Below are 90,465 nucleotides of genomic sequence, written 5' to 3'. Positions count from 1 at the left end.
TGCGCCAAGAAGTTTCAAAGCTTCATCGTATTTCTCCTGCAGTTCTTGATAGTTGGCTGCATCTTGCTGTATTTGTTGCGTTTCTTTTTGTTTTTTAGCCACCAGTTCCCCCACCTCATCTTCATATTGACGAACCCAAGTCGTCAGCGTTTTAGGAGACATGCCGTACTTTCGTGCTACGACCTCTGTCCGGAGGCCAGAAAGCACCTCTACGACATATTCCTTTTTCGCCTCAACTGGGCATCTAAATCGTCTTTTCATGAATACTCTCCTCATTTCATTTAGTGTATCTGAGGTGGCTTCGAGTGTCCAATTGGATTAGGGGGCTTTAAAGGTACGGATCGTTAGAATTCAGAAATGACGAAAAACGAGGAAATAGCGTTCCCTGTGATCGTTAGAGTAATTTGCATACTATAAAAGAGGACATCCCCTCTATATCGAAAAACACAAAAAGGGCGTCCCGTCATCTTAAGGATGAAGGAGCGCCCCTTTTTAATGCATATGCAGCTTACTAATCTCGAAACTTCGTGCTCTAACCAAACCCTTCAAGCATTCGACGGGTGAATTAATGTCGTGGCTGACGTTGGTTTAGCAACCACCTCTGTCCCATGCCCACGCTACTATTACACGTCTATCTCATGCTGTTGTGCGTCTGTGCTACTGTTTCCGTCTATCCCACTCACTTGTTTGTCTATCTCACGCTCTTGTACGTCTACCTCATCCCATATCCTCTTGTATCTACTTTATACCTTATGCCTTAGGCAATTGGAATGAGCTTTTCAGCGATACAACCCGGTTGAACACGGGACGGCCTGGCTCGGAGTGCTTTGGATCAACACTGAAGTAACCGTGACGGAAAAATTGGAACTTGTCCTGTGATTTCGCTTCTTTCATCTCTTGCTCCACGAAGCCGTGAACGATCTCCAGAGAGTTCGGGTTCAGCTGATCCAGGAACGTTTTTTCCGGTTGCTCGGCAGTCTCTGCTCCAGCTCCAGTCACATCGGCCTCAATCTCAGCTCCTGCTACAGCAGCAACCACTTCGGCCTCTGCTTCCGCTTCCGGCGCTTCCGCCGAAATCAACGGCTCGTACAAACGGAATTCTGCGGGTACCGCTTGAGTTGCCTCTACCCAGTGAATCGTGCCTTTGACTTTGCGGCCTGTAAAGCCGCTGCCGCTCTTCGTTTCTACATCATAAGTGCAATGAATCTCAACGACATTACCATCCGCATCCTTGATCACGTCATTACATTTAATGAAGTAAGCATGTTTCAAACGAACTTCATTGCCAGGGAACAAACGGAAGTATTTGTTCGGTGGATTTTCCATAAAGTCGTCTTGCTCGATATAAATCTCACGGGAGAACGGAATTTGGCGGTTGCCCATCTCCGGATTTTCCACGTTATTCTCGGCCTCCAGCCACTCCACTTGTCCCTCAGGATAGTTGGTGATAACCACTTTGAGCGGGTGCAGGACAGCCATGGTGCGCGGAGCTTTCAGTTTCAGATCCTCACGAACAAAGTGCTCCAGCGTTTGTAGATCGATCACGCCTTGGCTTTTGGAAATGCCTGTTTCGAATACAAAATCACGAATCGCTTCCGGTGTGTACCCCCGGCGACGCAAACCCGAGATCGTTGGCATACGCGGATCGTCCCAGCCATCCACATGGCCTTCGTCCACAAGCAACTTCAGCTTACGTTTGCTCGTTACCATCTGTGACAGGTTCAGGCGGCCAAACTCGTATTGACGCGGCTGACTCTCCATCTCACATTCCGCGATAACCCAATCATAGAATGGACGTTGATCTTCAAACTCCAGAGAACACAAAGAGTGTGTTACACCTTCAATGGCATCTTCCAGCGGGTGTGCGAATGCATACATCGGGTAGATGCACCATTTGTCGCCCGTGTTATGGTGATGTGCATGAGAGATACGGTAGATGACCGGATCACGCAGGTTGATGTTAGGCGAAGCCATATCAATCTTGGCACGCAGCACTTTTTCTCCGTTCTTGAATTCGCCTGCACGCATACGTGTGAACAAGTCGAGGTTCTCTTCCACCGAACGGTCGCGGTACGGGCTGTTTTTGCCCGGCTCGGTTAGCGTTCCGCGCATTTGACGGATTTCGTCGGCGCTTTGGTCGTCGACATAGGCTTTACCTTTTTGAATAAGCAAGACCGCACGGTTGTACATCTCATCGAAATAATCCGAGGCAAAACGTTTCTCGTTCCACTCGTATCCGAGCCATTTCACGTCTTCCTGGATGGAGTTCACGTACTCCACGTCTTCCTTCACCGGGTTCGTGTCATCAAAGCGCAGGTTTGTCTTGCCGCCGAACTCGCCGCCCAGCGTAAAGTTGATCCAGATCGCCTTCGCGTGACCAATATGCAGATAACCGTTCGGTTCCGGTGGAAAACGGGTAATAACTTCCTGGACTTTGCCCGACCGGAGGTCCTCGGTAATGATATTTTTAATAAAGTTAGGTGGGGTTGTGAATCGGTTGTCCACAGTTATCAAACCTTTCATGAATGGATTGGAGCTTGCAAAAAGTACAATAGTACAGCAATTCCGGGTAAAATTCCTTAATGACGAAACCATTTCCTGAAAATATCTTCTTTCATGGAAAGTTTCGTACGCGTTTCATTTAAATATACCTTTAACGGGGAAGGAGTTCAATAAATAACAACATGAAAATCGGGATCAAACGCACACGCTACCCGATTCAAGTTAGGCCCAATACCATTTTGACGAGTTCGCACGAATCATGTAGCATATGAGTAAAACTAAATTTAAGGGGGGGTTCCCAAGTGAACGCGCTAAAACTGACCAAAGAACAGCAGGATGAAGCCATTCGCACGATCCAGTCGTATTTTGAAGAGGAACGCGGCGAAGAATTGGGCGATCTGGCAGCATGGGGCGTCCTCGACCTGTTTATGACACAGCTTGCTCCCTACATATATAATCAGGCACTCAGTGACGCACGCACGACGGTAAACCAGCGCATGGCCTCCATGGAAGAAGATCTGTTTGCTCTGGAGCGCAAATTGCCCCGGCCTCCCCGCTAATCTACCTATTATATAAAGAAAGAAGGTTGCCATCATGTTTACCTATTCATTGGATGAATATACAGAGCTTCGCCCGCTTTTGATGGAGCACACCAAACCGCTGTTCGAACTGACGGACCGTTCCAGAGATCAACTGAGACATTGGCTGCCTTGGGTAGATCAGGTGACCGACATTGAACATACATCGAGCTTTATTACGAACGCGTTAAAACAAGCTGCGGAGAACGGCGGCTTCACAGCCGGCATCTGGTTAAAAGGAGAACTTGCAGGTATCATCGGTTTCCACGAGATTAACTGGACAAGCCGTTCCGTAAGCATCGGATACTGGCTTGGTAAAGGTTTCGAAGGACAAGGCCTAATGACCAGTGCCTGCCGTGTCTTGGTGGATTACGCCCTCGTGACACTGGATCTGAATCGGGTCGAAATTCGCTGTGCCACCAACAACAAACGTAGCCGTGCTATTCCGGAACGACTTGGCTTCGTGCTTGAAGGTGTCATTCGCCAGGCGGAAAAGCTGCCTAAAGGATACGTCAATCATGCGGTATACGGCATGTTACAGCATGAATGGGAACTTTTGCGATAAAACAGCCTTACATAATGGACATATCATCATACATCACCCTAATCCGCTTGCCCTTTGTCTGTGACGGCACATGTCCCATAGATAAGGGGTATTTGTGGTTAGGACACCATTTTTTACTTCCCCTTAAGGTTGAACTCATCTCTGCTTCATGCTCGGTGCCTAAGATAGCGTTGTGGCTGTATAACCACAAACTCTATTCAAGGAAGAAGGATGATCACGGATGAAGAAAACCACAACATCAAAGGCAATCAAAGTAACCAGCGCTTTAGCTTTAACACTTGCACTTGGCGGGGGCTTGGTGGCAACAACTGCGGTTCATGCAGACCCTGCGGCGAAAGCATCCGATGCACTCCAAAACAAACGCACTGCCCCGATGGGGTCCCATATATTGAAACCACCTGGCGAAGCGGAACGAGGACTTGGACCTTGGTTCGGGCCTCATGCTGAAGAAGTTCTCTCTGTGCTGGGCATCACCAAAGATGAGTTGAAAGAAGCCATTAAAGCAGACAAGTCCCTTGCTGAAATTGCTGCCTCAAAAAAGGTTGAGACACAGACGCTCATTGATAAACTGGTAGCCACGGAGAAAAAGGAACTGCAACTACAGCTTACCGACTCCAAGATTACACAAACCCAATATAATGAACGTTTGGCCGCTCTTACGGAACGCGTGAGTGAACTGGTAAACGAAAAACCATCCGCATTACGCGCGAAAAAACCAGAACATCCTGTGCCTGGAATGGGTTTGCCTGGACGGGGGTTTGGCCCTGAAGTCGATCGCAACCTGGACAAGCTCGCGTCTTTACTCGGAGTGACCACCAATGAATTAACTTCATCACTCAAAAAAGGGGATACCCTCGCAGCCATTGCCTCTGCCCAGAAGGTAAACGTGCAAACCCTTATTCAGCAGCTTGCAACCGATAGAACGGCCGATCTGCAGCAAGAGTTGAAAGACGGGAAAATTACACAGGCTCAGTATGATGAACGGGTTGCCGATCTAACCCAGCGCATCACAGACCTTGTTAATGGCAAACGCCCATCCGTTCGGCCCGAGCATCACCATGGCTCTCGTTTGAAAGACGAGTCTGGCACCCCAGTTAAACCTTTGCCAGAGAACGACAAAACAGACAAAGCAGGCACGACAGATCATGCAGGTACGAACACTTCTGATCTTAGTAAAGATCCTGCATAACCTACCGTTAGCAAGCAAATCGTACGTGGAATCTCACCTGTCTCTGCATCCTACAGGATGATTTCCATGCCAAGCCCCTCCTTCCCACGCTGTCAGCAGCGGTGAAGGAGGGGTTTTAATGTTTATCAGGTACATCGTCCTTTAGAGCGCGCGCACCATGCCACCATCCACAATTAATGATGTTCCGGTAATGTAGGAGTTGGCACCAGACAACAGAAATACGACAGCTTTGGCGAATTCCTCCGGCTGTCCATAACGCCCCAGCGGAATCTCTTTACGGAACTGCTCGGCAATCTCGTCTTCACTGACTCCATTCTGTTCTGCCCTCGCCGTATCCAACTCACGAATCCGATCTGTTGCGATGCGTCCAGGGGCTACGGTATTAATCAGTATGCCGTAAGGTGCAAGCTCCTGAGAGAGCGTCTTGGCAAGACCAAACACACCCGTACGAAACGTATTGGATAGAATCAGACCCGGAATGGGTTGCTTCACCGATGTGGAGGCAATGTTGACGATATGTCCTCCGTTTGCCTTCATATACGGAAGCACACCCCGAATCAGCCGGACATAACTAAGCATGTTTAGCTCAAATGCACGCTCCCAGTCCTCGTCGGTCAGTGACTCGAACGTACCGGAGGGCGGGCCGCCAGAATTGTTAACCAGAATGTCGATCTGGCCAAACTGTTCTGCTGTAGCCTGAATAAGTGCCGCGATGTCCTCCTTGCGTGTTACATCCGTTGCGACATATTCGACACGTCCTCCGCCGCCAAGTGCAAGCAACTCTTCTTTGACGATAGCGAGCTTGTCCCCGCTTCGGCTGGCCAACATCACATCCGCACCTTCCAGTGCCAGCTGTGCCGCAACTGCTTTGCCCAGGCCTCGACTGGAGGCCAGCACGAGTGCTTTTTTACCGCGAAGTCCCATATCCATTGTGTATTCCTCCCTAAGCAAAGTTTGTTCCCCTACACATCCGTCTAACCGTTTAGGCATCAATAAAATAAGCCATTAAAATGTCGTCTACATCCCTGCCACCGATTCGGAACTCAGATACAAGCCTGCCTTCGGTTATAAACCCACATTGCTCATAGAAGGCAACCGCTCCCGGATTGCTCGATAATACACGCAGTCTGAGTTTACGAATGCCCTGCTCCAGCGCGTGTTGCTTCATCGCTTTCATTAGAGCTGTTGCCACACCAGAGCGGCGAAAATCCGGATGAACAGCAATATGGATTTCATAGACATGCCGATTCACTGGCATCCCCGTAGGGGGATGGAAGCCCACGTATCCGCATACCTGATCCTCTTGTACCGCAATGAGCTGACTGCCAGGAGGACAATATTGCAAATACTGCTGTCTGGATCTCCATTGCATCGGTGCAGGCGAGGTGGATGCATTCCAGACCAGCATATCCAGCTCCATTAGCTGGTTTGCATCCTTCATCTCGGAAGCACGGATTTGATACGTATGACTGGTGAACATGCTGATTCAACCTTTCGATATCTTCATTCAATTTTTTGATTCGCTTCATTTAAATATATTTTTCCCTAGCTTGATTACGCTATCTTTATCATGTTCTTTATTCTGTTATCTATTGTAGCATAGCCGCCGGGAGGACTAAAATTCCACCTTCATTTGACCAAATCATGAAAGATTAGAGCTCAAATAAAACGTATCTAATGCTCACAAATGGTACACACCAGAACCACAGATTAGAAGATGCGATGCCAGTGTATTGCAAAAAACACTTTACCTTGCCGTAACGTCATACTTTATACTGATTCCATGGTAATACTTATAGATACGGTTCAATAAGGTAAGGAGGTACATCCGGTTGAATATCAAAGAAGCCGCTTCCCGGCTGGGGATTTCCGCAAGAGCCATTCGTTTTTATGAGGAAAAAGGGTTAATTCAGCCTGCCAAGCAGGTCAGCAACGGATACCGCACCTATACGGAGAATGATATATGGCGTTTGCAGACGATTGCAGCACTACGCGAGATTGGCATGTCTTTGCAGGATATCACTCACGCGCTCGCCGAGATAGATCAAGGTAACCAGCAGGGGTTAGAGGAATATCTGGAGTTGCAGCAAGCGGTGATGTACGCCCAGTGGGTGGAGTTAAAACGTATGATGGATACAACCCAGCGGATGATCGACCTGAACCGTCAGGACGGGGCGCTGGATGTCAGCCACCTGCATGATCTGGCTGGCAGTGCACGCAGACTGCGGGAAGCAAGGCAGAACTGGCATGACCGCTGGAATTATGATAAACAAGCGGCCATCCATGATCAGCGGGTTCAAACTATGACAGATACAGAGGATTACACTCCACAAGCAGATTCAACCCTATCCACGACTGCGTCCTTAGGCCACGTACAAACAACAGCAGACAAGCCATTTAACCTATACCGTAATTACGACGAAGCATTAGAACAGACCTTGCAGTCTATTGCTCCTCAGCCTGGAGAAACTGGCTTGGACATTGGCACTGGGACAGGCAATTTGGCTGGCAGAATGCTGCGTCAGGGTGCTGTCATGACCGGGATCGATCAATCACGGGAAATGCTGCGAACATGCCGCCTCAAGTATCCTCAGATGCAGGTGAAGCTTGGTAATTTTCTGGCCTTGCCTTTTGCCGATCAATCCTTCGACTTTGTTGTATCCAGCTTCGCCTTCCATCATCTGGGTCCGGATCAGCAACAGCTCGCTTTGGAAGAAATCCAGCGTGTGCTCAAAACCAGCGGCACGAGCAGAATCTGTCTCACCGACCTGATGTTTAGGGATTCCGCCCATCGTGACGCTTACCTACGACATGCCAAGGTCACAGGCGACAAGGAACAACAACGCGCTTTGCACGAGCGCCATTTCCCATTGCTGGACGAATTACACTGCCGTCTGACTCACCTGGGCTACGAGACCAAACATGTCCGTCATAATGAATTATTGCATACCGTACTTGCGGTTCCGCTATAATAGCAGGTATCTGACAACAACCTCCAGCGAAACACGAATGATATAGGAAAGAGCCAACTCTCCGAAAGGAGGTTGGCTCTTATTGCTGGTCTCGCTAGAGAGGACAGCAATGACTAGTTTACATATAAATATCAACAATCGTACGCTCAGCCGTGCCGCTTACTTCTTTGAACGCATCCAGCGAGATGCATACCCCGCCTTCACGATAACGGTTCACTGTACGCTCACCAGCCACGTCTTTGCCATTCACCGTTACACGGCTGACAGCTTTCTCATTCAGGTGGTAGATAAACGTCACCGGCGTGCCTGCATATTCGAATTCGAATTGCATGCCATCCAGCTCAGCTGGCAGTACCGGGTCAATGACCAGATTACCGCCTTCCTGACGAATACCGAGTGCATTCGAGATCAACTGGTTCATGTAGATTCCAGGGCCGCTGGAGTAGATTCTCCATCCGCCTTTCACTTCTACCGTCCCTTTGCGAAGCTGGTCAAAATGTTCCTGTGCCTCGTAACGGGTGTTGAACTTGCCATCCGAACTACTGAAGTACGCGTTCGCTTGGCGAATCTCTGCATTAGGCACAACCTCACGGATCCCCACCGGATTGATCATCGCCAGACCGTTCCACACTTGATCCGTTTTACCCAGCTTCGCCATCGCTTCCACGTAACGGATGTGGGCATGCACATATTGCAAACCGATCTCACGTCCGAAGTTGGATGCTTGCTCTGCACGTTTGAAGTGTGTGCTCACACCGCCAGCATATTGCGCAGGACGGTTCATCAGACGTACGCCATCCGGGCAGAGGAACTGTTCACGAATGAGTGCATAGTGTGACTCAGCCTGTTCTGCGTTCAGCAGTTCGCCGATCATGCTGCGTGTCATTGGCAACAGGCGGTATTGAATCCCTGTCTCGGTGTCTGTAGGGTGCAGCATCAGCTTCGCCCGATCTGCCTCTTCCATGTACACAAAGCCTGGAATTACATCTGTGCCCAGCATGTAACGGTTGAAATCCTCGCGGATGCCCTGTGCCAGTTCGGCAAGCTCCTGCGCAAAAGCTTCGTCTTTGGACTTCAATGCCTGTGACAACACGTTCACGGACTGATACGTCAAGGCAACCGTCCAGCTACTCACCATGTATTGCTTGAGTTGTGCATTAGCTGGTTGCAGGGTATCATCCCAGTCTCCATCTCCATAGGAGGACAGGAACGTATCGTGCAGGAAGTGTGCACGGATATACTCGATCTCTTTTTTCGCGTGATCCAGTACGGTGGCTGTCTCTTCTGTGAATCCAAAGCTGTGTTTAACTGTATAAGGCACTTTCTCTTCCAGAATGGCATAGTCGCGAGTTGCAGTCAGGTAATCTGCCAGCACTTTCAGCGGCCATACGATGATATCGCCATGGCTCTCTTCCTGTTGAATCGCAAAGTACTTGTCAAACATAAACCACTGCGGCCAGTTACCATCATCTTCGTATTGGTGTGTGTATACCATTTTGATGATATCGCGAACCTGCTCATATTTTTGAGTGGCCATGAAATACTCTACCGGACCTTGGCACACATCACGCGTACCCCATGCCGCACCGCCGTATTGCTCCAGACCATGAGGCACAGAGTAGTGAACCAGCATGTTGTGGGTGTACCACCAAGCAAGTGCGTTGACTTTGAACAGATCTTCGGCATCCTGGCTCTCGCCGCGCGACAAACGGAAACCGTTCATGACACCCGCAAAGAACTCACGGTATGCCTGCACTTCTTCTTCAAAAGAAAGAGTAGAAGTTGCTGTATCAGCACCAGCAGTCGCCTGACCTTCCAGCACGCCCTGAACCTTCAGCGTCCATTCCGCAGTCTCTTCTAAACTTAACGTTACGAGTGAAGCAACACCACTGCGAACACCGCTGGCGAGCAGGGTTTCGTCCCCGGCTTGTACAGAGGCACCTTCAACCGTCATGCGGTACTCCAGCTCAGGATACGTTCCAGCACTCAGGGACTTCGAATCTGCTTTGAAAATCAATGTGTTACCATCCTGCGTCATGTGCAATGGGTATTCGTACTCATTCACGTTCATCGTAATCTGGTTCGTCACCAGGTAACGATAAGCTTTGCCACTTGTAGAACGCACATTCATCCGTACTTCTGTAGAATGCGTCGTTGTGTAATTCGTCACGATGAGTGTATCGGACTCCATTTTGTATATCCAGCGAGCATAGTTAAACCCAATCTCGAACAGGGACGGCATCGTCAGCAGGCGATATTGTCCATCAATCTCTACATAAATGCGTTGTCCGGCCGTTTTCGGCACGTTCAGAGCATTGCGGGCATTACTGATCATTTTGTTAAAATTGGTGTTGCCGATCACAAGCTGCGAGTTGAACATTCCGTACATATACGAGGTGGTTGTAATAACCTGTGCTCCAAGTTTTACATTACCGCCGCTCATCAGAATATGTCCGTGTGGACGCTCCACCATCAGTTCTTTGGCTTTCAATACGATATGCTCGTAGGATTCGGTAAAGAAGGACAACAGTTGATCCCCGCTACGTTCTTCCTGATGACGGTCAGGGTACAGCTGGTTAATCTCTTCCTGCGTCAGATCCAGTGCCGCCAGTGGCTCACCCAGAGATGAGGAAAGTTTCACCTGTTCAAATACTTCACCTTGTTCTGCGTTCAAAGCCTGTACTTCGTTCCATGCTGCTGCAACTTCATCTCCATACTCCAGTGCGGTAATACCCGATGCATGGTTAGGCTTCGCCAGTCCGTAGAAAACAACCTGTGCCTCACCGTTCAGTTCCAACAACTCGGATTGCAATGCAGTATAAGCGAACTCATACTGGTAAGTTTCGTTTGCCAGAGACGGGCGACTCAGGCTTTCAGGTTGATTGGTTTCTTTGTAAGATAGTCCGAAGAACTGGAATCCATCTGTTGAGTAGCCCACTGCTTTGGTGAGAGAGCCTTGTTGCATGTAAGGGAAAACGCCGCCCTGTGGCTGGTTTTGACGTGAACATACCACATAGCCTTTTGCATCATCTTCAAATACCGTATGGTCGATATATTGCGACAGATAGGCTTCATTACTACGTACTGCGCCCGGGTCAGCAAGTCCCACATCTTGTCCATACACCACATCAACACGCTGCTGTTGTCCTGTAATTTTCACATCCCAGAACCAGATTCCTTGCGGGGCAAGCGTAAATACAACTTTATACTGGATCGCCTGTCCTGCAGGGTTCGGTTGCACACTGCCTGTCCAGATCAGCTGATGGTCTGCATGTAATTTGCTCGTAGATACTTGGCTACCGGAATGCACGCCGAGGAGAGGGAAGGAAAGAATCTCCCCATTTTCTCCGTATACACGCAGGTATAGATTATTCAAAGACCCATCAATCGGGTTGCTAAGTAGTTGATTCAGCATGGTTGAGCCGGAAGTGGCTTGATACAAATCTCCACTGTTCAAAAAAGAAAATGTGACTTCTCCGGCTGCCAGACGAATCGTTTCATTCATAGTTGTTGCCATCTCTCTATCACTCCTTAAATTAGTTTACGACTTAAAATCGAAACGTTTCGATATTTTTGAAAAAGAATAGGGCTCCCTTTGAACCGGTCGTTCCCGACCCGTTCCAACGATAACCCTCATGCTGTAATACAAGTAACACATTGTGTTCACTTACAGATCACACTTCTCGTCGTTATGTATCCATCTTAGCCAAGTCTTGCTGTGATGAATACTTGCTCCGCCTTTTGCATCTACTGCCCCAGTTGCCACCAATATTACATACCATGATGCAAACTCGGTAACCTTATTTCCTACTCTCGACCTTAAGGAGACCCCACGGACCCGCGCTCTACCAGATCAATCGTTAATGTATAGGATGGATTAACACTCTCTCCATTCAACATCTGGAACAGCAGATGCCCGGCCAGTGATCCCGCCTCATGCTTCGGCTGACGAATCGTGGTCAGCGGTGGTTGAATATATTCAGACAGCTGGATATCATCGAATCCAATAACGGAAACATCTCCCGGCACCGAAATACCACTCTCTTCAAATGCCTTCAGTCCACCTATAGCCATCTCATCGTTTCCGTAAAACACTGCTGACGGCAGCTCTCCCTGCATAATCATCATCTTGGTCGCGCTGAAACCGCCCTCGCGCACAAAATTGCCGTTCAAACGCCACTTGGATTTTTCGGTAAGGCCTGCTTCCCGCATCGCTCGGAGATACCCCTGGTAACGTAGCGCATTATCATAGGAATTGGACGGTCCGCTGATATAAGCAATATTCTCATGCCCCGCTCTAATTAGACGGCGAGTCGCCAGATATCCTCCCTGCTCTCCATCCACCAGTACGCTAACAAGATGATCGCCAGATAGCTGTCGATCCATGACAATAATGGGGAATCGCGACCCGGCAGACTGAACCAGGATATCATCATCGATGTTATGAGCCAGAACAACGGCTCCGTCCACCCTTTTTTCACGCAAAAAACGTACGGCCGTCGAATCCCCTCCACCCATCGAGCTGCAAGCAATCAGGTCATACCCGTTCGCCAGCGCCACATCCTGCACACTACGAATCAACTCGGAGTAATAAGGTCCCGACAAGTCTGTCAAGATTAGCGCGATGGTATTGGTCCGGCTCCGTTTCAGATCCATGGCAAAGCCGTTTTTACGGTAATTCAGTTCCCGTGCTGCCTCAAGCACTTTGGCTTTGGTTTTGGCACTAACCTTGCTGTCCCCATTCAATGCATAGGAAGCAGTGGAGAGTGCTACACCCGCCAGCTTTGCCACATCCTTGATCGTTGCCATTCCTAGTTCGCCCCTTCTTGCTTCACTCGTCCATGACTATTTCGTCCTGTTCTCTGTTCCATTATAGTTACTATTCATTGTGATGCATATATTTTGAGATGATGTTTCAGGGTACCTCTAAAGTATGTTATGGTTGTACTATTATTATAAATCTTTAGTTGTTTCCAAACCATTTCAATTATGGATCGAAACGTTTCGAGGTATTTCCAAAAAAATAATTCATGCTCAACCTTCTTGTCTCTCTGCTGTAGTACAAACAAAACTGTAGTCATGATTCGTTCCTTCGTAATCAAATTCTTCTTAATCATATAAAAAGAAATATTGAGAAATCTGCTCTACACAACAGATTGAAACGTTTCGACATTTTCATTATAGTCGCTAGTGATAGCGATTTCAACCATTTTATTTGATTTTCGCAGAAAAGAAGAACATATTCAATACGTTCATATCTCACTTTGAACCTCACACTGCCTTCAACGCTTATGTTCAGCATCGATTGTAAAAAGAAGACTTGCTTTATAGGAAAGCCTATACCTCAAATTGTCCCAAGATCAGCCTTAAAAATCCAACCTAAGATCAAAATAAAGATTATAGATAAATATCCATATAAAGCAAGTCAAACGATCTAACGAATGAGACTTACACGGGATCAGATTACTTTTTTACCGCATGAATAAAATGAATCGTCTCAAAAGCAGACAAGTCATCTGTTCGTTGACTGAAATACCGCTCCTGTACTTCTTCAGGGGATAGATGCTCATAGATGAGAAGACCTGCTTTTTCCAGCAGATGCTCCATGTCTTCATACGTGAAGCAGGATAGCATCGGTTCGCCCCCCATCGTAGCCATTTTTACCATGTTTTCGACACGGTTATATTTGCCCTTTTCCTGAAAGAGATGTTCATCTGCATAATCAAACACGATTGAACTTCCAGCTGGAAGAGGTGCAAACGCGTGATGAATTAAACGACAGAGGTCTTCTTTGGGCAAATAATACGAAACGCCAAGCAGTGTAAACATGGTTCTCACATCTCGGAATAGGCTGCTCCAAGAATCCGTACGAATCATCTCACGGGTGAAGTCCATGGGTACAAAATGAAGATTGCGTGGAATAACCAGCTCTGCCTGCCTCAAACGCTCTTTCTTTAACTGCTGTTCAGATGGGAGATCTACCTCGAATATGTCCAACTCATCCCCCAATTCCGGGTGTCTAAAGGCAAACGTGTCCATACCGGCACCAAGAACAATCATCTGTTTCACGCCCAGCGCAGCTTCCTGCAGCATCACCTGTTCACTATAGGCAGAGCGAGCCAGCGTGATCGGTGACAGCTGGACTTGGGTTATCCATTTTAATATCTGATTTGAATCACCCCTGAACTGATGATCCGCATCCGGGTGAAAGAAATGAATGCCTCGTATCATGTTTTCGCTAATTGTTGCGAACTCTTCTGAAGTGATCAGTTTTCGACTTACAAAATCATTAAAGATAAGTGGTTCATCATGCTCCGTATGGTAGGCTCGGGCAAATGCTGAAATCAGAGACGTTATACTGGACTCCTTCTTCTCGCTCATCATGTTCCTCCCGTATCAACAAAAATAAGGTCCCCCTGGTCAGGAGAACCTTAGTATATACGGAAAGTTTATATATGTAAATTATAGCATATATAATTTATTTTGTCAATCTCATTTTGAGATAGGATCACCAGAATCTATATTATTTCAGTCGTATCAGTTCATTAGATTCAGTACGTCCATTTTGTCCGTTTCACTTAGAAACCTATGCGTCCAAGCCGTATTCTCGAGTCTCCCGGTTACGGTTCAGCGCAGCATGTAGTACAAATCCAAGCAGGGCTATTGCAGCCGTCCCGGTTGCCAGCCATGCTACAGGGATTAAGCCCTGTCTATCATACATAACTCCCATCGCATACGGTCCAATTACACGTCCAACCGCTCCAATTCCGCCCGAGACACCGATGTAAAAAGGGGCTGCCCTCCCCGCATGCTCCGATATAAATGCCGGTGTTGCCGGTGAGATTAACATCTCTCCGAAAGTAGCGAGCACCATCGCAAGTACCATGCCCGGATAATTGTACATCGTGATCATAACAATGTAGGCGAGCCCATAAAATACGGCACTTGCTGTCATCTGGGCGCTGGAGGTACGAGCCATCGTACGTTTTATCCAACTGGTGAATGGTTGCCCCACAAAGATCAGCACCCCATTAAGTGTCCAGAGCAGACCGTACATTCTTTTCTCCAATCCTTCTGAAATAATATACGGGGATACGCCTGTATTCCAAATAGAGTTTCCAAATAAAAGGAACAACACGCCCAGACTCATAAACAGATACAGCCGAGTGTTCCCCAGCAGTGTCCAGATGCCCGGACCGTCTGGTACGGTTTTGCGTTTCGTCAGCTGTACTTCTCCCTGCTTCGGCTCCGCCCGGGACAGATAAAACCAGAAAAACACTGCAAATCCTGCTGAGGTCACCCCGTTTAACACAAAGCTCAGATGATATGAAAAGTCAGCGAGAAATCCGCTAAGCGCCGTTCCAATCGCCACACCGATGTTGTTCGCCACATAAATAATGTTAAACAGTTCTCCGCGCCGCTCGGCAAACCGGAAGCCGATAAACGCTTGAATTGCAGGCAACGATAATGAACCGAATAACCCAATCCAACCCATTGCACAGATAAAAACAACCCAGTACGCGCTAATCCAAGGCAATGCGAACAATCCTGCCGCGTTTAGTGCAAGCGAACCAATGATTAGTTTTTTCACACCTACACGATGGTATAGAGAGCCACCAAGCAGCTGTCCAAAAATACCACCCAGAGATTGAATCAAAATAACAAAACCTGCGTTTGCCATCGTGCGCCCCAGCTCGTCGAATACATACATAGTCGTCAGCGGCCACATGAGAGCACTACCCGTGGCACTCACCATGCTTGCCAGCAAAAACACTTTCACTTCTTTTGGATAGTTATCCAGCCATCTCAACATTTTACCCATACTCCTTACATCTTCTAGCCTGACATACCCTTACCATTGTCCGCACAAAAGGCTCCCGCACACGTGGCACAACTCGCCACGGCGGAAGCCTGTAAGTTAAAGATATTATAATATGAATCTATATTACATCAAAACTATCTGGCTGCAAGCACATTCATTGCCGCTTCACTTCAACAGTGGCCGAGAAAAAGGTAGCACCGTTCCCCATATCCGACAAGCGGCTGGATGTCAACGAGTTGGAGCGCTGTTTTTTGCCCTCGCCGTCCCACCACAGTCCTTGGCTGATGACCGTTCCCGGAAGCATGGCATCCGTCACTTTGGCAGTCAGTTCAATACGTCCGCGTTCATTCCACACCACAACGGCATCGCCATCCTGCACATCGCGGCGAGACGCATCTTCTGGATGAATTTGCAACAGCGGCATCTTCTCCAAACGTTGATGTTTAGCTGAATTACCAAAGCTGGAGTTCAGGAAATTATGGTTTGGCGGCGACACATACATTAGTGGGTACGCATGCTCTGGACCAGCAGGATTCTCTCCATCAAAACCTTCAACTAGCGCGGCGTATGTCGGTAATGGCGGTAGTCCCTTCTTTTGCATCTGCTCGGAGTATAATTCAATCTTGCCTGATGGCGTAGGCAGATGTTCCAGGAAAGATTCATGAGCCGACATGTCCAGCTTCACAAACCGCTGTTGCTTCAGACGATCCAGTGTAACCCCGTTCATATACGGGTTCTCCGTGTCCTGAAGTGCATTCTCAATCATCTGCTCCGGCTTCTCACCAAAGATGTCCGCATCATAACCCATGGCTTGGCCAAGTAACGAGAACAGCTCCACATTGCTTTTACTTTCGCCGATTGGCGCGATCACCGGCTCCTGTAGCTGGACATATTGGTGCCAGTAGGACAGGTACAGGTCTGTTGCTTCAAAAGAAGACGTCGCCGGCAGCACAATATCTGCATACTTCGCCGTATCGGTCATGAACAGGTCATGAACAACGGTAAACAGATCCTCCCGTGCAAAACCTCGCTCCACTCGTTCCGTATCCGGTGCTACCACCAGTGGATTGCTGCAGTAAACTAACATAGCCCGGATCGGCTGCTCCGCCTCCAGCAATGCTTCGCCAATCCGGTTCATGTTTACGACCCGCGGATTGGCATTTTGCCTTAGGTCAGGCCGCTCGAGCGCGTCACCGTTGGTGCTCCCGTAGCTGTTCGTGCGAACTGCACCGCCGCCGCGCTTCAGCCACTGCCCTGTAATTGCAGGCAAGCAGGCAATGCTGCGCACGTTCATGCCCCCATTGTCATGGTGCTGCAAGCCATTGCCAATGTGAATATGAGCGGCATACGCTCTTCCGTAGAGCTGTGCCAGCTCTACAATCGTTTCTTCCGGCACGCCTGTAATGCGTGCTACGCGCTCCGGTGTGTAACTACGGACATGCTCGCGTAGTGCTTCGTGTCCCACGGTATATTTTTGCATAAACGCTTCATTCGTCAGTCCTTGCTCAAACAGCACATGCATCATTCCCAGTGCCAGCGCACTGTCCGTACCCGGATAGAGCGGGATGAACCAGTCCGCCCATTGTGCCGTACGATTTCGGTGAACGTCAATGACAACGATTTTGGCACCGTTCTTACGAGCCTTCTCCGCCAGTACAACCTGATGCATATTGGTGCTGACAATGTTCCCACCCCACACCACAATCAGGTCCGCATGCTCTGTATCCTCAGGCAACGTGCCGTGGTTGGCTCCCATCGTATATTTCCAGCCTGTGTTACCGGCAGCATTACATATCGTCTGCTCCAGCACGCTTGCGCCTAGCGCATTGAAGAAACGCCGATCCATGCCGTCGACACCTAGCACACCCATATTGCCGTAAAAGCTATAAGGGAGAATGCTCTCAGGTCCATACGTTGCAGACAAGTCTTTGAACTTTCCTGTAATTTCCTGAATCGCTTCGTCCCAACTGATACGCTCGAACTTGCCTTCACCTTTGGCGCCGACACGTCGCATCGGATATTGAAGACGCCCCGGATGATACACCCGCTCCGTCATATTTCGAACTTTATTACAGATTGCACCCTTCGTAATCGGATGATCCGGATTACCGGTGACCTTCGTAATTTTACCGTTTTCTTTATGTAATAGCAGACCACATGTGTCTGGACAATCGAGCGGGCATACCGCTGGAAATACACCATTCTCCTGTTCAATCATCATTGGGCTCCCCCTCTTTCAATAGCTATCCCTATATCATATCCCGTTCAGGGTTATAACGTAAAGAGAACAGAATGAATCGGCCAAATCTTCATCATTCTGGGTAGCATGTTATGTGTGCAAACTGGTCATTCCATTCAAAAATTTTAATTTCGAAAAAAGTTTTCTACCTATGATTCATTCTCTGAACCCTGGGGTAAATTAAGAACAAGGCATTAGGCTGGTGTTTCCCCACTTCCTCCTCATGCCATATCATGGACCACTCCCGAAATTCGCCATGCTCAGGTTTCGTTCCCCCGAACCTTGTCATGGCGAATTTAATTTTGGGCAAAAAAAAGATGACCCCCTCCCATCTCCCCACGATCAACCCTGTCGTGAAGCGATGAAATGCATCATCTCACTTCGTTATTCCGTATTCTTACAAATATGATGCTACAATGCTCCTAAGTGTCAACTCTCCCATAAATTACGCCTGTTTACTCCACATCGCTCTACCTTCTGCTTCCACTGAAGAAACCATAGCAGGAACAACCGTCTCCGGCTTGGCCGCTGGCTCTGTTTTACGCAGATATACCATCCAATACGAAGCCGCTACGAACAACGCTCCACCCGTTAAATTACCTAGCCAAACCGGAATAAAATTCATGACGTACTGGCCCCAGGAAAAGTGCCCCTCAAAGATCGCCGCTGGAATCAGAAACATGTTGGCCACAACGTGCTGAAATCCGATAGCCACAAACGCCATCGTTGGAAACCAAATGCCCAGAATTTTACCGCTCATCGTATCGGCTGCATAAGACAGCCAGACAGCCAGCGCTACCAGCCAGTTACAGCCTATGCCTGAAATAAAAGCCTGCAGGAAGCTGTCATGCAATTTGTGTCCTGCCATATCGACAACTTTGCTCAGGTATACACCCTCTGCGGTGAGCCCAAGCACATGACCAAAGAAAAAGGCCACAAACAATGCACCGAGCAGATTACCCACGGTCACAAGTAGCAGGTTCTTCAACATGCTGGCTGGAGAGATTTTACGTGTGATTGCAGCGAGCGGTACAGCCATCATATTGCCCGTTAACAGTTCTCCACCACCAATCAAGACCAGAATCAGACCTACCGGGAACACCGCCGCTCCGATAAACGTTGCAATGCTCCCCCACTCCGCTGGTGCAGATGCAATTACGCGAATATCGAGCAGAAACCCAAGCGCAATAAAGGCTCCCGCCAGGAAACCAAGAATCAGCACAGAAGAAACCGGATTCTGTGCTTTCTTAACACCAGCCTGCGCCGTATATTGTGCAACCTCCAGAGGTGTTTTGGTCGCCATATGTCATCCTCTCCTTTGTCTTCTATCCGTTCGCAAATCATTGAATTCATCTATGGTTTTATTGTATCTCGACCTTGTCGAAAACTTTGTGCAAATAATCACAAAGTAATCTAAGAAGATGATTCAATTTGCTACTTAGACGACAAAAAAAGAAGACTGACGATATGATCGCCAGCCTTCCTTCTGTCTTTATTTTATGATGTACCCAAATTTAATATCGTTGCTAGCCGCCTACATTCATGACTTACCTCACCGACTTACACCAGCGCTGGCGCTTTAACCTCTACCGGAGGCAGGGCTTGCAGACCTGCTGTGTTCAGGAAGTTCCAAGGTTTGTTGTAGTGCGGTTGGAAGAAGAAGTCGATAAACGCCAGCTCATCCACCGTCATGTTGTTCTGAATACAAACCGAGATCGTATTGATCGACTGCGTCAGATCCACTTGTGACATTACCTGTGCACCGACAATCCGGCGAGTCGCTTGTTCGTAAACCACTTTAAGCAACAGTTTCTCAGCCGTTGGCATGAACTCAGGACGGTAGCTGTCTTCCAGAACAACCGATTCGACAACAAGCCCCTCTTCTTTAGCAGACATCTCGGTCATTCCTGTCCCTGCAATATTTTGCTCATAAATTTTGATGCCCGATGTGCCCTGTGTTCCCACATAAGGTGTCGTTGGACGAACCAGGTTTCTCGCTACGAGTGTACCCATCCGCACGGCGTTTGTAGCCAGTGGAATGTAAGCCGCTTTGCCGGTTGGATTGTAGTGGATCGCACAGCTGTCACCTGCAGCAAAGACATCTTCCTGACTAGTTTGCATATATTTATCGACGATAATTGCACCGTTTGGCAACATATCCACTTGGCCTTTAAGCAGCTCCGTATTTGGACGGAATCCGATGCAAAGAATGACCAAGTCAGTCTCAAACTCCCCTTTGGATGTGATGACTTTGGTTACTTTGCCGTTCTCACCCGTAAATTTCTGTACGGTTTGACCGAGAGCCAGTTTAATGCCTTTATTCGTGAGCGTATCTTCAATTCCATCTGTAAATTCAGGATCAAGGTATTTGTTCAAAATACGATCCACGCTGTCGATCAGCGTCACTTCTTTACCGTTCATCTGGAATGCTTCGACCAGTTCCACACCGATGTATCCTGCGCCGACTACAGTAACACGTTTCGCATCTTTGGCTTTTTCGATAATGGTGTTGGAGTGATTGTAGTTTTTGCAAAGCAGGATGTTATCCATCTCGATGCCTTCCAGCTTCGGCACAACAGGCCATGAACCTGTAGTCATGATCAGTTTGTCAAATGTATCTTCAAATTCTTCCCCGGTTTGCAGATTTTTAGCCCGCAAGGTGTGGCCTTTGGCATCCACTGCTGTAACTTCGTGAAGCATCTTGGTCACTACCCCGAGATCTGCCAATTGATTCGGCGAAGAGTAGAACAGGCCGTCAGGGTCTTTGACCACTCCACCTACGTAGAGCGCAATACCACATGACAGGAAAGAGATATTATCATTGCGTTCATATACGGTAATGGTGGCATCCGGGTATAATTTGGCGGTATTTACGATAGCTGCTGTTCCTGCGTGTGTACATCCGATGACTGCGATTTTCATGAGAGTTCCTCCTTGGAGTATATAAAATAATGAGTTTAATAAACATGGTTATGGTTGTGAAATAATTCACTATTAGTTCGGTAGATCGCTTGTGATTTATTTCACTTTATACACTCATTATAATGTGATCTTTTTCACATTGCAATAGGTTTTGCAAAAATAAATTCAATTTCCTCATAAAACATGCGACAGTTCTACTTTTGTCTTAAGTTCACCATAGATTTTTATACGTTATAAGTACGGACCCAATCTTATTTTCACTGCTTACATTTTCCCCGAGTTGCCTATTGCTTATGCCCTCCAAATCATTCAAATTCCGTTTTAGCGCAGTACCAGCTATCTTCTATCGAACACACAATAGGCAGGATGAATGAACAGAATGCGAAAATGGATGCCATTTAAAATTAAAGGTTGATTTCTTTATTAGTAAGCGCTTACAATATATAGAATCCTTTTATTGGATTATATGATATATATGTTCCATATTAGTTCGGGAAAATAATAGCTTAAGGAGGCGTTCACTTGAGTAAACCTAAATTGTTAGCCCCATTACGCATCATACCCCTTGCACTTTCTATGGCCATGATCACTGCCGCATTAGTCACTCCACATGCCGCTGCTGCCGATGTTAATGCTTCCTCCGCCCCAGTGACAATTAAAACCGAAGTGTTGCCGAGCCAGAAATCCAGTTCTACCCTTGAAGATGTGTCCTCTTTGTTGCAGAAATTCAGGGATATAAGCAACTTCGCGACTGGGGATCTCGCCAAAGATACGGCTTATGCACTGAATATCGTATCCTGGCAGATGCCGCACGGCGGCTTTTACAAAGACATGGAGAAACAATATGCTACCCCTTGGAATGGTGTAACGGAACGTTCTGGCTGGAAAGACCCGAGCGGTGTTGAGCTTGGAACCTTCGATAATGATGCTACAACATCGGAAATCCGCTTCCTGACTGAAATGTATGTCAAAACCGGTAATCCGATCTTTAAGGACAGTGTCCGCAAAGCCGTTGATTTTATTCTCGTGTCACAGTACCCTTCGGGTGGCTGGCCTCAGGTCTATCCTAAACGCAGTAATTATTCGGATGCCGTAACGTACAATGACAATGCGATGGTGCAAACGATGATTCTACTAGATGATATCACCCAGCGCAAACACGGGTTTGATAATGATATTCTGACGAGCCAGGAACGCAGTAAACTAAAGCTTGCATTAGATAAAGGTATTGCTTATACGCTGAAAGCCCAGATTATAAATAAGGGAGTACCTACTGTCTGGGGTGCACAGCATGATCCTGTGACCTATGAACCGTTACCTGGCCGAGCCTATGAGCTGGCTTCCAAATCGGGATCAGAGTCAGTTGCCATTACCGCTTTCCTTATGTCTCTACCTCAGACACCTGAAATCGAACATGCTGCTAAAAGCGCATTGAAATGGTTTGATACCGTTCGTGAAGATGGCACCAAATACAATCGGCAAGGCCCCGTTTATTTCGAGCCCGATGCTGGCAGTGTCATTTGGTACCGTTTCTATAACGTCGATGAAGATATTCCTTTTTACGCAGATCGGGACGGTAAAAAATATATGAACATTCTGGACATCAGCGAGGAGCGCAGACATGGCTATTCATGGGCTGGAAGTTATGCTCGTAATCTGCTGAAGCTTGCCTCCGAACAAGGGTACTACAAGCTTAGCAAGCCACTTCCCAAATCATAATAATTTTGAGTAGAGTATTCTGTGTAGATACAACACTTTAGACAATAAAAAGAAGCCTGTCCCTGCGAAATAGCAGGACAGGCTTCTCGTCATCATACGTTTACCTTACAGCAGATGTAGCACATTAACCGAGCAATTGCTCAATCGTTGCACTCATGGACTCTGGTGATTCTTTCGGTTCAACGCGGCCAACAACTTCACCTTCGCGGTTTACAAGGAACTTGGTAAAGTTCCATTGAATGTCGCTGGTTTCACCTGATCCGGGCTGTTGTTCTTTCAAATATTGAAAGAGGGGATGCGCCTCTTCTCCGTTCACATCTACTTTTGCAAAGACCGGGAAATTAACGCCGTAGTTAATCTGGCAAAAGGATTCGGCTTCTTCGCTTGTCCCTGGCTCCTGCCCACCGAATTGGTTACAAGGAAAACCAAGCACGACGAGACCTTGATCACGATAACGGTCATAGAGCTTCTGCAATTCACCGTATTGCGGGGTCAATCCACATTTACTCGCTGTGTTTGCAATAACGAGCACCTTGCCTTGATACATATCCAGCGGCACTTCCTGATTTGCGGTGGTTACCGCCTTGTACGAATATACGGACATTGCTAATTCCTCCTATGAGATCGTAATATCCCAATTATAAACGTGTTCAAGTGTGAACTTCAAATTTACCGGGAAGCTACAATCGCCTCATATCGAGTTTGCCGCTCAGCTTTGCTCAGTTTGGGACACGTGTAACAATAATCTTGACCCCCGTCCACCTTATAATACAGGCAGCATGTTGACTTCATTAAGATCTTCTCCCCCGGTTGATACGGGCTGTCTATCTCTACCGGCTTGAATTTCAACAGATTTTTACGTAATCCCAGAACTTCCGGTGGCATCGTTATGACATGCTCATACCCCTGAATAACAGCTTCTCGCTCCTGATCTGTAATCTCCATCTGAACAGCCAGCGTTTTGAACCATCTCAGGATCGACGCAAGCTGTGCCCACATCTGACCTGTATTCGCCCCGCCAGCCAGTGCCACTCCTTCAATTAAAGGCCGAAGCTGTTCTCCGTAATAAGCTGTAAGCATCGCCTGACATGTAGATGTAGAAGCTAGCGCTGAGTGGTGCTCGTCGTTGACGGGGGGTGCTGGATGAGCCTTTTCAGCGTCATCTAGCAGTTGAAAATGAAATGCGGGATATCCGTCCTGCAGGGTGAGTTGTAATCGAATATTATCCAGAGAAATATCCAGCACCTTGTCACACATCGCGTTTAGGTAATGTATACCCAAGAGCAAACCACGAACGGAATGCATGAAATACACCGCTGCGGTTTGCAAGCTATCTGCACGCAAATGTTCGTTATATGTTGTTAGCATATCTCTTGCCTGCTCTGCGTCCCTTAACGAAGCCAGAGGTGCAGCGTAGACAGAGTTCAAAATGGCATTCCTCGAGATACGTGCATATTGTTCAAGCCAGGTGTAATTGATTGCGCTCATTAATGAAACCTCCTGTGAATGCGAATGAGCCGCGTGCTAACAGCGCACAGCGGCTTCATTTCTATAATTCAGGATCGCACATCCGATCCAGCTCGTTTATTTTAACTGCCTGTTGCTTGCACACGATGTTCGGCGCGACCTGCCGCATGAACCATCGCACTGTTCACTACCTTGGTTTCAGGAGCAACTGGTTTTGGACGTTCGCCAGCGAGCGCATATGGCAAGCAGAGCGGTACATTGGAGCGCGGGTCCATAACGATGTCGGCTTCAATGTTAAATACTTCACGCAGCACGTCTGAGGTCATCACTTCAACTGGGGAACCTTCTGCAATGGCTTTACCTTGCTTGATGCCGATCATATGCTGTGCATACCGAGATGCATGATTCAGGTCATGGACGACCATCACAATGGTACGATTAGCAGTGGCATTTAGATGCTCCAGCAACTGCAATACTTCAAGCTGGTGAGCCATATCGAGGAAGGTTGTCGGCTCGTCCAGGAACAGAATATCTGTTTCCTGTGCAAGTGCCATAGCGATCCAGGCACGTTGACGTTGTCCGCCGGACAACTGATCAATCGGACGGTCATGGAATTCCGTCATGCCAGTCACCTCGATCGCCCACTCAATCATGCGTTTGTCTTCTGCACGCATGGAACCGAATCCTTTTTGATAAGGGAAACGACCATAGGAAACCAATTCTGTAACGGTCAGCCCTTCCGGTGCTGTAGGATTCTGAGGCAGAATCGCAAGTTGCTTGGCAACTTCACGCGTAGACTGCTTATGGATGGACTTGCCGTCGAGTAACACGCTACCTGCCTTCGGAGACATAATACGTGCCATGGTCTTCAGAATCGTTGATTTCCCCGAACCGTTGGCCCCCACAAGTGCGGTAATTTTCCCTTGGGGAATCTGAATGTTCAGATCCTCAACAATCAGTCTTTCCTCATAAGCGATATCCAGCTTGGACGTCTCCAGACGAAACATGCGATCATCCCTCTCTCATTAATCCCGGTATGTATTCCGGCTATCATAACGACAACGAAATTGAAATTATATTCTGATTCATTACTTCTGAATTTTCCGACGCTTTAACCTTCTAAAAGAAACTGTTTAATCTGCTACACTAAAGATACTGATAATCATTATCACTTGTCAACCAAAAATCCCAATTTTTTTGATGTTATAAGGCATTTTTTGCTCGAAATCAGCATCTCAATGGCTACTATGACACTTATTATATGAGAGTATTTCTCAGTCATTCCGTGCGATTTTTCACCACTGGCCTAATTACCTTAATTTGAATCAATCGATATATGTCTAATTCGTGAACAAAAACAACTCATCAGCACACTTCATCTAGAAAAGACAATTGTTACACAAAAAAAAATGATTCTGAAACCTCCGTTTCAGAATCATCCCCCAAATCTCACTTTATAGTTCCTTGCCAGTTCCAATTCGCATGGTACCTAATACAAATTCAGCTTGGCTTCTGCATCAGGTTAATCGTGACCCCCGAGCCTTCTGCACCTTGCTGGATGCTCACAACTTGATCGGGGTTGATATCGTCTGGCAACTTAATCTGCATGCCATAGGGGTACAAGCGATCTGCTTCTGCCAAGGTTAACGGTGCCTTAGTTTCCGTTTTATTCTGGCCCTCTGGTGAAGCTTCATCGGTTGAATTATCACCTGTTTTATTTTGGCTTTGCTCCGTTGATTCATTTGTTGTTCCAGCTGACGCGTTGCCAACTTCGGATGGAGCACCCTTATCCGCTTCACTCGTTGAAGCATCTGGCTGTTCCTTCGAGGAATCACCTTGTTTCGTTGCTGTCTCGTCTGTTACGCCAGTCGTTGAATCAGCTGAACCTTGACCTGTATTTTCTGTATCAGAGCCTTCACCACGACTCAGGCTTTCCCACTGGTCTGTAACATCGATATCCTTTGTGTTTCCGTCATCCATACGTAGCTGAAGATTCCCCTTTTCAAAAGGAATGCCGCCTGTCTCGCTCCGAAAGCGGATGACTAATTGGGCTGGTGATTTAGACCCTTCCCGCTTGTTCTCTGCAACAATATAAGCAATGTAGTCTGCTGGCTTCTCTTCTGGATTCGTGGCAACTACAGGTTCCCGATCTATGGGTGGCTGTGCCTCAGGTTCAGATGAATTGTTCATCAGAGCATACGTACCACCTGCAGCACCGAGAATCAGGAACAACAGCAACAATCCCAGCCACCGTGTTTTCTTCCGTCCTGTTAACATGCGCATGAACGGAGAGGCAAGTTCCGCTTTGGCCCGATCATAGACCGGCTTCAGCGCTTTTCCTGCTTTGGCATAGTACGGCTTAAAAGCAGACTTGGATCGGAACGCTTCCCGATCATGCGTTTTGAAATACAGGATGATGGCATCCGCATATCCTTTATGTGCGTTAGAACCGCGAACAAACATGCGCTGCGCACCAGACCATTCAAAAAAAGTATAGATCTCTTCGGGGTGCCCCATATGACTGCGTGCAAACTCGATCAGACCCGAATAATCAAGCCGATTACTCCCGCTACCCCCACGATAAAACGCAAGCGACAATGCCTCATAAGCTGGTGTTCCGGGCTGATTCCGTAGCTCTGCCGCGAGCCAGTGACGAGTCCAGCGCTGAAGCTCGTCACGCTCAGCAAGGGAGAGAGATTCCATTCCTTCTTCCGCATTACCGTCACCGCTAAGCCATGCTCTGGCTGCCAGCATCATATTGGTTCTTGCAACGACATCCGAGCCTTGACGTACCGCCCAATCCCGAACCTCTTGCTCATGCTGCAAAATATCGATCTGCAACAGTTGCTCCCGATTCACCCGTTCCAGATCAAGATCCTGGATCATAAACAGGTTGATGACATAAGCAAGCTTGTCAGCTAGCTTGGTTAAAGCCTCCTGATATGCAACCGGTTGTTTACCAAGGGATGGAGTGGTTGGTTTACTGGTAGGATGCGTAGTTGTAGCCTGATGTCCTGAATCGGCAAAAAACTCTGTTTGTCCGATATATCCGGTAATTTCCGATTCCATCGCACCACTCTCGGTGATAAAGTCCAAAACGCTAACCCGTTGAAGAGCTTCGTTCGCTGATTGCACCGGATTGGGCGCAGAACACAGTCTTTCCCGTAGCTCGGTACAAGACCGTTCCACTAAAAAAGCGGATTGGATGGCAGATGGATGAGCCGTAACCCATCGCTGGATAAGCTCAATCACGCTTGCTGCCGTTTCGGTACGTGTCAGCTGATTGTCCAGATATGGCTCAAACAGCAGTTTGGTCAAAGAAGCATTACCCAGCACCTTATCAAAGAAGGCCTGATTCAACTGAGCATCCCAATCCAAAATGGTATACAGCTCCTGCACAGCACGCAATCGTTTCTGCGCTCGCGCATTGTTTACACCGTAGATAAAATAATCCACAATCCGGGCCTTCACCACTGGTGTAGCGACCCGAAAATACTCACCGATGCGAGAAGCCACCACTTCTTCAGGTACATTTTCCCGGCGTACACTATCCAGTTCCCGGCTGAGCAAGGTCAGGAACAGTTCGTTCAGACGTGAACGCTGCTGTAATCCGCCCTCCGGCTTCAGATATGTCAACAAGCCGCTCAAGACCTCATGTTTGTTATTCAGATATAAATCCTCTACGCCTTGTTCAAGGCTGTAAAATACAGATAGCTCCCCATAGGCTTCGATGGAAAGTTCACGTCCAGGCTCCATGCCTGCCAACATCTCATCGGCAAATCCATAAAACTCGGCCGACCTTGCCTGATCCTGCATCAAAAACCACGCAAATTCTGCATAAGGTAACTTCGCAACTGAAGCATCCGCGTGTGTGACACGCCCAGAGACGAGATCAAATGTAAAATCCTTCTCCGTATTTCGATCCTTGGGACGCAGTGTGCCACGCTCCACAAATTGCACATGAATACCTTTCTTGGCCTGTGGCTCTTTGGCAAATGTCATAAACCCAAGCTGACGTCGGAACGCATACGGCAATGCCTTGTACAGCAGACGAAGCAATGCCTTGGCTCCTGCTGTTACTTCCTCTGTTGGCACATCCAGTGCTATGTATACCTTGCGACGTGCCGCCACAGATTGCATCACGGCATACAGCATACGCTTGAACAATGTCTCGTCCATTTTCAGAGCGCTTAGAATCTGGCTCGGTGACGTGTTTGCCTCAAAGCTACCACCGGGCAGTTCAGTTCCAAGTCCTGCTCCACCTTCTGTCGCTAAAGGCAATGCTGTCAGTGCAGGTAGCTCTGTACCCTGCTCGATATCATATGAGTTGGCGAACACGGCATCCAGCCAGTCGCCACGTTTCATATATTCTTCCGAGCTTGCCGGTGATAGAACATAATTGTGAGCGAAAAACGCGCTGCGCAGGCCGGTAAAATCCGCAGCCTGATACACATTTTGCCCGAGAATGGTCTCGCCGCTCTCCAGATGTAACAGGTGCATCGAAGCCGGATACTTGCTCTCGTCCTTCTCACTTCGGCCTGTCAGCTCCGCAGGAGCATCATAGACACAGTAAGGATGAAGTACTTTTTTGATAAAAGAAGGGTCCAGCCCCGGTGATGCAGCCACCGTATCGAATCCCTCCGTCGTCCGGAATACCCCGCGCCGCTCTCTCGTGTACATCTGCTGTTCAATGGGCGGAGTGTTAGTAGAACGCATCATCCCACTCTCCCCTCAATGTACTTGAGTTTGTATAGCAGCCACAGGAAAGGCTCGTCCACTCGGATGGGACTAACTACACCCTGAATTTTCATATCTACCGGATTACTTCCCAGCGCAGATACGGCAAAATAAGCGGTGTCTTTGAAATACACATCCATCGTACCTTTGAACGGACGATCCACTTTCTCGATAAAACGGCGAATCTCCCCGTCGATATTCTCAAACTCGGTCAGGTCGAAAGAGTCGCGGTGAACCATGTTGCGGAACACATTGCTATTGGATTTGATGTAATCACCCTCCTCGTCCTTGAGGGAATGCAGCATGTCACTTTTGGTGAGCACGACAGCGGTTGGAATATTGGTTTTGGCCTTGTCTTGATAGGCGATAAAGTCACCGAAAAGGGTCAGCACCACATCGCGTGGCTCATCGTACTTCGGCGTCCATTCCCCCGGTTCGTTACCCAGGTTAATGCGGATTTTGTCCCGGATCGAACGAATCTGAAGCGGGTCAACCATGAACAGAATACCTGCCGAGTTTTTGATATGCTGTCCGTGCAAGCCCAGATAATCCTGCTCCACCATACCTTCACCTGCCACGTCAAAAAACACCAGGGTCAGCGGCGCTTTATCCTCGTCCTTGAACACAAACTGAAAAATAAATGGCTCCTGCAGCTTTTCCTTCTGCGTGGAATCCAGCAAGTCGCCTCGTTCGAACAGCGGCTCTTCATAATCCGCACGGAAACGGCGGCTGATCTCGGCATTCAGCGGCATACAAGCGGCATCAAAATGATCCGCAGTATAATGCTGCAACGTATGAATTAAGGAAGTCATATACACGGATTTCCCGACCTGGGATGCACCAATAATTGAAATGATATTGCTTGGTGCCTTACCCGCTGTTACAGGCAACTCATTATGACAATGCGGGCACAGACGGCGGCGTGTCATCACACCGTAACGATCATTCAAGCCCATGACAATGTTATCCGAATAGATTCGGTGCTCCTCCGGTACATCATAAGGTGACAGTACAGCTTCCATATCAAATACCGTATCCAGCCCAAAGCGTTCACGATATCGGTTAAGCTTGGCATCTTCTCCGAGTGCATAATCCTCGTCATCGTCACGATGGTGAGCCGCACGGAACACAACCTCTTCCGGTGAGAATTTGCTAAAGCAGTATGGACATACGATATCGTAGAACAACGGCCGTTCCTCCGGCTGCTGTCTCTTCAAAAACCGGCTAAAAAAACTCATAGACACTCCCCTCCCCTTATCTGTGTAAAATACATCCAAGTTAAATGGAGTTATTTACAAGGTACACTTCGATGACAGAACAACCTTCCAATCGCTTGAAAGCTCAACTTCAGTCGTCATGTCTGTTTAATCTGATATCAGCCGATAGGCAGCTCCGTACTTGGGGCCGTCCGTGAAGAATAACCTGATATAGTCGTCTTTGGCGACTTCCACGGGCGGCATTTCATTTTTCCCCGGTACAAAATCACTCACAAATGGATACACCGTTCCATCGTCCTTGTTCAGCGGAACGCCACCTTGTTTACGAACATAACAAAGCGCTTCTTTAGGCACAGGTACCTCAGCAGTTACCGTGATCAACACCGTCTTGCGTTTCTGAAAAAAACCGCTTTTATAGCGAATGGCAAAGCGGATATCCGCCTTGCCTGCACTTGCAATACCCTGATTATCTTCATCCTGCTGACGGATCAGTACAGGCCCATCCTCATGCATCTGGCATGCGTACACCGTGTACTGGATCGCACCAAAGCCGGTTATTCGATCCACATATCCGTTATTCGCCTTGTACTCCTCTCGCGTATACAGCTTCAGCTTGCCCTGTGTCGATCCGCCCGCATCGTCTCCATAATCAGTAACACTCCTGTGTTCTTCACCCACACGATCCGTATTCATAAGATTAAGTTCCAATCGTTCCACGTATACCGCCTCAAGTTGCTCCGGCCAGAGCCAGCGAAGTGTGCAACGACCTTCGTCTACTGCGAGCGTCAACTTTCGAATCCGGGGAGCCGAAGGATCTGCATCTGCATTCATAAACCGCATATTCCGTTGACCTCCCCGATGTTAGAATCCTTTGCTGCGTGTATCTCTTGGCCGCCTACCGAATCCTTCCGCAGAAGAAGTTCCACGGCCAGCATCCCGGCGCCCTTTGCTCTTGCGTGGTGTGTTCTCTTTGATCGGAACAATCCAGGAGAAAAGGGTAAGTATACCTGACAGGATCAGCATGGCTCCAAATCGAACGAAAGCATCACCCACACTAGAACCGTTTAACCCCCACTCCAGTAACAGTCCGGCTAGCAAACCAGACACTGCACCACCTACACCGAAGCTGAGTGCAAGATGACGGTTATCAAACACAAGTCCAAGGGATACGCCAAGCGCCACACCGATCAGCAGCAAAGCCACAACACGGAAAATGGCCAGATACATACTGTGTTCCATCGCACCTGTACGCTCCGTCACGAGAGTACGTTCATCAATCGTATCGTAAATCTGTTGGAACGCGACATTCAGCCCACCTGCGTCAGGTACATCATAGTACATCCCGCCGGTTTGCTGAGCAATGCTCTTAAGCAAATCCGTCCCCGAAGGGTCTACCAGGCTCAGACCAACAGTATGGATAGCCACTTGTTCCTGTACATATTGCGGCAAAATGCCCGAGATATCAGCATCACTGAATCCGTCCGATAACAGGATAACGACTGTTCCCCGTTTCGGATCTTGTTTGCCTTCGATCAGTTTCATGCCTTCCCGGAGTACCGCATCAAAATTCGTCCCCCCGGATGTGGTGACAATGCCGTCGATTTTGCTATTCACTTCGCTTTTGGCAGCTTCACTATCTACGGCAATAAACGGCTGCAACAGTTGAGGCTGATCGTCAAACGTAATGACAGCCACCTGTTTGTCGCTCTCCATCTGATTAATGAGCGTCTTGGCTGCTTCAAACCGCCCGTTATTGGGATCAGTCTCGTTCATGCTGCCTGAATTATCGATCATCAATATGATGTCTTTGACCTGTTTTGCTCCGCCCGGATTGATCTGGTACAGCAATTGCAATCCCATCCCTACAACCAGTAGCAGTGCTAGCGTTGCAGGCACAAGCAGCTTCCAGGACAAGCTGAGATACCTTAGCTTCCACGAAGCACCGTTCAGTCTTGGTGAGATCATCTCTGCCAGCAGGCAGAACAGCCCCACGCTAAGTGCTAGCACACCGAAATATAACCCCATCAGCAGCAGGCGCGGCATTTCCCCAAGCCACTGATGCAGCATGATTTCTCCTGCCGCAAAACCAACTGCTCCGCCAATCAGGCTGAACAGCACCAGGAGAAGATTGATTTTTCGCTGCATGTCTGCATGCATCCTTTCTCAACGCCCGCCAGAAGCGGGCTGACTTAGTACCCACGAAACATAGAACGACACCTCTGCTTAATCTAAGCAAGTTGAACTTAAAGATGGTTTACCTCTACACTCCCTTAACAGGATGCCCCTTCCAACGTGCATTGTGCTATATGTTCTTTCATTCCGCTACCGGAGCGGAGACAGTTTCTCTGCTAGCTCCGCAGGGTGAAGCTCATAACCATTTTCCGTATAAGAATCGTAGTACACCTTACCATTACGGTACACCATAAGATCCTCCAGATGGAAACCACCCATCAGATTAAGCTTCTCTACCCCGCTGCTACGTTCCTCATACACCACACCCAGCTTGTAGATGCGTGAGGTTTCCTCGGCATGTGCCGCGTAGTCCATAAAAGCACTGTGATGGTCACCAAAAAAGTACTTCTCTTCATACCGATGCTCTTGCGTATAGTCGAACACCCGTATCCGAACAACGGCCTGATCTTCTAAAGTGCGATACAGCCTGCGGAATAGATCATCACGGGTCAACACATCCCGATCCCTGTACGTAATCGTCACATTAGCTCGCTGCAGTAGTTCCTCTTCAAACGACAAGCGTAGCGGTTCCGCGGAAAGCAACAAGTCACGGCAAACTTCCATTAAGCGTGCAAGCAAACGGTCACTGCCTTTGATCGCAAGCTCATTCATATCTCCCATGTAGCGATCTTCGAACCATACTTCCCGCCCCCGTCTTGCCTCCAGATCGGTGATCAGTTCTTCCGTCACTTTGCCGTAATACTCCATGACGTTCTGACCAATGTATTCGTCAGCAGCGGCAATGCTCTCTTCCGCTACTTCATGCAATGTACGCTCCAGCGCTTCAAGTGAGGTTGTAACTTGACGACTGTAGCGATGGAGTTCTTCCATTTCCGTATCGTAGATACGAAGCAAATGCAGTTCATTTTCCAACCGTAGCAGGTCTACCTTGGGTTCGTATACTCGTTCCAGTAAACAATCGATTAGATTGCGCACGTTCTGCTTATCACGGAAGAGCGCACGTTTGATCGGTTGATCCTCCACCCGCTCTTGCTGACGCTGTTCCATCAGTGCCCGTGCGGATTCGAGTTGCATCGATTTGTCGCGGATCAGTGCGAGCAGGGCTTCACGAACACTCCCTGGCTCACCGTCGCTCCAGGCAGCCCACTGAAAGTATCCTATTTCGGGATATTCCATATGAGACTGCTCGGCCTGACGGCGAAGCGACCCCGAAGAACCGCGCTCGCGTACACGTTCCTGCACCGGACGGACAACATTTTCACGGAAGTAGGCTTCCGCTCCTTCTCCATACAGCGCTCGCTCAGCCTCTCTTAAAGAGAGCGGCTTGAGTTCAGCAAAGCTGCGATTATGCGTCATGATGCCGCTCATGCCACTAACGAGGTCTTCGCTTGGCAACAGCCCCTCCACCTTACGTTCCACGGAGGAGGCATCCAGTCCGAAAAAGGTCATTTTGTCCTTGATGCTCCAGTCTGGCTCCTGTTGCATCCGGCCAAGCAGATAACGGTACAGATGGTACAGCACGGTCAGCGCAATCGGTTTGTTCGGCCGCCTGATCTCGGCAAAACCTGCACTGGCATACCCATGCTGATCCGAGGTGGTACGGATATTATTTTTAAACGACGTATTATTGTAGGTATTCGCGCCCGTGCTGGCGATGGCAGCCCGGTCTTCATAGGTTTCCTCCTGCTTTCGGTTCTTCAGCAGGCAGATGCGGCAGATGATCTCGGCATTTTCAATCCAGCCGCCAGGTACACCGGTGCCACGTTCGTTTTTGTCCGAAAGTACATAGACCAGATCAAACAAGGGCGCTGCAGGATGGGTTACGGGAATGGATATCCCGTCCTCCGTCACCAGCAACTTGCCGCTGAACATGTAATCCAACGATTGCATGTAATCGAGCTCACGCAGAAAAGCAAGTCCCGCTGCGCTGGCATATCCAAAGGAATCGACCTGCTCCATCTCACTAACCAGCACATGAAGATCCGTCTGTACCGACTTGAAAGACTGTGCCAGAATGGTCTCGGCCAGCTTCGTTATCTCCGGCAACAGTACATTCAGCGGATCATCTGCCCGGGTAATGACGGTTACGTAAATTCGATCAAAGGACGAATACAGCCGTCCATATTCAGCAATACGGTTGCTTACCCGCCGCATCATTCGATTTAATCCAAAAAGCGCCGCTGCCGACTCGTGAAAGCGACGGTGTACATCCTTGCGCAGCGTTTTGGAAGAACTCCGCTGTGAATGCGAGGTGGAGATTGGTAAACGGTGGTACGTGACCTGAGCGTTTTCATAGGATGACTCGGCCCCGTAACCTGATTTTGCTTTCTCCTGATTGTGAGACGAATTCGTTGCATTCACTGCATCCACTGGATTCAATGTGTTTGAAGCATTTGAAGGACTCGAAGGACTCGATGCATCGGCTTCATTCGATGTATCATCTGTCCCAATGTGTACGTATACTACACCGTCTTCGTTATCCCACTTCAACTGGTTAATATCATGCACAGCAGACACCGCAGGTTTCACCAGATCACCAACAAAAAGGAACAGCGCCGGGTAATGGATGCTGCTGCGTCCATCCCCTTGGCTTCCTTGGCGTTCCTGTTCTACGGCGTACCGGGAAGCGTACTTGTAAAGCTCACGCTTTAAGGCGTGCTGCATCCCGTTTTCTTTTTGCTGCATATTCATTGGTACATTCATACCATCAGCCACCTTATTTCAGCCTTCTGCGAATATCGTTCAGCTTCGACGACATCGTTCTGTAGAACTGGTAGATGTCTTCTCCGTTCGCGAGTTCTACCCGTTCATACTCCAGACGATCACGTGACTCCATAAACAATGCCGCCAGATCATCCAGCTTGCTCAGGAGCGGTGTAATATCCTCGGAAGCGGTCAGGTCGTTGTCGCGACGGGAAGATTTGCGTAGCAAGGTACTGCGATCCTTCTCGGACAGGCCGCGGAAGTTGCCAAACACTTCGTATTCAGCGAAATTACGGCTTTTCATCAGGTTAGCGAACGGTTCCCATACGTCTTCCTCCGGATCACGGTCGTAGACGTACAGTGCACCCTTTTTAACAATCGTATCTGTATAGAGTGCTTCGATGAGACGATCATACCACTGCTCTTCATCCTGATACTGTGCGAGAATGCCTTCCAGTTCAGCCACTTTCGCAGTGATTGCATTCATCTTCGCCAGTTCCTCACGTACCCGCGCGATAAGCTGTGGAGAGCGTACAAGGTTTTCTTTCGCCATATCTTCATTAATACTTCCGAAAATATCCTTCGTATCTACCCGTGGCAACCCTTCGGATTGCAGACGTTTCAGTTCAAGGACAGCCCGTTTCACTTCACCCAGATTCGGCGCGTTCGAAGTTAGACGCATGTCGTAAGCAGCCAGCTTGGCAGACAGGTCAAACGGTTCCGTCGTGACAATCGCATATCGGTTACTTGTATTTTCATCCTGCGATTTGGCAGTGACAATGTTATAACCGAGCGCCTGCTCGAATTCATTGCGAACCCTTGCGTTGTACTGCTTCACGCGGACGTTCTCGTACACATCTCCCCATGATTTTTCCGGGATCGGAGACGGCAGGTACGTCCAGTTATTTTTCTCCGTCTGCACCAAATGACGTCCAATGCCCTCTTTGTCCAAAATCGTGCGTTCGTAGCTCTCTTCATACACTTTGAGCGGTGTATATACAAAGAGTGGTACCCCGTTGCGTGTATTCAGCCAGAAAATACGGTTCCGCACTTCGCTTTCTTTAACAGTAAAGTGAGATTTGCCTACGGCATTGTTCTGGTAGTTACGAATCCCCTTCAAGATACCCGGAGCCTGTGCTGGCACGGACACAAACCCCCAAGAAGGGAAATGTAGACTGCCTGTGCTATTGCTCAGATTAAATACCGGCACGGCCTCGTCATCCAGCTTACCTGCAATAAAACGTTCCACGAATTTCTCAACGGACTCGTCTTTCCCATATTTGATCACCAGGAAATCTTCCATGGAGCGAGTAATGAGATCACCGAATTTTTCACTTAGGAAATCAGAGATGGAGCTAACGATATCAATCTCGTTTTCCTTCACCCACTGGCTCGAATTCTCCAGCAGCTCACGCGAGAAGTCGCGGATCAGATCATCCGTATCGCGTTTGTCCAGCAGCCCGTCCACCACGCTCACGATATCCGGTACACTTACCACGTTCCAATAATAGGTTTTGTTTCCTTTGTGATCGGTCTGCTCTTCGCTGCGTGTCAGCAGATCGCCGTTCTTGGCAAAGATGGAGCTGAGCGCATTCAGCGTCTCGGAAAATACGTTATAAATGCGGCTGTTCTCTTGATTCAGCAATTCATACAGATCTTCATAGAATTCAATCATCTGGTCGTTGCGTTCCACATCGGCATGCAGCCAGTATTCATGAATTTTCGCTTCGATATAAGCATTCTTTTTCTTCTCTTTGGAGACAAAAGCACTCTTCGCATCACCCAGCTTCTCTTCGGACTGCTCCTGAGCCGCTTCAATATCACGTGGAATGCGGAACGCATTTTCCCGTAGCGTTTCGATGTACGACTGAATCATTTTCAGTACACAGAATCCTTTTTCGGTATAAATCAAACGAGAGACATAGAACGGCCCCTGTTCAGGATGCAAAAACATCCGCCGAATCTGCTCGGTAAACTGACCCGCAATCTCGCCCGGAAGCTGTTTCTTCGCCTTGATATATTCCTCACGGGCACGTGCCAGGAAGTTCTGTTCCAGCTCCGTATCCATGTTGACGACCTGGGATTTCACCACGTTGCCATAGGATAGACGTTCACTGTTCTGGTAACCCGGTAGTGGTTCAGGTACGCGAGATTCGAAGGATTTAACTACACTTTCGAGATCAATACCCAGCTTACGGGCAAACTTCTCGGTATCTTCCTGATTCGGTGCTTTGGAGAACATGGTGCTCATTTTGTCGAACATCCTGTAGGCCAGATATGTTGTCATCTCTTCAATCGGCAGTACAGCCGAAGATGCACCGATGATGTTGTAGTCATAGTTGGCCGGGTACAATTTGTTCATCTGTGCGATGTTGGTGCGAATGTTGCTGATGTAGTCGTGGATCGCAAATTCCTCACCCGACTGCTTCTCTTCACTGGAGATAAAGTTGGTGATGTTCTCCGCCGTAACGTTCATGCAGTAGTCATAGGCATTCTCCAGTAACTTGCCTTCCGTATTCGTCGCCGAGATCAGATGACACAGGTTAAATGGCGGCAGCGGCGAGTTCACGGCCAAAATATTGCCGTACTTCTGTGTAAACCGCTCACCGCGGCTGTCCACGTTCATCCAGTAATCCAGCTCTTTGAGCGCTGCATATCCATTCTTGCGAATATATTCGCGTGTATGCTCGCTCAGGCTTTTGTTAGACAGGTTCACGTCAGGCGTGAACAGGTAACCGAGCGTGTTGACGCGGTCAATCCCGGCAGAGCCGTGATCCCGCTCAATGATGCCACGCACGATATAGGAAATATCGAGGAAGCAGCCGCTGCCTGTACCACCGGACAATCCGGTGAGCAGGAATACCATCAGTTTTTTGTTCGTACCAACGGATAATGTTTTGATCTTTTTATCGATGGCCTGTACGACTTGATTGATCTTCGTAAACAGCAGCAAACGTCCAGCCTGACGCACCCCTGCGGCTCCGTTCATACCGTCCGTGATGCTCAGTTCAGGAGACAGCCAGTCCGTGATATACGGCTCCAGCACGCTACGATTCTGCAAAAGGCCGCCAATCTCGGCATTCGAAAGCAGTACAAATTCGTTGATCGGATCAAGGCCGATGCCTCTGTATTTCTTCGCGCGATCCTGTTCGTTCGTTTCAAACGCCAGAAATTCAACGTTGTCCGGCTTCTCCATCTTTTTCTTGGACACCGGGTCTTGTGGCAGCTTGAAACGACGATTGATCTGATATTTCAGACGCAGTAGCGCGTCAATTCCCGTTCCGCCCAGACCGATAATCAGAATAGGGTTGTCAATCGTATCGACCCTGATTTTCTCACTGACGATACCTCCGCCCAGTGATACATCCAGTTGTTGAATATGTTCTCTCACGATCGGTTTCATTCAATATCCTCCCTTAGTAAACCAGTTGGGCTACAACTCATTACACTTGCCACTCCGATGACAGAGTAACCTGAAGGGTCGCTGTTATTCCCGTATTTTTTGATTCAATTTTTCATAAAGGTGAAAATCCGGGAATAAAGGCGAGCGCTTGCGCTTCTTCAGGTTTTCTCTGTCCTCTCCGTTCACGTGTAAACAATTAGCCCAACTTATATTGGTATTCCTTTTAAATCAAATCATCCATTTAAAACAAATAATCAATTTGAATCAACAAACCGAACAATCACGTCACACCAAATACTCAATCAAAATCGTTTTATCCGCCTGTTGCAGCGGGATGCTCAGTCGATCACCGTTCTTCAGTTCAACGCCTGAGCTCGCATCCACCGCACGGCCGGATTTCTCCAGCGTACCTCCTGCGGTATTGCGAATGATCAATCGGTCTCCATTGCCAGGAGTGAATATATATTTCTCGGTTTCCTTCAGTTCAGGGTCAAGCTGCAGCAATTGATGCAGGTGGAATTTGCCCCGGAAGGATGCCAGCTTTTTGTATTGCGGATAGGATTTGTCTCCAGTGTTCTCATCCCGAATCTCCACGATGATCTGACCGACAAAGCCGCGGTTTTTGCGTTTCAGCCAGCCCATCAGGAACCAACCGCAGGCCGCCACCACGATCAGGGCAATCACACCCAGGATGACGGGCAACCAAGGGAACGGCTTATCATTCGCAGCAGGTGGCGTTGTCGGTTGTGCCTGACTTCCGCCTGTGCCCCCTGCGTTGATGACAATCGGTGCACTTTCACGGTAAAAGCTGTCTTCCTCTGCACGGATGATCAGTTCATAGTTGTGATTGTCCGGCACTTCAAAGGTTCCGGCAAAACCGGAGCCTGTGTTCTTGAGCGGTTGCTCTTCACTCTTGCCTGCGTCCTTGTCATTCACGATCAAGGTGGCCTTCATGTCCGCATACAGATCTTTATCTTGTAGCGGTTGACCGCCATTTTCCAGCCTCGCTGACAGATCGATCTTGTCGCCTTTCGTATAGGACTTGGTCTTAATTGGGTCCGCAACGAGTTGAAGATCGTAGTTAAACAGCAAGTTGATATCGATGCTGTCTTTGGGAGCCCCTTTTACCCGAAGTTTCCAGTCGCCCTCCTGAGGTTTCAAGAGCTTCACCAGCGAATAACTTTTGGAGGTAGATAGCTTGGCCTCATTCGAATTCAGGTTTACGTTCTTGCCAGAAGGATCGGTTAACTGTACCTGTACTGGCTTCGAAGACATGATGGAAATATTGGCTTCGAGCACGCTGTCATTCGGCACGTTCACGGTAACTTCCTGATAACTGCCGTTTCCGGTTACAGAAGGTAGCTTCACAACATTCAGCTTGGCATGATCGGCGAAAATTTCACTCAAAATCTGCGGCAGATCATCCGGTGTATCGGTGATAAACGACTTGCCTTTTGTTTGTTTGGCAAGGTCTGCAAGTGCATTTTTGTTCAGCTTGCCATCGGCATTAAGGCCGATCGTGTAGACTGGAATACCTTTCGCTTGCGCATCCTTGACGGCTTTTGCCAGATCCGCGTCCGACTCGGCCTGGGTGCGTCCTTTGCTTTTGTTAAAATCGTTATTGCCATCCGCAAGCAGTACAATCATGGGCGAGTGCGACGGGTCGGCCCCATGGCTCAATATGTTCATGGCTTCCGCAACACCTACGGATATATCGGTGTATGGGCCTCTGCCAAGCTGGTCGATAAAGTCTTTCAGATTACTTTTATCTGCGTCAGACTGAATTTCAAGCATTGCCTTTTCTCGCTCCACCTGATCGGTGTAAGCCACGATACCTACTTTATCGCCGACGGTGGGCAGCATATCTATAAACATTTTCATCGCTTCGTTACTGATCTTGTCGCGATCACTTGTATTCATCGAGTTGCTGACATCGGCTACAAGCACCGCGTCGATTCCACTCGTTTGTGCCTGGGCAGCTTCCGCTTGGGGGAGCAATGCCGAAGGCAGCAGCAGGGTTAGTAATGCCAGCAGAACCAGAGTTCCGCTAAGCCAGCGTTTTTTGCGTATCCGCAGCATGGGCTGTACTCCTTCACGTTTGAGATTAAAATGCGAATAGTTTATTATAGGCGTCAAGCCTTAAGGAAATCTTAACAGTCTTCTAATAAAATCTGAAAAGCACCCCTATTCTGAGTTACAATTTTGTAATGTCTGACAAAAATCGACGATTTTAGCGCTTTTGTTGGAATTCAAATTCCAACTATGGAAATATGATATAGCTATTACCAACAAACCGCAATATAACAGCGCTTGATCTTCAAGCCTTAGAAAGGGACGGAATTATGGTTACATACGTATGCCTCGCCATAGTGTTTCTTTTTGTTATGATCAAGGTGATCACGTTTCAGGTTCATCGGCGAAAGACCGTCTCCCGTGAAGACACGGATCGTACCCTGTACAATATTCTAAATGGTGGGCGTGATGGAGCATGAGTAGTACGAAAAAAGTAGTATCCATCCGGCCTTTCTATCGAACGACATATGCCTACCAAAAGTTGCATATCTGCAAACGCTGCGGGCAATATACCTGCCTCTGGGAAGATCAGTGCACTTCCTGCGGACGTAGCACCCTTGTCACCGTAGAGGAAAAAGCAAGTTCACGAGTAAAACGCAGGATGGTCCGTGATGCTTTCTTTGTTCTTTTGATCGGCGCCGCAGCTACTTATTTCGGTGAAACGCTGGACCAGTCTATGATCGCTGTTACGGTGACGCTGTTACTGTTCGGCGGCCTGATCTTCTTGCAGCAGCGTTCATTCCAGATTGAACAACGGCGCGAAATGAGACAGTTGCTACGATTGGACGAAGAGATCATTCGCCAAGGGATCAATCGGAACTGGGCCCTTGTTGCCGAAGCGCGAAAAGAGGACGAGGCACTCGCCTACGAGATGTTGCGCGAGATCGGCTCCCTGATCTATAACGACCGGATTCGTCTGCAACAGATCGCGTTACTGCAATCTTTCGTGTTACGCAGCGATATGGACTTGCAACTTAAACCGCTATTGCTCCAGAACTTCGAGCGGCTGCTCGCCGAGTATATTGGCGAAATTGCCCGGCTGAAGCCGGAACTGATTCGTGAAGACGCGATTCGATATATCGCCACGTATGAGGTTCATATTTTACAGTTGCATAATGGCATCCAGATTCTGACCGCCGTGGCGGCCGCTGCCGTGCGTAAGAGCAAATATATTGAACTGTTTCCCAGTCTGATCACCCGCTATGCACGTTTCATGCCCAAAGACCGGTTTATGCGGCTTTATCACACGATCGAGCGTTATCCAACCAAGGCACGCGGTGGACTCGCGGAGTCCGTCGGCCGGTTATATAACGAGAAATACCGCGACCAGTATGCTGATGTCCATGGGTGACCGTCTGTGCAACAAGCCGGTCTATATCGTATCAAGACTGGCTTACGTTCAGATTCGGATTCATAAAAAGTGGGCGAACCGCGTGTAATAACCAGTTAACCCGTAAGTAAAATAATGCAAATCAGCTCCCTAATTATAGACGAACGGTACACCGAGCTTCCCTGCATTGTTGTGATCTAGTAAGCAAGATATCGTGCCATCTTTTAATCATATAAGTTTTAAACCAAAAACACCCCGTCCTTAGGTCTAGGATGAGGTGTTTTGTCGTTCTGGTTCATATTGTGCGAATTCTAACGATCACAGAGGAGCCATCATAGCGTGGTGACTGCATAACGAGTGAGGGCTGGAGTGCAGTTCACATCGTGTGAATAAGTGCATGTGCATCCTGATTGTAAAAAAGGGCCGCGACGTGTTTCCGTCGCGACCCTTGGTTCGAGCGTTCGGTACGATGACGTACCTGAACGCTCTTGATATGGGCCATGCGGCATCCGCTACTGCGGTGGCATGGCTATGATGCTTCTAGCGCAATATGCGGCTGCATCGCCGCTTGCGCCAGTGCGTTACCGCCCGCGACGAGAATCGCGGCGGTCGCCCCTGCTCGGACCGCGTCCAGCGGAGTCCGAGCGGCCTGAACCAGCGCCACCGCGCCCAGCGGTGCGCTTGTCGGCGCTGCGGCCAGCCCAGCCGCCGCTGCGGCCTGCTCCACCGCGGCCGCCTTGGCTTGTGCCGCGGCTACTACTGCTGCGGCCTTGGCTTGTTGCACCGCGACTGCTGTCGCTGCTTCGCGCCGATCCGCGGCCTGCGCTGCGCTCGTCACCGCTACGGCCGCCACTGCGTCCACCGCTACGGCCACCTTCGCCTCCGCGCGAACCACGACCGCCACGGCCACCATCTCGGCGGTCGTTACGACCTGCACCGCGACGGGCACTGCCTGTCCCGGCAGTACGACCACCACGCTCATCATTGCCCTCGCTATTAATTACGCGGCGAGAAGCTCCCGTAGAAGCGACTGGTCCTTCGCTTGTCCATTGGATGCGATTCAGCTTCTGATTCGTACCTTCCTCGATCCGAGCAAGTTCCGGTCTGTCGTGCTGGGTTGCAAACGTCACGGCAAGACCCGTTCCACCTGCCCGGCCTGTACGACCGATACGGTGAATATAACTTTCCGCATCATGCGGCATATCGTAGTTGAATACGTGGGTAACCCCTTCAACATCCAAACCGCGTGCGGCGACATCGGTAGCCACAAGGATTTGCAGCTTCGCATCACGGAATGCCTTCATGACATTCTCTCGCTTGGATTGGGACAAGTCGCCGTGAAGCTCGTCGCTCTCATATCCTGCTTCTCTCAGATCTTCATTCAGCTTCGAAGCCCGGCGCTTCGTCCGGCAGAAAATAATCGCCAAATACGGGCGATACGTGTCAATCATGCCACGAAGTGCATCAAATTTGCCGCGATCTGTACATTCCAGCACCTGCTGGCGAATTTGATGAATCGGGATCACGGACTTGGAGGAAACTTTCACGTCCTCCGGGTCTTTCATGTAGTTTTTCGCCAGAACACGAATGCCCTTAGGCATCGTTGCCGAGAACAGCATCGTTTGACGTCTATGCGGCAATTCTTTCAAAATCGTTTCTACATCGTCCAGGAAGCCCATGTGTAACATCTGATCTGCTTCATCCAGCACCAGCTTTTTCACATTATCGAGCTTCAAGGTACCACGGCGCAAGTGATCCAGAAGACGCCCTGGTGTTCCTACAACGATCTGCGTTCCGTTTTGCAGTTTGCGCAACTGCTTTTCTACATCCTGTCCACCATATACCGCAAGCACATGCAGCTTGTCATCGTTAGCGGTCAGTTTCTTCGCTTCTTCCGTAATCTGCAATGCCAGCTCACGCGTAGGCGCAATAATCAGGGCCTGCGGAGAGCGGTCGGATACGTTAATTTTCTGAATAATCGGCAGCAAAAAAGCCAGCGTTTTCCCTGTGCCCGTCTGCGCCTCGGCGATGATATCACGTCCACCCAGCAGTACGGGAATGGAACGCTCCTGTACTGGAGTTGGCACGGCGATGCCCTGATGTTTCAGCACCTCGCACCATTCCGGGCGAATGCCCAGTTGTTCAAAGTTTGCCAATCGTTACACCTCTGTATATTCATTTAGATAAGTTCATTTCATAGAAGACCCTAGCCCTTTGGAAAATGCATAGGCATCTCCGTCTGAACTTGATTGAGTCTATGTCATTGTCTGAGTCGGCATACGAGCCTGCTATTGGCGTCCTTGTGCCCGAGTTCTGCATCTGAACCTGATTCTCTACTCCAATCACACCCGTAACTGCAGTACACATCCTGTGAGTCCAAACTAGTTTTCCTGAATTCAACTCTGATTATGAAATGAATTTTTAAAAAGCAATCATTCCATTGCTTTTCTTCTCCATACCCTGTAGTTTACACGTTCATCCAGTAAAACAAAAGCGAAACTGAACTACCGCGCCAACTTGTAGCATGAATGTAGCGTAAAAAGCAGACGTTTTGTTCATATGTCACACCTGGTGCATGCAAGCCGAACATAGGGATGAAGGAACGCGAGATTCGTTTTTTCATAAATCAAGCGACACCAACTACTGTGACACCAACCACGAAATTTGCTAACGATCACCACAGAGCTTATTTGCTCGAATTATGCCTTGGCTGAATTCTAACGATCACCAGGAAGCTTATTTCGTCAAAAATCACGAGAATTCTCACAAAAAGTAGTGAAATCAGTAAAATAGCGTCTCTGGTGATCGTTAGAAATGAAAATGGCCCAAATTGGGCTAAATAAGCTCTCTCCTGATCGTTAGCGCTCACAGCTACAAAAAAAGCGGCTCCCCCGGCACACACCGCAAGGAGACCGCTGCATATCAATACTGTCTAGCGTTATCTATAGCCTATATTCGTTCGCATCGCAGTCCGCTATTTCTAGCTTACTTGCCGCCTGTTGATGTTGTAACGTTCAGATACCAATACCATTTTGGAACAAGTTACTTAAACGTTACGCCTTACTTGAACTTTACACTTCGCTTTAACTTTACGCCTTACCCGAGCCTTACATGAGCTTTACGCTTTACTTCAGCCTTATGCTCCGTGTCCGCCCGTCCCCGGGACGGTACCCGCATCAGAAGCCTTAAATCCGCTGCGCTCCAGCAATCGGGAGCTTTCCTCGTTTAATCCACGCAAATGCACGGTTTTACCAAGCTTCGCGTATTTGAATTTTACTTTGCCAACCGCCACAACCGCGGTGTTGTCCCAGATATGCGAGCCGCCAAAGTCAATGGTGATGTCCTGCGGATCGGCTTCCGCATCGAATTTGTCCACGAAATGGGACGAGGAACCGAAGAAGAACGGTCCGTGTACACGATACACTTTCTGTCCTTGCTCCTCGCTAGACTGGACGCGAATTTTGGTCTGCTTCCAGCCAAAATGCAGCACGCTGAGCACGACACCGACCATTACACCAAGCGAAAGGTCATGCGTGTAAACAACGATGGCTACCGTCACCACCATAACGAAAGCTTCTGCGCGTGGTACGCGGGCAATATTTTTAACAGAACTCCAGTCAAACGTACCAATACACACCATAAACATCACGCCAACCAGCGCACCCATCGGTACCTGCTTCACCACACCGCTCAAGAGCAACAATAAAATCGCCAGGAACGCACCTGCCGTAAATGTCGACAGCCTGCCTCGGCCGCCTGACTTCACATTAATGACGGACTGTCCAATCATTGCACAGCCACCCATACCGCCGAACAATCCGTTTACAAAGTTTGCAATCCCCTGACCACGCACCTCGCGGTTTTTGCTGCTTTTGGTTTCCGTCATCTCATCCACAATGGTTGCGGTCAAAAGGGACTCCAGCAAACCGACAAGTGCCATCGTAAACGAATACGGCAACAGGATCATTAGTGTATTCCATGTCCACGCAATATTCGGCAGATGGAACATCGGCAATGTACTTGTCAGATTGCCCATCTGACCTACCGTTTTGACATCAAGATGAAAGACCACCGTAATAATAGTCATGATAATAATCGCTACAAGCGGAGCCGGAGCCCCTTTGAAAAAACGCGGTAAAATATAGATGATTGCCAGTGTTCCCGCCACCATCACGTACATGATCCAGTTCGCTCCCGTAAAGTGGGTGAGCTGCGCCATAAAGATCAGAATCGCTAGTGCGTTCACAAATCCGGTCAACACCGAATGAGGCACAAACGTAATAAATCGCCCCACTTTAAATATCCCTAAAATAAACTGAATGATGCCCGTCAGGATGGTCGCCGCAAAAAGATATTCCACGCCATAATCCTTGACCAGTCCTACCATTAATACCGCCATAGCTCCTGTTGCTGCCGAGATCATGCCCGGTCTACCGCCCGCAATCGAAATGACGATTGCAATCGTAATCGACGCATACAGGCCGACCATCGGATCGACACCAGCGATAATCGAGAAGGCAATAGCTTCCGGAATAAGCGCGAGTGCTACGGTGATGCCTGCGAGCACATCTCCACGGATATTGCCAAACCACTGTTGTTTTAACGTATTCATATGTTGTTGCTTTGCCTCCTAAGTTTGTTCCTCAAATTAACAATTAAATGATAATTAACGAATGCCTTCACGCAGATGTAATCAACCAATAACTATTGAAAAGTGGATATATTATTTTTATTTTTGCTCATTAAGACATTTTACACTCACTCATTCTGCTAGACAATCTTAAATAACATAACCAAAAATTCCAAAAACAAATTTCTTTCTGAATAAAATATTTATATATTTTTCCATAAATAAATATAGTAATAAAACTAACACCCTAATTATTCATTGAACTCCAGAAGATAATAAGGTAATATTTAGGAAATATAAGAGTATAAGGAAGTGGGATGTTGAAGTATAATTTTTCCAGAAGAAGTGCATCAGTTTTTAAATGTCCCTGTAAAGGGTTATTCGGCTATAAGTTGAGTCAACTACTTACAGGACAAGAAGTATACCGATGAAGATTGGACAAGCTAATAATTTCTGATTTTACTATAACAGATCTGCATAAATTAGCAGATCTGTTATTCATATTAAGAATACTAAATAACGGAGGTATGACTTTGAATTCACGCTTAATTAACTCGATAATTGGCTTCTGTGTTGTATTCTTATTGGTCGGCTGCACTGCAAATAGGGAAGGAACGGAAGACACACCTAAATCTGATAATATCGTTTATTCTCAAGAGTATACGAAGGAACTCAAAGCCATAGAAAAAAACATGCTTGAGAATCCTGAAGTATTCCATGAAACTTCAAATGAAAATTACAAAATTTCTGCAACTGTTAATTTAAGTGTTCAGGATGGGGTTGAAAGAATGGTATATGAAATTTTCGTGAAAGACCCTAAGATTAAACTTGAAGATCTTAAAATGAGTTTTAACTTGAATCCAGATATGTTACACAGGCTTAATACGAGTAATATTTTTGAAAGTAATGTTTTGAATGATGCCCCCCTCACAATCTCTACTGATAGTGAAACTACTGGAGCTAGTTTATTTAGAGCTTTTTTACTTGATAAATCGAAACTGGATAAAGAAACGCTTAATCTGTATAAAGATATGTTTGTGAAAATATCCTATGAAATTGATGGGAAGGTCCATCAAGATTTTTTCAAACTTCAAGCAACTCCTTCAGAAGAGATACAAACCTATTTAAAAGAAGCATCTTCAGAAAATCAAAACAAATAATCGATTATAAAGCACATTACAATAAACAGACTATACTCATAAAAATAAATCCACTTAATGAATCTGAACCAAGTGGAAATTATAAAAAATCCGACATTTCATTCTTAAGAATGATCGTCGGATTTTCATGTTTTTTCTAGGGCGTGTCTGAAAACGCCACACTTCAGTAGGTTTCAAGAAACGCCCTAAAACCTGCCCGATTTAAAAATCGAGTACAGCAGAAATGCCACCATGAGGATCGCCACGAGAAAACCAATCTCAATCACCGGAATATCCCATAGCATCGTGGATTGGTGACTAATCGAAGAACCGATAATAAGTCCTACCATGATGATACAGAAGGCGAGCAGCACAATGCTGAACGATAAACGATTGCTGATCTGATCCAGTCTGCGCATGAGCGACTCTAATTCGGGAACGCTGATCTCCAGTCGCAGCTTACCTTTGCTGATGATGGAGGACAACTGCCGCAGCTGTCCCGGCAAACCAATGACACTTTCGGCCATATCTGCCGCACTGCGAAACAGCCGATTTTTGATCCGACCCGCACTAAAACGTTCCTTGAGCAGCTTTCGCCCGAACGGCTCTGCCATATCCACAATGCTCAAGGTAGGATCAAGATGTTCAATGACCCCCTCCATCGTCAGCAAGGATTTGCCCATCAACAGTATATCTGCGGGCATGACAACCCTATGTTTCTGGGCAATGCCAAACAGATCATTGAGCGCCTGTCCTACACTGATTTTGGAAAAAGGAATATCGTAATATTTCGTTCGAAGTTTATCCAAATCCACATGAAGGGCGCGCGCGTCCATGTCATCAGGCATCATACCGAGCTTCTCAATCGCACGGATCATACTATCCGTATCCTTACGCATCAGCCCGATAATAAGAGAGGCAAGCTGCTGCTTCATCTCATCACTCAGACTGCCCACCATACCGAAGTCGATGAAAGCCAGTCGCCCGTCCTTCAGCACCATCAGATTGCCCGGATGCGGATCGGCATGGAAGAAGCCATGCATAAAAATCTGATTGAGCAACGCATCCACCAGCCGCTCGGCAATATTGTTCAGATCATGACCACGCTTCACCAGTTCATCCCGATTATTCAGCTTAATGCCCTCGATATACTCCATGGTCAATACACGTGATGAGGTCTGATCCCAGTAGATTACCGGAATTTTCACTTTAGGGTCCTGCTGATATTGCTGAGCAATCTTCTCCGTATTGCGACCTTCCACCGTATAATCCAGCTCAGCCATTAGAGCTTGGGCATACTCTTCCACCATCTGCGGAATCTGGTATTGTTTCACCCATTCCCAACGTTTCTCTGCCATCGCAGTCAGTTCACGCAGAATATCCAGATCACGTTGCACAATCCGCGATATGCCAGGGCGCTGGATTTTGATCGCTACCGCCTCTCCGCTCTGAAGTTTGCCCAGATGCACCTGACCAATACTGGCCGCGGCCACCGGGGTATCCTCGAACCGGGAAAAGATCTCTTCCAGCGGTGTATCCAATTCCTGTTCCAAAATACCCCGTGCCGTCTCTGATGAGAATGGCGGAACCTGATCCTGTAATTTGACCAGTTCCCGAATCACCGATTCAGGTAATAGATCTGCCCTTGTGCTTGCAAGTTGCCCCAGCTTCACAAAAGCCGGCCCCAGCTCCTGCAACACCAGCCTGATCCGTTCACTTAACGTTTTGGTAGGTTGCGCTTCACGCGACATCCACCGTCTGGGCAGCGCGAGTAGCTGGAATAAACCCAACTCCTCGACCATATAACCGAAGCCATGACGCACCAGCGCCATGGCAATTTCCCGGTATCTGCCAACATGTTTGATCCGCACGGCCATCTATTCGATCTCGTTTCCTTTGAGAGGAGGAGAATCTTCGACAACCGGAGCCGGGGATTCATCAAGTTGAAGTTGAGGTGTCTGATTCTGCTCGGCCAGCTTTTTTTCCAAAACGGCAACACGCTGTTCCAAACTGGTTACGTCACTTTCGGATGCCACGCCAGCTTCCTGAAGCACACGTTTGACCTGCTCCTGAATGACACGTTTCAGCTGGCCTTGCTCTTCTTCACCGCGCTCCAACAATCGTTCGACAAACGCTTTGGATTCCCCAGGTGCAAGCTTCCCGCGCTCCACCAGATCATCCACGGTTTTCTCAATCTTTTCTTTGCTAACTAACGTAAGACCAAGCCCTAACGAGAACGCCTTCTTGAACAAATCGCTCATCTTATTCATCCTCCTCTTCGGTTGTCTATATATTACACCTGTTAAACCTCGACATGCAAAAAGGAGAGCTTCCTTACACGTACCGCGCTGCCCATTTTCCCGCTTGCAAAACTAATCGACGATATGTTTCATTCGCAAAGGATGGAACTGAATGCCCAGGCATCAGATAAACAATCCGCCCGAGTCCATACTTATGTGCCCAAGCTGCCGGTTTCGGCCCCTCTTTAGACTGATAGTGTAGCAAAATTTTAGTCTCGGTAAATGAACCAAACTCAAATTCATATGGTTCTTCTTCCATCGTAAAACCGGAAATGCCCTCCGTCACAGGATGGCTCTCTTCCGTCACCGTGAACTCCAGTGGCGCATACGGCGGGTGATGAAGAAATTTGGCGCCAATCATCTGTTTGATCTCATTTCGATTCTGAAGCGAGATTCCATTATGTAAGATGACCAGACCGCCCCCGTTACTTACGTAAGACAACAGACCCGCTGTCTGCTGCGGGGAGACTTTTCCTCTCCAATCGTCCATGTATGAGATACATACATCAAATCCCGAAATATTTTCATGAAGCAACATGTTGCGATTTTCACTACATTGAACTGTAATCGTATCTTGAAAAATCCGGCTAATCTCCCCGTCTACCCCCTGTAGCGGATGCCAGTCCGGATGTGTATAATCTCCAATTAAAAGTGCCTTTTTGCGATGATCCATTATAATCATCTCCTTTCTTCTGATGTTATTCGTTTAGATTCGTCTGCACACTCCATATCCTATAAATTAACCACGCTTTATAAAATCGACTACCGTGGTGTTTCTTCATCTCTTCCACTTAGGTTTCGAATAAGATGTTCCCATCTCACAATACTTCCTAGTATAGCCGTATAACGGATTGGCATATCCATATCATCCAGATTCAGCTTGGACTCACCGTCTCCCTGTCACAACACACCCCATCCCTAACACATTCCACATGTTTCACTAAAAACCTTTAATTGTGCAGTCCAACACCCAACTTCACGACCAAAGTCTCAGGAGGTTCAAAACGAATTCAAGCCCTTCCGCATATGGATAAGTTAAGCACGTTCGTTCTGAGCACTTCTGAGCACGATCATTGCACACGGATGCTACACTTGAACTAAGCTTGGTGCTCGCGGTACAGTCGACAATGCTCCACCCATCGCTGTGCGGCTTGCGGATCAGAACCGAGGTGTACATGTGTGTATCCAGCTACGATACTGCCCGCCGCGTATCCCTCCTGCTTCGAACCCCTTAACCCCTTCGTCTCATACGCGTATGGAATGGCTCCTTCTTCGCGGTACGTCATCATGGAGTAATGGAATTCATGCCCCCGTAGAACTTCACCCTGTTTTAGCAAAAAGGAATCCTGAACCGCACTCGCCTCCCGGTATCCCAGTGCAGCTCGTTTCTTCTGCATCTGTACCTGCGCAGGAATAATACCTGCCATGGTATATGTCCGCCCTTCACGATCCGTGAGCGTTTCGGCCAGTACCATATAGCCGCCGCACTCCGCAAACAGCGGCATCTGGGAACGAGCTGCTTCGCGGAGCCCTTCCAGAAAACGCTCGTTTCCGGCAATCACCGCGGCAAACTCTTCAGGGAAACCACCACCCAGATAAATACTATCCGCCTCAGCCGGGATGCCTTCACCAGCGAGTGGACTGAAATACTTCAGCCTTGCCCCAGCCGCTTCAAGCAGTTCCAGGTTATCGGGATAATAGAAATTAAATGCCGCATCACGAGCGACGGCAATAACAGGCTGGTACGTATCCGGCTTGCTATGGATGTGAAGAGCCGCGTGTTGGGCTACATGCTCCGCGTCTTTTACGCTGGCTAAACGGGCAATGTTAGTGATATCGGTTGCGTTAGCCATATCGTTAGTATTGGTTTTGTCGCTAATGAGAGCCATTTCTGTATCACTAGATATATTCAATGTATCGCTAGTACGAGCAGTATCAGCCACATGAGCTGTGTTACTCGGGATGACATTCGTTGAGCCAGCTAGAATGGTGGAATGCACCGAGAGCGGGGGAGCACTTGTTGCCAGCTCCAGCAGAAGATCCAGATCCGTGCCTTCCAGCAACACATCGGCTGCCCGCTGGAATAACGGCTCCAGTTCACCACGCTCAATGGCAGGAACGAGTCCAAGATGTCTCTCGGGGATAGACATGTCTTCATCCCTTTTCAGCCAACCGACGACCGGAATGCCGCACATTTGCTCAATGGCCTTTTTCACAATCGTATAATGCCCCGCACTTCCGCACCGATTCACAATCACACCAGCAATGTTTAATTCAGGCTCCAGATGCTGAAAACCCAGTACGATGGCCGCTGCACTGCGCGCCATACTCCGTACATCGACAACCAAAATCACCGGTGTCTGCGTAATCATCGCGATCTCGGCGGTAGAGCCGATGTTGCTGAGCGGATCTTTGCCATCGTAGAGGCCCATCACGCCTTCAATGATGGAAATATCATGTCCTGCGGAAGCCCGCTGAAAGGTCTGCTTCACATATGCAGGCGAAGTCATCCATGCATCCAGATTACGCGAAGGTCTGCCCGTCACTGCCGTATGATACGTTGGATCAATATAATCCGGACCGCATTTGAACCCCTGAACACTCAATCCTCGCTGGGCGAGTGCCTTCATTAGACCGAGCGTTACCGTTGTTTTGCCAGCCCCACTCCCCGTACCTGCGATGATCAGCCGAGGTGCACTTTGGTTATTGGACGTTACATTTTTTGAGTTCATTGTTCATCCCGCCTTTGCTGTACATATAACAAATAGACCATCCCATATCGGTTTCAACGGCTGGGACGGTCCTTTACATGAGGTTGTAACAACTACTTTTTATGTGTAAATACATAAGATGCTTCCCAATCACACGAACCCTAGCTTAATCAAACGCAACCCGTGCGACAGAGATCGTCAAGTTGCCGCTCTTTTTCTTTTCCAGCAGCCAATGATCCGCTCCCGAAGAGAGCAGCGCCGCCGGTTCACTTACGCCATAGGCTCCGGTGTATTTAAATACCGTCTCGGACGGATTGGCAAGTTGCACCGTATTCAGTTCATCTGGAGTGTAAGTGACGAGTTCCCAACCGTACTTAGCGCATAAAGCCAGTAGGCCTTCCTCATCTTTTTTCAAATCAATCGTAGCCACGTTGCGCACGCTCTTCACGGACAGGGACAGCTCTTCCAGCGTGGCAAGCACTTCCTGCTCCAACTCTTCCATCGCCGTTCCGCGATTGCAGCCCATGCCGAGCACGAGGCTCTTAGGACGATACAACACACCATTGGTTAGAAAACGCTCCTCTTCCACTGATGAAAGCAGACGGTCACTGACCACCAGTGCGGCGTTAAACGCAAACGTTTCCGTCTCCTGCATACTGCCGAAGACCCGAATGTGATCCGGTACAGGTTTGTTATACCGCCACCAGTTGCGTTCACCTATCTCTTGAATCAGTGCCACCGGCTCTTCGTTGACCACCGCCGCACTTACCGGAGTGGCTTTATCAAAGCTATCCACGATCCAGCCCAGTTCACGACCAAACATATCCACCGGGATCGTGCCTTGCACATCTGAAGCCGTCGTAATGACTGCACGCGCACCAAGCACTTCCGCCACTTGACGCGTGAGTTCATTGGCACCGCCAAGATGACCGGATAACACGCTGATCACGTTCTCGCCGCGGTCATCGATGACCAACACGGCAGGATCGACTTTTTTGTCCACCAGCAGCGGAGCAATCATACGGACAACGGCACCCAGCGAGATAAACAGAATGATGCCGTTATAACGTTTGAACAGGTCTGGCAGAATAAGCTTCACCGAACCTTCAAACAGTGTATATCCAAGTTGTTCCTCATCGCCACGGGCAAATTTGCTCATATAATAGACGTCTGTACCCTGAAACTGTCCTTCGAGGTTACGCACCATCTCCACGCCGTGCTTCGTAATGGCTACAGCAGCAAACGGATTACTCACCGGACTTCACTCCCTTGCGATAGCCGTGGGTGAAGGATTTGTCGTACAGTTTGGAACGGTGAGCATCCCGGTTCACCAGATCAGGATCAAGCGCCCAGCCTGCCAGAATCATCGCATGCATCGTAATGCCTGCGGCACGCAGATCCGAAGCCAGATTAGCCAGCGTGGTACGCACAATTTTCTGATCCGGCCATGTTGCTCGCTGCACTACCGCCACTGGTGTATCTTCGCTCCAGCCTGCGGCAAGGAATTCCACCACGACTTTTTTCGCCAGTGTTGCACTTAGGAAGAGCGCCACCGTACAGTGATGTGAGGCCAAATCGCGCAGCTTCTCCCGCTCAGGCACAGGGGTGCGTCCTTCCGCACGTGTCAGGATGACGGTCTGCGTCAGTTCCGGCACAGTCAGCTCCGCTCCCAGCGCCGCTGCCGAAGCAAATACCGAGCTAACGCCTGGAATAATCTCGTACTCCACGCCTTGTTGTTTCAACAGAACCATCTGTTCCAAAATGGCACCATACATTGCCGGATCACCCGTATGTACACGTGCTACACTGCGTCCTGCACGAACCGCTGTGCACATCAGTTCGACCTGCTGTTCCAAATCCATGCCGGAGCTTTGCAACACCTCGGCTTCGGGTTTGGCAGTCGCAATCAGTTCATCATTCACGAGAGAATCCGTGTACAGAACGAGGTCGGCATTTTTCAAAATATTCGAACCTTTTACCGTAATCAGCTCGGGATCTCCCGGGCCAGCACCAACGATGTACACTTTCGGTTCCAATGTTTTCATTATTTGCTCACCACCATCAGGCTTAAATATTCCAGCTCCTGCCCTTTCAGTTCACGGGCGTCACGCCAGAGCAATTCATAAGGAGAAGTGACTTTGGTGACCACCGACGCTTTGCCGCCAAGTCCCATCTCCTCCAACAGCTCCAGCATCGGGTCCAGCACCTTCGCTACTTTGATAAACACAATCGTATCGTGATGCTCAATCGCCTGCCTCATCGCTTCTTTATCCGCTGTAGCCGGAATAATACCAACCTGCTCATCTCCATCTGCCAGATGGATATCCAGCGCTGCCGCCGCACCAAGCACGGAGGATATGCCCGGAATCGAGCTAATCGGCACTTCAGGATGCAATTCACGCATCAGACGTGCAAGGTGGATAAATGTACTGTATAAGTTCGGATCACCTTCCGTCACAAATGCTACATCTTTGCCTTTCTTAAGTGCCTCCCAGCATGCTTCCACGGTTTTGCCCCACTCCCGCTCTAGTACGACCGGGTCTTTGGTCATCGGAAAGATCAGGCCCAGCATCTCTTTCTCCTCTGGGTTCACATATAATTCAACAATTTCGTGGGCGTAGGATTTACCGCCTTTGCGTTTCTTCGGATAGGCGACCACCGGGCATTCGCGAATCATCCGGTATGCTTTGACCGTAATCAGCTCCGGGTCTCCCGGCCCGACACCGACGCCGTACAATGTGCCAACGGTAACTCCGGCTCCTGTCATGCTCTCTGAACTTTCCGTGTGAATCCCGGTACTGTTGATGTTTCCTGTTGTTGTGCTGATGCTGCTCTCCCCCTTTTCATTCTCTGCAAACTATTCCGCTCCGTTCGCTGTTTCGGCTTCCGCTTCTGCTCCTGCTATAAATTGACCTGTAATGACATAGATCGGATTCAGTCCGTCAAAACGGGTCATGTTCAGGATCGGCTTGCTCCGCGCCGTCTGTAGCAAAGTCACGGAGGCGTCCATGCCCGCATCGCGCATCGCCTTCATGCTGTCATGCAGCGTTTCGATGGTCGCTGCATTCACGACAATGCGTCCCTCGGGGCGCAGCCGGGACGCACACAAGGCGATCAGCTGCGCGAGTTCACCGCCGCTGCCGCCAATGAACACCGCATCCGGACCCGGTAGTTCGTCCAGCCCCGCTGGCGCTTTGGCATGAAGGACGGTAAAATCCGTCCGGAATTTGATCCGGTTGGCCTCAATGTTCACGAGGTCACCTTCGTTTTTTTCGATGGCGAAGACCTGGCCTCGCGGCGCCAGCCGCGTGCACTCCACCGCCACCGAGCCCGAACCTGCGCCGATATCCCACACGATGCTGTCATCGCCCAGTTTCAGCTCGGATAAGCTGAACGCGCGGACTTCACGCTTGGTGATGAGGCCCTTCTCGGGTTTGCGCTGATGGAATTCCTCATCTGCAAACCCGAAGCCTTTGCGCGGCGCCGGTGCATCTTTGCGGCGCAACAAAATGACGACGTTCAGCGGGCTGCACTCCGCCGCTGCCAGCTCGTCCAGGGTGTAGTGGCGGGCACGCTCGTCTGCCGCGCCCAGCTTCTCTGCAACGTAGGCATCGTACTCGGTCATGCCGAACTGTTGCAGATAAGCCCCGATCGCAGCGGGGCTGTTATGCTCGTCCGTGAGCAGCGCGACTTTAGCTTTGCCATCGATGCGCTGGGCGAGGCCTTTGAGCGGGCGACCGTGCACGCTTTCGAGCACGGCGTCGTGCCAGCTCTCGCCAAGCCTTGCGAATGCCAGCTGCAGCGAGCTGAGATTAGGCCGGATATCCAGCTGATCCGGGCCGAGTTTGCGCGCGAAATATCCGGCGATGCCGTAAAACAGCGGGTCTCCTGACGCAAGCACAACGATGGTGTGCGAGTCCTGCAACGCTTTTATTTTCGCAACGAGGTCATTCAAACTGCTCTTAATCACAATCTTCTCTCCCGCAAATGCCGGGAAAAATTGCAACAGACGTTCGCCGCCTACCAGCACATCGGCCTCCTGAATGAGTTGTAGACTGTCTGCCGTCAGCCCCGCCGCGCCTTCTTCACCTACGCCAATAATGCGGATATTACGATTCTTTGCTCCAGTTGTTATGTTCGAGTTCACTGATTTCCGCCCTCCCCAGTTCCATTCCTTTCATGGTGACGAGCACCACTTCCACCGTTACGCCGCCCCCCGCATGTTCCAGACAGTGCTGGCAGGCGTATAAGCATAACTTTTCAAAATAAGGCAAATATCCCGCTTCGGTCATCATATCTGCTACCTGAGTCGCCGTGTTGGCTTCCTCGATCGCTTGCGCCAGTTCATCGCCAGCCCCGGTCTCGCGAGCCACGGACGCAAGAAATCCAAAATCCACCGGCGCACTTTTGGAGTGCACCATCATGACCCCTTGAGCCACTTTAGCGAATTTGCCCGGCATCCCGACCAGACTGATGCGTTTCATGCCCAGCCGTTTCCCGTGTTTGATCGCAAAGCCGACAAAGTCACCCATCTGAATAAAGGCTTCTTCCGGCAGTTCGGGCATCATTTTCATGGCGTACTTCTCACTACTGCCGCCTGTTGTCAGCACAATGTGCTCGCAACCGGAAGCCTGCGCAACGGAAATCGCCTGTACTACACTGGCTTTGTACGCTGAAGTAGAGAACGGAACGACCACGCCGCGTGTACCCAAAATGGAGATACCGCCAAGAATGCCAAGCCGTGCATTGAGCGTTTTCTTCGCAATCTCTTCGCCGTCCGGTACGCTGATAACCACTCGTACCCCTCTTGCAGTACCATATTCCGCAAGTACTTGGGTGACTGCTTCGGTAATCATACGGCGCGGCACGGGATTAATGGCCGCTTCCCCAACAGGCACGGGCAATCCTGGCTTCGTAACACGCCCCACACCAATGCCGCCATCCAGCTCTACCCCCGGCTCGTCCCGCCAAGACACATGCGCAATGATTTTCGCCAAATGTGTGGCGTCCGGGTCATCCCCGGCGTCTTTGATCGTGGCACAGGTCGCCGTACCGTCCGTCATCAGTTCCTGCTCGATCAGCTCGAACGAGTGGTCAAAGCCGGCGGGCAAGGAAACCACGGCTTGCGCAGGGATATGACCCGTTAACAGGAACTGCGTCGCTCCCTTGGCAACAGCTGTTGCACACGCCCCGGTCGTAAAGCCGGAACGCATCGGTTTATCCGGGTCCGGTGCTTCTCCGCTCTTCATGCGTTTCTTTTCCATGGCTTTGAACCTCCCGTCCTTCTATATGCTAGCTTGTTCGTGCGCTTATGTTGATTGTTGGTTGATGTTGATTGTTCATTGTTGTTTGGTCTTGTATGGATTGTTGATACATTAATTTTTAGTTTTACTCAACAACTGCGGTGCTAGTAACTGTACACTAACCCCTGGAGAGCGTTAGAAGTTACCGGAGCGGAATCCCCATCTCTGATGACTCGCACGCTAAGCGTCTCATTTACTTAACACCCACACACTCACGACTGAGCGCTAACGATCACAGATAACGTTATTCGGCCTAATATGCCCTCGCTGGAATTCTAACGATCTCAGGAGACGCTATTTCACTAAAACAGTGCGATTTCCAGCGCTTTTGGGTGGTTTTGGGCGAAATAACGTTCCTCAGGATCGTTAGAATTTCAAGAAGGTGATTTTACGCTAAATAAGCTTCCTGGTGATCGTTAGAAGTTGCTGGACTTTAATAGATTCGGACATGGCCCTTAGTGAAGACTCTTCCAGTTCTCATTAGGATTCGGCACGGCTCGCTAACCAGACTTAAATCAGATCAGGTAGATTTCGTTTGACCTCGCTGGTCGAACGAGGCAAACCGCCTTAGTACTCCCGCTGCTCTATGCCTTTACAGCCATCAACGAGATTGCGTTGAGTGCTGCCACAACGATGGTACTGCCGCCTTTGCGACCGATGTTGGTGATAAAAGGAATGTCCAGCTTGCGTAGCTCGTCCTTGGACTCGGCCGCGGATACAAAACCTACCGGCATGCCGATGATCAGCCCCGGCTTGGCCTCGCCCTCTTTGACAAGACGAATCAATTCCAGTAGCGCCGTTGGCGCGTTACCGATGGCGTAGATGCCCCCGTCATACATTTGGGTTGCTTTGCGCGTCGAGATGATGGCACGCGTGGTGTTGAGGCGTTTGGCCTCTTCCATTACATCTGGATCGGATATATGTACATGTACATCGCCGCCAAAACCGCGAATACGATCCTTGCTCACACCCGCCTGAATCATCTGCACATCGGCAATGACTGACTGACCTGCACGTAGCGCCGCAATCCCTGCCTGGATCGCATCCGGGTGAAACACCATACTACGGCCCAGTTCAAAATCAGCCGAAGCGTGAATCACACGCTGTACGACTGGATACTGCTCATCGGTAAACGGGTGCTCCCCCAGTTCCTCCGTAATCATCTCAAAGCTCTTACCTTCAATTTCCTGAGGTTGCACGGTCAGCGGTTTAAATTCCGTCTTAAAATCCACCCGAATCACTCCATTCTTCTTTCGATATTTACAATAAAGCCGTTCAAAGTTGCGTTATTCAAATTAAGCCTATCGGGGAGATTATTTCCCCAAAATACTTTTCAGCTCGTCCAGTACACCATCAAAATGATCAAACACCGTGCCAAACTCCGCCTCTGGACGTGAGATCAGCACAACATGAATGCCCAGCTCCAGTGCAGACTGGATTTTCTCATCCACGGCTCCGGTTTTACCGCTTTCCTTGGTGACCATCACCGTTGTTGCATAGTGCTTGTAAAGTGCCTCATTCATTTCTCGGGAAAAAGGTCCTTGCATCGCAATAATATTGCGTTGCTCTACACCCAGCTCACCGCATTTCTCCATATTGTCGAGACGGGGGAGCATGCGTGCAACAAGTCTTATATCCGGATCACCGAGCAGGTGCTTGGTGAAGATTTGCAGCGTTTTGCTGCCTGTTGTCAGCATGACAGAACCTTTCAGCTCTTTGGCTTTGAGTGCTGCCTCATCATAAGATGACACGACATGTAATAGTTCATGGTCATCATAAGCAAGCCCCGTTCGTTCGTAACGAATGTAAGGAATGTCCGCTTGTTTCGCGGCTTCCATAGCATTCGCATGGGCTTCTTCGGCAAAAGGATGGCTCGCATCCACAAGGACAGGGGTATTTTTTTCACGAATCAGCTTCACCATCGCCTCTACGGTCAATCGGCCTGTCCGCACTGGTAAACCGGCTTCGGTCAGACTTTGGGCTGCACTCTCGGTCACAACCGACGTCAGGACGTTATGTCCTTGTTGCTGGATTCGGATCGCAAGTTCACGTGCATCGCTTGTACCGCATAACATAAGGATCATGAACGCTTCACCTGCTCGGAAGTTGCTGCCACTTGTGCCTGAGAAGAGGATGCATGCTGCTGAATATCTCCTGCTGTTGCTTCTGAAGCGTGTTGCTGGTTGCTCCGATGTCCTTCGTGCTCATGGTGTGAGTGATGCAACTCTTCGTCATGGTCATGATGGAAATCAAGTGTTGCCTCACGAGTAGATGCAGCCTCCGCAGCGTGCTCGGAATGCTCGTGGTCGTGGCTATGATCGTGATGATCGTGCTCATGATGGTGGTGATCGTGCCCGTGGTCATGTCCGTGATCGTGATGATCATGGTGATGGTGGTCATGGTGATGATCATGGTCGTGGTCGTGGTCGTGATGGTGATGATGGTGTTTGGCCGCTTCGAGGCGGAACTGGCAGTTGTCACAGTTGGCTGTAACCCTTCCATATAGCCCCTCGTGCGCACGTTCCAACACCAGCTCGACCAGCTTCGGATGGAAGCCGAAATAACCACCGATTTCGACTTGAATATCTGGATGCGCGGCTGCAAATTCGGCCGTCATCTCATCAATGCGTTTAATCAGCACACCGGTAAAGAGGAAATACGGCATGACGATAATTTTTTTCGCACCAAGCAAGAGACAACGTTCCAATCCATCCGGGAAAGAAGGCTGGGTTACGCCGATAAAGCTGCTTTCCGCCCATCTGTACGGCAACTTCTCCCACAGCATACGGGTCATTTTGAAAAAGTCACTGTTGGCATCCGGGTCACTGCTTCCCCGTCCAAGTACAAGTACAGCGGTCTCTTCATCAGTCACCGTAGCAGGCGGAGCGGCCAATGCAACTGCTGTTTCTGTTCCACCTTCAACTTGAGTTGCAACCCGTATAGGCTGCGCCTCTTGCAGTCGAGTTTGCATAATTTGCACCACTTTTTCATGTACACCAATCGGACGCCCATAGATAAACTGCACTTGCGGATAACGAGCTTTGGCACGATCAATCGCATTCGGAATATCAATTTTGGCATGACCGGCTGCAAATAAAATAATCGGTACGAGTACGACACGGGTTGCGCCTCGATCTACACAAGCGGTAACTCCATCCGCAATACTTGGTCTGGTTAATTCCAGAAAACAGGTTTCGACCATTGTGTTCTCCGGTGCTTGCTCCGCGACCTCACGTGCAAACTCCTTTAACTCGCGGTTCCCCTCGGGATCACGGCTCCCGTGTCCCACCAACAAAATTGCATCCATCTTCGTATTTCCTCCTCTGTCCGATCCACAGATCAGATTTCTCATATTCGTAAGGCTCTCCACTCGGTTCCAAGGAAGAAAGGTATAATCTATGTCTAAGTCTGTATTGATGAAGCTGTAAATGTTGTATCTATCTCAATCAGCTGGGTTTCAGCCGAGTTGTGTCTGGGTTAACTTTTGGCTTTGTGGCCTCTTATCTTCCGTAGATCACTCTGCTGCTGATGCTTAAGTGGACTTCAAGCCCGTAACCCAAACTACGCACTTCCACTCTTAGTCACCGCATACCGGATTCACTTCAACAGTGACTGGCGCATCCACATGACGGAAGCCTTGAATGACTCCTACACGTTTGAAAAACTTGTGGAACCGCTCGTTCGGATGACCTTTTTCCTTGTACTCCGCGACAATACGTTCCACAATGCCGCCGATCTGATCACCCGGAATGCCCTCTGCTACAGGCTGAGCCGGGTGGGCATTGCGGCCAAACTTTTTCCCGCCAAGGAACAGATCGTATCCTCCTTTGCGGTACACGATACCGATATCCTCCAGCACTGCCCCGTAACAAGCCATACCGCAGCCGTTTAACGCTACGCTCGTTTCCTTCGGAGCAGACAATCCACCGATCACGTCCTGCAAATGGTTAGCCATCGGCACCGCGTCGTCCTTCTCCAGATTGCAGAAGTCACAAGCTTTGACTTTGATCACATCCCCGATCGGCACGACGATAAAGTTTGCTGCGCGCAGCTCATCTACCAGCGCATCCGGTTCAAACGTCGGCACTCTCAGAATAATCTGGTGCTCTGGCGTATACTCGAGTTCACCATCCTCGCTTGCGCACTGCGCCAGCAGGGCCATCTGAGCGGCGGTGAACTTTTTGTTGCCCACGCCGGGCGACACGCCGATCTCAAAGAGCGGCGCCTTGCGCCCCGGCACGGGCACAGCAGCGGCTGCGCCAAGCACCGCTGCGCTGCTCGCGCCCTGCGCGCTTGCGGCTGCCGGGCCTGACGCCGATGCGTCCAGCCAGCGGCTTGCCGCTTCGCCTGCGAGCGCACCGCCTGCCGCGAGCCGCGTCAGCGCCTCGGCGGCGAGCTCGGCTGCGCCGGCGCGTGGCGCCACGGCGGCAGCGCGCGGCGCGGCCCCTGCCGCCGCGGACGCGGGCCGCTCTGCGGCAAGCACGGCGGTGCCAGCACCGCTCGCCGGGCTTGCCGCAGGCGGGGTTGCCGCCCATGCGCTTGCGGGCGGCTGCCCTTGCGGAGCCGTGCCCGCTCCGGCGCTGGCGCCGCGCAGGGCTGGCTCCGCCGGTGGCACGGCCTGCGCATCGCGGGCCGTGCCATTGCCCGCTGCCTCGCCGGAGGCGGCAGCGCGGGCTTCTTGCGCGCCGAGCGACCATGGCTCGGCTTCGGTGCGTAGCCGCTCATGTGGCCTGAGCGGCTGTTCCGCGGAGTTCAGCGTATACTTCCGCTGATATCCGCGCGGCGTGACCATGAGCCCTTCGTACATCATGGTCGAGGAATTGCCGATGATCACGGTGGTTAACATACCGATATCGTGATTCAGCATATCTTCCAGCGTCGTCATGACCACGTCCTGGCGCTCCCGATATGCACTTTTGACCAAGCCAACCGGTGTCTTTGGATCACGGTAACGTAGCAACATCTCTTGCGTTTCTACAATCTGGCGTGTCCGGCGTCCACTGCGGGGATTATACAGAGCAATAACAAAATCAGCGGAAGCCGCTGCCTCAACCCGCCGAATAATCGTTTCCCATGGTGTCAGATGATCGCTAAGACTGATCGTGCAAGCATCGTGCATGACAGGCGCACCAAGCAAGGACGCACACGATTGAATAGCCGACACGCCAGGAATAACCTCGACAGCTACGCCAGTATCCGGCTTCCAGCCTTGCTCGATCAGCACCTCATATACAAGTCCTGCCATACCATATACCCCGGCATCCCCACTGGAGATTACGGCAACAATATGGCCTGCTTCCGCTTGTCTTACCGCTTCCTGTGCCCGGCTGACTTCCTCCGTCATACCTGTACGCACAATGGCTTGTCCATTCAACAAAGGCCGGATCAGATCCACATAGGTGTTATATCCAATGATGACCTCGCTTTCCTGCAATGCATCCAGTGCCCGTTTCGTTATGTGCTCCATCGCACCTGGACCGAAACCGATGATCAGCAACTTGCCTTGCTTTTGCATCCCGTTTTCCCCCTCACTCCACTTGTCATACAATTAATGCCCCAACCTTGTTTATCCCAAAAGTTCCCCGATACAGATGTGTCTCTATCGCTTATAGCCCTGTAACACATCATTTCTTCTACTTAACTCGGCAATGTTGTTCCTGTCCGAAAAAACAAAAAAATCCCATCCTAATCACGGATGAGATACGCATGTACTTACACTCAGAAAAACCTGGCCTGTAATATTCCATAATAAGGAATTATAAGCAGCCAGAATAGCCCATATAGAGCCTCGCAAGACAAACCACGGTTTGTCCCTTTCCCGAACTTATCGTACACCACTCCTTTCCGCGAAGGGTTTGGTGACACATGCAAGGTAGGTCTCCTGGCTCTGGATCATTAGCGTTCTTTCCTGTCTTCCCCGGTATACCGAGTGACTTTCATGGAAAACGCTTCACCATTACAGTGGCGGGACCGCTCGGGACTTGCACCCGATTCCCTGTTACCTCTTGCTTTATGCAAGAGCACCTTGCTGTTTTCATATTGTCTTCATCATACCATCGGTCAGGAAATAATGTCCACGCTTCTCAAGATTGTCCTAAACATTAATTTTGGATAAAAATGAAAAAAAGGTCCCGATCCGATAACGGATCAGAACCTTTATATATCCATCCATATAACTGATGTGATTCCTTCTAAACTTAATACCTCTGTATACGAATTGCGTCTGCTATTCTTCATACAGCTACTCTTGCCCTGTGAATGCTCTCTTTATTAATCTTCCCGGACACCCACCGGATTCGCGGCAAAATAACGTCCCAGTTCAACGATGAGCGCTCCCATCTTCTCTTCGTCTGGTACAACCAGCGCTTCAATGCCTTCCTCACGCATGGCATTCGCCGTAACTTTACCAACAGACGCCGGGACTACCCCTTCTTTGAAGGCTGTCAGCATCTGCTCCAGCTTACCTTGAGATGTCGCATATTCCGTCAAAAACCGCACCTGCGGCCCACTTGTAAAGGCCACCGCATCTAACTTATGCTGAATTACTTCGTTCAGCAGTTGCTCCAGCTCTGCCTCTTCTGGCGGTACGTGACGATACGGCAACACCTGCCGCACAACAGCTCCTTGTTCTTCTAACCAGCGAACCAGCTTGGGAGCCGTTTCCCCATGCAACTGTAACATCACCTTTTTGCCTGCCAGATCATGTGAGCTAAATTCCCGAATCAAACCATCTGTACTACCATCATCATCACGTACCAGAGGTGTTAGCTTCAGCTTTTTTAACGCATTTACCGTTTTGTACCCTCGCGCTGCAATACACGATTCAGCCAAGACATTCCGAAGTTGTCCGGCTACATCCATGTCCTCAGCCATGTCGAACAAAGCATCCAGTCCCATACCCGTCGTAAACACTGCCCAATCCGGCGGATCAGAAATCCAGGAAACCAGTCCATCTCGAATGTTACGATCATCCAGAAACACCGTGCCTTGTGCAGGACGCACAAGCGGGATTCCGCCCATTTTCTCTACCAATAGAGACATCTCTTTGGACTTTCTCGGTCCGGTTAATGCCACACGTACCCCTGCCAAATGTTGAGCCATTCATGTTCCCCCCGTTATTAAGCCGAAAGTTCATCAATCTGACTACAGTATACAGGGTACTTCTGCGGAGGGAAACCATGTCTGCTTGCTTTCCGGCCTCTTTAGCTATAACGATTTTTTATGGTTTGCATCAGGAAGGCTGCAGATTGCCGCCGCCAGGTGATGTTTTACCTTTCTTCTCTATGGACTTTTCCGCTGACTTATCACCAGACTTCTCTTCGGACTTCTCTTCGGACTTCTCTTCAGATTGATCTGATTCACCAGATGCCTGCTCCTGCTTCTGTTCACCTTCCTGCTGTTTGCCTCTCGAGGCCCTATCTCCCGATTCAGAGTTCGGTGCATGCCCAGCCTCCTTTTTGCGCGGACGAAGAAATAGAAAGAATACGATTGGAAACAGCACCTCAAATACAATGGCAACCCATGTCCATTCCCGTGTAAATCGATTCAGTTGGATCGCATTGCGGAAAAACCAGAACGCACATACAAAACCCAGCAACGCAATGGGTCCGGTCAGTACTTTACCAGACACTTTGGGAATCATGCGTTTCAACCCCCAGCACACTAAATACAGGTCAAACGCAATCTTGGTAATAATACAAGGCAAAGTTGCTGCCGCAAGCGCCAGATCGAATCGATCTAGAAAGTCACTAATCTGCAGCTGTCTTGCCAGCTCATATGATGGGTATACAAGTCTTGAAGCAATGGGTACACCGATGGAGGTGATCGTTTCTATTACAATAAGCATCATAAGCAGTCCCGTGACGATGTTGCCTGTAACGATAGACTTTACTCGAAAATCACTTCCCCTTACGATAAAGGGCAGAAAAATCATCTCTCCATAAAACGAAAAGAGATACCAGCTCCCCCTGCCCACACCCGCCAGGTCAACATCGAAATAGGGCTTCAGGTTATCCAGATTGATCTGCTGAATTAGCATAAACGGCACAATGATGGAGTTTAACAGAAAAAGCGCTACATATAACTCCACCATGCCAATCAGGGAACCTAGCCCTCCTCGCACGATAAATATAGCCATGACAAGCAGAGAGAGCACGATAATCGATATTGGTGTTGTTTCCAACAATGTGATACTTACATAATCCCCTGTTAGCCGAATATCTCTCGCGAATACAAAGAAGAAAAACGCGATGTACATCAATCCGGCCAATCTTCCCAGAAAGGGAAATCGTGTCACTAATGATTCAAACAGATCCTTGTCTGGAAAACGCCGCTGGACACGGCTGAGCAGCCACATCGATGTAAACATAATCAGAACAACGGGTATGTAACAAAGATAGGCATGCTGTTCTGCATAATAAATGGCTTGTGCATGAGGTTGTAGCAGTGTACCCGTAATACTAAGCAGCATGAGCATCAAGATCATTTGCCTGTGCGTTACCTTCTGAATCATCCTGCCCCTCCTTCCGTACCTGTTTCTTGCATATCAAGATTACATATGCCACATCCTCAAGGCATTGGCAGCAGACGTTGAATAATATGACTCATCCATACCGATAGGAATACGGTTTTGTTCAGCGTCGTAACGTAGAGCCAGAGGCCTATTCCAAGCGCAATGATTCCATAAGACAGCCAGCGATTAATGGAGGCCGCTTGTTTCAGATGCCTGAAATCCATAATCAGCACCCCGATTACCATTGCCAGATAGGTAAACAGTAGCGGTTTAATCATGTATGATGTCCTCCTCTACGACTCCAATCGGTTTATTGACAATACCGACATTCTCAATAATGACATGCGGGTCCACAGTTACTTGAACCTCCGGATAGAGAACCTCCCAGCGATCTTTAATCTTGTCCCATTCCTTGGGTAACTGCCTATGGATGGAACGGCCGATGCCGATAATGTCTGCTTTGAATTTCTTCTGAACCAGCCTTATACCTTCCTCAATATCCTCTTTGATCTTTCGGTGTACGGCTTCATTCAAATTTAAAATTTCCTTTTCGCGCCTGTCACCATAATCCGATTCATTATCCACCAGCACACCCTTGGCGTACATCTGAATGGTTACACTCACTTTGCCATTCACAATTTTGGGATGGAGGGACGAATTGTTCTCGTTTAATTTAATGAACATATCTCCTTTTCCCCGTGGAGCTTTAATCATAACTTCGGGTTCGTTGGCTTCACCCATGGCAAGAATCAGTGCATCGGCAGGGGCCTTGTCCATCATGCCTACCAGCTTGTCTTTTTTGAAAATAGCTAAACCATCCAGTTTGATATTGGTTATGGCGCCCTTCCAATCCTGTGGTACATTGTCTGAAACGGATGCGATAGGTAGAAATGGGTCCACTCCTTCATCCAGAATGGAGTCTATAAATGTTTTAAGGGATCTTGGATTCCTCATGTTAAGGAAGCATAATTCCCTCACCATCTCGGAAGGGAACTTCTCAATGGGTGCATCCGTGTCTATAACTTTATGTGCTTCGCCCCTGGTGACAACAGGCATTGCCGACAAACGGTTAAGTGGATATCTTGTAAATAGGTCAAGCATCGGGGCAACCCCCTCCCGTGCTAATTCTTCGCCAATAAGGATGGTACGACGGTGTGCATAATAAATTCGGCGAGAGAGTGACTTCTGACCCTCAAGCGATGTCCCACGCAGTGTACGAGCTGTATTAGAGAGGATAAACCACGGTTTATCTCCACTCGTTCCTCCACCGCCACCTTCACTGCCCGAAGCACCCGACTGTCCAGGGAGGGCAATCTGCAGGCTAGACCGGTAATCCTCCCCTTCTTTATCCACAGCAATACCGATTACAAAGGCGACATCATTAATCTCTTCGCGATCCCAGCAACCTGTAAGCAGAGATGTACACAAAATCAACGAAATGACAGCTCTATATTTAATCAAAAACTTCATGGAATCACCATCCTTCCTCTGCTTCCGGCGAACCATTGATATCTCTGGTCATACGTTTGCGATCCCGGTGCACGGTCGAAGGACGATTGATCATTTTCCACCAAGGCACCCGGACCAAAATATCTTTGGTATCCTTCTTATGGTATGGGCTCACCCCTGACAGATAAGGTACACCAAAAGAAGTCATCTGTGTCAGATGTACAGAAATCAGCACTAGACCAATCACGATGCCGTATAATCCCAGCATGCCTGCCAGAAGCATGATCGGAAACCGTAACAGCCTTACGGTAATGGCAAAGTTGAAGCGCGGAATGGTGAAGGATGCAATCCCCGTCATCGATACGATAATAACCATTGGGGCAGACACAATACCTGCCTGTACCGCTGCTTGACCAATCACAAGGGCACCGAGAATACTGACCGCTTGCCCCACCGTTTTGGGTAACCTGACCCCTGCCTCCCGCAGCGCTTCAAAGGATAATTCCATAATGAGCGCTTCAATGAGTGCCGGGAAAGGGATGGCTTCGCGGGCACCGGCAATACTGAGAATCAATGTAGTTGGAAGCATGTCCTGATGAAAGGTCGTAATGGCGATATACAATGCTGGCAGGAACAATGCAATAAACACAAACAAAAAGCGGATCCAACGAATCAAATTGGTAATGAAGAAGCGTTCATAATAATCCTCACTAGCCTGTAACATCTGCCACATCGTCACGGGTGCAATCAATGCAAACGGTGTGCCATCTACCATGATGGAAAACCGACCTTCCAGCAGATTCGCGGCAACTGTATCCGGACGCTCCGAATAGTGCATCTGTGGAAACGGGGAATTCGGGTTATCCTCGATAAGTTCCTCGATATAACCGCTCTCCAGAATACCGTCGATTTCAATCTTCTCCAGACGTTTTTTGACATCCTGGATCAATTGAGGATCGGCGACTCCCTCCAGATAGACGAGAACAACATCGGTTTTGGTATCGGAGCCAAGCGTCATACTTACCATTTTGAGTGCAGGTGTCTTCAGCTTGAAACGAAGCAAAGCCGTATTCATACGTAGCGTCTCGGTAAATCCTTCACGCGGCCCCCGGATGACCGACTCCGTCTGCGGCTCCTCTACACCTCTCCGTACCCCGCCTTTTACGTTGAATAACCATGCTTCGGCTTCTCCGTCCATAACCAGTAACGCCGATGAGGCAAGCACGCCCTCGGTCGCAGCAGCCCATGTCTGAACTCGCTTGACCTGCGTTAATTCAATTCGTGTATCATCTATCGGCACATCCGGCTCGTCAGTCCGTTGCTGGATCAGCCCTCGAATAAGCGGGCGTAGCATATGCTCCTGAATATCGGCCGAATTCACAATCCCCTCGACATACACGAGAAGCCCCTGAATCTCTGGTGTGATCATAACGTTGCGGAACACGACATCCGAAGAGTTCGAGAAGATTTCTTTCAACGCCTGAATTTGATTGGTATGTACGGCACTGATCGGTTGTTTCAGAATAGGTGGGGACGGCAGTCCCAAGGGTACATATTTGCTACTGTCAGTCGTTGATGCTGAAGTCTTGGACTTTTCGCTACCTTTTGATGATTTAGCTGCCATATGCCGCCCCTCCATTCTTGGTTTTTATACAAGGTAGCTTGTGCCAGAAGGCAGGGAATTATGTGGTCTTTTTTTACAAAAAAAAGCCTTCCTCAAGGGAAGACTTAACTTAACGATCGAAACGATCAACTTGAAAACTGAACCATACGTGTTAAATCAATAACTTACACCATGAACAGAATAACAAGCTTAGATCATACACTTATCTCTGTTCGGTTAGTCAGCAAAATAATCATCAGGTATATATTGAATTTCCGACTTGGCATAGATAGTGAGTGTATGCCGCTCGCTGTCATATTTTACACGGTCGCCGTCAACATAATACCAGTGCTTTGTCAGAGGACGGTCTTTGCGCTGTACGAAACGGAATACGTTTAATTCCTGTCTCAGCTCAATAATCTTCAAGGCGGTCTGCTCATCAAGTCCCGATACAGTGAACAGGTAACCTGTTCCTTCCTGCTGAAAGCGATAAGACAAGGCTGCATCCGTCTTGCTGTTCGCCAGCCCACGCCCGGTGACCCCATGTTTTACCATAAACCATTCCTGCTGTGCCATACGTATCGTTCCTCCTTTGATCTTGGAGTGGGAGTTCTTATTTTTATTAAGGCAAATCAATCAACATATAAAACGTATCCTCATGCCCTTCCAGCTTTATGGAAGAAGTCTGCTCCACTCGTGCGGTATCTCCTGTATGAAGCACATGTTCATTCTGCAGGCCAAGCTTGCCCTCAATGGAGAAAATGTACATGCGGCGACCTTCGTTCTGTTCAAAATCAAGCGTCTTGCCCTTGGATAAACGCCCAAGGTAAATCGTCATGTCTTGATGAACCGTGGCAACCCGCGGCCCACCATCGGATGATGCTACAGGCACAAGAGCGCCTTCCAGAGCAGTTGTATCATACGAAGTCGTTTCGTAGGATGGCTGTAACCCTTTCGTATGTGGCATAAACCACAGCTGGAGAAGTCTTACTTCCTGGGTATCTGAGGCATTATGCTCTGTATGAATGACGCCGCTTCCTGCTGACATGCGCTGAATGCTACCAAAGCCTGTTACGGCAACATTGCCCAGACTATCTTCATGTCTCAGCTTGCCATTCAGCACGATGGATACGATCTCCATATCACTGTGTGGATGTGCCCCAAAGCCGCGACCTGGTGCGATGACATCATCATTGGCTACCCGCATGGGTCCAAAAGCAGTGTTGTCCGGGTCCTGGTACTCCCCAAAGGAAAAGCTGTGACTGCCCCGCAACCAGCCACGGTCAAAGCTGGAACGTGCTTCAGATGGAATAACCTTAATCATATCGCGTAACCTCCTCAAATCTGTTATGGTTCGTGCAGATCCCTCTTATTTTTTCTTAGTAGCATACTTATTCTCATTATATCAAATGTTAAGGTAATACGTCCAAGCCAAAAAGTGACGCTCCTTCCTTCAAACCAAAAAGCTCTTTACCTGTCAGCTCGATCCGGCAATCACCGTTACCTCGTCGGACTGGCAAGCAAAGAGCTTGGCCGCAGGCGTATTCCTGCGCTTTAACACTTTCCGTTACACTTTTCTATAAATCGTTATATTATGCTTTGATTATACTCATCCTGTTATGTCGCTTTCCTCTCTGATGCAGATCAGGCACTCACATTTTGGCTGTTCTGACGTGTAGCTCCTTGCCGGTTAAACAGATAATCCAGCGCCAAAAAGCGGCTGCCTGTCAGGAGAAGAGTCAATGATCCTGCCATCAGCATGTAGTCGAACTCTGTTCCCATCAAAAACGGCTGACCCGCCTTGGCTGTGAATACTGCACCGACCATAACCGCGATGAACAACAAGGCGAACACACGTGTACCCAGGCCCAAGATCATGGCCGCGCCACCTGCCAGTTCAATTACGGCAACAACAGATGCCATAAAACCGGGAATGCCTATACTTTCGAAGAAACCAACCGTACCGCTAATTCCACCCTCGAACTTACTCCAGCCATGTAATAGAAAAATGAGTCCGATCATAATCCTTGAGAAAAAAAGTCCAATTTCAATGGTTTTGTTATTCATCATACATCTCCCCATTTCATTCATAATTTTAGTCCTAATGGATTGCTTGATTCTTGGTCGTTTTCTATCCAATCGACCATACAAACAGAACAGACAATAACAGAAACACCGTTACAGAGATTAGAATGGCATATCGCGGTAAGCGCAGTGTAACATCCCGTTCGGGGTCCAGCAGACGGGAAATGCGCACATTCACCGACGTATCGGCAAATGAGGACTGAATCGTCATCGCTCTTCCCTCCCCAGTTGGTGTGCATGCCCGAAGCAGTTTCAAGAGTGCACTGCCAATACCGGCGGCATTACCCGTACGTTCAATAGCTTCGTTATCTGCTAAAATTTCTCTCACTATGCGATATTGCTGTGACGTATGTTTCAGCACAGGAATATACGGCATCATCGTAGCAAATACCGAGAGCAATGTTGTTTTCAGTGGATCTCGATGCCACAGATGGTGTACCTCATGATACACGACAGCCTTCTCTTCATCCGTATCCAGCATACGGAGCAGTCCTGTGGAAAGCACGATGCAAGGGCGCCATAACCCGATGGTAAACGCAACCGGAGAAGGCTTGTCTACAACAAGAAATCGGGGTTTCTTCAGATGCCTGTACCTTGCATTCATTTTTTCTGACCAAGCCCGAACCTCCATGGAGCGGAGCTTGGTTACCGCGGCACGCGTCTGGACAATTCGTCTAATCAACATCCAGCTTGTACCAGCGAAAGTCAGCAAAACCAGAAGCAACAGGAACTGACCTACAGACATCCACCCCATACGACTCATCCAGTGATTGCACAGCCATAGCAGATTCAACCGGATGTCCCATCCAAATATTTTATACATCGCATACATGAACATCTGCATGAGCACGAGTACCGGAATACCCAACCCGACGGTGAACAAAATCTTGGAACGGGTCTTCCACATCTTAATCGTTATCCTTTTTCCATTGCTTAATCTTCATTTCGAGCCGTTCAATCAAGCCTTCGTCGGCTTCATCTAACGCATCCAGCATGTGATTCACTGCCAGTGTCCCGAATTCGTCCACCAATTCCTGGGACAGTTCCTTGGATTGATCGTTCATAAAGTCCTCCCTGCTTTGTACCGGCCGGTACAGCGATGTGCGGCCCTTCTGTGTTTTGCCGAGTAATCCCTTATCCACCAACCGATTCATCACAGTCATAACCGTATTGAAATTTACGTCTTTGTCTTGTTCCAGTGCCGTCTGTACTTCACGGATGCTGCTGCCGGGACGAGCCCACAATACTTCCATAATCTTGGCCTCAAGTGGTCCAAAAAAACGATTCAGTCCTCGCTCGCCCACTTTAAAATTGAGTATTCTCATATTCTGACACCCCTCACACTACCCATTGTAGTGTCCAGAAATGAGAAGTCAACCTCTATGTCAGGTATTTTATGTAAATGATTTGTAAAAATGTTTTTCATTTGTGTATAAAAGTACATAAGAAAACCGGGCAATTCTGCAAAATTGCAGTCATACCCGGTTCGTATCATAACCTTTCCAAGCTGACATAGAGACCAGCTATTCGCTTGTGCGAGATGCGGGAAGTTCCCGCATCCTCAAGTACTCCCGCTTTATTTTGGCATATGCCCAGAGATATCTACACCCAAGCCATGAGCCAGTCGTCCACCCAGCTGACCGTCAGCCCGGAAGAAGTGGCATAATGCTCGCATCTGGATATCTACCGGTACAGCTTTGAGATCATTCGTCAGATTATCCAGCAGATGATGCTGCTCTTCTGGTGTGAAAGAACGGAACAGCTCTCCTGCCTGCGTGTAATCATCCGTTTTCTCAATCTTTTCCCGTGTGACATGCCCCTGTAATGGAACCTGGGTTTCCCGATAAGCCGGATCTTCCTGTGGACTGTTACCTGAGCTGTTAGGCTCATAGTTTACGGGAGATGGGTCCTGGTTCACGTTCATGAGCCCATCACGCTGATGATTGCGCACAGGTGCATACGGGCAGTTCACCGGAATTTGGAGATAGTTAGGTCCAAGACGGTGCCGTTGTGTATCCGGGTAGGAGAACAGACGACCTTGCAACAATTTATCCTCAGACGGTTCAATGCCTGGCACAACAGCACTTGGTGAAAATGCGACCTGCTCCACTTCTGCGAAGAAATTCTGAGGATTACGATTCAATGTCATCGTCCCTACTGTCTGGAACGGTAGTACATCCTCAGGCCATGTTTTCGTTGGGTCGAGCGGATCAAAAGAGAAATCATCCATCTGTTGCGGTCTCAGCAGCTGCACTTGCAGCTTCCACTGCGGATATTCTCCATTTTTGATATGTTCATGCAAGTCTCGCGTTGCGTGGTTAAAATCCTGTCCCTGAACTTCGGAAGCTTCCTTACGAGAAAGGCCACGAGCACCCTGCGCTGATTCCCATTTGTATTTCACATAGTGTACTTCACCTTGGTCATTGATCCATTTGAATGCGTGTACTCCGAATCCATCCATCTCCCGATAGTTGGCCGGGATGCCCAGATTCGAGAACAGCCAAGTCATCATATGTGTTGATTCCGGGGAGAGGGTCATGAAATCCCAATATCGCGCCGGATCTTGAATGTTGGTATCTGGAGCCGGTTTGAGAGAATGCACCATATCCGGAAATTTAATGGCATCCCGAATGAAGAAAACAGGCAGATGGTTACCCACAATATCATAATTGCCTTCACGTGTATAGAATTTAACAGCAAACCCGCGAGGATCACGTGCGGTCTCAGGAGAACCCGTACCATGAATTACAGTTGAAAATCGTACGAACACATCCGTTTCTGTGCCCGGCTCTTGCAGGAAATCGGCTGACGTATATGCCTTCATGCTCTGCTCCAGCTTGAACACCCCATGGGCTCCTGCACCTCTTGCATGCACAACCCGTTCAGGAATGCGCTCACGGTCAAAATGGGCGATTTTCTCGATCAAGTGGTAATCCTCCAACAAGGTTGGCCCTCTTCTACCTGCTGTGCGTGAATTCTGGTTATCTCCTACCGGTGCTCCCTGGTTAGTTGTCAAACGATCTGTCATCCTGTCGTCCTCCTTATAATGTGTCTCATGTCTGCTGTATCTATCTACTAATTCCATTCATATTCGTTGTTCGCTCAAATATACATTTAGACTTGATCTAACTGTTAAAATCATTCTAACATGTCCCATCTATCTACTGCATGAGGTTCGTATGAGGTTCAGATGAGGTTGTTACGCTAAAGATGAATGAAACATGAAGCATACGAAAGAGGTTGCATATGACACCGGAAAATAAAATAAGGCGTAGATCATTTAATAAACGATCTACGCCTTATCTGAATCGCTAACAAGATAACCATGAGCCCATATTCCCAATCGCACCACACTACGTGAGGCCATTCTTGTATCTATATAAGTTGGTGTAAAATCTTTAGTTCAACTTAATAGGATACTATTAATCCGCCAATCGATAGCCCACGCCTCTTACCGTAACGATATATTGCGGCGAAGAGGCATTATCGCCCAATTTTTTGCGCAAGCTTTTGATATGCACATCCACCACATTGCTTCCACCTGTAAAATCAGTCTCCCAAATATCACTAAGCATCTCTTCACGCGAGATGACTGCCCCTTTGGCATCAATCAGCTTGAGTAGCAGATCATACTCCGTCTTGGTCAAGTGAATGCGATCCTGATCACGTTGCACGCTCATGCGCTCCCGATCCAGCACCAAGTCTTTGAATCCGATTCGCTGTCCCTCTTCAGGTAAAAAAGCTCGCTTAGGCATTACAGGACTACTGCCAATCATGCGCTGTACACGGTAAAGCGCCTCCTGCGGACGTGCAGGCCATACAAGCAACTCCTCCTGAAGCATCGGTCCGCTTGCACTGCCAATCATCTTCTCCCCCACCAGGTAGAGACATGGTGTCGTTTGTTCCGCCTCGCGGTTCAACCGGCTGTGGATTCCCGTAAATGCATCAATCGTTCCGGCAACCGAGAGGTCATAGATCAGTAGATCAAAAACAAGGCGTTCATGGAGATCCGGTTCCCAGCGATGGAACACAAGTACGTCAAAGCAACTATCTGTCAGAGCCTTCACCAGCTCATGCACCTGACCCGGCATCGGGCTGATCAGAATGACACGTCTGGTAATCGGGCAGTTGTCCACGAGAGGTGTCGTTCCTGAATCTGCCAGCGCAGGTTTGACCCGAAGTGGCAAACGGCGGCCTGACCATTTCACTTTTACTTGACCCGTTTGGTTTTGCATTCCCCGCAGACACCTCCAAATACCACATGTGCATGATCTATTGAATAACCGGTCTCTGCCGCTACCTGCTTCATCCATTGTGGAGGAACTTCTGTCATCACCTCGTCCACTTTACCGCATACTTCACACATAATATGTTGGTGATCATCCATCCGGGCGTCATACCGGCTTGCTGTTTCGCCAAGTTTTAGCTCCCTGATGAGCTCTTTGTCTGTTAAATAGCGAAGAGAATTGTATACAGTGCCATAAGCCAGATTGTACCCCTGTTCCACGAGCCGATTCATTACATCCGCAGCCGTTGGATGGTCTTCTGATTTACGTACGACATCATACACGGCTTGCCGTTGTATTGTCAGATTTAACGTTTTCACAACCAAGTCCCCTTTTTTCTATTTTTCAAATGTATATACCTCTCGAACATATTTGTTCGCTTTAGCTTTTACATATCAAAAGAATTTTGATTTAGATTAAGTATAAATCTTAATGCATAGGGAAGTCAATATTGTCCCGTACGGCTACGTTTTAGAATTTTATAGCGCATTAAAACCAAACCCTTCAAACATTTGGGATTATATGGTTCGCTCCCACACTGGTTTTCAGATAAAATAGAGGGATGTGCGTAAAAGGGGGGATGCTGGTTGTTAAGCACGTTTTTTGTCAATCTCTGTGTGATCATTTCCTTTCTGTACCTGTCAGGAATCATCGCCAAATACTACAGCATTCGTTTGCCTTTTCCCTCGCTTCGCGTTCAGCTAGTCGGTGGCTTTTTATTCGGTCTATACGGTACAGTGCTTATGAATTATTCTTTCCATATTAATGACACTACCATTGTGGATCTGCGGCATTTGGCTGTCGTAACTGCAGCCGTATATCTTGGTGGGCTCGCTTCTGTCATCACCGGAATCATCATTGCGATCCTTCGTATCGTTATGTTTGGTGTTACCTCAGCAGCCATTGATGCAGCATTTATTATGATCCTACTCGGGCTGGCTGGTGTGTATTTTGCCTACGCTTCGTGGTCCAGATTAACCAAGATTATCACCATGAATCTCTTAGGCATGACCATGATATTTATCGTACTGCTAATGAACACGCCCAGCATGAATACATTGATGAAAGTATATCCCATACAGATGACCATAGCCTTTGCTGGTGGCCTTTTCATATATTTCATCGCTGAATTTATTAATAGATCCAACGAGATGTTATTTCTGCTGGAACGCCGAGCCTCTACAGACCATCTGACGGATCTGAGCAATAGACGACAATTCGAACAGTCTCTCCAGTCTGAGCTTCAGCATGCTAGGCAGTATCACCAGAAGCTTTCCTTGCTGGTTATTGATATTGATCGATTCAAAAAGGTAAACGATACGTTTGGTCACTCTGCCGGAGATTCCGTATTGAAGCAACTTGGACAATTGCTTGTAGAACATGCGCGTTCCACGGATCTTGTATCCCGTAACGGTGGAGAAGAATTTGCAATTCTATTGCTCGATTGTGGATATCATCAATCCATGGCTATTGCAGAATCCGTGCGGAAAGCTGTGGCCCGATCTCTTTTCATCCTGCCAGACGGGCAGACCGTAAAGCTCACGATCTCCATTGGTGTAGCCGTTTATCCTGATCACTGTGATGACCACGATGACAACGACCTGTTTGATCAAGCTGACCGTGCGCTATATGAAGCTAAAAATACGGGACGCAACAGGGTATGCTCACTGCCGCCCCGCAATATCACGGTTGTAGATAATGATTCATTTTGAGAAGGTGATTAGTCTTAACGACGAAACGAAAGGGATGTCTCGCCTGCCTCAACCAAGGCAAGTGGGACATCCCTTTCGCATTCATTAAATCAATGATGTTCTTACAGTTTCTATAGAAAACCAGTCGGAGTCAGGCCAGAATTTGTTCAATCTCTGCAATAACAGCAGCATCCAGCATAACTCCAGAAGCTGCAGCATTTTCCTTAACCTGTTCCGGACGGCTCGCTCCGACCAGAGCGCTGGAAACATTATTTTGCCGCAAAATCCAGGCCAGTGCCAGTTGTCCCACCTTCAGGTTCAGCTTGTCTGCAACTTCAACTAATTGACGTACTTTGCCGATGCGATCTGCGTTAATTTTCCCTTCATCCCAGCCAAGCTTGGCTGCCCGGCTATTCTCCGGAATATCGGAGACAGATGTATATTTCCCTGTCAGCAAACCTTGTGCAAGTGGTGAATAAACAACCTGTCCGATGCCTTTACGTTCACCCAAAGGAATGATCTCGCTCTCAATATACCGATCAAACATATTATATACCGGTTGATTCACGACAATACGATCCAGCAACAGGCGATCTGCTGTACCGAGCGCAGCTTCCATCTGAGCCGCTGTCCACTGGCTCACACCTACATATAGCACTTTACCATGACGCACCAGATCATCCAGTGCACGAAGGGTCTCCTCTATCGGTGTCTCCTGATGATAACGATGGCAATAGTAGATATCGACATAATCGGTGCCAAGGCGTCTCAAACTGGCCTCGCACTGCTCCATAATATGTTTGCGGGACAAGCCGTGATCGTTAGGGCCATCACCCATTTTGTTAAACACCTTGGTTGCGAGAACATAAGAGCTTCGTGAGTACGCTTTCAATGTTTGACCCAGCAATACTTCTGCGGCTCCCCGCTCATAGGCGTTGGCTGTATCGAAAAAGTTGATCCCTTCATCAAATGCCGTTTCAATTGATTTCACCGCATTTTCACGTTCCACATATCCTCCGTACGTCAACCAGCTACCTAAGCTGATTTCGCTTACTTTCAGTCCGCTTCCACCTAACCTGCGATAATCCATGAATGCATGTCCTCCTCAGAATGTAGAAATGATGAAGTTAAGTTCCATATCCTATTGTAACCCAACCTGAACAAATGGAAAAACATATAAGTAGAAACTCAGGAAAAACAGCAAAAAAGGCACATGCGATGTGATGTGCCTTCTGTAACCTTGGTAGAGTTATATTACTTCTTAACTTCAATAGTAGTCTGCACCCGCTTAACTTCAATGAAGTATACGTCCTCTTAACTTCAATATGGGGGATTAGCTCAGATGACATAGCCGGATCACGTAGCAAACGTTTATGGCAAAATAATACTTAGTGCATTTAAAAGCTCAGTCTGTCTAACTGGCTTTGTCAGCACGGCATCAAAAACCTCCGTCTGCTGAATATCCATATGCATCCCATATGGAACGAGCACAATGACAGGCAGGCCTTCAATCTGCTGTTTCAGCGCAATGACGAAATCGACTGTAATGCCCTCACGCAAGCCCAGATCTACAACAGCCACATCCGGCTTATAACCTTCCTTGATCCATTCATATGCAGAGGCTGAACCCGAAGTCATGCGCACATCCATCTCCCAATTCCGCATCAGGGAGGATACGCCCTGCAAAATATCAGGATCTTTGGCGAGTAGCACTTTTTTAGCCTTCAAACGTTGTTGCACACTTGTGATTTGCGGCAAGTCCCAATACCTGCGTAATGGCAATGAAATCCGGAACTCGGTTTCGTCACCTTGCAGACTGTTCACCTGAATACGACCATGCATCAGAATGGCCAGATTCTGGCTGACTGCCAGTCCCAGATTGCTACCAATCAGTTTTTCCGTACTGATCGCTTCCGGTTTGACAGTCGAAACTCGCAAACGGTTGTCGGATAACATCTGTCCCGTGTATCTAACCCGTAGCAAAAGCAGGCTTGTATCCTCTACTTCATCTCCCCTCATCTCTGCTGTTACCAGTACAGCACCTTCCCGAGTGGAATCCATGGCGTATTGCATCACATGGCCCAACATCTGGCCAATCTTGATCTCATCACCAATGAAAACCTGCGATACGTTCAGATTCAGGTTTAACCCCAGTTCTATCTTTTTGCTCGCAGCTGTTCCGGCATAGAGATAGACAGTGTTCTCAATGGTGCTGACCAAATCAAAGGGATCATCATGAATAACCGTTTTTCCTGCCTCATTGATATTAAAATTCATCATATTGTTGAGCAGTGAAAGCAGAATATTACCGCTCGTTTCAATCATGTTCACATACTCAGCTTGTTCCTCCGACATGTCGGGTGTCCGCATCAGATCCGTCAATCCCAAAATGCCGTTCAGCGGATTACGGATCTCATGACTCATCAGTTTGAGCATTTGTGTCTTGGTCATGGCCTCGGATTCGGCACGTTCCTTCTCCGCCTGTAATTTTTCTTGCAATTGTTCTGAATCGCTGAGTCTCTGCTCCTGAACGTGCAGCGCACTCTCCAGGTCAACAACGTATCCTAGAAAAACAGCCATAGCTTTCAGCGTCTTCATATCGGTATCACTGATGTTATACCCTGGATCATCCATTATGCATATCGTTCCGAAAGCTTCACCTGTTCTACGTACAATAGGTACTCCCACGAAAAATCGATTACCCAATCCACCCGTGACATTCATTGATCGTGTTACAGAATGTTCGGTGGTATCCGAAATGGTAACGACACTGTTATTGTCTCTCAAGACCAGACTACAGTAAGATTCCATAAAAGGAAGCGCAGTCCCTTTGACTATTAATTCTTCCTTGCGGTTGAAGGCTTCCAGAATGACATTAGTCACTCCGTCATTCGTGGCTACAAAGATGGTATTCACTCTTAATATGCCACTTAATACGTCCACAATATGGGCCGCTGCTTCTTCAATATTTTCATAGAAGCCTTGGTTAACGCCTTCTACCGTCCCCATGATCCAACCCCTCTTTGTTTGTCTTAGCTGCTATATTAAGTTCACCGATCAGAATGTTGATTCACATGCAGGGGTCTGCCGGGGAATCCGAACGATTGTCACAAACTATACTTATATGTTTAACACCACAGAAGTACAAGAGAATCATCCTGGTGCCTGTAACCTCTTCTCTCACCGAACAGATCTAAAAAAATGCTTCGATCCACGGTATCTAACTTATAAGTTTATACTTGCAGGGTAAATAGAAATTATACGCTTCTGTTTGAATTTTGGGAACCTTAAACCCGCGCCAAATCCCGGAAGATGCTCTTCCACCTCACAGGGAGTGTGATCATAATCACACCCAAAAACCCACATATAGTTTATAAATGGATAATACAATCCTACATGTAGTATATAACTCATATATTAATCAAATTATAATCTATTTAAAAATCATTTAGGAGGCACGTTACATGACTATGCTTGAGCATGCCGCACCACCGGCAACCGATCTGTTATCTGACCTGGGAAGACGTATCATTGGCGCTGAAGACGCTGATACGCTGAGGGAGAATGCGAATCTGAATGGAGATTCGTTCAGCGGCAAGATGAGCAGGCTTGGATCGGAGACAGCCAAGTGGCATGCCATGCGTCACGTATTGCCGGAGGCGCTTGCAGATGCAGTTGAGAATGGCGATCTGTATGTACACGATCTGGATCAGTATGCCCTTGGAACAACCAACTGCATTTTTATTCCATTCAGTCGATTGCTGGCTTCCGGCTTCAATACGGGAAATGGATCGGTTCGCACACCACAGACCATCATGTCTGCGATGGCTCTGGTCGCAATCATCTTCCAGTCACAGCAAAACAGCCAGTACGGCGGCGTATCTGCCAACAAAATTGATTGGGATCTGGCACCTTACGTGCGACGCTCTTTCATCAAGCATTTCCGCAAAGGTCAACGGATTTTTGAAGAACAAGCCTTGCTGACGGATGAGCAGCTACATCTAGACAGCATGGAAGCGAAGCAGCAGTGCCCGCGGGCATTTGCTTTTGCAAGTGAGGAAACAGAACTGGAGACAGGACAAGCAGCCGAATCTCTTATACATAACCTCAATACGATGAGTAGCCGGGCGGGCGGACAGATTCCTTTTACATCGCTAAACTATGGCATGTGTACATCAGCTGAGGGTCGTCTTGTATCCCGTTCCCTGCTGGAAGCAACGATTCGTGGCCTTGGACATGGCGAAACGCCTGTATTTCCACAGCATATCTTCCAGTGCAAGCAAGGGGTTAACCAGGCTCAGGGCGACCCGAACTATGACTTGTTCCGCCTCGCGGTAACCTGTTCCTCACGGCGGATGTATCCTAACTTTGTCAACGTGGACGCATCATTTAATCTACCTTACTATCACCCGGAAGACCCGGATACAATCATTGCTACCATGGGCTGCCGCACACGTACCCTTGCGGATCGCTTTGGACGAAATCGGCAGAGTGGCAAAGGAAACCTGTCTTTCAATACGGTCAATCTGGTGAAGCTGGGAATTCGGTTTGGCATCTGCCAAAACAATCGGGCTGTTGCGGATCGGGAAGGATTCTATGTGGCCCTGGATAAAATCATGCACAATGCCGTGGAGGGTTTACTTCATCGGTATGCCATTCAGAAAAAACAGCCTGCCAAATCATCGGACTTCATGATGCGTGAAGGGGTATGGGAAGGCGGAGAGAAGCTGGAACCGGACGAGCCGGTTGCTGATCTGTTGAAACACGGTACGTTGTCCCTTGGATTCATCGGACTTGCCGAATGTATGACTGCTATGTATGGACGACATCATGGACAAGATATGCATGTGCATCGCGAGGCACTGAATGTCATCCGTACGATGAGAGAGTTCTGTGATCGGATGAGTGAGCTGCATAACCTGAACGTTACGCTCTTTGCTACACCTGCTGAAGGTTTATCCGGCAAATTCACCAAAATAGATCGAGCCTGTTACGGCCCGATCTCCGGTGTGAATGAACGTGAATACTATACGAACTCGTTCCATATTCCGGTCTATCATAACCTTCCTGCCTACCGTAAGATCGAACTGGAAGCTCCATTCCACGCTCTGTGCAATGCCGGAGCCATCTCTTATATTGAACTTGACGGCAATGTGCGGGCAAATACAGCAGCCTTTATGCGCATTGTACAGTACGCGCTGGCACAGAATATCGGTTACTTCTCGATTAACCATCCGATTGATCGTTGCCCTGAATGCGGGTATGAGGGGGTCATCGGTGATACCTGTCCGGGATGTGAAGTTCACGAAAATGAGGTTCACTTCCAGCGCTTGCGCCGTGTAACCGGTTATCTGACGGGAGATTACAAGGTACGCTTCAATGCTGCGAAGCAGGCCGAAGTGCGGGATCGGGTGAAACACCGGTGAATCTGTTTGGTTACATTCCCGAATCGGTCAATGAAGGAACCGGCCTGCGAGCTGTGCTGTTTATCAGCGGATGCCGCCACGCATGTCCGGGCTGCTTCAGCCCGGATTCGTGGAGTTTCCGCGCAGGTGAACCCTTTACAGAAGAGCGGCAGCAACAGATTTTGCATGAGGTCACGAACCATCCGTTACTGGATGGCGTGACGTTATGCGGGGGTGACCCCTTTTTCTCAGCAGCAGCATGTACTCGTTGGGTACGTCAGTTTCGAGATGCAAGGCCAGATCTGACGGTATGGGCCTACACCGGATTCGAATATGAGGAACTCATCGCCGACCCGGAAAGAGCAGAGCTTGCACAGCTATGTGACGTGATTATCGACGGGCGTTACCTTGCAGCAGAGCGTGATGTATCTCTGCCCTTCCGTGGAAGTCGTAATCAGCGCTTGATTGACGTGCGCGCAACGCAAGCATCTGGAAACATCGTTACATTGCATCTTGGTGCAGTGTAACGATGTTTTTTCTCCTTTTACACCTGAAACCTTTGGATGACCTGATTCAGTTCGTAAGCCAAACTTCTCAGCTCGTGAGAGAGACTCGATACTTCTTCCATCAGCGCCAGTTGTTCTTCCGAAGAAGCACGAGCCTTGTTCGCGTTACCGGATGAATCCGAAGCCACAACACCCAATTGCTCCAAAGAAGCAGCAATCTGATCACTGCTGGCTGACATTTGCTCAGAGGCGGCGGATACTTCGTAGACTTGTCCCGATACCTTCTGAATAGATTCGACAATCTGGCGGAATGTTTCTGCCGTTACTACGGATGTCTCTGCTCCTCGTTTAGCGACATCCACTGACTCTTCAATGGAAGTTACGGCCTTCTCCGTATGATTAAGGATACCTTGAAGAATCTGGTCGATCTGATCAGAAGACTCTTTGGAGCGATTCGAAAGCTTCTGAATCTCCTGTGCAACCACAGCAAAGCCTCTTCCTGTCTCCCCTGCTCTAGCTGCCTCAATGGAAGCATTCAGCGCAAGCAGGCTCGTCTGATCCGCAATATCCCGAATCATGGACATGATTCCACCGATGCTGCTGTTCAATTGTTGAAGATCATGAAGAACTACAACCGTGCCTGACATGTTAAGTTCAATCTTCTGCATCTGATCGACCATCGTTGTAATATCTGCCTCACCTCGGCTAGCGAGATCCGTTGTATCCGAAGCCAGTTCAGCAACCACCTGAGATGAGTCAGCAATTCGTTTGATGCCAATGACCATCTCGCCGATGGACTCCTGGCATTCATTCGTGGATTGTCGTTGCTGTTCTGCCCCGGAGGACACCTGCAACATCGATTCGGTAATCTCTTGTGAAGCTTCAGTGGTACGTTCCGAACTCATCTGCAGATCCGCAGCTGAGCGGGTCACACTCGCAGAAGTGGACTGAATGCCTGTAATCAGTTGCTGTAGCCCCCCAAGCATATGATTAAATGCGTTGGCCGTTTGGCCGATCTCATTGTTATTGCGTACATCCAGACTGACTGTCAGATTGCCGCCTGCCGCCTGCTTCGATACATCTGCGAGTTTCTGTAATGGTCGAAGTACAATTCGAGCCAGAATGACCATAACTATAATCATAATGACCGCAATGACAAATCCACTCCCCAGACTATACAAAAACATCCACATCTGATCCTGCTTCACTTGGGCTGCGTCCAAATCCAGACCAAAAATAGCAATCGTCTTACCCGTATCATCTTTGATCGTGCTTAGATAGGTCACCCACGTCCCTGCAGTATCCGTGTATGATTCTGTAAAAGCGGTTCCGTTCTGGAATACATGATCATATGTATCTTGAACTACTTCTGGAATTTCGTATTCGACACCGGGGACCATCTCCAGATCATAGAGTGCCTGATTGACTTGCACCCCCGTTAAGATCTGTTTCCCATCCCGTTCGATAATATCCGATTTGAATATATAAGCATTTGCAATAGAGGCAACACCGGTCATCGCATCGAGTTGTTCTTTCAATGACGTGAGTTCGGGAGATGTTGGCTTAGGTGAAGCCTCCAGTTGCTGATTCGCCTGTTCTACCCACTTATGGTTGAGCTGGAGCTGATTGGACAGCGCCTTACCTACCTGATTGATTTCTTCGTAGTAAGCCTGCTGACTTTGTTTGAAATTCAACACACTCATCAGGATGATCATTACAAACAAAATGATGGCAATCAGGACAGAACTGGTGAAAACCAAACTTCGATTGCGGAAGTAGCGTAACATTGCAGATTCCCCTTTTCCTTTACTTTTCTAGCTTACATATCCGTCCTGATAAAGAATGAGTTCGGGTTCGACCTCTTTCCCCACCTATGCGTCCAGCATATGATATGACACTATATAATATATATCGTGATATAATTGCTTTTTTTGAATGGGGATCATGTAAAAATAAAAAAAGGCCAACCGTTAAAAACAGGTTGACCTCGCATAATAGAGAATAGGAAAAAGATGGTCAGCGACCTCTTCTATCCTGCTCTCTATCGTTTACATTTTCTATATGTTAATGAACCTCAAAATGACGAACACGGACGCCCGCAGGTAATATCAGATAGATATCCTGCACTCCTGATGCGCCTGTCAGTTCAACCTCTACCGTAGACCACTGCTGGGCACCGCTTTGTGCCAGCTCTACACGTCCTGCAAGGGCACCGTCCGGGGTACCCAATCTCACTTCCAGCACACCCCCTTGCTGTTCTGCAGATAGGCGAGCTTCAAATGTGGTGGCCCCGTTGCCAAGGTCAGCATCCCTAAAGGCAATCCATCCTTGCTCTCCAATAACACGGACAGCGGTTCCACCCTCTTTGCACTCATCCAGCTCCACACTCCGATAAACATCATAATTCTCGGCACGTGTAGTCACACTCAAGTCACGAGCAGGTATGATCTCTCCATCTATTTTTAGATCTGCGACCAACTGCACATCGGAGGAAGATTTGGCTGCCATAATCGAATAGATGCCATCCTCCACCACATAACGATCACGAGTAACATCCCAGATGGCCAATTCCTGAACAGGCAGATCAAAATGAACAGTCGCTGTCGCTCCAGCTTCAATATGCAGACGTCGGAAAGCTTTTAGCGTTTTAAGTGGACGTTTCACTCGTGACTTTCCTGCACGCACATACAACTGCACGACCTCGTCGCTGGCGATTGAACTGGTATTCGTCACATCCACTCGAATGGTCACACGGTCTTCTTTTCCCACTTGCGCAGGGCTAATCTCCAGATTGCTGTATTTAAATGAAGCATAGGTCAGACCATGTCCGAACGGATATAGCACATTTCCTTCAAAATATTGATACGTGCGGCCCGCTTGGATAATATCATAATTCCGGATATCAGGCAGTTGATCTTCCGATTGTACCCAAGTCATGTTCAGACGGCCTGCAGGTGCATAGTCTCCGTACAATACGTCAGCGACTGCGTTCCCCAGCTCCTGTCCGGCGTGTGACGTATACAGGACCGCTGGAATATTCTCTTGAACCCAGTTGCAGGTAAAAGGATAACTCCCCACAATCACCACTACGGTGTTCGGGTTAGCTTCATACACAGCCTTTACCAGCTGAAGCTGTGATTCAGCCAGCTCCAGACTTGGACGGTCCACTTCTTCTTTACCGTTAACAAGCGGGTTGTTACCGACAAATACAATCGCTGTCTCGGCTTCTTTGGCTACAGCAACAGCCTCGTCGATCCCATTCGTTACGATATTTTGCTCGAATAGCTCTGCATCACCGAATGTTGTCAACTCTTCGGCCACCTTGAGTGCATCATGGCCATCGTTCGATGTCGTCACGACTCTACCATTCCATGTGGTAAGCCCCACACGACCCTCCGCCTGTGGCAACAGATGAAACACTTCTTTGACAAACCAGCCGTACACTTCATTAGCCGAAGCAGTGACCGACTCTTCATCTGTGGTCAGGTATTTGCGGTTACTCTCTGCCTGCAACGTGTAACTACCGAACCCCCAATCCGTCACTCGGAATGTCTCGGCTTCTTCTGAGGCTCCCACTGCCATCTCAGATGAGCCCTCCACTCTGACAAGGCCCATCTTTTTGCCGCTTGCTGCCGATGTCAGCGTGATGCGATGGTCACCGTCCTGGTAGGTTACGTTATCGCTGCCCACCTTGCTCCGAATCGCTTCCAGAGGTGTCACGCTGTAGGGCATCGTGCCAGCATACCAGTCCCGATAGACCGTTCCGCCGAGTTGGCCAATCACAGCTACTTTGCCTGTTTTGGTTTTGTCCAACGGTAGGGTACTATTTTCGTTCTTGAGCAAGACGACCTGCTCTCTTGCCGCCCGGAGAGACAGCGCTTTGGCCTTTTCTGTCATCATAGATTCCTCACCGATTGCAGCGTACGGATTGCCTTCTTCCGGATCAAATTCACCTAGACGGAATCGCACACGGAATGTGTTGAACAAAGCTGTGTCGATATCTTCCATGGTCAGCAGTCCCTGTTCCAGCCCTTCACGAAGCGCTTGCTTGGACAGTTCGGCATCATCGGTGATGCTGTCAATACCTGCTTTGACAGACTCTACCGTACCCGGTGTGTGAGAATCATAATACTTATGATCATTCTTGATGCCCATCACGTCGCCCGCGTCACTGACGATGAATCCATCCATGCCCCATTCACCTTTGACAATCTCGTTCACATAAGGATGTAGCAGAGCCGGCGTGCCATTGATCGAGTTGTACGCTGTCATCATTGACTGCGCTCCACCTTCTTTAAAAGGCTTCTCAAATGCTTTTAAATAATATTCACGCATATTGCGTGGATCAATGCTGGATGAGCCGCTACCACGATCCACTTCGTTGTTGTTGCCGAGGAAGTGTTTGAGCGTTGCCACAGCTTTGTAATACTTGGGATGGTCTCCTTGAATACCTTTGACCAATGCGGTTGTCAGCTCTGCGGTCAGTTCCGGGTCCTCGCCATACGCTTCTTCGTTTCGTCCCCAGCGCGGGTCACGTTCCATATCCACCGTGGGTGCCCACAGCGTAAGACCGTTGACGGCAGGATTTCGTTTATAAAATACACGTGCTTCGTCTCCAATGACGGAGCCGATCTCTTTCATCAAGTCTGTATCCCACGTACATGCGAGTCCTACAGGCTGCGGGAATGAGGTAGCTTCACCAAGCCAAGCCAGGCCGTGAGCGGCTTCCGTTCCATGTTTGTAAGCAGCAACACCCAGGCGTTCTACGGCTGGCTGGTATTGCAGCATGGATTCAATTTTTTCATCGTCCGTCAAGCGGGACACAAGGTCCTTCACTCGATCGTTAAGTGCCATGGTTGTATCTTGAAACGGATATTTCGTTTGATGAGTTGTCATATCTAATCTCCCTTTAATGTATAGTATAGATTTATTATGATAGCGAATACATTTTAATTCATGAAAACGGACTATATCTTTCGGATTACCTCTCTAAATTAGGCAAAATACCTTTATAAAACATGATTTATTTTTATTTCATGGGATATTAATCAAAAACCTAAAACGATTTCGGTAATCTTACTATAAAACATTCTGATATAAAAAAACAGAGGGGCGTTTCAAGAAAATGTTCCTCTTCCTTTTTTAAAAATATGTAGCTACTCGTTTTTTTCTGGCATACTCTGGCAATCCTGATTAGAAGTACAGGGACTTCTGCTTCTGAACGTTCCCTATTATGCTGTGATCATGATTAGGAGGAAACCAATCCAATGAATAACAATGAGCAGTTGAACACAAGTTTACCACCGGTTCCCGAATCTTTGTGGCGTGCCGCGAATACATTCGAATCTTATCCGAAGTTAACAGAAGATACCACAGCTGATGTAGCAATTATCGGAGCCGGGATTGCAGGCATCACCACAGCCTATTTGCTTGCCCAGTCTGGACTGAGTGTCGTTCTGCTTGAAGCTGGAAAAGTACTGGACGGCACAACAGGCCATACAACCGCCAAAGTATCTGCACAGCATGGCGTCATTTTTGATGAAATTATGCATCACTTCGGACATGAGCAGGCACGGATGTACTATGAAGGGAATGCAAATGCAGCGAGCTGGATGCGTAGTCTGGTTAAGGAAAAGCAGATCGATTGTCAGTGGGCAGATGAGGATGCCTATGTCTATATTCAGTCCGATGACCATATCAAAAAGCTGGAGATTGAGCTGACCGCTTATGGCAAACTCAACATCCCTGGCGAATGGGTAGACCCCCTCCCGATTCCTGTTCCCTCCAGAGCCGGCATTCGTATGCCTGGACAAGCACGTTTCGACCCATTAGCTTACTTGCATCACTTGCTTGCTTCAGCCGTGAAACAAGGGGTACGTGTCTATGAACAAACAACGGTAACTGACGTTGAGGAGGAATCCTCTCTGAAAGTAAGAACCTATAATGGTTCATTCGTCACGGCAGAGCACATCGTCGTTGCTTCCCATTTTCCCGTATATGATCCGGGATTTTACTTTACGCGACTTCATGCCGAACGCTCCTATGCGGTTATGGTTGAGCCTGAGAAACCCTATGCAGGTGGCATGTACATCTCCGATGATGATCCGGCCCGTTCACTCCGAGCTGTCGTTCATAATGGTAAAGAGCATATTCTATTCGGCGGAGAAAATCATAAAACCGGACAAGGCATCTGTACCTTCGGTCACTACGAACGTCTGGAAAAGTATGCAGCCGAGACGTTTGGGATTCGTAACATCCCGTTTCGCTGGTCGGCTCAGGACCTGATCTCCATCGATAAAGTGCCCTACATCGGACCGATTACCGGAAGGCATGAACGGGTCTATGTCGCTACAGGCTTTGCCAAATGGGGCATGACAACAGGTACGATGGCCGGACATCTGTTGGCAGACCGAATTACCGGAAGAGATAATCCGCACGCAGAAGTATTTGATCCGGCAAGATTCAAGGCAGACCCGGGTTTCAAACACTTTGTCGTAGAGAACGTCAATGTTGCGAAGGAGTTAATTGCAGGCAAAGTCGGCATTGTGCACAAAAATATAAACGAGCTCGGCAACGACGAAGGCGCAGTCGTGCGTCATAACGGTAAAAGGGCCGGAGCCTATAAGGACACCAGCGGTAAGCTGTTCCTGGTTGACACGACATGCACCCACTTGGGGTGCGAAGTGGAATGGAATAATGGGGAACGTTCCTGGGACTGCCCGTGCCACGGCTCACGCTTTAATTATGAAGGACATGTCATTGAAGGGCCTGCGGTCGAAGACCTGCCCATCCTGGATGTGCAGGGGCAGTAAATACAATAGAAGTAAACTATATATCCATACAACGAATAACCCCTTCCCCACCAAATGCACAAAAGTTGTATTTCTGCACTCCATTTGTGAATATATGTGGAGTTCGCTGACATACATTTCATCTCATAGACCGGATCGGTATCCGTCTCCAGACGGAAGCAGCCGACCCGGTTTTTCTGTATGCTGGTATAGAAGGAAGTTATAATACGATCTGACATTACATAAATACGGAATGCATTGATGAATCCACTACCACTGCACTGAACACAGGGTGCGAAAGGAACACAAGATGAATAGACAACAATTTATGCAAGCTATGGAAGTCGTTTTACATCCGATGGACCGGTTGGAACGTGCGGAACTCCTTGCAGATTATGCCCAAAAGTTCACACTAGGGCTACG

At 48.6% G+C, this 90,465-nt stretch carries 65 protein-coding genes and 1 riboswitch (1 of these 66 cut by a window edge); of the genes, 12 read left to right on the top strand and 53 right to left on the bottom strand.

From position 1 onward, the window contains the following. Both BLQ13_RS23825 and BLQ13_RS23820 read right to left on the bottom strand, forming a co-directional pair. A partial coding sequence (locus tag BLQ13_RS23825; protein ID WP_090924185.1) for a transposase occupies window positions 1–261 on the bottom strand: 261 nt, incomplete at its 3' end. Between the two features lie 489 nt (window positions 262–750). After that, window positions 751–2,523, bottom strand: a complete 1,773-nt coding sequence (locus BLQ13_RS23820; protein ID WP_090924195.1) for a glutamine--tRNA ligase/YqeY domain fusion protein — start codon at window positions 2,521–2,523, stop codon at window positions 751–753. Window positions 2,524–2,804: 281 nt separating this feature from the next. Here BLQ13_RS23820 and BLQ13_RS23815 point away from each other — a divergent pair, with 281 nt between their 5' ends. From BLQ13_RS23815 to BLQ13_RS23805, 3 genes are all read left to right on the top strand, one after another. Further along, window positions 2,805–3,062, top strand: a complete 258-nt coding sequence (locus tag BLQ13_RS23815; protein WP_090924184.1) for a DUF2164 domain-containing protein — start codon at window positions 2,805–2,807, stop codon at window positions 3,060–3,062. A 34-nt stretch (window positions 3,063–3,096) separates the two neighbouring features. Then, entirely contained in the window at window positions 3,097–3,645 is a 549-nt protein-coding gene (locus BLQ13_RS23810; RefSeq protein WP_090924183.1) for a GNAT family N-acetyltransferase, read from the top strand. A 220-nt stretch (window positions 3,646–3,865) separates the two neighbouring features. Continuing rightward, complete coding sequence (locus BLQ13_RS23805; protein ID WP_090924182.1) at window positions 3,866–4,834, top strand: LysM peptidoglycan-binding domain-containing protein; 969 nt, start codon at window positions 3,866–3,868, stop codon at window positions 4,832–4,834. Between the two features lie 141 nt (window positions 4,835–4,975). On the opposite strand, the gene BLQ13_RS23800 is transcribed toward BLQ13_RS23805, so the two are convergent. Together BLQ13_RS23800 and BLQ13_RS23795 are read right to left on the bottom strand one after the other, a co-directional pair. Continuing rightward, complete coding sequence (locus tag BLQ13_RS23800) at window positions 4,976–5,764, bottom strand: SDR family oxidoreductase (RefSeq protein ID WP_090924181.1); 789 nt, start codon at window positions 5,762–5,764, stop codon at window positions 4,976–4,978. Between the two features lie 52 nt (window positions 5,765–5,816). After that, complete coding sequence (locus tag BLQ13_RS23795; RefSeq protein WP_090924180.1) at window positions 5,817–6,314, bottom strand: GNAT family N-acetyltransferase; 498 nt, start codon at window positions 6,312–6,314, stop codon at window positions 5,817–5,819. Window positions 6,315–6,666: 352 nt separating this feature from the next. Here BLQ13_RS23795 and BLQ13_RS23790 point away from each other — a divergent pair, with 352 nt between their 5' ends. Next, window positions 6,667–7,806 (top strand): methyltransferase domain-containing protein, encoded by a 1,140-nt coding sequence (locus tag BLQ13_RS23790; RefSeq protein ID WP_090924179.1) that lies wholly within the window; start codon window positions 6,667–6,669, stop codon window positions 7,804–7,806. A 118-nt stretch (window positions 7,807–7,924) separates the two neighbouring features. Here the strand turns inward: BLQ13_RS23790 and BLQ13_RS23785 are convergent, their stop codons facing one another. The 7 genes from BLQ13_RS23785 to BLQ13_RS23750 form a co-directional block, all read right to left on the bottom strand. Further along, on the bottom strand, window positions 7,925–11,323 hold the full coding sequence (locus BLQ13_RS23785; protein ID WP_090924178.1) for a GH36-type glycosyl hydrolase domain-containing protein: 3,399 nt from the start codon (window positions 11,321–11,323) through the stop codon (window positions 7,925–7,927). Window positions 11,324–11,625: 302 nt separating this feature from the next. Continuing rightward, window positions 11,626–12,615: a LacI family DNA-binding transcriptional regulator gene (locus BLQ13_RS23780; protein WP_090924177.1), complete on the bottom strand. Its 990-nt coding sequence runs from the start codon at window positions 12,613–12,615 to the stop codon at window positions 11,626–11,628. A gap of 654 nt (window positions 12,616–13,269) precedes the next feature. Continuing rightward, on the bottom strand, window positions 13,270–14,190 hold the full coding sequence (locus tag BLQ13_RS23770; protein WP_090924175.1) for a class I SAM-dependent methyltransferase: 921 nt from the start codon (window positions 14,188–14,190) through the stop codon (window positions 13,270–13,272). Between the two features lie 202 nt (window positions 14,191–14,392). Further along, complete coding sequence (locus BLQ13_RS23765; RefSeq protein ID WP_090924194.1) at window positions 14,393–15,616, bottom strand: MFS transporter; 1,224 nt, start codon at window positions 15,614–15,616, stop codon at window positions 14,393–14,395. 166 nt (window positions 15,617–15,782) lie between these two features. Then, window positions 15,783–17,846 carry a molybdopterin-containing oxidoreductase family protein gene (locus BLQ13_RS23760; protein ID WP_090924193.1) on the bottom strand — a complete coding sequence of 688 codons (2,064 nt, stop codon included), beginning with the start codon at window positions 17,844–17,846 and terminating at the stop codon, window positions 15,783–15,785. A 466-nt stretch (window positions 17,847–18,312) separates the two neighbouring features. Then, window positions 18,313–19,170: a formate/nitrite transporter family protein gene (locus tag BLQ13_RS23755; protein WP_090924174.1), complete on the bottom strand. Its 858-nt coding sequence runs from the start codon at window positions 19,168–19,170 to the stop codon at window positions 18,313–18,315. Window positions 19,171–19,427: 257 nt separating this feature from the next. Next, window positions 19,428–20,789 carry an FAD-dependent oxidoreductase gene (locus BLQ13_RS23750; RefSeq protein WP_090924173.1) on the bottom strand — a complete coding sequence of 454 codons (1,362 nt, stop codon included), beginning with the start codon at window positions 20,787–20,789 and terminating at the stop codon, window positions 19,428–19,430. A 522-nt stretch (window positions 20,790–21,311) separates the two neighbouring features. Here BLQ13_RS23750 and pelA point away from each other — a divergent pair. Further along, on the top strand, window positions 21,312–22,508 hold the full coding sequence (gene pelA, locus BLQ13_RS23745; RefSeq protein WP_420848962.1) for a pectate lyase: 1,197 nt from the start codon (window positions 21,312–21,314) through the stop codon (window positions 22,506–22,508). A gap of 124 nt (window positions 22,509–22,632) precedes the next feature. Here the strand turns inward: pelA and BLQ13_RS23740 are convergent, their stop codons facing one another. The 10 genes from BLQ13_RS23740 to BLQ13_RS23695 form a co-directional block, all read right to left on the bottom strand. Next, window positions 22,633–23,112 (bottom strand): glutathione peroxidase, encoded by a 480-nt coding sequence (locus tag BLQ13_RS23740; RefSeq protein WP_090924172.1) that lies wholly within the window; start codon window positions 23,110–23,112, stop codon window positions 22,633–22,635. 65 nt (window positions 23,113–23,177) lie between these two features. Then, window positions 23,178–23,996, bottom strand: a complete 819-nt coding sequence (locus BLQ13_RS23735) for a ferric iron reductase (protein ID WP_090924171.1) — start codon at window positions 23,994–23,996, stop codon at window positions 23,178–23,180. 101 nt (window positions 23,997–24,097) lie between these two features. Further along, entirely contained in the window at window positions 24,098–24,982 is an 885-nt protein-coding gene (locus tag BLQ13_RS23730) for an ABC transporter ATP-binding protein (protein WP_090924170.1), read from the bottom strand. 493 nt (window positions 24,983–25,475) lie between these two features. Further along, entirely contained in the window at window positions 25,476–28,694 is a 3,219-nt protein-coding gene (locus BLQ13_RS23725) for a GAP1-N2 domain-containing protein (protein WP_139168943.1), read from the bottom strand. Continuing rightward, the gene (locus tag BLQ13_RS23720) at window positions 28,691–29,950 is read right to left on the bottom strand and encodes a TRAFAC clade GTPase domain-containing protein (RefSeq protein WP_090924168.1); all 1,260 of its coding nucleotides are present in this window, start codon (window positions 29,948–29,950) and stop codon (window positions 28,691–28,693) included. The genes BLQ13_RS23725 and BLQ13_RS23720 overlap by 4 nt, the downstream gene beginning before the upstream one ends. Window positions 29,951–30,076: 126 nt before the next feature. Beyond that, entirely contained in the window at window positions 30,077–30,769 is a 693-nt protein-coding gene (locus tag BLQ13_RS23715) for a beta-mannanase (RefSeq protein ID WP_090924167.1), read from the bottom strand. A 21-nt stretch (window positions 30,770–30,790) separates the two neighbouring features. Continuing rightward, on the bottom strand, window positions 30,791–32,074 hold the full coding sequence (locus tag BLQ13_RS23710) for a vWA domain-containing protein (RefSeq protein WP_090924166.1): 1,284 nt from the start codon (window positions 32,072–32,074) through the stop codon (window positions 30,791–30,793). A 177-nt stretch (window positions 32,075–32,251) separates the two neighbouring features. Continuing rightward, on the bottom strand, window positions 32,252–34,825 hold the full coding sequence (locus BLQ13_RS23705) for a transcription initiation factor TFIID (RefSeq protein WP_244159438.1): 2,574 nt from the start codon (window positions 34,823–34,825) through the stop codon (window positions 32,252–32,254). 13 nt (window positions 34,826–34,838) lie between these two features. After that, window positions 34,839–38,228, bottom strand: coding sequence for a tubulin-like doman-containing protein (locus BLQ13_RS23700; protein WP_090924165.1), 3,390 nt, complete (start codon window positions 38,226–38,228; stop codon window positions 34,839–34,841). A gap of 285 nt (window positions 38,229–38,513) precedes the next feature. After that, window positions 38,514–40,307: a vWA domain-containing protein gene (locus tag BLQ13_RS23695; protein WP_090924164.1), complete on the bottom strand. Its 1,794-nt coding sequence runs from the start codon at window positions 40,305–40,307 to the stop codon at window positions 38,514–38,516. A 409-nt stretch (window positions 40,308–40,716) separates the two neighbouring features. On the opposite strand from BLQ13_RS23695, the gene BLQ13_RS23690 reads away from it, so the two are divergent. Continuing rightward, window positions 40,717–41,652 carry a hypothetical protein gene (locus BLQ13_RS23690; protein ID WP_139168942.1) on the top strand — a complete coding sequence of 312 codons (936 nt, stop codon included), beginning with the start codon at window positions 40,717–40,719 and terminating at the stop codon, window positions 41,650–41,652. 560 nt (window positions 41,653–42,212) lie between these two features. On the opposite strand, the gene BLQ13_RS23685 is transcribed toward BLQ13_RS23690, so the two are convergent. Further along, window positions 42,213–43,787 carry a DEAD/DEAH box helicase gene (locus tag BLQ13_RS23685; protein WP_090924162.1) on the bottom strand — a complete coding sequence of 525 codons (1,575 nt, stop codon included), beginning with the start codon at window positions 43,785–43,787 and terminating at the stop codon, window positions 42,213–42,215. Between the two features lie 980 nt (window positions 43,788–44,767). Beyond that, window positions 44,768–46,243 carry a SulP family inorganic anion transporter gene (locus BLQ13_RS23680; RefSeq protein ID WP_090924161.1) on the bottom strand — a complete coding sequence of 492 codons (1,476 nt, stop codon included), beginning with the start codon at window positions 46,241–46,243 and terminating at the stop codon, window positions 44,768–44,770. Window positions 46,244–46,794: 551 nt separating this feature from the next. Here BLQ13_RS23680 and BLQ13_RS23675 point away from each other — a divergent pair. Then, the gene (locus BLQ13_RS23675; RefSeq protein ID WP_090924160.1) at window positions 46,795–47,421 is read left to right on the top strand and encodes a hypothetical protein; all 627 of its coding nucleotides are present in this window, start codon (window positions 46,795–46,797) and stop codon (window positions 47,419–47,421) included. 185 nt (window positions 47,422–47,606) lie between these two features. On the opposite strand, the gene BLQ13_RS23670 is transcribed toward BLQ13_RS23675, so the two are convergent. The 26 genes from BLQ13_RS23670 to BLQ13_RS23545 form a co-directional block, all read right to left on the bottom strand. Further along, window positions 47,607–49,277: an ABC1 kinase family protein gene (locus BLQ13_RS23670; RefSeq protein WP_090924159.1), complete on the bottom strand. Its 1,671-nt coding sequence runs from the start codon at window positions 49,275–49,277 to the stop codon at window positions 47,607–47,609. Beyond that, window positions 49,278–49,661, bottom strand: coding sequence for a phasin family protein (locus BLQ13_RS23665; RefSeq protein WP_090924158.1), 384 nt, complete (start codon window positions 49,659–49,661; stop codon window positions 49,278–49,280). Window positions 49,662–49,734: 73 nt separating this feature from the next. Then, window positions 49,735–50,373, bottom strand: a complete 639-nt coding sequence (locus BLQ13_RS23660) for a ThuA domain-containing protein (protein ID WP_090924157.1) — start codon at window positions 50,371–50,373, stop codon at window positions 49,735–49,737. A 424-nt stretch (window positions 50,374–50,797) separates the two neighbouring features. Beyond that, the gene (locus BLQ13_RS23655; RefSeq protein WP_090924156.1) at window positions 50,798–52,432 is read right to left on the bottom strand and encodes a cobyrinic acid a,c-diamide synthase CobB; all 1,635 of its coding nucleotides are present in this window, start codon (window positions 52,430–52,432) and stop codon (window positions 50,798–50,800) included. 145 nt (window positions 52,433–52,577) lie between these two features. Next, entirely contained in the window at window positions 52,578–53,666 is a 1,089-nt protein-coding gene (locus tag BLQ13_RS23650) for a cobalt-precorrin 5A hydrolase (protein ID WP_090924155.1), read from the bottom strand. Next, window positions 53,659–54,456, bottom strand: a complete 798-nt coding sequence (gene cobM / locus BLQ13_RS23645) for a precorrin-4 C(11)-methyltransferase (protein WP_090924154.1) — start codon at window positions 54,454–54,456, stop codon at window positions 53,659–53,661. The genes BLQ13_RS23650 and cobM overlap by 8 nt, the downstream gene beginning before the upstream one ends. Then, window positions 54,456–55,178: a precorrin-2 C(20)-methyltransferase gene (gene cobI / locus BLQ13_RS23640; protein ID WP_090924153.1), complete on the bottom strand. Its 723-nt coding sequence runs from the start codon at window positions 55,176–55,178 to the stop codon at window positions 54,456–54,458. The genes cobM and cobI overlap by 1 nt, the downstream gene beginning before the upstream one ends. A 90-nt stretch (window positions 55,179–55,268) precedes the next feature. Then, on the bottom strand, window positions 55,269–56,558 hold the full coding sequence (cbiE, locus tag BLQ13_RS23635; RefSeq protein WP_244159437.1) for a precorrin-6y C5,15-methyltransferase (decarboxylating) subunit CbiE: 1,290 nt from the start codon (window positions 56,556–56,558) through the stop codon (window positions 55,269–55,271). Further along, window positions 56,521–57,675: a cobalt-precorrin-5B (C(1))-methyltransferase gene (locus tag BLQ13_RS23630; protein ID WP_208606823.1), complete on the bottom strand. Its 1,155-nt coding sequence runs from the start codon at window positions 57,673–57,675 to the stop codon at window positions 56,521–56,523. The genes cbiE and BLQ13_RS23630 overlap by 38 nt, the downstream gene beginning before the upstream one ends. Before the next feature lie 623 nt (window positions 57,676–58,298). Continuing rightward, a complete protein-coding gene (locus BLQ13_RS23625; RefSeq protein WP_090924152.1) occupies window positions 58,299–58,946 on the bottom strand; it encodes a precorrin-8X methylmutase in 648 nt (215 codons plus the stop codon). A gap of 81 nt (window positions 58,947–59,027) precedes the next feature. Next, window positions 59,028–59,798, bottom strand: a complete 771-nt coding sequence (gene cobK / locus BLQ13_RS23620) for a precorrin-6A reductase (RefSeq protein ID WP_090924151.1) — start codon at window positions 59,796–59,798, stop codon at window positions 59,028–59,030. Beyond that, entirely contained in the window at window positions 59,795–61,021 is a 1,227-nt protein-coding gene (locus tag BLQ13_RS23615) for a sirohydrochlorin chelatase (protein ID WP_090924150.1), read from the bottom strand. The genes cobK and BLQ13_RS23615 overlap by 4 nt, the downstream gene beginning before the upstream one ends. A gap of 270 nt (window positions 61,022–61,291) precedes the next feature. Beyond that, the gene (gene cobJ, locus BLQ13_RS23610) at window positions 61,292–63,229 is read right to left on the bottom strand and encodes a precorrin-3B C(17)-methyltransferase (protein ID WP_090924149.1); all 1,938 of its coding nucleotides are present in this window, start codon (window positions 63,227–63,229) and stop codon (window positions 61,292–61,294) included. Between the two features lie 339 nt (window positions 63,230–63,568). Continuing rightward, window positions 63,569–63,757, bottom strand: a riboswitch (cobalamin riboswitch). A 227-nt stretch (window positions 63,758–63,984) separates the two neighbouring features. Then, window positions 63,985–64,815 carry a uroporphyrinogen-III synthase gene (locus BLQ13_RS23605; RefSeq protein ID WP_090924148.1) on the bottom strand — a complete coding sequence of 277 codons (831 nt, stop codon included), beginning with the start codon at window positions 64,813–64,815 and terminating at the stop codon, window positions 63,985–63,987. 130 nt (window positions 64,816–64,945) lie between these two features. Next, window positions 64,946–66,226, bottom strand: a complete 1,281-nt coding sequence (locus tag BLQ13_RS23600; protein ID WP_090924147.1) for a GerAB/ArcD/ProY family transporter — start codon at window positions 66,224–66,226, stop codon at window positions 64,946–64,948. Between the two features lie 56 nt (window positions 66,227–66,282). Next, window positions 66,283–66,504: a hypothetical protein gene (locus tag BLQ13_RS23595; RefSeq protein WP_090924146.1), complete on the bottom strand. Its 222-nt coding sequence runs from the start codon at window positions 66,502–66,504 to the stop codon at window positions 66,283–66,285. Further along, window positions 66,497–67,696 carry a Ger(x)C family spore germination protein gene (locus BLQ13_RS23590; RefSeq protein WP_167375828.1) on the bottom strand — a complete coding sequence of 400 codons (1,200 nt, stop codon included), beginning with the start codon at window positions 67,694–67,696 and terminating at the stop codon, window positions 66,497–66,499. Before BLQ13_RS23590 ends, BLQ13_RS23595 begins: the two co-directional genes overlap by 8 nt. 4 nt (window positions 67,697–67,700) lie before the next feature. Next, a complete protein-coding gene (locus BLQ13_RS23585) occupies window positions 67,701–69,299 on the bottom strand; it encodes a spore germination protein (protein WP_090924144.1) in 1,599 nt (532 codons plus the stop codon). 216 nt (window positions 69,300–69,515) lie between these two features. Then, the gene (locus tag BLQ13_RS23580; RefSeq protein ID WP_090924143.1) at window positions 69,516–69,854 is read right to left on the bottom strand and encodes a hypothetical protein; all 339 of its coding nucleotides are present in this window, start codon (window positions 69,852–69,854) and stop codon (window positions 69,516–69,518) included. 46 nt (window positions 69,855–69,900) lie between these two features. Next, window positions 69,901–70,602: a pirin family protein gene (locus BLQ13_RS23575; RefSeq protein WP_090924142.1), complete on the bottom strand. Its 702-nt coding sequence runs from the start codon at window positions 70,600–70,602 to the stop codon at window positions 69,901–69,903. 320 nt (window positions 70,603–70,922) lie between these two features. After that, the gene (locus tag BLQ13_RS23570; RefSeq protein WP_090924141.1) at window positions 70,923–71,345 is read right to left on the bottom strand and encodes a DoxX family protein; all 423 of its coding nucleotides are present in this window, start codon (window positions 71,343–71,345) and stop codon (window positions 70,923–70,925) included. 64 nt (window positions 71,346–71,409) lie between these two features. After that, complete coding sequence (locus tag BLQ13_RS23565; protein WP_090924140.1) at window positions 71,410–72,270, bottom strand: M56 family metallopeptidase; 861 nt, start codon at window positions 72,268–72,270, stop codon at window positions 71,410–71,412. Window position 72,271: 1 nt separating this feature from the next. Beyond that, entirely contained in the window at window positions 72,272–72,688 is a 417-nt protein-coding gene (locus tag BLQ13_RS23560; protein WP_090924139.1) for a BlaI/MecI/CopY family transcriptional regulator, read from the bottom strand. Window positions 72,689–72,939: 251 nt separating this feature from the next. Next, window positions 72,940–74,391: a catalase gene (locus BLQ13_RS23555; RefSeq protein WP_090924138.1), complete on the bottom strand. Its 1,452-nt coding sequence runs from the start codon at window positions 74,389–74,391 to the stop codon at window positions 72,940–72,942. A 394-nt stretch (window positions 74,392–74,785) separates the two neighbouring features. Next, window positions 74,786–75,598 (bottom strand): winged helix-turn-helix transcriptional regulator, encoded by an 813-nt coding sequence (locus BLQ13_RS23550; protein ID WP_090924137.1) that lies wholly within the window; start codon window positions 75,596–75,598, stop codon window positions 74,786–74,788. Next, the gene (locus BLQ13_RS23545) at window positions 75,574–75,969 is read right to left on the bottom strand and encodes a Fur family transcriptional regulator (RefSeq protein WP_090924136.1); all 396 of its coding nucleotides are present in this window, start codon (window positions 75,967–75,969) and stop codon (window positions 75,574–75,576) included. The genes BLQ13_RS23550 and BLQ13_RS23545 overlap by 25 nt, the downstream gene beginning before the upstream one ends. Window positions 75,970–76,236: 267 nt before the next feature. On the opposite strand from BLQ13_RS23545, the gene BLQ13_RS23540 reads away from it, so the two are divergent. After that, window positions 76,237–77,361 carry a GGDEF domain-containing protein gene (locus BLQ13_RS23540; protein ID WP_090924135.1) on the top strand — a complete coding sequence of 375 codons (1,125 nt, stop codon included), beginning with the start codon at window positions 76,237–76,239 and terminating at the stop codon, window positions 77,359–77,361. Between the two features lie 130 nt (window positions 77,362–77,491). Here the strand turns inward: BLQ13_RS23540 and BLQ13_RS23535 are convergent, their stop codons facing one another. After that, entirely contained in the window at window positions 77,492–78,430 is a 939-nt protein-coding gene (locus BLQ13_RS23535; RefSeq protein ID WP_090924134.1) for an aldo/keto reductase family protein, read from the bottom strand. 281 nt (window positions 78,431–78,711) lie between these two features. Then, window positions 78,712–80,349, bottom strand: coding sequence for a hybrid sensor histidine kinase/response regulator (locus BLQ13_RS23530; protein ID WP_090924133.1), 1,638 nt, complete (start codon window positions 80,347–80,349; stop codon window positions 78,712–78,714). A gap of 455 nt (window positions 80,350–80,804) precedes the next feature. Between BLQ13_RS23530 and BLQ13_RS23525 the strand changes: the two genes are divergently transcribed. Both BLQ13_RS23525 and nrdG read left to right on the top strand, forming a co-directional pair. Then, complete coding sequence (locus tag BLQ13_RS23525) at window positions 80,805–82,766, top strand: anaerobic ribonucleoside triphosphate reductase (protein ID WP_090924132.1); 1,962 nt, start codon at window positions 80,805–80,807, stop codon at window positions 82,764–82,766. Further along, window positions 82,763–83,272, top strand: a complete 510-nt coding sequence (nrdG, locus tag BLQ13_RS23520) for an anaerobic ribonucleoside-triphosphate reductase activating protein (RefSeq protein WP_090924131.1) — start codon at window positions 82,763–82,765, stop codon at window positions 83,270–83,272. The genes BLQ13_RS23525 and nrdG overlap by 4 nt, the downstream gene beginning before the upstream one ends. Window positions 83,273–83,289: 17 nt before the next feature. Here the strand turns inward: nrdG and BLQ13_RS23515 are convergent, their stop codons facing one another. After that, window positions 83,290–85,038: a methyl-accepting chemotaxis protein gene (locus tag BLQ13_RS23515; RefSeq protein WP_090924130.1), complete on the bottom strand. Its 1,749-nt coding sequence runs from the start codon at window positions 85,036–85,038 to the stop codon at window positions 83,290–83,292. 277 nt (window positions 85,039–85,315) lie between these two features. Continuing rightward, window positions 85,316–88,147, bottom strand: a complete 2,832-nt coding sequence (locus BLQ13_RS23510; RefSeq protein ID WP_090924129.1) for a glycoside hydrolase family 3 protein — start codon at window positions 88,145–88,147, stop codon at window positions 85,316–85,318. A gap of 371 nt (window positions 88,148–88,518) precedes the next feature. Here BLQ13_RS23510 and BLQ13_RS23505 point away from each other — a divergent pair, with 371 nt between their 5' ends. After that, a complete protein-coding gene (locus tag BLQ13_RS23505) occupies window positions 88,519–90,063 on the top strand; it encodes an FAD-dependent oxidoreductase (protein ID WP_090924128.1) in 1,545 nt (514 codons plus the stop codon). Between the two features lie 289 nt (window positions 90,064–90,352). Beyond that, a protein-coding gene (locus BLQ13_RS23500) for a DUF1700 domain-containing protein (protein ID WP_090924127.1) crosses the window boundary here: on the top strand, window positions 90,353–90,465 show its 5' portion. 493 nt of this gene lie beyond the right edge of the window; the window shows 113 of its 606 coding nt (coding positions 1–113); the start codon lies at window positions 90,353–90,355; its stop codon lies beyond the right edge, outside the window.

Source organism: Paenibacillus polysaccharolyticus (genome assembly GCF_900102085.1).
Taxonomy (GTDB): Bacteria; Bacillota; Bacilli; order Paenibacillales; family Paenibacillaceae; genus Paenibacillus; species Paenibacillus polysaccharolyticus.
Note: the sequence above shows the minus strand (reverse complement) of the source record. Positions and strands in the feature narration are given on the sequence as shown.

Bases quoted from the DNA above. Each gene is read 5' to 3' on its own strand.
- BLQ13_RS23820 (WP_090924195.1), bottom strand. From the start codon at position 2,523: ATGAAAGGTTTGATAACTGTGGACAACCGATTCACAACCCCACCTAAC.
- BLQ13_RS23810 (WP_090924183.1), top strand. From the start codon at position 3,097: ATGTTTACCTATTCATTGGATGAATATACAGAGCTTCGCCCGCTTTTG.
- BLQ13_RS23805 (WP_090924182.1), top strand. From the start codon at position 3,866: ATGAAGAAAACCACAACATCAAAGGCAATCAAAGTAACCAGCGCTTTA.
- BLQ13_RS23800 (WP_090924181.1), bottom strand. From the start codon at position 5,764: ATGGATATGGGACTTCGCGGTAAAAAAGCACTCGTGCTGGCCTCCAGT.
- BLQ13_RS23795 (WP_090924180.1), bottom strand. From the start codon at position 6,314: ATGTTCACCAGTCATACGTATCAAATCCGTGCTTCCGAGATGAAGGAT.
- BLQ13_RS23785 (WP_090924178.1), bottom strand. From the start codon at position 11,323: ATGGCAACAACTATGAATGAAACGATTCGTCTGGCAGCCGGAGAAGTC.
- BLQ13_RS23780 (WP_090924177.1), bottom strand. From the start codon at position 12,615: ATGGCAACGATCAAGGATGTGGCAAAGCTGGCGGGTGTAGCACTCTCC.
- BLQ13_RS23770 (WP_090924175.1), bottom strand. From the start codon at position 14,190: ATGATGAGCGAGAAGAAGGAGTCCAGTATAACGTCTCTGATTTCAGCA.
- BLQ13_RS23760 (WP_090924193.1), bottom strand. From the start codon at position 17,846: ATGATTGAACAGGAGAATGGTGTATTTCCAGCGGTATGCCCGCTCGAT.
- BLQ13_RS23755 (WP_090924174.1), bottom strand. From the start codon at position 19,170: ATGGCGACCAAAACACCTCTGGAGGTTGCACAATATACGGCGCAGGCT.
- BLQ13_RS23750 (WP_090924173.1), bottom strand. From the start codon at position 20,789: ATGAAAATCGCAGTCATCGGATGTACACACGCAGGAACAGCAGCTATC.
- BLQ13_RS23740 (WP_090924172.1), bottom strand. From the start codon at position 23,112: ATGTCCGTATATTCGTACAAGGCGGTAACCACCGCAAATCAGGAAGTG.
- BLQ13_RS23735 (WP_090924171.1), bottom strand. From the start codon at position 23,996: ATGAGCGCAATCAATTACACCTGGCTTGAACAATATGCACGTATCTCG.
- BLQ13_RS23730 (WP_090924170.1), bottom strand. From the start codon at position 24,982: ATGTTTCGTCTGGAGACGTCCAAGCTGGATATCGCTTATGAGGAAAGA.
- BLQ13_RS23725 (WP_139168943.1), bottom strand. From the start codon at position 28,694: ATGATGCGTTCTACTAACACTCCGCCCATTGAACAGCAGATGTACACG.
- BLQ13_RS23720 (WP_090924168.1), bottom strand. From the start codon at position 29,950: ATGAGTTTTTTTAGCCGGTTTTTGAAGAGACAGCAGCCGGAGGAACGG.
- BLQ13_RS23715 (WP_090924167.1), bottom strand. From the start codon at position 30,769: ATGCGGTTTATGAATGCAGATGCAGATCCTTCGGCTCCCCGGATTCGA.
- BLQ13_RS23710 (WP_090924166.1), bottom strand. From the start codon at position 32,074: ATGCAGCGAAAAATCAATCTTCTCCTGGTGCTGTTCAGCCTGATTGGC.
- BLQ13_RS23705 (WP_244159438.1), bottom strand. From the start codon at position 34,825: ATGAATGTACCAATGAATATGCAGCAAAAAGAAAACGGGATGCAGCAC.
- BLQ13_RS23700 (WP_090924165.1), bottom strand. From the start codon at position 38,228: ATGAAACCGATCGTGAGAGAACATATTCAACAACTGGATGTATCACTG.
- BLQ13_RS23695 (WP_090924164.1), bottom strand. From the start codon at position 40,307: ATGCTGCGGATACGCAAAAAACGCTGGCTTAGCGGAACTCTGGTTCTG.
- BLQ13_RS23690 (WP_139168942.1), top strand. From the start codon at position 40,717: ATGAGTAGTACGAAAAAAGTAGTATCCATCCGGCCTTTCTATCGAACG.
- BLQ13_RS23680 (WP_090924161.1), bottom strand. From the start codon at position 46,243: ATGAATACGTTAAAACAACAGTGGTTTGGCAATATCCGTGGAGATGTG.
- BLQ13_RS23670 (WP_090924159.1), bottom strand. From the start codon at position 49,277: ATGGCCGTGCGGATCAAACATGTTGGCAGATACCGGGAAATTGCCATG.
- BLQ13_RS23665 (WP_090924158.1), bottom strand. From the start codon at position 49,661: ATGAGCGATTTGTTCAAGAAGGCGTTCTCGTTAGGGCTTGGTCTTACG.
- BLQ13_RS23660 (WP_090924157.1), bottom strand. From the start codon at position 50,373: ATGGATCATCGCAAAAAGGCACTTTTAATTGGAGATTATACACATCCG.
- BLQ13_RS23655 (WP_090924156.1), bottom strand. From the start codon at position 52,432: ATGAACTCAAAAAATGTAACGTCCAATAACCAAAGTGCACCTCGGCTG.
- cobM (WP_090924154.1), bottom strand. From the start codon at position 54,456: ATGAAAACATTGGAACCGAAAGTGTACATCGTTGGTGCTGGCCCGGGA.
- cobI (WP_090924153.1), bottom strand. From the start codon at position 55,178: ATGACAGGAGCCGGAGTTACCGTTGGCACATTGTACGGCGTCGGTGTC.
- BLQ13_RS23630 (WP_208606823.1), bottom strand. From the start codon at position 57,675: ATGGAAAAGAAACGCATGAAGAGCGGAGAAGCACCGGACCCGGATAAA.
- cobK (WP_090924151.1), bottom strand. From the start codon at position 59,798: ATGATCCTTATGTTATGCGGTACAAGCGATGCACGTGAACTTGCGATC.
- BLQ13_RS23615 (WP_090924150.1), bottom strand. From the start codon at position 61,021: ATGGATGCAATTTTGTTGGTGGGACACGGGAGCCGTGATCCCGAGGGG.
- cobJ (WP_090924149.1), bottom strand. From the start codon at position 63,229: ATGCAAAAGCAAGGCAAGTTGCTGATCATCGGTTTCGGTCCAGGTGCG.
- BLQ13_RS23605 (WP_090924148.1), bottom strand. From the start codon at position 64,815: ATGGCTCAACATTTGGCAGGGGTACGTGTGGCATTAACCGGACCGAGA.
- BLQ13_RS23600 (WP_090924147.1), bottom strand. From the start codon at position 66,226: ATGATTCAGAAGGTAACGCACAGGCAAATGATCTTGATGCTCATGCTG.
- BLQ13_RS23595 (WP_090924146.1), bottom strand. From the start codon at position 66,504: ATGATTAAACCGCTACTGTTTACCTATCTGGCAATGGTAATCGGGGTG.
- BLQ13_RS23590 (WP_167375828.1), bottom strand. From the start codon at position 67,696: ATGAAGTTTTTGATTAAATATAGAGCTGTCATTTCGTTGATTTTGTGT.
- BLQ13_RS23585 (WP_090924144.1), bottom strand. From the start codon at position 69,299: ATGGCAGCTAAATCATCAAAAGGTAGCGAAAAGTCCAAGACTTCAGCA.
- BLQ13_RS23580 (WP_090924143.1), bottom strand. From the start codon at position 69,854: ATGGCACAGCAGGAATGGTTTATGGTAAAACATGGGGTCACCGGGCGT.
- BLQ13_RS23575 (WP_090924142.1), bottom strand. From the start codon at position 70,602: ATGATTAAGGTTATTCCATCTGAAGCACGTTCCAGCTTTGACCGTGGC.
- BLQ13_RS23570 (WP_090924141.1), bottom strand. From the start codon at position 71,345: ATGAATAACAAAACCATTGAAATTGGACTTTTTTTCTCAAGGATTATG.
- BLQ13_RS23565 (WP_090924140.1), bottom strand. From the start codon at position 72,270: ATGTGGAAGACCCGTTCCAAGATTTTGTTCACCGTCGGGTTGGGTATT.
- BLQ13_RS23560 (WP_090924139.1), bottom strand. From the start codon at position 72,688: ATGAGAATACTCAATTTTAAAGTGGGCGAGCGAGGACTGAATCGTTTT.
- BLQ13_RS23555 (WP_090924138.1), bottom strand. From the start codon at position 74,391: ATGACAGATCGTTTGACAACTAACCAGGGAGCACCGGTAGGAGATAAC.
- BLQ13_RS23550 (WP_090924137.1), bottom strand. From the start codon at position 75,598: ATGCAAAACCAAACGGGTCAAGTAAAAGTGAAATGGTCAGGCCGCCGT.
- BLQ13_RS23535 (WP_090924134.1), bottom strand. From the start codon at position 78,430: ATGGATTATCGCAGGTTAGGTGGAAGCGGACTGAAAGTAAGCGAAATC.
- BLQ13_RS23530 (WP_090924133.1), bottom strand. From the start codon at position 80,349: ATGGGGACGGTAGAAGGCGTTAACCAAGGCTTCTATGAAAATATTGAA.
- BLQ13_RS23525 (WP_090924132.1), top strand. From the start codon at position 80,805: ATGACTATGCTTGAGCATGCCGCACCACCGGCAACCGATCTGTTATCT.
- BLQ13_RS23515 (WP_090924130.1), bottom strand. From the start codon at position 85,038: ATGTTACGCTACTTCCGCAATCGAAGTTTGGTTTTCACCAGTTCTGTC.
- BLQ13_RS23510 (WP_090924129.1), bottom strand. From the start codon at position 88,147: ATGACAACTCATCAAACGAAATATCCGTTTCAAGATACAACCATGGCA.
- BLQ13_RS23505 (WP_090924128.1), top strand. From the start codon at position 88,519: ATGAATAACAATGAGCAGTTGAACACAAGTTTACCACCGGTTCCCGAA.